At 72.1% G+C, this 114,284-nt stretch carries 99 protein-coding genes and 2 pseudogenes (2 of these 101 cut by a window edge); 54 read left to right on the top strand and 47 right to left on the bottom strand.

Annotation, left to right across the window (positions count from 1 at the left end):
- Both OG985_RS39960 and OG985_RS39955 read right to left on the bottom strand, forming a co-directional pair.
- Positions 1–2,230, bottom strand: the 5' portion of a protein-coding gene (locus OG985_RS39960) for a SpoIIE family protein phosphatase (RefSeq protein ID WP_371673271.1). 281 nt of this gene lie to the left of the window's left edge; only the first 2,230 of its 2,511 coding nucleotides appear in the window; the start codon lies at positions 2,228–2,230; the stop codon falls past the left edge of the window.
- A gap of 303 nt (positions 2,231–2,533) precedes the next feature.
- Complete coding sequence (locus tag OG985_RS39955) at positions 2,534–3,136, bottom strand: TetR/AcrR family transcriptional regulator (protein WP_371673270.1); 603 nt, start codon at positions 3,134–3,136, stop codon at positions 2,534–2,536.
- A 186-nt stretch (positions 3,137–3,322) separates the two neighbouring features.
- Here OG985_RS39955 and OG985_RS39950 point away from each other — a divergent pair, with 186 nt between their 5' ends.
- Both OG985_RS39950 and OG985_RS39945 read left to right on the top strand, forming a co-directional pair.
- Positions 3,323–4,192: an NAD(P)-dependent oxidoreductase gene (locus tag OG985_RS39950; RefSeq protein WP_371674625.1), complete on the top strand. Its 870-nt coding sequence runs from the start codon at positions 3,323–3,325 to the stop codon at positions 4,190–4,192.
- Positions 4,193–4,369: 177 nt separating this feature from the next.
- Positions 4,370–5,761: a Tat pathway signal sequence domain protein gene (locus tag OG985_RS39945; protein WP_371673269.1), complete on the top strand. Its 1,392-nt coding sequence runs from the start codon at positions 4,370–4,372 to the stop codon at positions 5,759–5,761.
- Positions 5,762–5,960: 199 nt separating this feature from the next.
- On the opposite strand, the gene OG985_RS39940 is transcribed toward OG985_RS39945, so the two are convergent.
- Entirely contained in the window at positions 5,961–6,398 is a 438-nt protein-coding gene (locus tag OG985_RS39940; protein WP_371673268.1) for a MarR family winged helix-turn-helix transcriptional regulator, read from the bottom strand.
- Between the two features lie 165 nt (positions 6,399–6,563).
- On the opposite strand from OG985_RS39940, the gene OG985_RS39935 reads away from it, so the two are divergent.
- The 5 genes from OG985_RS39935 to OG985_RS39915 all read left to right on the top strand — a co-directional run bounded on the left by OG985_RS39935 (position 6,564) and on the right by OG985_RS39915 (position 11,015).
- Entirely contained in the window at positions 6,564–7,661 is a 1,098-nt protein-coding gene (locus tag OG985_RS39935; protein ID WP_371673267.1) for a substrate-binding domain-containing protein, read from the top strand.
- 111 nt (positions 7,662–7,772) lie between these two features.
- Positions 7,773–8,054 (top strand): FmdB family zinc ribbon protein, encoded by a 282-nt coding sequence (locus OG985_RS39930; protein ID WP_371673266.1) that lies wholly within the window; start codon positions 7,773–7,775, stop codon positions 8,052–8,054.
- A gap of 80 nt (positions 8,055–8,134) precedes the next feature.
- A complete protein-coding gene (fmdA, locus tag OG985_RS39925; RefSeq protein WP_371673265.1) occupies positions 8,135–9,382 on the top strand; it encodes a formamidase in 1,248 nt (415 codons plus the stop codon).
- A 20-nt stretch (positions 9,383–9,402) separates the two neighbouring features.
- A complete protein-coding gene (locus OG985_RS39920) occupies positions 9,403–10,437 on the top strand; it encodes an alpha/beta fold hydrolase (protein ID WP_371673264.1) in 1,035 nt (344 codons plus the stop codon).
- A gap of 2 nt (positions 10,438–10,439) precedes the next feature.
- Positions 10,440–11,015 (top strand): DUF1097 domain-containing protein, encoded by a 576-nt coding sequence (locus OG985_RS39915; protein WP_371673263.1) that lies wholly within the window; start codon positions 10,440–10,442, stop codon positions 11,013–11,015.
- Between the two features lie 135 nt (positions 11,016–11,150).
- On the opposite strand, the gene OG985_RS39910 is transcribed toward OG985_RS39915, so the two are convergent.
- The 3 genes from OG985_RS39910 to OG985_RS39900 all read right to left on the bottom strand — a co-directional run bounded on the left by OG985_RS39910 (position 11,151) and on the right by OG985_RS39900 (position 16,744).
- A complete protein-coding gene (locus OG985_RS39910) occupies positions 11,151–12,014 on the bottom strand; it encodes a 3-hydroxybutyryl-CoA dehydrogenase (protein ID WP_371673262.1) in 864 nt (287 codons plus the stop codon).
- A gap of 92 nt (positions 12,015–12,106) precedes the next feature.
- On the bottom strand, positions 12,107–15,352 hold the full coding sequence (icmF, locus tag OG985_RS39905; RefSeq protein ID WP_371673261.1) for a fused isobutyryl-CoA mutase/GTPase IcmF: 3,246 nt from the start codon (positions 15,350–15,352) through the stop codon (positions 12,107–12,109).
- A 171-nt stretch (positions 15,353–15,523) separates the two neighbouring features.
- Entirely contained in the window at positions 15,524–16,744 is a 1,221-nt protein-coding gene (locus OG985_RS39900) for an acyl-CoA dehydrogenase family protein (protein ID WP_371673260.1), read from the bottom strand.
- 239 nt (positions 16,745–16,983) lie between these two features.
- Between OG985_RS39900 and OG985_RS39895 the strand changes: the two genes are divergently transcribed.
- The 7 genes from OG985_RS39895 (at position 16,984) to OG985_RS39865 (ending at position 24,760) form a co-directional block, all read left to right on the top strand.
- A complete protein-coding gene (locus OG985_RS39895; RefSeq protein WP_371673259.1) occupies positions 16,984–17,808 on the top strand; it encodes an enoyl-CoA hydratase/isomerase family protein in 825 nt (274 codons plus the stop codon).
- Between the two features lie 149 nt (positions 17,809–17,957).
- A complete protein-coding gene (locus OG985_RS39890) occupies positions 17,958–18,590 on the top strand; it encodes a hypothetical protein (protein ID WP_371673258.1) in 633 nt (210 codons plus the stop codon).
- Positions 18,587–21,256, top strand: coding sequence for a putative PEP-binding protein (locus tag OG985_RS39885; protein ID WP_371673257.1), 2,670 nt, complete (start codon positions 18,587–18,589; stop codon positions 21,254–21,256). The genes OG985_RS39890 and OG985_RS39885 overlap by 4 nt, the downstream gene beginning before the upstream one ends.
- Positions 21,253–22,380 (top strand): acyl-CoA dehydrogenase family protein, encoded by a 1,128-nt coding sequence (locus OG985_RS39880; RefSeq protein WP_371673256.1) that lies wholly within the window; start codon positions 21,253–21,255, stop codon positions 22,378–22,380. The genes OG985_RS39885 and OG985_RS39880 overlap by 4 nt, the downstream gene beginning before the upstream one ends.
- A 31-nt stretch (positions 22,381–22,411) precedes the next feature.
- The gene (locus OG985_RS39875; protein ID WP_371673255.1) at positions 22,412–22,831 is read left to right on the top strand and encodes a Zn-ribbon domain-containing OB-fold protein; all 420 of its coding nucleotides are present in this window, start codon (positions 22,412–22,414) and stop codon (positions 22,829–22,831) included.
- Positions 22,828–23,982 (top strand): thiolase family protein, encoded by a 1,155-nt coding sequence (locus OG985_RS39870; protein ID WP_371673254.1) that lies wholly within the window; start codon positions 22,828–22,830, stop codon positions 23,980–23,982. The genes OG985_RS39875 and OG985_RS39870 overlap by 4 nt, the downstream gene beginning before the upstream one ends.
- Before the next feature lie 67 nt (positions 23,983–24,049).
- A complete protein-coding gene (locus tag OG985_RS39865; protein WP_371673253.1) occupies positions 24,050–24,760 on the top strand; it encodes an SDR family NAD(P)-dependent oxidoreductase in 711 nt (236 codons plus the stop codon).
- A 170-nt stretch (positions 24,761–24,930) separates the two neighbouring features.
- Here OG985_RS39865 and OG985_RS39860 read toward each other — a convergent pair whose 3' ends face one another.
- A complete protein-coding gene (locus OG985_RS39860; RefSeq protein WP_371673252.1) occupies positions 24,931–25,584 on the bottom strand; it encodes a TetR/AcrR family transcriptional regulator in 654 nt (217 codons plus the stop codon).
- 140 nt (positions 25,585–25,724) lie between these two features.
- Here OG985_RS39860 and OG985_RS39855 point away from each other — a divergent pair, with 140 nt between their 5' ends.
- Positions 25,725–26,333, top strand: a complete 609-nt coding sequence (locus OG985_RS39855; RefSeq protein WP_371673251.1) for a TetR/AcrR family transcriptional regulator — start codon at positions 25,725–25,727, stop codon at positions 26,331–26,333.
- A gap of 70 nt (positions 26,334–26,403) precedes the next feature.
- On the opposite strand, the gene OG985_RS39850 is transcribed toward OG985_RS39855, so the two are convergent.
- The 4 genes from OG985_RS39850 to OG985_RS39835 form a co-directional block, all read right to left on the bottom strand.
- A complete protein-coding gene (locus tag OG985_RS39850) occupies positions 26,404–27,882 on the bottom strand; it encodes a dihydrolipoamide acetyltransferase family protein (protein ID WP_371673250.1) in 1,479 nt (492 codons plus the stop codon).
- Between the two features lie 4 nt (positions 27,883–27,886).
- Positions 27,887–28,912 carry an alpha-ketoacid dehydrogenase subunit beta gene (locus OG985_RS39845; RefSeq protein WP_371673249.1) on the bottom strand — a complete coding sequence of 342 codons (1,026 nt, stop codon included), beginning with the start codon at positions 28,910–28,912 and terminating at the stop codon, positions 27,887–27,889.
- Between the two features lie 5 nt (positions 28,913–28,917).
- Positions 28,918–29,928 (bottom strand): thiamine pyrophosphate-dependent dehydrogenase E1 component subunit alpha, encoded by a 1,011-nt coding sequence (locus tag OG985_RS39840; RefSeq protein WP_371673248.1) that lies wholly within the window; start codon positions 29,926–29,928, stop codon positions 28,918–28,920.
- Positions 29,929–30,033: 105 nt separating this feature from the next.
- Positions 30,034–30,537 (bottom strand): VOC family protein, encoded by a 504-nt coding sequence (locus tag OG985_RS39835; protein WP_371673247.1) that lies wholly within the window; start codon positions 30,535–30,537, stop codon positions 30,034–30,036.
- Between the two features lie 248 nt (positions 30,538–30,785).
- On the opposite strand from OG985_RS39835, the gene OG985_RS39830 reads away from it, so the two are divergent.
- From OG985_RS39830 to OG985_RS39815, 4 genes are all read left to right on the top strand, one after another.
- On the top strand, positions 30,786–32,069 hold the full coding sequence (locus OG985_RS39830) for an aromatic ring-hydroxylating dioxygenase subunit alpha (RefSeq protein ID WP_371673246.1): 1,284 nt from the start codon (positions 30,786–30,788) through the stop codon (positions 32,067–32,069).
- A complete protein-coding gene (locus OG985_RS39825) occupies positions 32,066–32,890 on the top strand; it encodes an SDR family NAD(P)-dependent oxidoreductase (protein ID WP_371673245.1) in 825 nt (274 codons plus the stop codon). Before OG985_RS39830 ends, OG985_RS39825 begins: the two co-directional genes overlap by 4 nt.
- 34 nt (positions 32,891–32,924) lie before the next feature.
- Positions 32,925–34,661 (top strand): PEP-utilizing enzyme, encoded by a 1,737-nt coding sequence (locus tag OG985_RS39820; RefSeq protein ID WP_371673244.1) that lies wholly within the window; start codon positions 32,925–32,927, stop codon positions 34,659–34,661.
- A 72-nt stretch (positions 34,662–34,733) separates the two neighbouring features.
- Complete coding sequence (locus OG985_RS39815) at positions 34,734–35,048, top strand: putative quinol monooxygenase (protein WP_371673243.1); 315 nt, start codon at positions 34,734–34,736, stop codon at positions 35,046–35,048.
- A gap of 69 nt (positions 35,049–35,117) precedes the next feature.
- Here the strand turns inward: OG985_RS39815 and OG985_RS39810 are convergent, their stop codons facing one another.
- From OG985_RS39810 to OG985_RS39795, 4 genes are read right to left on the bottom strand one after another with little or no spacing between them, the layout of a single operon-like run.
- Positions 35,118–36,161, bottom strand: a complete 1,044-nt coding sequence (locus OG985_RS39810; protein WP_371673242.1) for an NADP-dependent oxidoreductase — start codon at positions 36,159–36,161, stop codon at positions 35,118–35,120.
- A gap of 4 nt (positions 36,162–36,165) precedes the next feature.
- Positions 36,166–36,384: a transposase gene (locus OG985_RS39805; protein ID WP_371673241.1), complete on the bottom strand. Its 219-nt coding sequence runs from the start codon at positions 36,382–36,384 to the stop codon at positions 36,166–36,168.
- A 3-nt stretch (positions 36,385–36,387) separates the two neighbouring features.
- Positions 36,388–36,708, bottom strand: a complete 321-nt coding sequence (locus OG985_RS39800) for a 2Fe-2S iron-sulfur cluster-binding protein (protein WP_371673240.1) — start codon at positions 36,706–36,708, stop codon at positions 36,388–36,390.
- On the bottom strand, positions 36,705–38,108 hold the full coding sequence (locus OG985_RS39795; protein ID WP_371673239.1) for an SRPBCC family protein: 1,404 nt from the start codon (positions 38,106–38,108) through the stop codon (positions 36,705–36,707). The genes OG985_RS39800 and OG985_RS39795 overlap by 4 nt, the downstream gene beginning before the upstream one ends.
- 448 nt (positions 38,109–38,556) lie before the next feature.
- Between OG985_RS39795 and OG985_RS39790 the strand changes: the two genes are divergently transcribed.
- The 4 genes from OG985_RS39790 (at position 38,557) to OG985_RS39775 (ending at position 43,508) form a co-directional block, all read left to right on the top strand.
- A complete protein-coding gene (locus OG985_RS39790) occupies positions 38,557–39,699 on the top strand; it encodes a substrate-binding domain-containing protein (protein ID WP_371673238.1) in 1,143 nt (380 codons plus the stop codon).
- A 63-nt stretch (positions 39,700–39,762) separates the two neighbouring features.
- A complete protein-coding gene (locus OG985_RS39785; protein ID WP_371673237.1) occupies positions 39,763–41,331 on the top strand; it encodes a sugar ABC transporter ATP-binding protein in 1,569 nt (522 codons plus the stop codon).
- Between the two features lies 1 nt (position 41,332).
- Positions 41,333–42,463, top strand: coding sequence for an ABC transporter permease (locus tag OG985_RS39780; RefSeq protein WP_371673236.1), 1,131 nt, complete (start codon positions 41,333–41,335; stop codon positions 42,461–42,463).
- 1 nt (position 42,464) lies between these two features.
- A complete protein-coding gene (locus tag OG985_RS39775; RefSeq protein ID WP_371673235.1) occupies positions 42,465–43,508 on the top strand; it encodes an NAD(P)-dependent alcohol dehydrogenase in 1,044 nt (347 codons plus the stop codon).
- A gap of 68 nt (positions 43,509–43,576) precedes the next feature.
- Here the strand turns inward: OG985_RS39775 and OG985_RS39770 are convergent, their stop codons facing one another.
- From OG985_RS39770 to OG985_RS39760, 3 genes are all read right to left on the bottom strand, one after another.
- Positions 43,577–44,377, bottom strand: a complete 801-nt coding sequence (locus tag OG985_RS39770) for a ThuA domain-containing protein (protein ID WP_371673234.1) — start codon at positions 44,375–44,377, stop codon at positions 43,577–43,579.
- A 3-nt stretch (positions 44,378–44,380) separates the two neighbouring features.
- Positions 44,381–45,145, bottom strand: a complete 765-nt coding sequence (locus OG985_RS39765; protein WP_371673233.1) for an SDR family NAD(P)-dependent oxidoreductase — start codon at positions 45,143–45,145, stop codon at positions 44,381–44,383.
- Between the two features lie 93 nt (positions 45,146–45,238).
- A complete protein-coding gene (locus OG985_RS39760; RefSeq protein ID WP_371673232.1) occupies positions 45,239–46,483 on the bottom strand; it encodes an acyl-CoA dehydrogenase family protein in 1,245 nt (414 codons plus the stop codon).
- 263 nt (positions 46,484–46,746) lie between these two features.
- Between OG985_RS39760 and OG985_RS39755 the strand changes: the two genes are divergently transcribed.
- From OG985_RS39755 to OG985_RS39740, 4 genes are all read left to right on the top strand, one after another.
- Entirely contained in the window at positions 46,747–48,285 is a 1,539-nt protein-coding gene (locus tag OG985_RS39755) for an AMP-binding protein (RefSeq protein WP_371673231.1), read from the top strand.
- 56 nt (positions 48,286–48,341) lie between these two features.
- Entirely contained in the window at positions 48,342–48,947 is a 606-nt protein-coding gene (locus OG985_RS39750; protein ID WP_371673230.1) for a histidine phosphatase family protein, read from the top strand.
- 67 nt (positions 48,948–49,014) lie between these two features.
- Positions 49,015–50,202 carry an acetyl-CoA C-acyltransferase gene (locus OG985_RS39745; protein ID WP_371673229.1) on the top strand — a complete coding sequence of 396 codons (1,188 nt, stop codon included), beginning with the start codon at positions 49,015–49,017 and terminating at the stop codon, positions 50,200–50,202.
- Positions 50,203–50,313: 111 nt separating this feature from the next.
- Positions 50,314–51,324 carry a 2Fe-2S iron-sulfur cluster-binding protein gene (locus OG985_RS39740; protein ID WP_371673228.1) on the top strand — a complete coding sequence of 337 codons (1,011 nt, stop codon included), beginning with the start codon at positions 50,314–50,316 and terminating at the stop codon, positions 51,322–51,324.
- Positions 51,325–51,411: 87 nt separating this feature from the next.
- Here OG985_RS39740 and OG985_RS39735 read toward each other — a convergent pair whose 3' ends face one another.
- Together OG985_RS39735 and OG985_RS39730 are read right to left on the bottom strand one after the other, a co-directional pair.
- Positions 51,412–51,678: a peptidoglycan-binding protein gene (locus OG985_RS39735; RefSeq protein WP_371673227.1), complete on the bottom strand. Its 267-nt coding sequence runs from the start codon at positions 51,676–51,678 to the stop codon at positions 51,412–51,414.
- Positions 51,679–51,738: 60 nt separating this feature from the next.
- Positions 51,739–53,622 (bottom strand): DNA/RNA non-specific endonuclease, encoded by a 1,884-nt coding sequence (locus OG985_RS39730; RefSeq protein ID WP_371673226.1) that lies wholly within the window; start codon positions 53,620–53,622, stop codon positions 51,739–51,741.
- Positions 53,623–54,143: 521 nt separating this feature from the next.
- Between OG985_RS39730 and OG985_RS39725 the strand changes: the two genes are divergently transcribed.
- Positions 54,144–55,538: an MFS transporter gene (locus tag OG985_RS39725; RefSeq protein WP_371673225.1), complete on the top strand. Its 1,395-nt coding sequence runs from the start codon at positions 54,144–54,146 to the stop codon at positions 55,536–55,538.
- Positions 55,539–55,590: 52 nt separating this feature from the next.
- Here OG985_RS39725 and OG985_RS39720 read toward each other — a convergent pair whose 3' ends face one another.
- The 4 genes from OG985_RS39720 to lnt form a co-directional block, all read right to left on the bottom strand.
- Positions 55,591–57,600, bottom strand: a complete 2,010-nt coding sequence (locus OG985_RS39720; protein WP_371673224.1) for a helix-turn-helix domain-containing protein — start codon at positions 57,598–57,600, stop codon at positions 55,591–55,593.
- Positions 57,601–57,677: 77 nt separating this feature from the next.
- The gene (locus tag OG985_RS39715) at positions 57,678–58,475 is read right to left on the bottom strand and encodes a 3-hydroxybutyrate dehydrogenase (RefSeq protein ID WP_371673223.1); all 798 of its coding nucleotides are present in this window, start codon (positions 58,473–58,475) and stop codon (positions 57,678–57,680) included.
- A gap of 54 nt (positions 58,476–58,529) precedes the next feature.
- Complete coding sequence (locus OG985_RS39710) at positions 58,530–59,009, bottom strand: NUDIX domain-containing protein (RefSeq protein WP_371673222.1); 480 nt, start codon at positions 59,007–59,009, stop codon at positions 58,530–58,532.
- A 67-nt stretch (positions 59,010–59,076) separates the two neighbouring features.
- Entirely contained in the window at positions 59,077–60,687 is a 1,611-nt protein-coding gene (gene lnt / locus OG985_RS39705; protein ID WP_371673221.1) for an apolipoprotein N-acyltransferase, read from the bottom strand.
- Between the two features lie 243 nt (positions 60,688–60,930).
- On the opposite strand from lnt, the gene OG985_RS39700 reads away from it, so the two are divergent.
- Positions 60,931–61,998 (top strand): O-antigen ligase family protein, encoded by a 1,068-nt coding sequence (locus tag OG985_RS39700; protein WP_371673220.1) that lies wholly within the window; start codon positions 60,931–60,933, stop codon positions 61,996–61,998.
- Positions 61,999–62,040: 42 nt separating this feature from the next.
- Here OG985_RS39700 and OG985_RS39695 read toward each other — a convergent pair whose 3' ends face one another.
- Positions 62,041–62,616 (bottom strand): hypothetical protein, encoded by a 576-nt coding sequence (locus OG985_RS39695; protein ID WP_371673219.1) that lies wholly within the window; start codon positions 62,614–62,616, stop codon positions 62,041–62,043.
- Positions 62,617–62,721: 105 nt separating this feature from the next.
- Complete coding sequence (locus tag OG985_RS39690; protein WP_371673218.1) at positions 62,722–63,507, bottom strand: glutamate racemase; 786 nt, start codon at positions 63,505–63,507, stop codon at positions 62,722–62,724.
- Positions 63,508–63,546: 39 nt separating this feature from the next.
- On the opposite strand from OG985_RS39690, the gene OG985_RS39685 reads away from it, so the two are divergent.
- Positions 63,547–64,743 (top strand): glycosyltransferase, encoded by a 1,197-nt coding sequence (locus OG985_RS39685; protein ID WP_371674624.1) that lies wholly within the window; start codon positions 63,547–63,549, stop codon positions 64,741–64,743.
- Positions 64,744–64,747: 4 nt separating this feature from the next.
- On the opposite strand, the gene OG985_RS39680 is transcribed toward OG985_RS39685, so the two are convergent.
- Positions 64,748–66,043: a TerD family protein gene (locus tag OG985_RS39680; protein ID WP_371673217.1), complete on the bottom strand. Its 1,296-nt coding sequence runs from the start codon at positions 66,041–66,043 to the stop codon at positions 64,748–64,750.
- A 312-nt stretch (positions 66,044–66,355) separates the two neighbouring features.
- On the opposite strand from OG985_RS39680, the gene OG985_RS39675 reads away from it, so the two are divergent.
- The 4 genes from OG985_RS39675 to OG985_RS39660 all read left to right on the top strand — a co-directional run bounded on the left by OG985_RS39675 (position 66,356) and on the right by OG985_RS39660 (position 71,018).
- Positions 66,356–66,787 (top strand): DUF6643 family protein, encoded by a 432-nt coding sequence (locus OG985_RS39675; protein ID WP_371673216.1) that lies wholly within the window; start codon positions 66,356–66,358, stop codon positions 66,785–66,787.
- Between the two features lie 42 nt (positions 66,788–66,829).
- Positions 66,830–67,657 carry an MOSC domain-containing protein gene (locus tag OG985_RS39670; RefSeq protein ID WP_371673215.1) on the top strand — a complete coding sequence of 276 codons (828 nt, stop codon included), beginning with the start codon at positions 66,830–66,832 and terminating at the stop codon, positions 67,655–67,657.
- A gap of 209 nt (positions 67,658–67,866) precedes the next feature.
- Entirely contained in the window at positions 67,867–68,472 is a 606-nt protein-coding gene (locus OG985_RS39665) for a hypothetical protein (protein ID WP_371673214.1), read from the top strand.
- Between the two features lie 107 nt (positions 68,473–68,579).
- Positions 68,580–71,018 carry a right-handed parallel beta-helix repeat-containing protein gene (locus tag OG985_RS39660; RefSeq protein ID WP_371673213.1) on the top strand — a complete coding sequence of 813 codons (2,439 nt, stop codon included), beginning with the start codon at positions 68,580–68,582 and terminating at the stop codon, positions 71,016–71,018.
- Here the strand turns inward: OG985_RS39660 and OG985_RS39655 are convergent.
- Positions 70,988–73,372, bottom strand: a complete 2,385-nt coding sequence (locus OG985_RS39655) for a hypothetical protein (RefSeq protein WP_371673212.1) — start codon at positions 73,370–73,372, stop codon at positions 70,988–70,990. The two genes, OG985_RS39660 and OG985_RS39655, sit on opposite strands and share 31 nt — an antisense overlap.
- A gap of 288 nt (positions 73,373–73,660) precedes the next feature.
- On the opposite strand from OG985_RS39655, the gene OG985_RS39650 reads away from it, so the two are divergent.
- The gene (locus OG985_RS39650) at positions 73,661–74,494 is read left to right on the top strand and encodes a DeoR/GlpR family DNA-binding transcription regulator (protein ID WP_371673211.1); all 834 of its coding nucleotides are present in this window, start codon (positions 73,661–73,663) and stop codon (positions 74,492–74,494) included.
- Between the two features lie 113 nt (positions 74,495–74,607).
- Complete coding sequence (locus tag OG985_RS39645) at positions 74,608–75,081, top strand: SRPBCC family protein (protein WP_371673210.1); 474 nt, start codon at positions 74,608–74,610, stop codon at positions 75,079–75,081.
- A gap of 1 nt (position 75,082) precedes the next feature.
- Here the strand turns inward: OG985_RS39645 and OG985_RS39640 are convergent, their stop codons facing one another.
- Complete coding sequence (locus OG985_RS39640; protein ID WP_371673209.1) at positions 75,083–76,207, bottom strand: PLP-dependent cysteine synthase family protein; 1,125 nt, start codon at positions 76,205–76,207, stop codon at positions 75,083–75,085.
- A 362-nt stretch (positions 76,208–76,569) separates the two neighbouring features.
- Between OG985_RS39640 and OG985_RS39635 the strand changes: the two genes are divergently transcribed.
- Together OG985_RS39635 and OG985_RS39630 are read left to right on the top strand one after the other, a co-directional pair.
- Positions 76,570–76,893, top strand: a complete 324-nt coding sequence (locus tag OG985_RS39635; protein ID WP_371673208.1) for a hypothetical protein — start codon at positions 76,570–76,572, stop codon at positions 76,891–76,893.
- Between the two features lie 184 nt (positions 76,894–77,077).
- A complete protein-coding gene (locus OG985_RS39630) occupies positions 77,078–77,629 on the top strand; it encodes an ATP-binding protein (RefSeq protein ID WP_371673207.1) in 552 nt (183 codons plus the stop codon).
- A gap of 71 nt (positions 77,630–77,700) precedes the next feature.
- Here the strand turns inward: OG985_RS39630 and OG985_RS39625 are convergent, their stop codons facing one another.
- Genes OG985_RS39625 through OG985_RS39615 form a run of 3 tightly spaced genes read right to left on the bottom strand, consistent with a single transcriptional unit; the run spans position 77,701 to position 81,313 of the window.
- Entirely contained in the window at positions 77,701–80,262 is a 2,562-nt protein-coding gene (locus tag OG985_RS39625; protein WP_371673206.1) for an ABC transporter permease, read from the bottom strand.
- The gene (locus OG985_RS39620) at positions 80,259–81,023 is read right to left on the bottom strand and encodes an ABC transporter ATP-binding protein (protein WP_371673205.1); all 765 of its coding nucleotides are present in this window, start codon (positions 81,021–81,023) and stop codon (positions 80,259–80,261) included. The genes OG985_RS39625 and OG985_RS39620 overlap by 4 nt, the downstream gene beginning before the upstream one ends.
- A complete protein-coding gene (locus tag OG985_RS39615; protein WP_371673204.1) occupies positions 81,020–81,313 on the bottom strand; it encodes an SHOCT domain-containing protein in 294 nt (97 codons plus the stop codon). The genes OG985_RS39620 and OG985_RS39615 overlap by 4 nt, the downstream gene beginning before the upstream one ends.
- A 161-nt stretch (positions 81,314–81,474) precedes the next feature.
- Here OG985_RS39615 and OG985_RS39610 point away from each other — a divergent pair, with 161 nt between their 5' ends.
- From OG985_RS39610 to OG985_RS39600, 3 genes are read left to right on the top strand one after another with little or no spacing between them, the layout of a single operon-like run.
- On the top strand, positions 81,475–82,062 hold the full coding sequence (locus OG985_RS39610; RefSeq protein WP_371673203.1) for a TetR/AcrR family transcriptional regulator: 588 nt from the start codon (positions 81,475–81,477) through the stop codon (positions 82,060–82,062).
- Positions 82,063–82,072: 10 nt separating this feature from the next.
- Positions 82,073–82,657 (top strand): DUF4865 family protein, encoded by a 585-nt coding sequence (locus OG985_RS39605; protein WP_371673202.1) that lies wholly within the window; start codon positions 82,073–82,075, stop codon positions 82,655–82,657.
- Entirely contained in the window at positions 82,654–83,574 is a 921-nt protein-coding gene (locus tag OG985_RS39600) for a phosphotriesterase (RefSeq protein WP_371673201.1), read from the top strand. The genes OG985_RS39605 and OG985_RS39600 overlap by 4 nt, the downstream gene beginning before the upstream one ends.
- Before the next feature lie 140 nt (positions 83,575–83,714).
- Here the strand turns inward: OG985_RS39600 and OG985_RS39595 are convergent, their stop codons facing one another.
- From OG985_RS39595 to OG985_RS39580, 4 genes are all read right to left on the bottom strand, one after another.
- The gene (locus OG985_RS39595) at positions 83,715–84,170 is read right to left on the bottom strand and encodes an RpiB/LacA/LacB family sugar-phosphate isomerase (RefSeq protein WP_371673200.1); all 456 of its coding nucleotides are present in this window, start codon (positions 84,168–84,170) and stop codon (positions 83,715–83,717) included.
- 123 nt (positions 84,171–84,293) lie between these two features.
- A complete protein-coding gene (locus OG985_RS39590) occupies positions 84,294–84,998 on the bottom strand; it encodes an NUDIX hydrolase (protein ID WP_371674623.1) in 705 nt (234 codons plus the stop codon).
- A 22-nt stretch (positions 84,999–85,020) separates the two neighbouring features.
- Entirely contained in the window at positions 85,021–86,265 is a 1,245-nt protein-coding gene (locus tag OG985_RS39585; RefSeq protein ID WP_371673199.1) for an ROK family protein, read from the bottom strand.
- A 48-nt stretch (positions 86,266–86,313) separates the two neighbouring features.
- On the bottom strand, positions 86,314–86,964 hold the full coding sequence (locus tag OG985_RS39580; protein ID WP_371673198.1) for an alpha-ketoglutarate-dependent dioxygenase AlkB: 651 nt from the start codon (positions 86,962–86,964) through the stop codon (positions 86,314–86,316).
- Positions 86,965–87,044: 80 nt separating this feature from the next.
- Here OG985_RS39580 and OG985_RS39575 point away from each other — a divergent pair, with 80 nt between their 5' ends.
- Positions 87,045–88,178 carry a methyltransferase gene (locus OG985_RS39575; RefSeq protein WP_371674622.1) on the top strand — a complete coding sequence of 378 codons (1,134 nt, stop codon included), beginning with the start codon at positions 87,045–87,047 and terminating at the stop codon, positions 88,176–88,178.
- Here the strand turns inward: OG985_RS39575 and OG985_RS39570 are convergent.
- Positions 88,168–89,052, bottom strand: coding sequence for a ketose-bisphosphate aldolase (locus OG985_RS39570; protein WP_371673197.1), 885 nt, complete (start codon positions 89,050–89,052; stop codon positions 88,168–88,170). The genes OG985_RS39575 and OG985_RS39570 overlap by 11 nt on opposite strands.
- A 258-nt stretch (positions 89,053–89,310) precedes the next feature.
- Entirely contained in the window at positions 89,311–90,192 is an 882-nt protein-coding gene (locus OG985_RS39565) for an SIS domain-containing protein (protein WP_371673196.1), read from the bottom strand.
- Between the two features lie 135 nt (positions 90,193–90,327).
- Between OG985_RS39565 and OG985_RS39560 the strand changes: the two genes are divergently transcribed.
- Both OG985_RS39560 and OG985_RS39555 read left to right on the top strand, forming a co-directional pair.
- A complete protein-coding gene (locus OG985_RS39560; RefSeq protein WP_371673195.1) occupies positions 90,328–91,107 on the top strand; it encodes a DeoR/GlpR family DNA-binding transcription regulator in 780 nt (259 codons plus the stop codon).
- 77 nt (positions 91,108–91,184) lie between these two features.
- A complete protein-coding gene (locus OG985_RS39555; protein WP_371673194.1) occupies positions 91,185–93,020 on the top strand; it encodes a glycoside hydrolase family 15 protein in 1,836 nt (611 codons plus the stop codon).
- 35 nt (positions 93,021–93,055) lie between these two features.
- Here the strand turns inward: OG985_RS39555 and OG985_RS39550 are convergent, their stop codons facing one another.
- The 4 genes from OG985_RS39550 to OG985_RS39535 form a co-directional block, all read right to left on the bottom strand.
- Entirely contained in the window at positions 93,056–93,817 is a 762-nt protein-coding gene (locus OG985_RS39550; protein ID WP_371673193.1) for a cupin, read from the bottom strand.
- The gene (locus OG985_RS39545; RefSeq protein ID WP_371673192.1) at positions 93,811–94,749 is read right to left on the bottom strand and encodes a PmoA family protein; all 939 of its coding nucleotides are present in this window, start codon (positions 94,747–94,749) and stop codon (positions 93,811–93,813) included. Before OG985_RS39545 ends, OG985_RS39550 begins: the two co-directional genes overlap by 7 nt.
- The gene (locus OG985_RS39540) at positions 94,746–95,861 is read right to left on the bottom strand and encodes a Gfo/Idh/MocA family protein (protein ID WP_371673191.1); all 1,116 of its coding nucleotides are present in this window, start codon (positions 95,859–95,861) and stop codon (positions 94,746–94,748) included. The genes OG985_RS39545 and OG985_RS39540 overlap by 4 nt, the downstream gene beginning before the upstream one ends.
- Positions 95,862–96,089: 228 nt before the next feature.
- Positions 96,090–96,872, bottom strand: a complete 783-nt coding sequence (locus OG985_RS39535) for a class I SAM-dependent methyltransferase (protein ID WP_371673190.1) — start codon at positions 96,870–96,872, stop codon at positions 96,090–96,092.
- A gap of 188 nt (positions 96,873–97,060) precedes the next feature.
- Between OG985_RS39535 and OG985_RS39530 the strand changes: the two are divergent.
- A pseudogene (locus OG985_RS39530) lies at positions 97,061–98,155 on the top strand (sensor histidine kinase); the annotation flags it as partial.
- Between the two features lie 566 nt (positions 98,156–98,721).
- A complete protein-coding gene (locus OG985_RS39525) occupies positions 98,722–99,378 on the top strand; it encodes a response regulator (RefSeq protein WP_371673189.1) in 657 nt (218 codons plus the stop codon).
- 124 nt (positions 99,379–99,502) lie between these two features.
- Here OG985_RS39525 and OG985_RS39520 read toward each other — a convergent pair whose 3' ends face one another.
- Positions 99,503–100,270 (bottom strand): FadR/GntR family transcriptional regulator, encoded by a 768-nt coding sequence (locus OG985_RS39520; RefSeq protein ID WP_371673188.1) that lies wholly within the window; start codon positions 100,268–100,270, stop codon positions 99,503–99,505.
- Positions 100,271–100,512: 242 nt separating this feature from the next.
- Between OG985_RS39520 and OG985_RS39515 the strand changes: the two genes are divergently transcribed.
- From OG985_RS39515 to OG985_RS39490, 6 genes and pseudogenes are all read left to right on the top strand, one after another.
- A complete protein-coding gene (locus OG985_RS39515) occupies positions 100,513–101,409 on the top strand; it encodes a proline iminopeptidase-family hydrolase (RefSeq protein ID WP_371673187.1) in 897 nt (298 codons plus the stop codon).
- Between the two features lie 22 nt (positions 101,410–101,431).
- On the top strand, positions 101,432–103,156 hold the full coding sequence (locus OG985_RS39510; protein ID WP_371673186.1) for an ABC transporter substrate-binding protein: 1,725 nt from the start codon (positions 101,432–101,434) through the stop codon (positions 103,154–103,156).
- Positions 103,157–103,164: 8 nt separating this feature from the next.
- The gene (locus tag OG985_RS39505) at positions 103,165–104,193 is read left to right on the top strand and encodes an ABC transporter permease (RefSeq protein ID WP_371673185.1); all 1,029 of its coding nucleotides are present in this window, start codon (positions 103,165–103,167) and stop codon (positions 104,191–104,193) included.
- Between the two features lie 5 nt (positions 104,194–104,198).
- Positions 104,199–105,167, top strand: coding sequence for an ABC transporter permease (locus OG985_RS39500; RefSeq protein WP_371673184.1), 969 nt, complete (start codon positions 104,199–104,201; stop codon positions 105,165–105,167).
- Positions 105,160–106,158: pseudogene (locus OG985_RS39495) on the top strand (ABC transporter ATP-binding protein); the annotation flags it as partial. The gene OG985_RS39500 and the pseudogene OG985_RS39495, both read left to right, overlap by 8 nt.
- Before the next feature lie 194 nt (positions 106,159–106,352).
- On the top strand, positions 106,353–107,402 hold the full coding sequence (locus OG985_RS39490; protein WP_371673183.1) for an ABC transporter ATP-binding protein: 1,050 nt from the start codon (positions 106,353–106,355) through the stop codon (positions 107,400–107,402).
- A 99-nt stretch (positions 107,403–107,501) separates the two neighbouring features.
- On the opposite strand, the gene OG985_RS39485 is transcribed toward OG985_RS39490, so the two are convergent.
- From OG985_RS39485 to OG985_RS39470, 4 genes are all read right to left on the bottom strand, one after another.
- Positions 107,502–108,557: a glycoside hydrolase family 5 protein gene (locus OG985_RS39485; protein WP_371673182.1), complete on the bottom strand. Its 1,056-nt coding sequence runs from the start codon at positions 108,555–108,557 to the stop codon at positions 107,502–107,504.
- Between the two features lie 563 nt (positions 108,558–109,120).
- Positions 109,121–109,900, bottom strand: coding sequence for a carbohydrate ABC transporter permease (locus OG985_RS39480; RefSeq protein WP_371674621.1), 780 nt, complete (start codon positions 109,898–109,900; stop codon positions 109,121–109,123).
- A 50-nt stretch (positions 109,901–109,950) separates the two neighbouring features.
- Positions 109,951–111,006, bottom strand: a complete 1,056-nt coding sequence (locus tag OG985_RS39475) for a carbohydrate ABC transporter permease (protein WP_371673181.1) — start codon at positions 111,004–111,006, stop codon at positions 109,951–109,953.
- Position 111,007: 1 nt separating this feature from the next.
- Entirely contained in the window at positions 111,008–112,285 is a 1,278-nt protein-coding gene (locus OG985_RS39470) for an extracellular solute-binding protein (protein WP_371673180.1), read from the bottom strand.
- Positions 112,286–112,812: 527 nt separating this feature from the next.
- Between OG985_RS39470 and OG985_RS39465 the strand changes: the two genes are divergently transcribed.
- Positions 112,813–113,592, top strand: a complete 780-nt coding sequence (locus tag OG985_RS39465; protein WP_371673179.1) for a DeoR/GlpR family DNA-binding transcription regulator — start codon at positions 112,813–112,815, stop codon at positions 113,590–113,592.
- Between the two features lie 96 nt (positions 113,593–113,688).
- Positions 113,689–114,284 carry the beginning of an MFS transporter gene (locus OG985_RS39460; protein WP_371673178.1) on the top strand. 664 nt of this gene lie beyond the right edge of the window, so 596 of the gene's 1,260 nt are visible here — the first part of the coding sequence; its start codon is at positions 113,689–113,691; the stop codon falls past the right edge of the window.

Genomic DNA, 114,284 nt, shown 5'->3' with positions numbered 1-114,284 from the left:
TGACCAGCAGTTCGGTGGTCATGACGAGGTCGTCGAGGCCCCACACCGCGAGCTGCCGCCGCACGTACTCACGGGCCTGTCCGGCGGCCCGCGGGTCCTCCGGAAGACTGCACGAGGCGATGTCCTGGGGCGGGGTGCAGCGCGTCCGGGCGACGAGCAGTGCCGCGTCGTCGGTGGTCTGTTCGCGATCGGGGATCAGCGTGGAGACGACGACGTCGCACAGTTCGTCGAGCCGTTCCGCGCCGTCGGCCGAGAAGTAGGGAGCCCCGGCCACCGCCGACGCCACGGTCTGCCGGAGCAGGGTCAGCCCCCGGTCGATGTCCCGGGTCGGCGACTCCACCAGGCCGTCCGTGCACAGCACCAGCAGGCACTCCTCGGGGAGCGTCAACTCGAGCACGTCGAAAGGCGGTTCGGCGGCACCCAGCGGCGGGTTGACGGGCAGGTCGGGGGTGTGGACCGTGCCGTCGGGGTGCACGACCAGCGGCGGCGGATGCCCGGCCAGCGCGAACGAACAGCTGCGGGTGACCGGGTCGAACACGGCGTACAGGCAGGTGGCGTAGTAGTCGTGGCCCAGTTCCCCGACGAGTTCGTTGAGGTGGGTGAGCAGTTCGTCCGGGTCCAGTTCGAGGTCGGCGAGGGTGCGGACGGCCGTGCGCAGCCGGCCCATGGTGGCGGCCTCGGTGATGCCGTGCCCCATGACGTCGCCGATCACCAGGGCGACCCGGTCGGCGGAGAGCGGGATCACGTCGTACCAGTCTCCGCCCACCTCGTCGCCCCTGCCCGCGGGCAGGTAGCGGGCGGCGGCCGAGACGCCGGCCAGGGAGGGCAACTCACGCGGCAGCAGGCCGCGTTGAAGACCACGGGCGCGGGCGGACTCCGCGTCGTACAGCCGGGCCCGTTCCAGGGCCTGGGCGACCAGGCCGCTCAGCGCCGTCAGCAGGGTGCGGTCCTCCGCGCTGAAGGACCGCGGCCGGGCGAAGGTCACGACACAGCAGCCCGTGGCCCGCCCGGAGGCGACGAGGGGAAGGAAGGCCCAGGCTCCCTTGGCCGACGTGACGGCCAGACTTCGCTGGTCCGGGTAGAGCCGTACGAACTCACCGGGCGACTCGACGAACTTCGGGGTACGGGTGCCCAGCACGTCGGCGACGGCGGCGTTGGCGTCCAGCGGAATCCCGTCGAGCCGGCGCAGGAACTCCTCGCTGTAGCCGACCGAGTCGACCACGCGCACCCGCCCGCCGTCGAGTGCCTCCACCACGAGTCCGTCGGCGCCGAACGGCGGCAGTACGTGCCGCGCCACGGCCCTGACCACGTCCCGGGAGGTCACGGCTTCGGCGAGTGCGACGGTCAGTTCGCCCATCCGGGCCGTCCGCTCGACCGAACGGCGCTCCTCGGCCGTGTTTCCGGCCGAAGCCAGCCGCCGGTCGGTGACGTCGGCGAAGGAGATGGCCATACCGCTGCCCTTCACGGGCGCGAGCCGGACGCGGTAGAGACGCTGGTCCGTCGGCCATCGCAGGTCGTGGTCGATCGCCGTGCCCTCGGCCACGGCTCGCCGGCAGTGACCTTCCAGACCGCCCGTACGGCTTGCGGGCAGCCCCCACAGAACCCTTCCGGGCAGGTGGTCCACGCCCAGCAGCCGTTCGGCCTCCCGGTTGGCGACAGTGATCCGCCAGTCCTCGTCGACCGCCAGGAAACCGTCACCCATGTCCAGGAGGATCCCGGGAGGAGGTGGTCCCGTGACCGGCTCGGAGAGCGTCGCCAGGCGGTGGGCGGCCCAGGCGGCCACCGAGTGGAGGAAGGCCTGACGTCCGCGGTCCGGCTCGCCGGGCCCCACGGTGAGCACGGACAGCGCGCCGACCGGCCCGTCCGGGCCGGTCAGGGGCACCGACGCCGTACCGGCCGCGCCCGTCCCCGTCCCGCCCTCCGGCTGCCAGACGTAGGCTGCCTCGCGCACCGCACGCGCGGGGCCGGCGTTCTCGTCGCGGACGGTGACCCACGGCTCGGCGGTCTTCGACGTCAGCCCGCAGACCGCCACCAGGCGCAGCAGGCCGGTCCCCGGGTCGCGCCGGTGCGCCACGCCGCCGAGACCGCCGAGGGCGGCCGTCGCCTGCTGCACGGCGAGCGTCAGCGCGTCGATGCCCGTCATGTCCTCGTCGGCGGAGGTCAGCAACGCCAGCCGCACCGCATCGGGCCCGTCGGCGTGGCCCGCGTGTCCAGCGCTCTCTGCCGCCACCCTCGCCTCCAGCCGCGTCCCGTGGTCGGGCCGCGATCTCGCGGCCCATGGGTGCACAGCTGCGGGACCGGTGCACCTGCTGTCACCAACAGTAGCCACTGACGGGCCGGCGGACACCGTCCGGTGTGCGCCGGACGGTGGGAGGGGAGGGCGGTGGGTGGGGCGGCCGGACCGCGTGGACTGGCCCTCGGCGTGGAGCCCTACCGGGCCGCGCCCCGGGCGGGGTTGCCCGCCGGGGGCCATGCAGGTCGTCGCCAGGCAGAGGATCGATCGCTCCCGGTCGCGCTCGGCCGAACGAGGTGGTCAGCCGGCGGGCGTCCTGTCCACCGCGGCGTCGAGAAGGGGGGCGAGTTCGCGGGACACGGCTGTGAGGGCGCGGATGTCCCGCTCGGCGCGGGCCATGAGGATCGCCCCCTCCAGGGAGCTGACCATGAGGGTGGCGAGCGGGTCGGCCCGCTCTCGCGGTACCCGCATGTCCACCAGGGCGCGGGACACCGCGGACGTCCAGGCGGTGAAGGCACCGGACGCGGCCTCCCGGGTGGACGCGGTGGACTCCGCGCAGTCCACCGTCGCGGCCGCCACCGGGCACCCGCCCGCGAAGCCGCCGGAGCGGTACTCGTCGGTCCACTGGCGCACCATCTCGGCGAACAACCCGCCGGGGGTCGGCTCGGGCAGCGCGGCGACGAAGCGGGCGACACGGTTGCCCGCGTACCGGCCCGCCCAGCCGACGGCCTCGTTGACCAGCTGCTCCTTGCCGCCGGGGAAGTAGTGCTGGAGCGAGCCGCGCGGCGCCCCGGCATGGGCCGCGACCTCGCGCATCCCCGTGGCGGCGACCCCGTCGCGCCGGATGAGCTGGGCCGCGCTGAAGACCATGCGCTCGCGTGGCCCCCGTTCGGGCACCGCCATCCTCGACCTCCACCACCGCTCGTGAGCCACCCGGGAGCCAAGCCTATGACCGCCGTCATAGAGGCGGCTACTATGACCGCTGTCATAGTCGGTCGGCGAGGACAACCCGGCCTCGCCCCGCGCGCGGGCGCCGGGCGGAAACGGCGGTGCAGTGTGGCGTACGTGGGTTTCGTCGGACTCGGGGTCATGGGGCAGCCCATGGCCCTCAACCTGGCCCGCGCGGGAACACCTCTGGTGGTCTGGAACCGCACGCCGGCCAGGTGCGGACCGCTGCGCGCCGCCGGGGCCGAGGTCGCGGGGAGCCCGGCCGAGGTCTTCGAGCGGGCCGGCACCGTGATCCTGATGCTGGCCGACGCGACCGCCGTCGACGCGGTGCTGGGGCGGGGGACGCGGGAGTTCGCCGCGCGGGTCGCCGGTCACACGGTCGTCCACATGGGGACGACCTCGCCCGAGTACTCCGGCAGCCTTCAGGACGACGTCCGGGCCGCGGGCGGGGCGTATGTCGAGGCGCCGGTCTCCGGCTCCCGAGTCCCGGCGGAACAGGGGCAGTTGGTGGCGATGCTGGCGGGTGACGACGACGCCGTGGCGGCCGTACGTCCCCTGCTCGCCCCGATGTGCCGGCAGACGTTCGGCTGCGGTCCGGTCCCGGACGCCCTGGTGACGAAGCTCTCGGTGAACCTGTTCCTGATCACGCTGGTCACCGGTCTGGCAGAGGCGTTCCACTTCGCCGACCGGCACGGGCTCGACCGACGCCGGTTCCTCGACGTCCTGGACGCCGGCCCGATGGCCAGCGCCGTCTCCCGCATGAAGGCGCCCAAGCTGCTGTCCCGCGACTTCGCCGTCCAGGCGGCCGCCGGCGACGTCCTGCAGAACAACCGGCTGATCGCGGCGGCCGCCCGCAAGGCCGGCCTCGCCTCTCCCCTTCTCGACGCCTGCCACGCCCTGTTCGACGAGACGGTGGCGCGAGGGCACGGGCGTGAGGACATGGTGGCCGTCCTGCGCGCGCTCGAGGCCCGGACCGACGGAACCCGTCTGCCCTGCCCGCCGGACCGGTGACAGGACGCCCGCCGCACGGTCGGCCGACGGGTCGCTTCGCGGCCAATTGCCTCCCGTGCCACAGGCGTTGACCTGAGCGCGCCCTCGACAGCAGAATGGGCGCGCCCGCGTGAGAGCGCTCTCAGCCAGGCTTGTCCGCTCGTCCCGCCCCCTGCTCCTCACCTTCCAAGGAGACCCATGACCGGCAGCCAAGGCCCGGTACTCAGCCGCCGTGCGCTCATCGGGACCGGACTCGGCGTCGGCGCGGCAGCCCTCACCGCGGCCGGCTCCGGCGCGGCACAGGCGCTGGAACGACCGTCCACCGGCGAAGGCTCCGCCCGGCGCCGCGCCCATGCCTTCCTCGCCGCCGCCATGGACGCCTACCCGGACCACGGCACCGTCCGGCTGGCGCAGAGCTACACCGACCAGTCCGGCCTGTTCAGCACGGCGTTCACCTACGACAACGCCCTCGCGATCCTGGCCGCCCTCACCTCTCGCTCCCAGGACGGCCGGTCCCGCGCGGTGGCACTGGGCGACGCGCTCCTCTACGCCCAGGCCCACGACCCCGCGTACGACGACGGCAGACTGCGCCAGGCCTACAACGTCGGGCCGTACACCTTCTACGACGGTTCGCCGCAGCCGGACGGCTTCGTTCGCGCGGACGGCAAGGCCAACGTCGGTACCCAGTTCGGCTTCACCGGCACCGCCGTGGGCGACATGGCCTGGGCCGGCATCGCCCTGAGCACGCTGGCCCGACGGACCGGGAAGCGTCGCTTCCTCGACGGCGCCGTGCGGATCGGCGAGTGGATCGAGCGCGTCGGCCGTACCGAAGAGCCCCTGGGCGGCTACAAGTTCGGAGTCGACGGCGCCGACGTGAGACTGCCCTTCACCTCGACGGAGCACAACACCGACCTGATCGGCCTCTTCGGACAGCTCGCCCTGCTCACCCGGGACCGGGTGTGGCTGGAGCGGCGCGCGCGTGCCGAAGCATTCGTCAGGAACATGTGGGAACCGTCCGGGGGCTTCTTCTACACCGGCACCAACGACGGTGTGACGATCAACAGATCACCCGTCCCCGAGGACACCCAGACCTGGACCCGGCTCGCCCTCGCCTCCCGCGCCCACTCCCGGTCAGTGGACTGGGCCGCGACCGAACTGGCCGTCCTGGACACCGCCGGCCGGCGCAACAGCACGGTGCCCGCGGGCCAGTCCTACGAGGGCGTCGGCTTCAGTTCCGCCAGCCTCGTGGCGAACGAGGACACCCCGATCGCCACCGGCCAGCCCAAGCCCGACCGCAACGGTGTGTGGTTCGAAGGAACGGCCCATCTGGCACTGGCCCTTCGCGACCGGCACGCACCCGGAGACGAGGCTCGCGCACGGCGGCTGATCGCCTCCATCGAGCGGGCCCAGGACCTGCTCGGCCGCGACCAGACGCTCGGGGGCGGGCCGGTCGCCGCCCGCTCCGGAGTCGTCTCGGCGAGCAGCCCGCTCGACACCGGTTTCGGGTTCGGCTACTACCCGTACCGGCACGTGGGGGCCACCGCCTGGTACCTGCTGGCAGCGGCACGGACCAACCCCCTGCGGGCCTGACGGCCGAGCCGGCGCCGCGCGGCCGGGCCGCCGGACGGGTCCCGGCGCCGCGCGGCCGGGCCGCCGGACAGGTCCCGGCCCCGCGCGGCCGAGCCGCCGGACAGGTCCTGGAACCCCGATCCGTCTGACCGCCGGACGGGCCCCGAACCTCGGGCCCGTCGGGCTCCCGTCGTCGACCCCGTCGAAGGGCTCCCGCCCGTCAGCCCAGGCGCCTCGACGCCCGGTGGAGCAGTGTGCGCAGGAGGGCCGTCTCCTCGGCGCCGAGGGCGGTGACGATGTGGTCCTGTTCGCTCTCGACCGCTGCCGTCCAGCGGGTCAGCGCCTCGCGCCCGCGCTCGGACGCGAACACCAGGACGCGCCGCCGGTCCGCGTCGTCCACCCGGCGCAGGACGAGGTTGAGGGAGACCATGCGGTCGACGACCTTGGTCAGGGTCGGGGCCGTCAGCAGGGCGACTTCCGCGACCTCGGTCATCGGATGGCCCGCGCCGTCACCGAGGAACGACAGCACGCGCCACTCCTCGAGCGTCGCGCCCTCCGCCTTCAGCGCCTCACCGAGCCGTTGGACGACGCTCCGCTCCACGAGCGTGAGGGCTCGCGCCAGGTCGTGTTCGGATACGGCCGCCTGGGTCGTGGTCATCGTCCTGCCAAGTGTCGTCGTGGTCGTGGGGGGAGTGCACCGCAGCGATAGCGGTCGTGCGGGCTCACGCGGCGGACAAGGGACGCGTGAAGTGCTTCCACGATACAGTCATTTCCTTATCGCCGCGAAATATTCTCGTAGCAACCAATCGCTAGTGTGAGTCCTATGATCGAGAAGGCGTCTGTCCGGATCGGGTCCCCGGCAGGCCGGGCCGGGGACACGCTGGACGTCGCCCTGGTGATCCCGCTCCAGGGTCCCGCCGGGATCTTCGGTCCGTCCTGCGAGTGCTGCGCCCGGCTCGCGGCCGAGGAGGTCAACGCCGAGTCGGGCGTGCTGGGCCGGGAGGTGCGGCTGGTGCTCGTCGACGGCGGGGCGCCACCCGAGCAGGTGGCCACCGAGATCGACGCGCTGGTCTCGGGCGGCGTCGTCGACGCCGTGGCCGGCTGGCACATCTCCGCCGTCCGCGAGGTCGTCGCCCCGCGCGTCGGCGGGCGCGTGCCGTACGTCTACACCGCGCTCTACGAAGGCGGCGAGCGGTCCCCGGGCGTGTTCCTCACCGGCGAGACCCCGGCCCGTCAACTGCGCCCCGCCCTCCAGTGGTTCGCCGGTGAGCTCGGCATCCGGCGCTGGACGATCGTGGGCGACGACTACGTCTGGCCCCGCTCCTCCGCCCGCGCGGCCCACCGCTACCTGCGGGAACTGGGCGGCGAGGTCTGTGACGAGATGTACGTCCCGCTCGGCACCAAGGACTTCGGCCCGGCTCTGGCCCGCGTTGCGGCCAGTGACTGCGAGGCGGTCCTGATGCTGCTGATCGGCGACGACGCCGTGTATTTCAACCGCGCGTTCACCGCCGCCGGACTCGACCGGGACCACATCCGGTTCAGCTCGCTGATCGAGGAGAACGTCCTGCTGGCGACCGGCCCGGAGAACACCCGGGGCCTGATGACCTCGGCGGGCTACTTCGAGGACCTGCCGACCGCTTCCGGACTCGACTTCGCCGCCGCCTACGGACGGCGGTTCGGACCCGGCGCGCCGGTGCTCAACAGCCTCGGCGAGTCCTGCTACGAAGGCGTCCGCATGCTCACCGAGCTGCTGCACCGGGCCGGCGGGGTCGACATGACCCGGATTCAGGCGACCGCCGAGGGCCTCGAGTACGAGACCCCGCGCGGCACCGTCCAGATCCGCGACCGCCACCTGCATCAGCGGGTGTTCCTGGCCGCGGCCGACGGGCTGCAGTGGGACGTGCTCCAGCAGCTGCCGTAGCCGACACCGCGGCGCGGCCATCCTTTTACACGCACGTAACACGGCGAACCCTTGCCCAATTGCTTCGGTCGGAAATACTTTTTTCTCGAAGCTTTTGGAAGTGGGTTGTCCATGACCACATACCAGTACCGCTGCCCGGGCTGCGGTCCCTTCGACGTGATCCGTCCGATGGGCCGCGCTCTGACCGAAGAACCGTGCGCAATGTGCGGTGAGCGGTCCCGCCGGCTCTTCACCGCCCCGATGCTCCCCCGCACCTCCGCCCCCCTGGCCCGCGCCCTGCGGGCCCAGGAAGCCAGCGCACACGAACCGCGCGTCGTCACGGACCTGCCCCCGGCCCGCCGTCGGCCCGCCCCGGCCGGCGACCCCCGCCAGGCCCGACTGCCCAGACCCTGAGGCCGGTTCCTCCGGTTCCCAGCCCTGCCCGCCCGGTTCCCAGCCCTGTTCCCCCAGCCCCGACACGAAAGGCAGCCCCCATGCCCGAAGTCGTCTTCAGCGTCGACCAGGCCATGTCCATGCGCGACCAGAAGGTCCCCGGACACAACCGCTGGCACCCCGACATCCCGCCCGCCGTCACCGTGAAGCCCGGGTCGGACTTCCGCATCGAATGCCGGGACTGGACCGACAACCAGATCGGCAACAACGACTCGGCCAACGACGTCCGCGACGTCGATCTCACCCACGCCCACATGCTCAGCGGTCCCATCGCGGTGGAGGGCGCCGAACCCGGCGACCTGCTCGTCGTCGACATCCTCGACCTGGGGCCCGTACCGCAGTCCGAGGGCGAGGGCTCCGGACAGGGCTGGGGCTACACCGGCGTCTTCGCCAAGGACAACGGCGGCGGCTTCCTCACCGACCGCTTCCCCGACTCGTACAAGGCCGTCTGGGACTTCCACGGCCAGCAGGCCACCTCCCGCCACATCCCCGGCGTCCGCTACACCGGCATCACCCACCCCGGCCTCTTCGGCACCGCGCCGTCCGCCGACCTGCTGGCCCGCTGGAACGCCCGCGAACAGGCCCTCATCGACACCGACCCGCACCGGGTTCCGGCCCTCGCCCTGCCCCCGCTCGCCGACAACGCGCTGGCCGGTACGGCGACCGGCGAGACCGCCTCCCTCATCGCCGCCGAAGGCGCCCGCACGGTCCCGGCCCGCGAGAACGGCGGCAACCACGACATCAAGAACTTCACCCGCGGCTCCCGGGTGTTCTACCCCGTCCTCGTCCCCGGCGCCCTGCTCTCCGGCGGCGACCTGCACTTCAGCCAGGGCGACGGCGAGATCACCTTCTGCGGCGCCATCGAGATGGGCGGCTTCATCGACCTGCACGTCGACCTGATCAAGGGGGGCATGGAGAAGTACGGCGTCACCACCAACCCGATCTTCATGCCGGGCAACGTGGCGCCGCAGTACACCGAGTTCATCTCGTTCGTCGGCATCTCCGTCGACCACGAGACCGACACCAACCACTACCTCGACGCGACGATGGCGTACCGCAACGCCTGCCTCAACGCCGTCGACTACCTGACGACCTTCGGCTACAGCGGCGAGCAGGCCTACCTCCTGCTCGGCTCGGCCCCGATCGAGGGCCGGCTCAGCGGAGTCGTGGACATCCCGAACGCGTGCAGCACCCTCTACCTGCCCACGGCGATCTTCGACTTCGACATCCGGCCGAACGCCGAGGGCCCGAGAAAAGCCGACCGCGGCCAGTGCGCCGTCACCTCCTGAACGTCCCGAAAGGCAGCCCCATGAGTGACCATCTCACCTTCCAGCTGGGCGACTTCACCACCCAGAGCGGCGCCACCCTGCGCGGCGCGCACCTCGCCTACACCACGTACGGCGAGCTCGACGCGGACAAGTCCAACGTCATCGTCTACCCCACCTGGTACTCCGGCCGGCACTGGGACAACGAGTGGCTGATCGGCCCCGGCATGGCCCTCGACCCTGCCGAGTACTTCATCATCGTCCCGAACATGCTCGGCAACGGTCTGTCCACCTCGCCGAGCAACACCCCGCCGCCGTACGACCGCGCCCGCTTCCCCGACATCACGGTGTACGACCAGATCGCGGCCCAGCACAAGCTGGTGACCGAGGAGTTCGGCATCGAGAAGATCCAGCTCGTGACCGGCTGGTCGATGGGCGCCGGCCAGACCTTCCAGTGGGCCGTCAGCCACCCGGAGATGGTCGAGCGGATCGCCCCCTTCTGCGGCTCCCCACGCACCAGCGCCCACAACAAGGTCTTCCTGGAGGGCGTCAAGGCCGCGCTGACCGCCGACGCGGTCTTCGCCGGCGGCTGGTACGACGCGGACAAGTGGCCAACCACCGGACTGCGCGCACTGGCCCGGGTGTACGCGGGATGGGGCTTCTCGCAGGCGTTCTACTGGGAGAAGGAGTACGAGAAGCTCGGCTACACCTCCCTGGAGGACTTCCTCGTCGGCTTCTGGGAGGGCTTCTTCCTCGACGGCCGGGACCCCAACAACCTGCTCACCATGCTCTGGACGTGGCAGAACGGTGACGTCGGGCGCACCCCCGGCTTCGACGGGAACACCGAGGCGGCGCTGGGCTCCATCAAGGCGACCACGCTCGACATGCCCGCCGAGAAGGACCTCTACTTCCCGCCGGAGGACGAGGCCTGGGCCGTCAGCCACATCCCGGGCGCCGAACTCCGGGTGATCCCCGGCATCTGGGGTCACTTCGCCGGCGGCGGCAGCAGCCCCGCGGACACCGCGTTCATCGACACCGGTATCAAGGAACTGCTGGCCAAGCCGGGCGGGTTGGCGTAGCCATGAAGAGCAGACTGCCGCACGAGGTCAGCGCCTCGATCATCGCCTTCGCCACCGTCTTCCTGCTGCTCAGCCCGCTCCACATGCCGACCTGGGCGATCTTCATCACCTGGGCCGGAACGTTCATGCAGGGCGGTCCGAGCATCCCCAACGCCATCTCCATGATCACCGCCACCACGACGGGGGCGGGGTTCGGTGTGGTGGCCGTACTCCTCAACCGGGAGACGGGCACGATGTTCGGCACCGGGGAGTTCGCCCAGACCCTGGCGCTGGGCGTGGTGATCTTCTTCGTCAACGGCACCCTGCTGGCCACCGGCCGGCTGAGGCCGTTCGCTCTCATCCCGGGCATGTTCTTCGGTTTCGCGTCCGTCTTCGCCACGTACTTCGGCGGCTTCGGCTACGACGCCGGCCACCTGGACGCCGCCTTCGTCAGCGCCGCCGCCATGTGCGCGCTCGGCCCGCTCTGCGCCGTCCTCGGACTGCGCCTGATGTTCGCTCCCCCGGCCACCACCCCCGAGCCCGCGGAGCAGCACCGGGCCGAGGAGGTGACAGCCGGAGCCGGCGAGGCGACCGCCTGACAAGGTGGGTCGCACGAGCCGATGAGGCGCAGGGGCGGGCCGGCCACCGGACCGCCCCTCGCCGTCCTCGCGTCCCCGCTCTCGGGCGGAAGGTCGTGGAACCCACGGTCGGACGAAGGGGTCGTGGAACCGCCGTCACACGGCGTGGTCGTAGAACCCCTGGCCGCTCTTGCGGCCCAGCCGGCCGGCGGCGACCATGCGGCGCAGCAACGCGGGAGGCGCGTACAGCGGCTCCTTGAACTCCTCGTACATCGACTCCGCGACCGCCTGTGCGGTGTCCAGACCGATGAGGTCGAGCAGGCGCAGTGGACCCATGGGGTGGGCGCAGCCCAGTTCCATACCGCGGTCGATGTCCTGCGCGGTCGCGGCTCCGGCCTCCACCATCCGCACCGCGGCGAGCAGATAGGGCACGAGGAGAGCGTTGACGACGAACCCGGAGCGGTCGCTCGCCTCGACGACCTCCTTGCCCAGGGCCTCGGAGACGAAGGCCCTGGCCCGTACGACCGTGTCGGGGCTCGTGGTCAGGGCCGGAATGATCTCCACCAGCGCCTGTACCGGTACGGGGTTGAAGAAGTGCAGGCCCAGGACATGGGTGGGCCGCCGGGTCGCCACCGCCAGGTCCACGATGGGAATCGACGAGGTGTTGGTGGCGAGAACGGCCTCGGGATCGGTCACGACCTGGTCGAGGGTGCGCAGGACACCCGCCTTCAGGTCGCGGTTCTCGGCGACGGCCTCGATCACGAACTGGCGGTCGGCCATGTCCTTGAGGTCGGCGGTGTAGCTCAGCCGGGAGCGCGCACCGTCGCGCGCCTCTTCGGTGATCTTGCCGCGGCGCAGACCACGGTCGAGGGAGGCCTCGACGCGCCGGCGGCCGGCCGTGGCCGCGTCGGAGGACGACTCGGCGACGAGGACGTCGACACCGCCCAGGGCGGCGACTTCGGCGATGCCGGAGCCCATGAGGCCGCAGCCGACGACACCGAGACGCGAGACAGTTTCCATGCGGGTGGCCCTTTGCGTAGGACGAGGGGACGGGGAGACGAAACGGAACAGGCTTGAGGTCAGGTCCTGTTGAGCGCCTGTTCGGAGCGGGATCAGACGTTGCGGCGGTATTCCCCGCCGACTTCGAAGAACGCCTCGGTGATCTGCTGGAGCGAGCAGACCCGGGCCGCGTCCATCAGGACGGCGAAGACGTTCTCTCCGCTGGTGGCGGCGCGCCTGAGTTCGGTGAGGGCGGCCTCGGTCTCGACGCGGTGACGGCCGCGGAAATCCTCGACCCGGGCGAGCTGGGACTGCTTCTCCCCCTCGGTGGCGCGGGCCAGCTCCACCACCTGGTGGTCGCTGTCACCGCCCGGCCTGCGGAAGGTGTTGACCCCGATGACGGGGAGTGTGCCGTCGTGCTTGCGCTGCTCGTAGAGCATCGACTCGTCCTGGATACGGCCGCGCTGGTAGCCCGTCTCCATGGCGCCGAGAACTCCCCCGCGCTCGCTGATCCGCTCGAACTCGGTCAGTACGGCCTCTTCGACGAGGTCGGTGAGTTCGTCGATGACGTACGAGCCCTGGAGCGGGTTCTCGTTCATCGCCAGACCCCACTCGCGGTCGATGACGAGCTGGATGGCGAGTGCCCGGCGGACCGAGTCCTCGGTCGGGGTGGTGACCGCCTCGTCGTAGGCGTTGGTGTGCAGGCTGTTGCAGTTGTCGTAGACGGCGATGAGTGCCTGCAGGGTGGTGCGGATGTCGTTGAAGTCCATCTCCTGCGCGTGCAGGGACCGGCCCGAGGTCTGCACGTGGTACTTGAGTTTCTGGCTGCGCTCCCCCGCCCCGTACCTCTCTCGCATGGCCACCGCCCAGATGCGGCGGGCCACCCGGCCGAGCACCGAGTACTCGGGGTCCATGCCGTTGGAGAAGAAGAACGACAGGTTGGGCGCGAAGTCGTCGATGTCCATGCCGCGTGCCAAATACGACTCGACGTAGGTGAAGCCGTTGGAGAGCGTGAAGGCGAGCTGGCTGATGGGGTTCGCGCCGGCCTCGGCGATGTGGTAGCCGGAGATGGACACCGAGTAGAAGTTGCGTACGCCCTGCTCGATGAACCACTCCTGGATGTCGGCCATCATCCGCAGGCTGAACTCGGTGGAGAACAGGCAGGTGTTCTGGCCCTGGTCCTCCTTGAGGATGTCGGCCTGGACCGTGCCCCGCACGTTCTGCAGGACGTACGCCCGGATCTCGCCGGACTCCTCGGCGGTCGGTTCGCGGCCGTGCTCGGCGGTGAAGGCGTCGAGCCGCTGGTCGACGGCGGTGTTGAGGAAGAAGGCGAGGACCGTGGGCGCCGGGCCGTTGATGGTCATGGACACCGAGGTGGTGGGCGCGGTGAGGTCGAAGCCCGCGTAGAGCGCCTTCATGTCGTCGAGGGTGGCCACAGAGACGCCCGACGTCCCGATCTTGCCGTAGACGTCGGGGCGGACGGCGGGGTCGTGGCCGTAGAGGGTGACCGAGTCGAAGGCGGTGGACAGCCGGGTGGCCTCACTGTGCCGGGAGAGGTAATGGAAGCGGCGGTTGGTGCGCTGCGGGTCGCCCTCGCCGGCGAACATCCGAGCCGGGTCCTCGCCTTCGCGCTTGAACGGGAACACACCGGCCGTGAACGGGAACCTGCCCGGCAGGTTCTCCGCACGCAGGAAGCGCAGGAGTTCACCGTGGTCCTCGTAGCGGGGCAGGGAGACGCGCGGCACGAGGCTGCCGGAGAGCGACTCGCGGACGAGGGCGGTGCGCAGTTCGCGGCCTCGGACCACGGTCACCAGTTCCTCGCCCGAGTACGCCTGTACGGTCTCCGGCCAGTCCGCGAGCAGGCGTCGCGTGGACGGGTCGATGCCGCCCTCGGCGTCGGCGAGCAGCTTTTCGACGTCGGCGGTGGGTGCCCCGGCAGCGGTCAGCTCGTCCCGTACGGCGGTCAGCCGCTGGACGCGCCGGGCGGCCCGGGCCTGGGCCGCGGTGCCGGCGTGGTAGCCGCGTACGGTCTCGGCGATCTCGGCGAGGTAGCGCACCCGGGCGGTGGGCACGATCTGCGCCGCTCCGCTGGAGTGCCGCACGGTGGTCACCGGGAGGGTGCCGGGGGCGGCCGGGAGCCCGTGCTCGGTGAGCAGGCCGAGCAGGTGCTGGTAGAGGGCGGTGACGCCGTCGTCGTTGAAGGTGGCGGCGCTGGTGCCGAAGACCGGCATGTCCTCCGGCCGCGAGGTGAACGCCTCGCGGTTGCGCACCAGTTGGCGCCCGACGTCACGCATGGCGTCCGCCGCGCCGCGCCGCTCGAACTTGTTGATGGCGACCACGTCGGCGAAGTCCAGCATGTCGATCTTCTCGAGCTGGGAGGCGGCACCGAACTCGGGCGTCATGACGTACAGCGAGACGTCGGAGTACGGGGCGATGGCGGCGTCACCCTGACCGATGCCGGGGGTCTCGACGATGACCAGGTCGTATCCGGCGGCCTTGCAGGCGGCGATGGAGTCGGCGAGGCCTTCGGGGAGTTCGTGGTGGCCGCGGGTGGCCAGGGACCGGAAGAAGACCCGGTCGCCGTCGAGGGAGTTCATCCGGATCCGGTCGCCGAGCAGCGCCCCGCCGCCGCGCCGCCGGGTCGGGTCGACGGCGAGCACGGCCACCCGCAGCTTGTCCTGCTGGTCGACGCGCAGTCGCCGTACCAGCTCGTCGGTCAGGGAGGACTTGCCCGCGCCGCCCGTGCCGGTGATGCCGAGGACGGGTACGGAGCGCGCGGCCGCGGCGGCGCGCAGCGCCCGCAGGTCCTCGTCCGGCACCGTGGCGCACTGCAGGGCGCTGAGCATCCGGGCGAGCGCGGGGCGTTCGCCGGCCAGCACGGAGGGGAGCCGCGCGGGGGTGTCCCGCCAGGGAGCGGAGTCGCAGTCCCTGACGATGGTGTTGATCATTCCGGCGAGGCCCAGGCGCTGGCCGTCCTCGGGGGAGAAGATCCGCACCCCCGCCGCGGCGAGGCGCTGTATCTCCTCGGGGACGATCACCCCGCCGCCCCCGCCGAACACCTTCACATGGCCGGCGCCGCGTTCGCGGAGCAGTTCGGCGAGGTATTCGAAGTACTCGACGTGGCCGCCCTGGTAGGAGCTGACGGCGACACCCTGGACGTCCTCCTCCACGGCGGCGTCCACGATCTCGCCCACCGAGCGGTTGTGCCCGAGGTGGACGACCTCGGCACCCTGCGCCTGGAGGATGCGCCGCATGATGTTGATCGAGGCGTCGTGGCCGTCGAAGAGGCTGGACGCGGTGACCAGGCGCACGGGGTGCTGCGCCTGGTGAAGTTGCGGTGCGGGCAAGCCAGCGGTCACGATGCACTCCGGCATTTACTAGGACGTCCTAGTATTCTAGGGTGGGAAAACCGCACGACCCCGGGGAGCCGGAAGCACTCCCCGCGTCATACGGCTCCAGCAGCTTCCCCCATGAACTGGCTGTAGTCAATGACAAGTAAGTAGGACTCCGGGCCGGCGACCGACACCTCGTCAGGAGCCGTCGCCCACGGCCGGCCGGGGTTGCCGGTACGGCTTCACCGCACGGCGCGCGATGGCGAACCGATGGGTCTCGGACGGGCCGTCGTAGATCCGGAACGGCCGCACCTCTCTGACCAGACGCGCCAGCGGGGCGTCCTCGGCCGAGATCCCCAGCGCGCCACAGATCTGCACCGCCCGGTCGACGATCCGGCCCACGGCCTCCGCCACGAAGACCTTGGACACCGAGGAGAACTGCGCGGCAGCGGCGGAGCCGTTGTCCAACTCCCAGGCCGTACGCCAGATCAGCGCGCGGCTCGCCTCTATGTCGATCTCGGAGTCGGCCAGCATCTGCTGCACCATGCCGAGATCCCCGAGCAGCGAGCCGAACGCCTCGCGGGTCCCGGCCCGCTCCAGGGCGACGTCCCGGGCGCGGGTCGCGGCGCCCAGCCAGCGCATGCAGTGCGTCAACCGGGCCGGACCCAGGCGGACCTGGGCGTTCTCGAAGCCCCGGTGCACCTGGCCGAGCACCTGCCCCTCGCCCACCACGCACTCCTCGAACGCGACCTCGCTGTGTCCGGCGAAGAGGCTCTCGTCGAGCGTGTCGATGTTCCTGACGATGCGCATGCCCGGGTTGCCGGCGTCGACGAGGAACATGGTGGCACCGCCCGAGCCCCCGGGGCTGCCCTCGGTGCGGGCCATCACGATGGTGAAGTCGGCGCCGTCGGCCCCCGTGATGAACCACTTGCGCCCGTCGATGCGCCAGCCACCCGGAACCCGCACCGCCGTGGTCCGCAGCGCGCGCGGGTCCGCGCCGGCGCCCGGCGCCGGTTCGGTCATCGCGAAGCACGAGCGGTACTCGCCGGCGGCCAGCGGGCGCAGGTAGCGCGCCTTCTGCTCCTCGGTGGCCACCTTGTCGAGCAGGTGCATGTTGCCCTCGTCCGGAGCAGCGCAGTTCAGCGCCAGCGGGCCGAGCACGGAGTACCCGGCGGCTTCGAACACCACCGCCTGACCACGCAGGTCGAGCCCGTGCCCGCCCCACCGCCCGGGAACGTGCGGCGCGAACACGCCCGCCTCACGAGCCCCCTTCTGCAGGGCCTCCCGCAGCGCCTGCGGGGCGTCGTGGACGGACCCGCCGCACTCGCGCTCGGCCGGGATCACCACCTCGCGGACGAATTCCGCGGTGGCCTCGGCAAGCCGGGCGACTGACGGATCGACATCGAACTGGATCGGCACGGTTCCTCCCGCCGACAGGCGTGCGGGCGCCGGTGCCCGCCGCATCGCCGAAACTGTACAACGAATTAAGTATCTTTCCCCCGGTCGACAGCGAACATCCCGCTGTCCAGCGAAGGCCTACAGAGAAAACGAACGACCATTGCCGAAACTGTATGACGGGTCCAGTATGTGAGCACCGTTTCGACGAGCCGTTCCCGACGACGAGAGACGGCCGTCTCCACGATGGGAGAAGACCTCCGATGAGCACCCAACCGGTCCGGGTCGTCCGCCACCCCGACGGAGTCGTCGAGCTGCTGCTGGACGACCCCGGACGGGGAAATGCCCTGGATCTCCCCACCGCCGAGGCCCTGCGCGACACGGTCGCCGGGGTCACCGCGGATCCCGGCCGCGCGGTCCTGCTACGGGCGGCGGGGGGCACCTTCTGCGTGGGCGGTGACCTGCGCGCCTTCACCGGCCGGGGCGCCGACACCGCCTCCTATGTGCACGCGGTCGCCTCCGCCGCGCACGAGGCCGTGCGGGCCCTGCACGAGCTGCCGGTGCCCGTGGTGAGCGCCGTGCGCGGCGCGGCGGCGGGCGGCGGGATCGGGCTGGCCCTGGCGGCCGACGTCGTGGTGGCGGCCCGGTCCGCGCGCTTCCGGCTGGCGTACACGGCGATCGGGCTCACCCCCGACTGCGGCGCGTCCTGGGTACTGCAACGGCTGCTGGGCCCTCGGCGGGCGGCGGACCTGATCCTCACCAACCGGGTGCTGACCGGCGAGGACGCCGAACGGTGGGGACTGGTGTCCCGGCTCGTGGACGAGGACGAGCTGGACGACAGCGCGTACCGGACCGCCGCCGACCTCGCGGCCGGGTCCGGTACGGCACTGCGGGCCGCGAAGGAGCTGCTGCGGGCGGGCGCCGAGGCGCCGCTGGAGAGGCAGCTCGCCGAGGAGGCGCGCTCGATCGCCGCCCTGGCCGGCGGGGCGGAGGCCCAGGCCGCGATGGAGTCGTTCCTCGCCGCCAGGTCCCGCGTCAGGGCGCCCTCGACGCCGCCGGCACCGGAGTCGCGGCAAAGTGTTTCTTGAGTACCTCTTCACTAACAGGGTGGCCTGAGCGTAACCTCCGGGCAACACCGATCGCAGTCAGCTGCGACGCACCACCCACCGCGGTCCCAGCGACCCGGTCACCGTCGCCGCGCGGCCTGAGCCCGCGCCCCACAGGAGAAGGTGTGGACATGCATCCTGCTGCCGCGGAGCGGACAGACACGTTCGACAAGTCCCTCACCGAAGCCGTCGTCGACCTCGTACTGCGCGGCATGTGGCGCGGGGTGCCGGAGGCCCGCTACCGCCCCCTGGTCGACGCCGGGCTCGCCATGGTGAAGGGCCCCATGGTGCTGCCCACCGAGTACGCCAAGAACGCCGTGGCGAGGACGCTGCGGATTCCGGCGGACTCGGAGCACCGGGAGCGGATCAACGCGGTCTACGAGGCGTTCCTGCCGGTCAACCGCACGGTGCGCGAGGTCTGCACGGCCTGGCAGTGCCGGCCCGACGGCAGTGTCAACGACCACACCGACAGCGTCTACGACGCCGGGGTGCGCGAGATGCTGGAGGACGTGCACGAGGCCATCCAGCCGGTGCTGCGCAGGCTGGAGCGGCTGGTCGCGGGCAGCGGCCGGTATCTCACCGGCCTGGAGGAGGCGCTCGACCAGTTCGACGACGGGGGCGCCCAGTGGCTGGCCTCCCCGCTGTGCGACTCGTACCACACCGTGTGGATGCGGCTGCACCAGGAACTGCTGCTGGTCCTCGGGATCAGCCGGGCCGAAGACGAGGTCCTGGAGGAGAAGCTCGTCCGAAGGAGCCGGGGGTGAGCGTCACCGACCGGCCGGCCGGCGCCGTCGCCCCGCCGGAGGCCGCCGGCCTCGCCCTGGTGCCGTACGGCCAGGGACTGATCCGGGGACTGGACGCCGACGGCCTGGGCGCGCACGGCGTCGCGATGGACCGGCTGGTGGCCCTCGGGCTGCCGGTGGTACCGGGCCTGACCGTGCCCGCGGGCTCCGCGCGGGCGCTGGCCGAGCCCGGCACCGCACGGGCGGCCGTCGCACTCGTCGAGCAGTTGTCGGGACGCAGGGTCGGCGACCCGGCCCGGCCGCTGCTGCTACGGCTGTCGGCGAGCGCGCCGGGCGAGGTCGCCGGACTGCCGCCCGACCTCGCCTGTCTCGGCGTCACACCGAGCGACGCCGACAACCTGTGCGCGGTCATCGGCGGCGCGGAAGCGCTCCACGAGGTGTGGGCGGCCACCGTCCGGATGATCGCGGAGTACGCCCTCGGCATACCGGCCGCGGTGCTGGACGACGCTCTCCTGGACGCCCCGGAGCCCCGCGCCCGGGTCGAGGCACTGCTCTCCCTGGTCGCACGGCACGCCGAGCGGCCCTACCCCGACGACCCGGCCGAGCAGCTCGCCCTGGCCGCCCGGGCGGTCCTCGCCCGCTGGGACTCACCGCGCGCACGCAGATCACGCCGGGCCCAGAAGCTTCCCGCCGACCTCGGCATCGCCCTGCACGTACAGGCGCTGCGCATCGGCCCCGCGGAACGCTCCGGCTACGGCACGGCGGTCAGCCGCCACGCCGCGACCGGCCGCTTCGGCGCCCAGGGCGCCTTCTTCCGGGGGGTGCGCCGCAGCGCGCCGCCCCCGCACACCGGTGAGCCGCTGGAGAAGCTGTCGACGGGCACGACCCTCCTCGACCACGCGCTGCTCACACTCGAACGCCATCTGCACGCGCCGGTGTCCGTCGACTTCGAGGTGCGCGACGGCGAGATCTCCCTGCTCGCCGCCTCGGCACAGAGCCGTCCGCCCCTGCGCGCCTCGGTGTGCCTGGCGGCGGACCTGGCCCGGGACGGCGCGCTGGAGAAGGCACAGGCGGTACGCCGGATATCTCCCGCGCAGGTGCAGGAGCTGCTGCACCCGCAACTGAGACTGACCGGCGACGAGGACCTGCTCGTGCGCGGGCTGGCCGCCTCCCCCGGGGCCGCGGCCGGTGTCATCGCGCTGTCCGGCGAACGCGCCCTGGAGCTGGCCGCCGAGGACACCCCCGCCGTGCTGGTGATGCACGAGACCACCCCAGCCGACGTCCCCGGCATGCTGGCCGCCGCCGCGGTACTCACCTCCAGCGGAGGCATCGCCTCGCACGCGGCCGTGGTGGCACGCGGCGCCGGCAAGCCCGCGGTGTGCGGCGCGGAGGGACTGCGGGTGGACCGGGCCGCGGGCACGGTCCACATCGGCGACCGGCTGCTGCGCGAGGGCGACGCGGTGTCGCTCGACGGCCGCACCGGAGCCGTCTACGCCGGAACGCTGCCGGTCACCGTCGCCGGCCCGCCGCCGGAGCTGTCCACCCTGCTGGGGTGGGCGGACGGGGCGCGGCGGCTCGGGGTGCGCGCCAACGCCGACACCGCGGCGGAGGTGGACACCGCCGTCGCCCTCGGCGCGGAGGGTGTGGGCCTGTGCCGTACGGAGCACCAGTTCCTCGGCGAGCGGCTGCCGCTGATCCGCGGGGTGATCCTGGCCGCCGACCCGGCGGCCCGCGACGAGGCGCTGCTCGCCCTGGAGCACGCACAGCACGAGGACTTCAAGGCGCTGCTGGCCGCGGTCGGCGACCGCCCGGTCACCGTGCGCCTGCTGGACGCGCCGCTGCACGAGTTCCTGCCCGCTCCCGGCGAGGCCCGGGACGCGGCCGAGGAGCAGCGAGCGGCGTCGCTGCGGGAGGCCAACCCCATGCTCGGGCTGCGCGGCGTGCGTCTGGCGCTGCTGCACGAGCGGCTGTACCCGGCGCAGGCCGAGGCGCTGTTCTCGGCGTGGGCCGAGGTGGCGGCGACCGGCGTCCGGCCCGAACTGGAGGTGATGATCCCGCTGGTCAGTCTGCCGAAGGAACTCCGGGCCGCCGCTTCCTTCGTGCGCGAAGCCGCCGCTACGGTGTCCGCTCGCACCGGTGTCGACGTGCCGTACCGGCTGGGCACCATGATCGAGACTCCGCGGGCGGCCCTGCTGGCCGCCGAACTCGCCGAGCACGCCGAGTTCTTCTCCTTCGGCACGAACGACCTCACCCAGCTCACCTACGGCTTCTCCAGGGACGACGTGGAACGCCAGGTGCTCGCCTCGTACCAGGAGCGCGGGTTCCTCACCGCCAGCCCGTTCGCACGGCTCGACCCGCACGGGGTCGGCGCGCTGATCGCCCTGGCCGTGGAGCGGGCGAGGAGCGTACGGCCGGACATCAAGCTCGGCGTGTGCGGTGAGCACGGCGGGGACCCCGAGTCGATCGCGTTCTGCGACGACCTGGGACTGGACTACGTCTCCTGCTCGGCGCACCGCGTGCCGGTCGCCCGGATGGCGGCGGCGCACAGCGCGCTGCGGCGCGAGGGCAGCCGGAGCGACGGCGACGGAAGTGGCAGTGGCAGTGGCAGTGGCAGTGGCAGTGGCAACGGCAACGGCAACGGCAACGGCAACGGCAACGGCAACGGCCAGAACAGGACGGCGACATGACCACCGTGACCGGCCCGGCGGGCGGCGTGAGCGAGGCGTCCGAGGCCGACCTCGATGATCTGCGCGAGACCGTGCGGTCGGTGTGCGCGGACGCGGGCGGCATCGCCGCGGCGCGCGAGCTCGACGAGGGCTCCCCCGGTATCCACGCCGCCCTGTGGGACACCCTCGGCCGTCAGGTGGGGCTCGCGGCGCTCGGCCTGCCGGCGGACGTGGGCGGGATCGGCGGCCTCGCGGAGATCGCCGTGGTCTGCGAGGAACTCGGCAGGACGCTGGCGCCGGTGCCGCTGCTGTCGTCCACCGTGCTGGCCGGGCAGGTACTGGCCGGCTGCGGTACCGCTGCGAAGGCTCTGACGGAGGTGGCCGAAGGCCGGGTGCACGCGCTCGCGGTGGCCGCGCCCGACGGTGTGTGGCGGCCGGACGCCGTGCCGGTGGGGGTGACGTGGCGCGGTGGCGTCGCGGTCCTCGACGGCACCGCGCCGTTCGTCCTGGACGGGGCCGACGCCGAGGTCCTGGTGGTCGCGGCCACCGGTCCCGACGGCGTGGACCTGTTCCTCGCCGACCCGCACGAACCGGGCGTGACCGTCCGCCGGGTGCCCACACTGGACCTGAGCCGCGGCCAGGCGGTGGTCACCTTCACCGGTGCCCGGGCCCGTGCGCTGACCGCCGGGGGCGAGGGTACGGAGGTCGTCACGCGCTCCCTGGACACGGCCCTGGTGGCACTGGCCGCCGAACAACTGGGCGGCGCGCAGGCGGCGTTGGACATGACCGTCGCGCATGTGCGGGACCGTACGCAGTTCGGCAGGTCGATCGGCAGCTTCCAGGCGGTCAAGCACACCTGCACCGACATGCTGCTCCAGGTGGAGTCCGCGCGGTCCGCGGTGGTCCGGGCGGTCCGCGCGGCCGGGACACCGGAAGCGCTCGCGGAGGCCGCGGCGGTGGCACAGGCCTGGTGCGGCGAGGCGTTCACCTTCGTCGCGGCGGAGTGCGTCCAGCTGCACGGCGGCATGGGCTTCACCTGGGAGCACGACGCGCATCTGTACTTCCGGCGCGCACAGTCCGACGCCGTGCTTCTGGGCGGTGCCGCGCACCACCGGGAACGGCTCGCCGGGCTGCTGGGCTGGTAGCCCGCAGCCGGTAGGAGAACAGGACGACAGCATGACCAGCAGACTCATCGACGACGGCCTGTTCGACGGCGCGGATCCCCCACGCCTCGTGGGGGCGCGCTGCACGGGGTGCGGCACCGTCGTCTTCCCCCGGCAGGACTCCTGCCCCAGGTGTTCGGACGGGACCATGTCGGCACACCCGCTGCCCCTGCGGGGGCGGGTGTGGTCGTGGACGCTCCAGGCGTTCCCGCCCAAGCCGCCGTACCGGCCGCCGGCCGACGGTCACCGGCCCTATCACGTGGGCTATGTGGACCTCGGCGAGGTGCTGGTCGAGGCACGCCTCGAGGTCTCCCGCCAGGAGGTGGAGATCGGACTTCCGGTCCGACTCACCACCACCCCCGCGTACCAGGACGAGGACGGGACCGACGTGCTGACGTTCGCGTTCCGTCCGGACCGAGGAGGCCGGCGATGAGCCGGGCGGACGAGATCTACGTGGTCGGATGCGGGATGCACCCCTTCGGCCGCGACGAGACGGTCACCGGGATGGACATGGCCGTCCGCGCGGCGCGGGAGGCGCTGGCCGACGCCGGTGTCACCTGGGAGGACATCGGCTACGCGGCGGGCGGCTCCGACGTGTCCGGAAAACCCGACACGCTCGTGGGCCGGCTGGGGCTGACCGGTGTGCCGTTCGTCAACGTGCAGAACGGCTGTGCGACCGGAGCCTCGACGGTGCTCGCGGTGGCCAACGCGCTGCGGGCGGGCGAGGCGTCGCTGGGCCTGGCCGTGGGCTTCGACAAGCACGAACGGGGCGCGTTCCACGTCTCCGCGGCCCGGTACGGCCTCCCCGACTGGTACGCGGAGACCGGGATGATGCTGACGACCCAGTTCTTCGCCCTCAAGACGCAGCGCTACCTGCACGAGCACGGCATACCGGAGCGGGCGCTGGCGACGGTGGCCGCGCGCGCCTTCCGCAACGGCTCCCGGCACCCTCTGGCCTGGCGGCGCAAGGAGCTGACGGAGGAGGAGATCCTGCACTCCGCCGAGGTGAGCCCGCCGCTCACCCAGTACATGTTCTGCTCTCCCGGCCAGGGCGCGGCCGCCCTGGTACTGGCCCGCGGCGACCGCGCGTTCGACCTGTGCGAACAGCCGGTGAAACTGGCGTCCCTGGCCTTCCGGACCAGACGGTTCGGCTCGTTCGAGGTCTTCTCGCCCTGGCTGCCGCCCGGACCGCATCGCTCCCCGAGCGTCGACGCGGCGGAGGCGGCCTTCCGGGGGGCCGGTCTGCGGCCCGCCGATGTGCGGGTCGCGCAGTTGCAGGACACCGACAGCGGCTCGGAGTTGATCCACCTGGCGGAGACCGGGCTGTGCGGCCACGGCGAGCAGGAGGAACTGCTCGCCGCGGGAGACACCGAACCCACGGGCCGGATCCCCGTGAACACCGACGGCGGGTGCCTGGCGGGCGGCGAACCGGTCGGGGCCTCCGGGCTGCGCCAGTTCCACGAGGTCGTACGGCAGTTGCAGGGCCGCGCGCCGGGAACGCAGGTGCCGGGCCGGCCCCGGGTGGGCTTCACCCACGTGTACGGGGCGCCGGGAATCAGCGCGTGCGCGGTGCTGACGGTCTGACCGGACCGCCCCGCCCCCGCCCCGCACACCGACAGCGGCGACCGCCGCGGAACCGAGGAGCCGTGCCATGAGTGAGAGCAGAACCGCCCTGGTCACCGGTGGCGCGCGCGGGATCGGCGTGGAGATCTGCCGGCAGCTCGCGGACCGGGGGCTGCGGGTTCTGGTCGGGGCGCGCAGGCGGGAGGCGGCCGCGGAGGTGTGTCACGCCATCGGCCCGGCGGCATTGCCGCTCGCCCTGGACGTGGGGTCCGCGAGCAGCGTCGCCGAAGCGGTGCGGGAGGCCGGGGAACTGGTCGGTGGCGGGGGCGGAATCGACGTCCTGGTGAACAACGCCGGGGTGTCCCTGGACGGCGACCTGCGGCCGCCGTACCTCGACGAGGACGTCCTGCGCAGCACCCTGGACATCAATCTCGTGGGTGCCTGGCGCATGGCCGAGGCCGTCGTCCCGGGCATGGTGCGGGCGGGGTACGGGCGGGTGGTCAACCTCACCAGCTCGTACGGCTCGCTGGCGCTGATGGACTCCGGCCGGCATCCCGCCTACCGCGTCTCCAAGACCGCGCTCAACGCCCTGACCCGGATGCTCGCGGGCGAGTTGACCGGCACGGGCGTTCTGGTCAACGCGGCCGACCCCGGCTGGACCCGCAGCGCGATGGGCGGCGCCTCCGCCCCTCGCGGGCCGGAGGTGGGCGCGGACACCCCGGTCTGGCTGGCGACCCTTCCGGAGGGCGACGGGACGACGGGCGGACTGTTCGCCGAACGCAGACCGCTGCCCTGGTGAGCCGTGTCCCCGCGCCGGCGAGCCGCCCCCACCGGTGTGGCGAACCGTGCCCTCCCGCTGGTGCCGGTGCCGTCACCACGAGCCGTGTCCCCGCGTCGGCGAGCCCGGTCCCCACTCGCGTGGTGGTCCGGGAGACGCCCCCCGGCGTGAGGCGCCGGCACCCGCTCGTCTCAGGCCGACGCGGCCGTGGCGCTCTGGTCGGCGGCGACGATCCGCAACGCCAGCGCCCTGACCGCCTCCTGCACGCTCCGGGAGGGCAGCCGGGACAGCGGCCCTCCCTCCGCCCGCAGCGCGGTCACCAGGATGGTCGTACTGATCAGGGTGCGCACCGCGAGCGCCTGCGAGGCGTGCCGCGCCTTGGCGGCCCGGGGGCTGCGGGTGCTGCTCTCGGGCAGGTAGTCGTACGCCCGCTGGATGTGCCGCTGCTCGAACTCGTCGCGCAACAGCTTGATGTTGCCGTTCGCCGAGGCGATCTGGACCTGGTAGAGCCGGGCCTCGTCGGGGTTCTTCTCCACCCAGTCCCACACGGCGTCGATGACGCGCGTCAGGCCCTCGGCGTCACCCGGCTCGGTGTCCGGCCGGGCCGTCTCCACGACGGTGTTCAGCTGGTCGAAGACCCGCCGCATGGCCAGTTCGAGCAGCTCCTCCTTGCCGGCGAAGTGGTAGTAGACGGCCGTGGGCACCACCTCGGCCTCGTCCGCGATGTCCTGCACACTGGTCTCCGCGAAGCCGTTGCGGCCGAACACCCGGACAGCGGCGCTGATGATGTGCTGGCGTCGCGAAGGACGGTGGGCGGGCTGCTTGCCGTTCGTGGTGGCCATCATGCTCCCTCGCGGTTGCCGCGACCGGGGCACCTGCGCCTCGGCGTACTGACCATGTTATCCAGTTACTCCCCCAGGTCGGACCCGTAAATCCTGGCACCCAGGTGGATCTGGAGCACGGAGATCACTGCATACTTGACAGCATGACTACATCCGGAACCCGCGCAGCTCACCGCCCTTCGCGCCGGCAGTGGGTCATCGAAGCAGCCACGGAGCTCTTCGCCACCCAGCCTCCGGACGAGGTGACGGTGGCCGACATCGCGGCGCGGGCGGAGATGACGTCGGCCGCGGTGTACTACCACTTCTCCTCCAAGGACCAGGTCCTGGTCGAGGGTATGCGGGTGTTCGCCGCGGCGCTGCGTGAACAGGTGGAGTCTCTCACCGAGGCGCACCGGCCGGGCTCGGACATCGGACCGGTCGTCACGGGGCTGGTGGTCTGGCTCAGCGAACACCGCTCCGCCGCCACCGTGTTCTTCGTGTCCTCGGCCGGCATGAGCCAGGAGGCGGAGGCGCTGCGCCACGAGATCCGCACCCAGCTGCTGGACGAACTGGTGCGGCTGGTCGGCAAGGGCCGTGAGCCGGTCTCGGAGGCGGAGGCGGCCGTCATCGGCCTGGGGGTGCTGGCGCTGCTGGAGACCGCGGCGGTCTCGCAGGTCCGGGGCGACGACGTCTACCGCTCCCTCGGGCACCGCTCGTTCCTCCACGAGGTCGGCCGGCTGGCCGAGCGGATCGCCGATCCGGCGGCGGAGTAGCGGGCCCGAGCGGTGGACCGCGCCCGCCGGCGGGGGGAGTGAACGGCCGACGGGCGCGGGGCGAAGGGAGTCAGAGCAGCAGTCGCAGCGGTCTGCGCAGCAGCTCGCCGACCGTGCGCAGGTACTCGGCCGCCGGTGCCCCGTCCACGGCACGGTGGTCGAAGGTGAGGCTCAACGTGAGCACCCGCGTCCGCCGAGGCTGTTCGTCCACCCACTCGACGCCGTCCCTGAGCCTGCCGACGCCGAGGATGGCGACATTGCCGGGGTTGATCACCGGGGTGAAGAAGTCGACGCCGTACCCGCCCAGCGAGGTGACGGTGAAGGTGGCTCCGTCCAGCAGCGCCGGGGAGATCCGGCCGGACCTGGCGCTCTCGGCCAGCTCCCGGGACCGGCGGGCCATGTCGGGCAGCGACAGGGTCGCCGCGTTCTCGATCACGGGGACGAGCAGGCCGTTCGCCACCGCGACGGCGAAGCCGATGTGGATGCCCTCGTACAGGTGAACGCCGTCCTCGAGCACCGCCGCGTTCAGCAGCGGGTGTTCACGCAGCGCCAGCGCGGCGGCCTTCAGCACGAAGTCGTTGAGGCTGGGCACCGCCAGGTCGCTGTCGGCCCACTCCTGTTTCAGCTGGGTCCGCAGGGCCACTACGGCGTCCAGCCGTACCTCGTAACCGTGCGTCAGCTGGGCCATCTCCTGGAGGCTGGCGTGCATCCGGCGGGCGATGGCGCCGCGCATACCGGTGAGCGGGACGGTGTCCCCGGGCTGCGGTGACGCGGTGGACCTACGGGTCGACGCGGTCGACGCAGGCGCGGACGACACAGTTGCGGTCGGCGTCGCCGTGGTCGGCGCCGGTCCCGCCGTCGGCGTCGGCGTCGGGTTGTCGAGATCACCCCGCCGGATCCGCCCGCCCGCACCCGTGCCGAGCACGTCCGCGAGGTCGATTCCTCTCTCCTTCGCCAGTCGGCGGACGAGGGGGGAGGCCGGAGTGACCGCGTCTCCCGGCAGGGAGGCGGGCAGCCGTGGCTCCGGGGTGAGCAGGTACTCCTCCACGTCCTCGGAGACGATCCGGCCGCCGGGCCCGGTGCCGCGTACGACGGTGAGGTCGACGCCTGCCTCGGCCGCCACCCGCCGGGCGTTCGGCGAGGCGAGGAGTCGACCGCCCGAGCCGTCGAGCCCGACGGTGCCGGTGACCCCGACGGTGCCATCGGGCGACGGCGCCGCGGTGCGAACGCCCCCGAAGGCCGGTAGCGCGTCCGTGCCGGCCGACCCGGGCCCGGCGGGCATCGGCGTACCCCCCGGACCCGGCGGCTGCTCGCCTTCGGCCAGCAGCCAGCCGATGAGCGCCCCGGCCGGGAGGGTGGCCCCGGCCGGGACGACGGGGTGGAACAGTCCCCCGGCCTCCGCCTCGACATCCACGTCGACCTTGTCGGTGGCCAGCCGCAGCAGGGCGTCGCCTTCCGCCACGGCGGCGCCGGTCGGCACGAGCCACTCGTCGATCGTGCCTTCCTGCATGGTCAGACCGATCTTCGGCAGCAGAACCTCGACCGCCACTGCGTCACGCCCTTTCGAGGAGACGGCGGCAGCCCCGCACGATGCGGGCCTGGTCGGGCACATAGGCCTTCTCCAGCACCGGGGAGAACGGCACCGGGGAGAAGGGGGCGCCGATGCGCAGCACCGGCGCGTCCAGGTGGTCGAAGGCCGCGTCCTGGATCTGGGCGGCGATCTCGGCGCCGAGCCCGCCGAAGGTGACGGCCTCGTGCACGACGAGGACCCGGTTGGTGCGACGCGCGGAGGCGATCATGGTCTCGGTGTCCAGGGGCTGCACGGTGCGGGGGTCGATCACCTCCACCTCGACGCCCTCGGCGGCCAGTTCCTCCGCCGCGGCGAGAGCCTCGCCCACCATGCGGCCCAGGGCGATGACCGTGACGTCCGAGCCCTGCCGCGCGATGTGGGCCTGGCCGAGCGGGATGCCGTAGATCTGCTCGGGCACCTCGCTCTTGCTGCCCAGCAGGACCTTGTTGAGCATCACGACGACCGGGTTGTTGTCCCGGATCGCGGAGACGGTCAGCCCCTTGGCGGTGTACGCGTCGCACGGCATCACAACCTTGAGGCCGGGCACGTGCGCGAGCCAGGCCTCCAGGCTCTGGCTGTGCTGGGCGGCGGCGCCGAGGCCCGCGCCGGAAGCCGTGGTGATGGTGAGCGGCACGGACACGGAGCCGCCGAACATGTACTTCATCTTGGCGGCCTGGTTGACGATCTGGTCCAGGCAGACGCCGATGAAGTCCATGAACATCAGGTCGACGACCGGGCGCAGCCCCCGGGCGGCGGCGCCGACGCCCAGGCCGACGAGCGCGGCCTCGGAGATCGGTGTGTCGATCATGCGGCGGGGGCCGAACTCGTCGAGCAGGTTGTCGAACATGCGGAAGACGCCGCCGTAGCCGGCCACGTCCTCACCGGCGACGAAGACGTTCTCGTCCTCGCGCATGGCCTGCGCCAGGCCCTCGTTGAAGGCTTTGACGTAGGTGAGCTTGCGGGCCGTGCCGTCCGGGGCGAGGGCCGGTGCTTCGGTGATCGTGGTCATGGCTTTCACCCCGAGTAGACGTTGAGCAGCAGGTCTGCGGTGTCGGGCAGCGGGCTGGCCTCGGCGTAGGCGATGGCCTCGGCGATCTCGTCGCGGGTGCGCTGCCAGGTGTCGTCCAGTTCCGCGCGGGTGGCGGTGCCGTCGGCGAGGGCGCGGGCCTCCAGCAGGTCGATCGCGTCGCGGGCCTTCCACTCCTCGACCTCGGCGTCCGAGCGGTAGGGGTGGCGCAGTCCCTTGACGCCCTGGTGGTCGTAGTAGCGGTAGGTCTTGGCCTCGATGAACATCGGGCCCTCGCCCGCTCTGGCACGTGCGACGGCCTCGGCCGCTGCGCTGTGGACGGCGGCCGCGTCCATGCCGTCGACGATCACACTGGGCATGCCGTAGGCGGCCGCCCGGTCGGCGACGTCGGTGATCAGCATGTGCTTCGACTGCGGGGTGAACTCGGCGTAGCCGTTGTTCTCGCAGACGAACACCACCGGCAGGCGCAGGATGGCGGCCATGTTGGCGGCCTCGTGGAAGGCGCCGATGTTGGTGGCGCCGTCGCCGAAGAAGGTCACGGCGACGCTGTCCTCGTCCTTGTACCGGGCGGCGAAGGCGGCTCCGACGGCGATGGGGATGCCGGCGCCGACGATGCCGTTGGCGCCGAGCATGCCGAGGGTGACGTCGTTGATGTGCATGCTTCCGCCGCGGCCGAGGCAGGCGCCGGTGACCCGGCCGTACAGCTCGGCGTACATGTGGCGGAAGCTGACGCCCTTGGCCACCGCGTGTCCGTGTCCCCGGTGGGTGGAGGTGATCTGGTCGTCGTCGCGCAGCGCCGCCATCACCCCCGCGGCCACGGCTTCCTGGCCGACGTAGAGGTGCAGGAAGCCGGGCAGTTTGCCGGCCTCCATGAGTTTTCCCGCCTCGGTCTCGAACAGCCGGATGCGCACCATGCGCTCGTGCAGGTCCCTGACGAGCTGTGCTGATGTCTGGTTCGCGACCGGATCGGCCGACTTCTTCGATGCCCTCTGAGCCATCGTCCGCCCCTTCGCCCCGAGCGAGGTGATCCAACCGATCGGACTTTGTTGTGCCGGTCTACAGTAACCAGCTTCGGGCACCTTACTGAAGAGGTTCTCTAATTACTACGCCTCCGGCAGACAGGGCTCCGGAACGCCTCCGCGCTCGTCGACCAGCTCCAGCACATTGCCCTCCGGATCCGCCCAGAAGCTGATCCGACGACCGCGCGCCCGCACGACGACCGGGTCGGACAGCGGCCGGGCACCCCCGGCGACCAGAGCGGTCACGAGCGGGTCCAGGTCGTCCAGGCGGAAGGTGAGATACGACAGCCCCCGACGCCCGGTCGGCGACACCGCCGACGGTGCGGGGACCGGCGGGGACCGAGGCCGGATCAGCTTGACGCGGCCCCCGGAGGGCACCTGGAGCCAGACGACGAACAGCTCACCACCCAGCCCGGCCGGGACGCCGACGGAGGCCGGGACGCGGGAGCGGTGCACGGCGGCGCAGCCGAGCACCTCGTGATAGAAGCGCTCCATCACGCCGAGGTCGCGCACGACGAGTCCCACCTCGAACGGCTCGGTCATGCGCGCCCGCGCCCCGGACACCGGGTCGGTCCTGTCGTCCGCCATCGCGCCGCCTCCGCGTCGGGTGTGGGCCCATCACACTCCGGCAACTGGAGCCGGTCAACAGAAAGAATCCTCCGACCCGTGGGGTTCTTTTTCCAGGCTGGGACGATATGACCTGCGAGGTCCCGCGTGGCGACTTCGGCACTTTCTATTGACAGACAACACTAACCACTGTTGTCGTGTCGCTCACAGCCCAGCCGCCGTACCGGAAGCCGTACACAAGCTCGCGGCTCGGAGGATGTGAGGACATCGTGGTCCAGACCAGTTCACCGGAGGTTCGGGAGACCGACGCCGGGCGTCAGCCTCCGTCGGCACCGGAGTACTCCTCGTGGATCAGCCAGGACCGGTCCACCGACCCCGCGTCCGTGGCGATGCGCCGGGAAGCCGCCGAGCTCGTCGAGCGGGTGGCGGAGCACTACCGCGCCAACACCACGCACGAGGCGGACGGCCAGTGGACGGAACCCGTCGCCAACTATCTCGACGCCGACCGCTGGCAGCGGGAGACGGACGCCGTGCACCGCACCGTTCCCCTTCCGCTCGCCATGTCCGCCGAGCTGCCCGGGCCGAACACCTACAAGGCACTCGACGTGCTCGGTGTCCCGGTGCTGATCACCCGGGACCGGCAGGGCGCCGTACACGCGATGATCAACGCCTGCCGGCACCGCGGGGCGAAGATCGTCGAAGCCGGCTGCGGTGTGTCCAAGCGGCTCACCTGCCCGTACCACTCCTGGTCGTACGACCTGGCCGGGGAGCTGCGGGGGGTGTACGCCGAGAAGACCTTCGGCGACGTGTCCCGCGCGGGGCGCAGCCTGCTGCGGCTCCCGGTGGGGGAACGCGCCGGCATCGTCTTCGTCTCGCTGGACCCCGCCGCCGAACCCGACCTCGACGAGTGGCTCGGTGAGCTGCAGCCGCTCCTCGAGGGGCTCCGCCTCGCGGACTGCCACCACTACTCGACCAAGGAGCTGACCAGCCCCAACTGGAAGGTCACCCTCGACGGGTATCTGGAGACGTACCACTTCGCCTCGCTGCACCCGAAGACGGTGTTCGAGACGAACCTCTCCAACATGATGGCGCACGACACCTGGGGCGCTCACCAGCGCATCTCCCCGGCTCTGCGCCCCATCGCGCAGGCGGTCGAGCTGCCCCCGGACCAGCGCGATCCCGGCGACTGCGTCGGAGCCATCTACTGGCTCTTCCCCGGCCTGGCGATCGCCGGCGGCTGGCGCCACAAGATCGCCGTCTCTCTCGTACTCCCCCGCACGGCCACCGAGTCGGTCACCCAGCAGATCATCCTGCTGCGCGAACCGGCGGTCACCGACGAGGAACGCGACGCCGCCGACCGGTTCGGCGAGTGGTTCCACGAGGTGGTCCGCGACGAGGACTACGCGACCACCTACGGAGTCCAGCAGGGGCTCCAGGCCCTCAACGGGACCGATCTCGTCTTCGGACGCAACGAGCCCGGACTCCAGCACTTCCACCGCACGGTGCACGAACACCTGGCCGGCGCCGACGGCGCCGCGAGAGCCGCCAGGTGACCAACCAACACGACACGCAGGAGAACAACATGGTGGCTACGGGCAGCCTCGACGGACGTGTCGCGGTGATCACGGGCAGCACACGCAGCATCGGGCGCGCCATCGCCGAGGCGTTCCTGGCCCAGGGCGCCACGGTCGTCCTCAGCGGCCGCTCCGAGCTCAAGGGCAAGCAGGCCCTCGAGGAGATCGGCGCCGGCGACCGGGCGGTCTTCCACCCCTGCGACGCCAACAGCCAGGCGGACATCGAGGGCCTCGCGGACTTCGCCGCCGAGCGCTTCGGGCGGCTCGACATCTGGGTCAACAACGTCGGGGGCACCTCGGGCTTCGCACCCGTCCACCAGCTCAGCGACGAGGCCTGGCACGACGCCCTCAACCTGAACCTCAACGCCTACTTCTACGGCACCCGCCGCGCGCTGCCGAAGATGCTGGAGGGCGGCTGGGGCCGCATCATCAACATCTCCTCCGTCGAGGGCAAGCAGGCCAACAAGCCGGCGATCAGCCACTACATCACCAACAAGCACGCCATCCACGGCCTGACCAAGGCGACCGCGTTCGAGTACGGCACCCAGAACATCACCTGCAACGCGATCTGCCCCGGCGCCGTCGACACCGACCTGATGCGGGCCGCGGGTCCCGCCGCGGCCGAGGCCGAGGGCATCTCGTACGAGGTGTGGCTGGGCCGCTTCGCCGAGCACGCCGCCACCAAGCAGATCACCACCGTGGAGCAGGTCGCCGCGGTCGCCACGCTGCTGGCGAGCGACCACGGAGCGGGCATCACCGGCACGCTGATCAGCGTCGACGGCGGAACGGCGCAGTGGTAGAGACCGGCGCGGACACAAGCGGGAGACCCTCGGCATGAAGAGCTGGATCACGGACTGGCAGCGCAGCGAGCGTCTGCCCCACTACACCCGCGCCAACGCGGGCGAGACCCTGCCGGAGCCGGCCAGCCCGCTGGGCTGGACCCTGGTGTGGGGGCGCGGCCTGCACGGGTGGCGCAACGGATTCGTCGGCTTCGGCATCTACCACGAGGAAGAGGTGGCCGGTCCCCGGCCGCCGTTCGTCGGGATGTTCGGCGGCTACTTCTACCTCAACCTGTCGCACATGCGGCTGTTCGGCATCCGCATGGGGCAGACCGCCGACCAGATCGACACGGCCTTCGTCGGCCAGCGCTCCGACACCCCGGTGTATGTGGCGCACCCGGAGGACGAGGACGCCGAGCTGACGGCCAAGGCGGGGGCGACGGTCGCGCGGATGCTGGGCCTGAGCGGCTTCGCGGAGGCCGACGCCGACCAGGAGCGGCTGCGCCGCGTCCGGCGGGAGCGGCCCGACCTCGCGCGGCTGTCCGTGGCGGAGCTGGTGGCGCACGCCCGCTCGCTGCTCGACGAGGTGGAGATCACCTTCCAGCGGCATGTCGAGTCGTCGCTGCCCGCCTCCGTCGGACCGGCGATCCTCGGGCCGCTCTGTGCGGGCCTGGACCGACCCGGCGCCATGCTGGACCTCATAGGCGGGCTCGGCGACGTCGACTCCGCCTCCCCCTCCACCGGGCTGTGGACGCTGTCCCGCCAGGTGGCGGCCTCCGCCGAGCTGACCGCCCTGTTCGACCAGGGGCCGGCCGCGGTGGAGCGCGCGCTCGACGGGGCGAGCGGGGACGTGAAGGCGTTCCGTGACTCCTTCGAGGAGTTCCTGGCCGCCTCCGGCGACCGCGGCCCCAACGAGTGGGACATCCACGCACTGTCCTGGGAGGCGGCGCCGGTCCAGGCACTGGCGCTGGTCGACCGCATCCGGCACAGCCCCGACGACGACTCCCCGGCCGGGCGCCACCGCCGGCTGACGGAGCGCCGTACGGAGATCGCGGCGGAGATCCGGGCGGCCCTCCCGGAGGACGCGCGGCCGATGTTCGACGCCGGCATGCACGCCTCCCAGGTGTGGATCCCGGCCCGCGAGCGGACCAAGGCGAACTGCGTGTCGGTCATCAACGAGATCCGCATGGCGGTACGGGAACTCGGCCGCCGCGGAGTCGAGGCGGGCCACTTCGCGCGGCCCGAGGACGTGATGATGCTGCTGGAGACCGAGCTCGACGACTATGTCGCCGACCCGGGCGGCTTCGCTCCCGTCATCGCCCGGCGGCTCGCCGAGTACGCGGAACTGCGCGAGTTGGAACCGCCGTTCTTCGTCGCCGAGGACGCGCGGACCGAGATCGACGGCTGGCCGCGGCGAAGCGCGGAGGGGATCGCCGCGGCCGCCGAGAGCGAGGTGCTGACCGGCGTCGGCGGCAGCCAGGGCACGTACACGGGCAGGGTCCGGGTGGTCACCGATCCGGCCTCGTGCGAGGCGCTGGAGCCGGGCGAGGTGCTGGTGGCGCCGATCACGGACGCCGCCTGGACCCCGCTGTTCCTGGTCGCCGGCGCGGCCGTGGTGGATGTGGGCGCGCTCAACAGCCACGCCGTCGTGGTCTGCCGGGAGCTGGGCATCCCGGCCGTCATCTCCGTCGAGGGCGGCACGCAACGGCTGCGGGACGGCATGGTGATCACTGTCGACGGCACGCGGGGCACCGTCACCGTGGACAGTGTCCCGGCGGTACTCGCCATCTGAACGGCCGCGGGCCCGTCGCTCTTCCTGACCGAGGGCGACGGGCCCGCGGGCATGACCGTGGAAAGGACCACCGTGGCAGAGCAGATCATCGTCGCCGGCTGGATGGACTACGAGCCCGCGGACCGCGACACGATGCTGGGGCACCTCGTCGAGGTCGGCCGGCGCACCCGCGAGGAGGAGCCGGGCTGCCTGGACTACGCCATGACAGCGGATCCCTCCGACGAACGCCGGATCCGGGTGTACGAACGGTGGGTGTCCCAGCAGGCCCTGGACGCACACCTCACCACCGCGCACATCAAGGACTTCAGAGCGGCGGTGGCCGGGCTGACCCGGCTGGGGGTGTCGCTGGAGACGTTCGGCGTCACCGCGGCGCGTGCCATGCGATAGACGTACGCACCCGCCCGACCGGGCATGCCGGGGCGCCGGCCGCGACATCCGCGGCCGGCGCCCCTTGGCCTACACCCGGCTGTACGGGTCCTCGGCCAGCCGCACCAGCATCTTGCCGACGTTGCCGCCGGCCAGCAGGGCGAGCAGGGCCTTTGCCGCGCTGTCGAGGCCGTCCGTGACCGTCTCGCGGGCGGTGACACGGCCGGAGCGCAGCCAGTCGGCCACGCGGCTCTCGAACTCCGGCCGCAGGTCCTCGTGGTCGCGGACGATGAAGCCGCGGAGGGTCAGCCGCTTGAGGACCGCCTGGATCAGCTGGTTGATGTCGGCGGACCGCCGCTCGCCGCCGAACTGCGACATCATGCCGCACAGGGCGACACGGCCGCCCGTCCGCAGCGCGTGCAGGGCCGCGGCGAGTTGTTCACCGCCGACGTTGTCGAAGTAGACGTCGATGCCGTCGGGTGCCAGCCGGGTCAGGGCTTCGCGCACCGGTTCGGCGCGGTAGTCGGCGGCCGCGTGGTAGCCGAACTCCTCGACCAGCAGGGCGCACTTGTCCGGCCCTCCGGCTGTCCCGATGACGCGTTCCGCGCCGAGCAGCCGGGCGAACTGGCCGGCGGCGCTGCCCACGGCGCCGGCCGCCGCCGACACGAGCACGGTGTCGCCGGGGCGCACCCCGGCGATCCGCGCGAGTCCCACGTAGGCGGTGAACCCGGTCTGGCCGAGCAGCCCCAACCACGTGGGGAGTGGCGCGAGTTCGGGGTCGATGCGGCCCGCGGCGTCGGTGTCGTCGGGGTGCAGCACGGCCCACTCCCGCCAGCCGAGCTGGTGGCGTACGAACGTGCCCGGCGGCACGGCGGGGCAGCGGCTCTCCTCCACGACGCCCAGGGCCCGGCCGTCGAGCGGCGACCCGGGCGTGAAGTTGTGCGTATAGTGCTTCTCGGTGCGCTCCAGCCGGCCGCGCATCGACGGATCGACGCTCATGTAGAGGTTACGGACGAGCAGTTGACCCTCGCCGAGCCGCGGAAGCGGGTCCTCCCGGACGGCGAAGTCGCCGGGGGCCGGCTCCCCCTCGGGGCGGCGCACCAGACAGACCACGCGGGTGGTACGGGGTGGCACCGGCTCACTCCTCCGGCTGACGGACGCCGCGCCGCTGGGCGAGGCGGCCCACCCAGCCGGCCATCTGGAGGTCGGCGTGGCGCAGTTCGCCCGACTGCCAGCGGGCCTGGAAGTCGAAGACGCCCTGTACGCCGGTGCTCGGATCGGTCACTTCCACCAGCCCGTCCTCCGTGAGCCGGTACACGTGCCCGGTCAGTGGATGGGTCACTTGTTTGGGGCTCACGGCTCACTCCTGCGGTCTGCGGCGTACGCCGCGTTTGGTCACGGTCACCGGGCCCTCGACCCGCAGCCGGCAGGCGAGCCGGGTCAGACCGTCCACCGGCCTGCGCAGTGCCTCGATGCCCTCGCGTTCCAGCGGGCCCACGGGCGAGCAGTTCTCGGCGCCCTCCTCGACCTCCACGAAGCAGGTACGGCAGGTCGCCCGGCCCCCGCAGACGGTGGGCCAGCGATAGCCGAGCCGCTGGGCGGCACTGAACAGGTCCTCGCCGTCCCGCACCTCCAGCTCGACGCCGGAGGGTCTGACCTCGACCCGGTGGGTCAAGGTCATCTGTTCATCCACCGGTCGAGCGTCTGGTTGAAGTGCCGGATGCGGCTCTCCTGGTAGTTGGCCAGGGTGATGCCGGGCTTGCGCATGGTCTTCAGCCCCTGCTGGACGTACGGCAGGTTCTCGCAGTCCTGGTCGAAGACGGGTCCCAGCACGCCGAGTTCGGGGATGTCGGCGAAGAGCATGTCCTCCGCTACCCAGCGGATCCCGGCCGGAGGAGGCATCTCGCCGGCCTCCTTGGGGGCCGACATGAAGATGATCTCGGCGATGCAGGAGTCGGGGTCGAGGCCGTTGGGCCGGAACCGGTAGATGATGTTGGACTTGGCGCCGCCCCACGGGTTGAAGTTGGGGAACAGCAGGTAGTTGATGGCGTCCAGCAGCTCGGTGTCGGCCGTGTCCGAGTAGTCCTGGGCCGAGGTGGCCGCCAGCTGCTCGCGCATCCGCTCGGCGAGGACCTGGCGGGCGGTCCCGCCGGCCGGGACCTCGGGCAGCTCCCCCTCGGGCATCACCAGGTCCCGGCCCTGGGCCGAGGCGTAGAACGCGCGGGAGTCGTAGAAGGTCTCCAGCACGTCCTGCTCCGTGACCGAGTCGGCCACGTGGGGGCTGGGGGCGCCCTGGATGTTGATCATGCGGTTCCAGTGGGGCTGGTCCGCCATGACGTCGTACTGGGAGTTGGCGTCCGCGAGCCAGGGCAGCATCTGCGGGTGCGTGGCGATCACGTGGAAGGACTCGATGAACGCGTCCTGGGTGATCTTCCAGTTGCAGGGCAGCACCTTGGCGATGTGCAGCGACTTGTAGCGGTCCTGCAGCGGCCAGATGTAGTAGTCGTCGAAGGTGCCGCGGTAGCTCTCGAAGGACTCCGCGTAGGGGTCCATGTTGATGAAGACGAAGCCGCGCCAGGTGGCCACCCTGGCCTCGGGGAGTGCGTACTTCTCCGGAGTGACATGGGGGAAGTCCCAGGCGCACGGCGGGGTCTGCATGGTTCCGTCGAGGTTCCAGGCGAAGCCGTGGAAGGGGCAGCGGAACTCGCCGACGTTGCCGCCGCCGGTGCGCAGTTTGCGCCCGCGGTGCAGGCACGCGTTGACGTACGCCCGGATCTCGTCCGGCGCCGTGCGCACGATGATCAGTGAGTCGTCGCCGATCTCGTAGATCTCGTGGTCACCGACCCCGGGGATCTCGCTCTCCAGGCAGGCGAACTGCCAGACGCGACGCCACACCTGCCGCATCTCGCGCTCGGCCCACTCGCGGGAGGTGAAGCGGGTGGTGTCGATGTCCTCGCTGCCGAGGTAGTCGTTGTTGTCGTGCCTCAGTGCGGCGGGAACCGGTCGGCTGTCCCGGTCGAGGTAGTCCTGGACGGTGGGCCCGGGGCACCGGGCCGTGCCCAACTCCGACGTTTCGTCCATCTTCTCTCCTCAGCCAGAAACTTTAGAGTGAGTGTAGTTAGCAGCTGCGGCTCGGAGCAATACTCGCGACCCCGACCGAGTGCCGTAGAGCCCGCCGCCGCGCAGAACATCACGGCCCACCTTGAATTCGTTGCGCACAACCCCTCCCCAAGCCCGACACCGCGTGCCACACTCCGTCGCACCCGAGGCTGTATAGCCTCACAAGTTTCTATGCCTTCGGGGCAGCGGCCGGCCATCCCGGCCCGCCTGGCCCGGACGCAGCGCCGCCCGACGCCCCCGGCGGCCCGCGTCGTACCCCACGACGGCGATCCCCCAGCCCGTCCCATCACCTGAGCGTGCCGTCCCGGCCCGGGCGGCACAGGACCCGCCTGCCCGAAGCCGGCCACCGCGGACGCGGAAGCGTCGCGGGCCGCACCGGCGCAGGCACACACCACGGGAGCACTCAACGATGAGTTCCAGACCCGGACGCGCGGTCCGTCGCGCGCTGACCGCGATCGTCCCCCTCACCGCCCTGCTCGCCCTCGCGGCGTGCGGCACCGATTCCACCCCGGGCGCCGACACCGCCAAGGCGGCGGCCTCGGACTCCCCCGGCCTCACCGCGGCCAGGGAGGCCCTGGCGAAGTACTCGAAGCGCCCGGCCAAGATCCCCGTCACCCAACCGGTGGGCAAGAAGATCCCCTCCGACAAGAAGATCGACTTCATTCTGTGCGGCGTGCAGTCCTGCAAGGACCTGGCCGACTTCTTCACGGCGGGCGCCAACCAACTCGGCTGGCAGGTCCAGCAGATCCCGACCCAGGGCACGCCGGAGTCGGTCCAGGCCGCCTACGAACAGGCGGTGCGCGACAAGCCGGACGCGGTCGTCGCCTCCGGATTCCCGCGCGCGGTGTACGCCAAGCAGCTGGCGCAGCTGAAGCAGGCCGGCATTCCGGTCATCCAGTCGAACGCCGACGACGTCGTGGGCGACGGGATCTCGCTGCTGAAGAACGGGCCCGAGGACGTCGGCGTCCAGGGCGAGATGCTCGCCTCGTGGGTGGTGTCCGACAGCGGCGCCAAGGCCGACACGGTCTACTTCGACCTGCCCGCGTACACCATCCTCAAGCCGGTCAAGGACACCTTCGCCGCCCAGTACAAGAAGTGGTGCGTGGGCTGCGCGCTGGACACCGTCGACGTACCGATCACCTCGGTCGGCAAGGACATGCCGGACCGCGTCGTGTCGTACGTCCGCTCGCACCCGAAGGTGACCCACATCGTCTTCTCGCTGGGCCTGCTCAACGTGGGCGTCCCGGCCGCGCTGAAGACCGCAGGCGTCACCGGCAAGCACATCGCCGTGAACGTCGGTGACGCGCAGAACTACCAGTACATCCAGAGCGGTCTGAGCGACGGCGCGATGGCGCTGAACTCGCACGAGGCCGCCTGGCTCCAGGTCGACGCGCTGGCCCGCCACTTCACCGGCCAGTCCATGGACGTGGACCAGAAGGCGGTGCTGCCCAACATGCTGATCACCAAGGACAACGTCCCCGACTCGCTCGGTGACTTCCCGCTGGTGGAGGACTACCAGGCGCAGTTCGAGGCGCTGTGGGGCTCGAACTGACCGACGCGGCCCCCGCCGCCGGCAGCGTGCCGGCGGCGGCGCCCATCGACGGAGGGAGCAGCGGTGCACGCTGACACGTCACCGGAGACAACGCGCGGGGCGGCAGAACAGCGCGGCGGAACCGACCGGCCCGTGCTGCGGGTGTCCGGGCTGTCGAAACGGTTCGGCGGGACCCAGGCGCTCGACGACGTCGACCTCGAGATCGCCCAGGGCGAGATCCACGCGCTGATCGGGCCCAACGGCTCCGGCAAGTCGACCCTCATCAAGATCCTGGCCGGCTACCACCACGCGGACTCCCGAGCGGTCGCCGAACTCGACGGCGAGCCGTTCGACCTGGGACAGGTGACCGGTTCGCGGCACGACCGGCTCCGTTTCGTCCACCAGGAACTGGGGCTGGTCGACGAGCTGAGCGCCACGGACAACCTCGCGCTCAGCCGCGGCTTCGCCCGCACGGCCCTCGGCAACATCCGCTGGCCGGAGATGGAGCGCCGGACGGCGGCCCTGGTCGAGCGGTTCGGCCTCGGCATCGACGTACGCCGTCCCCTGTCGGCCGCCACCCCGGTGCAGCGCGCGGTGGTGGCCATCGCCGCCGCCCTGCAGGGCTGGGAGGGCCGGCGCGGCGTCCTGGTGCTCGACGAGCCAACCGCCGTACTGCCACCCGGTGAAGTGGCCCGGCTCTTCGACATCGTGCGCGAGGTCCGCGCCGCCGGGGCCAGTGTCCTGTACGTCTCGCACCGCATGGACGAGATCTTCGCGCTGGCGGACCGCGTCACCGTGATCCGCGGCGGACGCCGGATCGCCACCCGCCGGGTCGCCGAGCTCACCCCCCGGTCGCTGGCGGAACTGATGGCGGGCGAGGAGATGGAGACCGAGTACCGGCCGCGGGTCTCCCCGGGCCCCGCCGAGACGGTCCTGGAGGTGCGTGACCTGTGGGCCGGCCCGTTGCGCGGCGTCGGCTTCGACCTGGCGCGGGGCGAACGGCTGGGCATCACCGGCCTGGTCGGCTCCGGCCACGAAGCCGTGCCGTACGCCGTGTGCGGGGCGCACCCGGGGCCGGTGCGCGGGAGCGTACGGATCCCGCAGCGTTCCCGGCACTGGACCGAGGCCAGGGCCGCCGACGGGCTGGGCATCCCGCTCGTCCCCGCGGACCGGGCCGGCGAGGGTGTCATCGGCGACTTCTCCGTCGGGGAGAACCTCACCCTGCCGCTGCTGGACCGGCTCCGCGCCCGCAGCGGACGACTGCGCCGGCGCCGGGAAGCCTCGCTCGCCGAGGAGTGGATCCGGCGGGTGGGGGTGCGCACGGCAGGACGCGGCGCCCGGATCACCACCCTGAGCGGCGGCAACCAGCAGAAGGTCGTCATGGCCCGCTGCCTGGCCCAGCGGCCGCCGGTACTGGTGCTGTGCGAGCCCACGGCGGGCGTCGACATCGCCACCCGCCTCCAGTTGTACGACCTGATCGAACGGCAGGCCGACGACGGCATGGGGGTGATCGTGTCCTCGACCGACACCGAGGACCTGCTCGCCCTGTGCACCCGCGTCCTGGTGGTACGGGACGGTCGGATCGTCCGGGAGATCAGCGGCCGGGACATCACCGAACGCGCGCTGCTCCACGCCATGGAAGGAACCGAGTGACATGACATCATCCCCGACCCGGGCCGCGGGGCTCCGGCCGAGCGGACCGGACCTGCCCGCGGTGTCCCCAGCCGGGCCACTGGGCGCCCTGGGCCGGCGGGCGGTGGCCGCCCTGTCCTTCCGCAACATCGGCGTCGTGTACGTGTGGCTGCTGATCGTCGTGCTCTTCTCGGTGTGGGCGCCGGACACGTTCCCGACCTCCGCCACCGTCAAGCAGGTCCTCAACGGCAACGCCGTGGCCGGGCTCGTCGCGCTGAGCGTCGTACTGCCCCTGGCCGCACGGGTCTTCGACCTGTCGGTCGCCTACACGATGTCGCTCACCAGCGTGCTGACCGCCCATCTCCTGGTCTCCGGCGGCTTCGGCCCCGGCGCCGCGATCACCCTGTCGATGACCGCCGCACTGCTCGTCGGAGTGGTCAACGGCATCGTGGTCGTGGTGCTGCGGGTGGACTCGTTCATCGCCACCCTGGCGACCGGCGCGCTGACCCAGTCCCTGATCACGATGGTCACCAACGACAGCTCCATCACCGGGCTCCAGCTGCTGGCCAAACCGTTCTCGAGCATCGCCCAACTGGACGTGGGCGGCATCACGCTGCCCGTGCTGTATCTGCTCGTCGCCGCGACGGCCATCTGGTTCCTGCTGGAACACACCGCCACCGGACGCCGGTTGTACGCGACCGGCTTCAACACCGACGCGGCGCGGTTGCAGGGCGTCCGCACCGACCGGCTGCGCTTCCTGACCCTGGTGGCGTCCGCGCTGCTCGCCGGAGTCGCCGGAGTCGTCTTCGCTTCCTCGGTGGGATCCGGATCGCCGACCGCCGGCACCCCGTATCTGCTGTCGGCCTACGCGGCGGCCTTCGTCGGGGCGACCCAGCTGCGCGCGGGCCGCTTCAACGCCTGGGGCACGGTGATCGCGGTCCTGCTGCTCGGCACCGGCATCACCGGTCTCGGGCTCGCCACCAGTGCGCAGTGGGCCGCGAGCCTGTTCACCGGCTCGGTCCTGATCGTCGCGCTCGTCCTCACGGGTGGGCGGATCGCCCTGCCGGCCGTGCTGCGGCGCCGGAAACCTCCCCAGCACGGCGCGGGCTCCACGCCGGAGGGCCCGTCCCCCGTCCCGACCGAGGAGATCTGACATGAAGGCCGTCCAGTACCGCACGGTGGGCGCCGCACCCGAGGTCGTCGAGGTCCCGGTGCCCGAACCAGGCCCGGGCCAGGTGCTGTTGAAGGTGACGGCCGCGGGGCTGTGCCACTCGGATCTGGCGGTCATGAGCTGGCCCGGGGAGCAGTTCCCCTATCCGCTGCCGATGACGCTCGGACACGAGGGGGTCGGTACCGTCGCGGCCCTGGGCACCGGGGCCACCGGGGTGGCCGAGGGCGACGACGTGGCGGTGTACGGGCCCTGGGGCTGCGGGCGCTGCCGCAAGTGCGCGCAGGGCAAGGAGAACTGCTGTCCGCACGCCGCCGGGCTCGGCATCATGCCGCCCGGCCTCGGCTCCCCGGGCGCTCTCGCGGAGTACATGGTGGTGGACTCACCGCGCCATCTGGTGCCGCTGAACGGCCTGGACCCGGTGCAGGCCGCACCGCTCACCGACGCCGGTCTGACGCCGTACCACGCGATCCGCGCCTCGCTGCGCAAGCTCGTGCCGGGCAGTACCGCGGTGGTGATCGGCGTCGGCGGCCTGGGTCATCTCGCCGTACAGCTGCTGCGTGCTCTGACGCCGGCCCGGGTGGTCGCCCTCGACGTGAGCAAGGAGAAGCTGGAGCTGGCGCGCGCCGTCGGCGCCCACGAGACGCTACTCTCCGACGACGGGGCGGCTGTCCGGGTGCGGGAACTGACCAGCGGCATCGGGGCCGAGGTGGTGCTGGACTTCGTGGGGGTGGAGGCGACCCTCGCGGTGGCCGCCGCTTCGGTGGCGGTGGCGGGCGATGTGACCGTCGTCGGTATCGGCGGCGGCACCTTCGCGGTCGGCTTCGGCGGCGGCCTGCCCTTCGAGGTGTCCGCCTCCGCCCCCTACTGGGGCAGCCGCGGGGAACTCGTCGAGGTGCTCGAACTCGCCCGGCAGGGTGTGGTCTCCTCGCACATCGAGACCTTCACGATCGAGGACGCCCCGCTGGCGTACGAGCGCCTGCACGCCGGGAAGATCAGTGGCCGCGTGGTGGTACTGCCGCACGGCTGAGCCGGACACGGCCCGGTCCCGGCCCCCGTACGCGAGGGGGCCGGGACCGGGCCGTGTCCTGGTCGCGCTCAGTGGGCGGGGGCCGGCCCGGTGACCGGTCGCGGCGCACCCACCGCCCGCTCCACGCAGCGTCCGAGCACGGTCAGGAACTCCGGCGTCCGCCAGGGCCCCCGGTCCACGCGCCCGGTGTCGTCCACGCCGAGGTCCTGCACGTCGTAGCGGCCTCGGCAGTGGCCGAGGGTGAAGTAGCAGACCTCGCCGAGGCCGTGCCGCTTGAGGTACAGCACCGGTCGGGGCGTGTCGTCGAGCGCCGCGGTGTCACCCTCCGCGAACCCGCGGCACGGCCCCGTGTACTCGGCGTGCAGCAGCACCTCCAACTCCCCGTGCAGCTCGCACACGTACAACTCGTCGGTCACCGTGAACGGTTCGACGCCCTCGACCAGCGGGTGGTCCGGCCGGGTCACCCGTATCTCGTACGGCTCGATCGGCGGGTGGGCCAGGAACTGGCTGCCGAGCACCCCGGCCAGCTCGCCGAACACCCGCGGGGTGGTGAAGACCCGGGGCCCGCCCCTGGCGGGCGCCTCGATCACCGAGTTGGTGCCGTGCAGGGCGAGCCAGCGGCCGCCCCGCCGGACGAAGCGGGCCAGGGCGGCCCGCTGGGAGGGGCGGGGCCGCACGTCGCAGGTGTACGTCACCAGCAGGTCGGCCGCCTCCAGTGCGCGTTCGCAGTCGTAGTCCTGGTGGACGGTGGTGCGCACCCGGGGGTGTTCGTCCAGCATCTCCAGCAGCCGCAGCCGCGCGTAGTCGAAGTCGTGCCACCTCCCGCCGCAGACCAGTACGGCGTCCAGGCGGCCGGCCGGGCCCGCCACGGCTCAGTACTGGACGCGGGTGAGCAGCCCGCCGTCCACCACGAGGTTGACTCCCACGCAGAAGGAGCCGGTCCGGCCGAGCAGGAACGCCACCGCGGCGGCGACGTCCTCCGCGGTGCCGTAACGGCCGATCGGCAACTTGGCGAGGACCTCCTCGTACACCTCCGGGCGGCTGCTGCGGATGGTCTCCCAGGCACCGCCGGGGAAGTCGATGGGGCCGGGCGAGACGGTGTTGACCCGGATGCCCTGGGGAGCGAGCGCGTGGGCCAGGGCGGAGGCGTGCTGCACCACGGCGGCCTTCAGGGCGGAGTACGAGTTGGCTCCGGCCGGGCGGGCGGTGTCGGAGGCGTTGGTCGTGCCGATGGCCACGACGGCCGCCCGGTCGGAGGCCTCCAGGTACGGCAGGGCCGCCTCGACGAGTCCCGCGAACGGGACGAGGTCGCCGCGCAGGCTGGCCTCCCACGACTCGGGGCCCTTGACGTTGCCCGCCGAGACGTTGGACACCAGCAGGTCCAGGCCGCCGAGTTCACCGGCCGCCCGCTCCACGAAGCCCGCGAGCGCGGCCGGGTCGGTGACGTCGACCGACTCGGCGAACACCGTCGCCCCCTCGCCGCGCAGTTCGGCGGCGGCCTTCGCGAGGGCCTCCTCGCCGCGGGCGCACAGCGCCAGGGCGCAGCCCTCGGCGGCCAGCGTGCCCGCGATCGCCCGGCCGATGCCCCGGCTCGCGCCGGTCACCAGCGCCCTCGCTCCTGTCAGTCCCAGATCCATCGCTGTCACTCCTCAGTGCCTGTGGTGTTGCGTCAGTGCGTGTGGTGTTGCGTCAGTGCCTGTGATGTCGCGTCAATGCCCGCGGTGTCGGGTTCAGTTGCCGGACAGTTCGGAGAACGGCACCCGGTCGACCCTCGGCTCGCCGGGCAGTTTCAGGACCCGCTCGCCGATCAGGTTGCGCTGGATCTGGTCGGTGCCGCCGGCCAGCCGGTAGCCGGGGGCGCCGAGGAGGTGTTGCGTCCAGGCGAAGGTGCCCGCCTCGCCGGTGTCGGCGGTGATGCGGGCGCCCATGAGTTCGGCGGCGGCCTGTCCGGTGCGGGTGAGCAGGTCGGATGCCATGAGCTTGGTCAGCGAGGCCTCGGGTCCCGGCCGTCCGCCGGCCGCGCTCGCCCGCGCGACGCGTTCCACCGTGGCGGCCCGCAGCGCGGTGCGCACATACAGGTCGGCGAGGCGCTGGCGTACCAGCGGGTCCCCGGTGCGGTGCAGCGTGCGCGCGAGGGCGAGTACGTCGTCGAAGGTGCCGCCCTTGCGCCGGTTCCCGGAGCCGGAGGCGGTGCGTTCGAAGGCGAGGGTGGCGTTGGCGACCTCCCAGCCCTGGCCGGGGCGTCCGACGCGCACCGCGTCGGGTACGCGTACGCCACTGAGGAAGACCTCGTTGAACGAGGCGCCGCCGCTCATCTGGCGGATGGGACGGATCTCCACTCCCGGGCTGTCCATGGGGACGAGGAAGGCGGTGATGCCGGCCTGTTTGACGACGTCGGGGTCGGTACGGGCGAGCAGCAGGCCGTGGTCGGCGAACTGGGCGCCCGAGGTCCACACCTTCTGGCCGTCGATCACCCAGTCTCCCCCGCTCTCGCGCCGGGCGCGGGTGCGCAGTGCGGCCAGGTCGGAACCGGCCCCGGGTTCGCTGAAGAGCTGACAGGCCAGCAGGTCCGTACGGAGAAAGGCACGTGCGTAGGTCTCGCGCTGCTCGGGTGTCCCGAAGAGGGAGACCGACATGGCGACCAGCCGCACGGTGACGCTGATCAGCTCGGTGGAGGGCGGTACGTCGAACGCCGACTCCTCCTCGGCGAAGACGGCCGCGTGGGCGGCGGTCAGGCCCGGGCCGCCGTTCTCCCGGGGCAGGGTGAGGGCCTGGTAGCCGGCGTCGTGCCGGGCTCGCTGATAGGCGCGGCAGCGGTCGAGCAGCCGCCGCTCCTCGCCGTCCGGGAGATTGTGGAAGACGGCGAGATCGGCCGCGGCGTGACCGGTCGTCCCGGCCGCCTGCCGGGGTTCGAGCATCGTGGTCAGCCACTGCCGGACCTCACCCCGCCACTCGTCCAGGGTCGGTTGGGGCATGGTGACCTCCTCGGCACACGGGTCCGGACGGCACTCGCCCGGACGGCACTTACCAGACGGCTGCTTCAGTAACGGCGGCTCGGAGCGGAGCACGAGATGGGCTCAACAGGGGATGTGCCTCCGACCCGGGTCAGAGTGTTCCGTACTTTCTTGATAAACGCTACAGTCTTGGCGTCGACTCTCCCCTCTGCCCGGCCGCTGGGCAGACCCGGGTGCAACCGGTGGAGCGCGGGAGAGAACGAACCAGGAGCGCCGGAGGCTTCATGTCCCTACAGCCACTCGACCTGCGCGCCCGCGAACTGCCGAACGCGATCGCCCTGGGCGACGACGCCGAGAGCCTGTCCTGGTCCCGGCTGGCCGACCAGGTGGCACGCCTGACCGGACGGCTGCTGGAGGTCGCGCCGGGACCGCAGGACCGGGTCGCCGTCCTCGGCGACAACGCCGTGGCCACGCTGGTGGCCCACCTCGCCGGACTGCGGGCCGGCGTCGGCACGGTGGCCGCCTCCCGGCAGCTGACCGCCCGGGAGCTCATCGACCTGCTCACCGACGCGGGCGCGAAAGCCGTGATCAGCGGCCCGGCGGGCGAGTCGGCCGCCCGGCAGGCAGGCGCGGAGCTCAGCCTCCCGGTCGTCGTGCACGGGACGCCGGCAAAGGACGGCACCCTCGACTGGAGCCAGTGGCTCGCCGGAGCGGAACCCGTGCCGATACCCGCGGCCCGCCCGGCCCGCCCCCCGCTCGTCTACACCTCGGGCACCACGGGGCGGGCCCGCGGCACCGAGGTGCGCTGGGTCCGGGGTCCGGCGACGGACAGCATCACCTACCTGGAGGCGGTGTCGGCCCGCCCCGGCTTCCCACCCGGCCCCCATCTCGTGTGCGGGCCCCTCCAGCACAACGGCCCGCTCACCGCGCTGCGCCACCTCGCGGCCGGCCGGCCGGTGATGATCCTCGGCAGATTCGACGCCGAGTCGTTCCTGCACCGCGTGGAGCGCTGGCGGGTCACCTCGACGGTGATGGTGCCGACCCACTTCACCCGGCTCCTCGCCCTGCCCGAGGAGATCCGCTCCCGTTACGACGTCTCCAGCCTGATCCAGGTCTCGCACACCGGCTCCGCCTGCCCCCCGGAGGTCAAACGGGCCATGATCGACTGGTTCGGCCCGGTGCTCACCGAGTCCTACGGCGCCAGCGAGGCGGGCACGGTCGCGCGCATCGACAGCACCGAGTGGCTGGAGCACCCCGGCTCGGTGGGGCGCGTCCAGCCGCCCTTCGACGTCCTGGTGACCGGGGACGACGGCAGCCCCCTGCCGGCCGGGGAACTCGGACTGCTGGCGTTCCGGGCGCCGGAGGGCCGCGGCGTGAGCTACCACGCGGACCCCGAGAAGACCAGGGCCGCGTACGTGGCACCCGGCGTCTTCACCCTCGGCGACATCGGCTACGTCGACCGGGACGGCTACATCTTCATCACCGACCGGGCCGCGGACGTCGTGGTCTCCGGCGGGGTGAACCTGTATCCGGCGGAGAGCGAGGCGGTCCTGCGCGAACATCCGTCGGTCGCCGAGGTCGCGGTCATCGGCGTGCCCGACCCCGACTTCGGCGAGTCGCTGCGTGCCCTGGTCGTGCCGACCGGCGACAGCGGGCCCGCGGACGGGGAACTGGACGCGTTCTGCCGCGAGCGGCTGGCCGCGTACAAGTGCCCGAAGTCGTACGAGCTCGTCCCGGAACTCGTCCGCAACGCCATGGGCAAGCTCGACAAGCGGGCGATGCGCCGCCCCTACTGGGACTCCGACCGCACGATCGCCGGGTGAGCCCACCCGCCGCCGCCCCTCTGCCCGCACCCGCCACCTCGCCACAAGGACCCTTGATGACGGAACTCCTGCTCGTCCGGCACGGCCTTCCCCTCGGCGGCGTCTTCGACCCCGGTCTGTCGCCGGAGGGCGTCGTCCAGGCCGAACTCCTCGCCCCGTGGCTGGCGCACGAAGGCATCGACGCCCTCTACAGCAGCCCGTTGCGGCGGGCCCGGGAGACGGTGGCGCCGCTCGAACGGCTGACGGGCATGACCGCCACCGTGCTGGAGGACCTGCGCGAGTGGGACACCGACGTCTCGCAGCCGTACACCCCGCCCGAACAGATCCGTGCCGACGACCCCAGGTCGGTGGCGATGGCCGAGGGTCGCTACGAGGACTTCGTACCGGACCTGGACTGGGACGCCTTCCGGGCCAGGGCGGTAGGGGCCATGAACACCATGCTCGACGCCCACCCCGGCCGCCGCATCGCCGCCGTGTGCCACGGCGGCATCACCAACACCTATCTGGCGACCGTGCTCGGGATACCCCGGATGTTCTGGTTCCACCCCGGATACACCTCCATCAGCAGGGTGCGGCGCATGCCCGGTGGACGGCTCGTGCTGCACTCCGTGAACGAGACGGCCCACCTGGTCAGGGACCGCGTCGTCGACTCCGTCGGCTGACCTTTGTCACCCTCCCCGACCTTCGACACCCCCGACACCCCCGACACCCACGCAGGAGGCACCGGACATGCCCGGATCCGTCATCGTCGCCGGAGCGAGAACGCCCGTCGGCAAGCTCATGGGCGGGCTGAGCGGCCTGTCCGCCGCCGAACTCGGCGCCCACGCCATCGGCGCCGCACTGTCCGCCGCGCTGCTGGACCCGGCCGCCGTGGAGGCCGTCGTGATGGGCCATGTCGTCCAGGCCGGGGCCGGCCCCAACACGGCCCGACAGGCCGCGGTGACCGCCGGCATCCCCTTCACCGTACCGGCGAGCACCGTCAACAAGCTGTGCCTGTCCGGGCTGCACGCCATCGCCCTGGCCGACCTCATGGTCGCCTCGGGACGCCACGAGGTGGTCGTGGCGGGTGGCATGGAGTCCATGTCCGGCGCCCCCCATCTGCTGCGCGGGTCGCGCACAGGCTGGAAGTACGGGGCGGCGACGGTCGAGGACGCCCTCGACCGCGACGCGCTGATCTGCGCCTTCGACGGGGTGTCCATGGGCGCGGCGACCGAGCGCTACCAGCAGCCCTTCGCGTTCACGCGCGCGGAACAGGACGAGTACAGCGCGCTGTCCCACCAACGGGCCCACCGCGCCCGGGAGTCCGGTACCTTCGCCGCCGAGATCGCGCCGATCACGGTGGCCGGACGCCGGGGCGAGACGGTGGTGGACGCCGACGAGGGCATCCGGCCGCAGAGCACCGCGGAGAGCCTGGGGCGCCTGGCACCCGCCTTCTCCTCCGACGGCACGATCACCGCGGGCAACGCCTCGCAGTTGTCCGACGGGGCCGCGGCCGTCGTCGTGATGAGCGCGGACCGCGCCCGCCGGGAGGGCTTGACACCGCTGGCCGAGATCGGCGCCTACGGCACCGTGGCCGGCCCCGATCCTTCGCTGCTCGTCCAGCCGGCCGGGGCGGTCCGCGACGCGCTGGGACGCGACGGCGGGCTGAAGGCCACCGACCTCGACCTGCTGGAGATCAACGAGGCGTTCGCCGGGGTCGCCCTGGCCTCCGTCCGGGAACTCGGCGTCCCCCTGGAGAAGGTGAACGTCAACGGCGGCGCGATCGCCCTCGGGCATCCGGTCGGCATGACCGGCGCCCGGCTCGTCCTGACCCTCGCCCGGGAACTGCTACGACGTGGCGGCGGTACCGGCGCCGCCGCCCTGTGCGGGGGCGGCGGCCAGGGCGACGCGCTGCTGCTCCACGTACCTCGCGGCTGAGCGGCCCCGGCCCGGCCGACTCCGGCGCGCGGAGCGCCTCTTCGGTCACGGCCACCACCCTTTCCCCATCCTCGTCCCTCCACGTGACCTACGAGACTCAGGTTGACGCACATGACCACCCAGCCGCTCCAGGCCGACCCGGCCCTCGAAGCTCCCCGGACCTCCCCGACGGACCGCGACGAGTCGACCCTCCTCGTGGACGCCCGCGTGGACGCCGCCGACGGCGTCGTCTCCCTGCTGCTGCGCCGCCCGGACGGCGGACCGCTCCCGGGCTGGGCGCCGGGGGCCCACGTCGAACTGCTCCTGGACAACGGCCTCGTCCGTCAGTACTCCCTGTGCGGGGACCCGGCCGACCGCGCGTCCTGGCAGATCGCCGTCCTGTGCCAACCGGAGGGGCGCGGCGGTTCCTCGTACGTCCACGACCGTCTGCGGGAAGGCTCGGCCGTGCGGGTGCGCGGGCCGCGGAACAACTTCCCGTTGCGCCCGGCCGAGCACCATCTCTTCGTCGCGGGCGGGGTCGGCATCACCCCGATCCTGGCGATGGTGGAGGCCGCCGAAGCCGCGGGAGCCGACTGGCGGCTGTTGTACGGCGGCCGTACCCGCGCCTCCATGGCGTTCCTGGACCGCCTCGCCCCCTACGGGGACCGGGTGAGCATCCGGCCGCAGGACGAGTGCGGCCTGCTGGACCTCGCCGCCTTCATCGGCCCGCCGCTCGAGGGCACGCTGGTGCACGCCTGCGGTCCGGAGCCGCTGCTTCGTGCCGCACAGGAGAGTTGCGCGGGCTGGCCCGCCGGAACGCTGGGCGTCGAACGATTCGCACCGGTCCGGCCGGCCGCTGCCGAGGCGGCCGAGGCCGAACCCTTCGAGGTGGTGCTCAGCCGGTCCGGGCGAACGCTGACCGTGCCGCCGGACCGCTCAGTGCTCGAAGTGGTGGAGGAGGCGGGTGTACCGGTGCTGTTCTCCTGCCGGGAAGGCACCTGCGGCACCTGTGAGACGGACGTGCTGGACGGCACCCCCGACCACCGGGACTCCCTGCTGGACGAGGACGAGCGGGCCGCGGGCGACACCATGCTGATCTGCGTCTCGCGTGCCTGCGGCCCCCGGCTGGTGCTCGACCTGTGACCCATCAGTTCGTCTGGCCCGCAGTGCCACTGCCAACCCTGCACCAGTTCGTCAGCGTCTCCGTCTCCCGGCCGTGTGAACGCGACGTCAGCAGGCGAAATCGGGACTGTTGGCCCAGAACATCAGGTGTGACCAGGTCTGGGCCCCGACAAGGCCGTCGACCGTGATGTCCGCGCATCCCTGGAATCTCCGCACTGCCGCGTCCGTGACCGGCCCGAAAACTCCGTCGACGGTGAGGCCCTTGCCCGACAGCGAGCTGTTCAGGTAGCACTGCGCTTGTTTCACGGCCGCTCCCGACGAGCCTCGCTTGATCGTCGGGCGGGCCTTGGTGTGGCTGCATACGTCGTTGGCCATGACGCGCTCCTCTCGTGAGCTCTAGTGCCGCGGCAGGGGCGAACGTTGCCTGTTGGGGCACTAGCTCCAGTCGATGTCGGACTGACGCTCCAGTGGAGTCCTTTCCTCCACGGACTCCGGCACCACCAGCGTGTCCGCCTTGGCCATGGCGGCGGGGAAGCGCAGGTGGATCCGCTTCTGGATCTCGGACAGCTTGACCTGGAACACCCGGAATTCGTCCAGCTCAAGCGCTTCGGTCACCTCCAGGTTCTGCGTCAGCAGGAAGGCCTTGCACTTGAGCGTGGCGTCCTCGGTGTAAACGATCACCTTCCAGAACTCGCGCGGGAGCATGACCCCTCTGAAGACGCGGTCGTCCTCGTGGAAGACCGGGCCGCCGAACACGCTCACCTTCAACGCGTCGACTCGGACGTCCTCGAAGACCGCGTCCTCCAGGTGCCCCCAGACGCCGTTGCGCGCGCTCTGGTTGAAGTCGTCCATCTGCGGTGTGATGTTGGTGTAGAAGAACGAGTCCTTGTTGGCCTTCGCGGCCTCGGCGAGGGTGCCCCAGACCACATCGGCCCGGCGCGCGATGTGGCCCCGGTCGAGCCGGTTGGTGGGGCCCTTGTACAGCTCGTTGCTGACCTGTGCCGCGACCGGCAGGCGCGGATCCTTGACGAACTCGATGCCCTTTCGGTCAAGCTTCTTGAGCAGGCCGCCGTCTACGTTCCAGGCCACCCAGATGGCGAACCGCCGTGACACGCTGAGGGCCAGCGAGAAGTGTGTGTAGGGGACGACCTCGGAGCCGTCGAGTTGGACGGCGTCCTCCTTGATCGACGGGTTGAGCCGTGGTGTGCCGATCGGTACCGCGAGGAAGCCCGGGTCGTATCCGGTCACGGCCGCCAGCGATTCGGGGTCCGGCCGCTCGAGGGTGACCTTCAGTTCGTCGAAGACCGCCCGCGGGAAGCAGGCCAGTGCACGGTCCTCGGGATCCCCGTCGGACTCGCCGCCGAAATGCAGGCCGGCCAGAACGTCCGTGGGTTTGCCGGAGCGCGTCGTGAACATCCAGACCGAGCCGGAGTCACCGGGCAGGCTGATCTCGTCGCCGTCAGCCGGGTGCTTCGGATCGGGTCCTATCTCGAAGCATTCGATCTCGCGCACTCCGACCGGCGCCCCGTAATTGATGCTGACCTTGACGAAGGGCCGGCTCACGACGCCGTGGGTGACCCCGGTGGTACGGCCGCTTTTGACGACCTTGTCGTCGATCTGCGGTTCACCCGTCTTCGCCGGCGTGACGTCGAGGCCGAGAATGTCCGTGGCGAAATCGCGGTCCGTGATGGTGGACACGGCGCAGTCGCCGATTCTGCCGAGGTGGGCGCGCTTGAGCGCACCGAGACGGTTCAGCGCGAGGTGGCTGTCGTCCGCCTTTCCGGGCTGCACGACCGCGTCGCCGAGCTTGCCGTTGCGGCCGTTCAGCACGTGCCAATTGCTCAACACGGAAGGGGAACCGTCGTTTCTGTCGAAGACGACGCAGCCGAGAGTACCGGCGGACACCTTGACGTTTCCCACGCTGACACCGGGGCGGACCGGGGTGAGGCGCTTCTGCCGCTCCGGTGTCTCGCCCTCGGCCATCACGAGAACGTGCGGCTGGTAGGCGCGCTGGACGACATCGGTCGGCACCTCGACACCGCCGCCTATGTCGATGACCGGAGGGATCTCGACGGTCGCGAGGCTCTCCATTTCCTCCGGCCCGACCTTTCGGTCGACCGTGAACTGAAGTGACAGTTCCCTGCTTCGTCGCCCGTTCTTCTCCTTGTATCCGATACCGATCGAGGAGACGTTCGGGTCGCTGAGGAATCTCGATCCCCGGGCGCGGATGAATTGCTTGAGATCGGTGAGCAACTCTTCCTGCCCGCCCGCCGCGGACGAGGGCCCCTGCTTGGCGGACGCACGCTTCTTGGCAGCCATTGAGGGCTCCTTCACGCATGGAGTTCAGGAGTGGGATGCCTACCGAAAGGAAGTGAACCAGCGGTTGGTTGAACCGGAAGCAAGCGGCATGGTCTTCCCGCTCTCTCGTTCACTTCCAGCCTACGGCGTTACCACTGTCCGGGCGCGCCGAGCCGACCGGGCACGGCGGACATCAAGAGGCGAATTTGTGAGTCTACTTGATTGAATGCTCGACAAAGGTGGGCGAGTAACGTGATTCGCGAGACGAGGCACGAAGTACTGGCGATTCCAGATCGAGTTGTGGTTCATCGGCGGGTTGACGGACAGCCAGAAAGGCGTGTCCTTTGACGACTTCATCACCAGGTTCACCTTCGTGAAGTCCGCCCGGGACCCCGACCATGACAACGGGGAACGCCTCATGGGGGCCGCACGCACCCTCTGCCCTCCAAGTATGTTGCCCCACCACATGTGCGCCTGACGTGCGCGTTTCTACGGTGTCCGGACACGTACCCGTCCCCACCGCACACGAGGAAGTGGCGCACATGGCCTCCGCAGCAACCGCTCCACCGACGCCCCCGTCTCCCGCCAGCCTCAAGCGCATCGTCGCCGCCAGTCTCATCGGCACCACCATCGAGTGGTACGACTTCTTCCTCTACGGTTCCGCCGCCGCCCTCGTCTTCAACAAGCTGTTCTTTCCCGGCTCCGATCCACTGGTCGGCACGCTCCTGTCGTTCCTGACGTACGCGGTCGGGTTCGCCGCCCGGCCGCTGGGCGCCCTCGTCTTCGGGCACTACGGCGACCGGCTCGGGCGCAAGAAACTGCTGGTCCTGAGCTTGCTGCTGATGGGCGGGGCGACGTTCGCGATCGGACTGCTGCCGACTCACGCCACCGTCGGAAGCGCCGCGCCCGTCCTGCTGACCACCCTGCGCCTGGTCCAGGGCTTCGCGCTCGGCGGCGAGTGGGGCGGCGCCGTACTCCTGGTGTCCGAACACGGCGACGCCCGGCGCCGGGGGTTCTGGGCCTCGTGGCCGCAGACCGGGGCGCCCGCCGGACAGCTCCTCGCGACCGGGGTGCTGTCGTTCCTGACCGCCGTCCTGTCCGACGCCGCCTTCGTCTCCTGGGGCTGGCGGATACCGTTCCTGCTCTCCGGCGTGCTGGTGATCGTCGGTTTGTGGATTCGTCTGTCTGTCGATGAATCGCCGGTCTTCAAGGAGGCGCTGGCGCAGGCGGAGGCCCGCAAGGCGGCCCGGCCGACGGAGACGGAGAAGCTGCCGCTCGTCTCCGTCCTGCGGCACCACTGGCGCGACGTCCTGGTCGCGATGGGCGCGCGCATGGCGGAGAACATCAGCTACTACGTCATCACCGCCTTCATCCTCGTCTACGCCACCACGTCGGCCGGAGTCTCCAAGCAGACCGCGCTCAACGCCGTGCTGATCGCCTCGGCCGTGCACTTCGCGGTCATCCCGGCCTGGGGCGCGCTGTCGGACCGGGTCGGCCGGCGGCCGGTCTACCTGCTGGGCGCGGTGGGCATCGGGCTGTGGATGTTCCCGTTCTTCTCCCTCATCGACACCGGCGGCTTCGGCAACCTGATCCTGGCCGTGACCGTCGGCCTGGTGCTGCACGGGGCGATGTACGCGCCCCAGGCGGCCTTCTTCTCCGAGATGTTCGCGACCCGGATGCGCTACTCCGGCGCCTCCATCGGCGCCCAGTTCGCCTCGGTCGCGGCGGGTGCGCCCGCGCCCCTGATCGCCACCGCGCTGCTGGCCGACTACGACAGCTCCACACCCATCGCCCTGTACGTCATCGCCGCGGCCGTCGTGACGGTCGTCGCCGTCGGAGTGGCCAAGGAGACCCGCCACCGGGACCTGGCCGACGTCGAGCCCGCGGCCGACACGGAGCCGGCGCCGGCCCGGACCGCGGACGCGCGCACCGTCTGATCCGTCCGGTCCCGGCGCGGCCGGTCCCCCGTACGCCCCGCGCGTACGGGGGTCAGCGCTGTGCCCGACCCGACAACAGGTGCAGCCGCAGGGCGAGTTGGATCTCCAGGGCGCGGGCCGGGCTCTGCCAGTCGTCACCGAGGAGGCGGCCGACCCGCTCCAGGCGCTGCGCGACCGTGTTGACGTGGACGTGCAGTTCGTCCTTGGTGCGGGCGGGGCTCATCCCGCAGGCGAAGTACGCGTCGAGGGTGCGCAGCAGGTCGGTGCCGCGCCGTTCGTCGTAGGCGACGACCTGGCCGATCGTGCGGCCGACGAAGCCGGAGATGTCCCGGTCCCCGGCGAGCAGGAGGCCCAGGAAACCGAAGTCCTCGGCGGCGGCCCCGTCGCCGGAGCGGCCGAGCAGCCGCAGGGCGTCCAGGCAGCGCCGGCCCTCCTCGTAGGCGGCGGCCACGGCGTCGGGGCGGTCGGCGAGTTCGGCGACGGGGGCGGAGGCGCCGACCGTGACGGGTTCGTGCACCGCGGTGCCGAGCCGCCGGGCGGTGCCGCGGGCCAGCTCCGTCGCGGTGTCGCCCGTGGTCAGGGGCAGCAGCAGGACGGTGCCGCCGTCCCGCGCGGCGGCCAGGCCGTGCCGGGTCGCGGCGAGGTGCGAGGCGGCCGACCACAGGCGCCTGCGGGCCGCCGCCTCCTGGTCGGCGTCGGCGGCCGCCCCGTCGAGCCGGGCGGCGAGCACCACATGGGTGGCGTCGAGGTCGGCGCGCAGCCGGGACGCCCGTTCGCGCAGCAGGCGCGGGTCCCGGTCGCGGGCGTCCAACAGGTCGTCCAGCAGTTCGCCGCGCACGCGTTGTTCGGCGTCGGCGGCGGAGCGTCGGGCGAGCAGCAGGAGCGAGGTGACCATCGCGGCCCGCTCCAGCGTGCGCTGGTCGACGGGGTCAAGCCCCGGGTGACCGCGCAGCACCAGCGCGCCGAGCAGTTCCCCGCCGGCCGCCACGGCGGCGATCCAGTCGTCTCCGTGCCGCACCGCGTGGCCTTCGGCGCGGGACGCCTCCAGGGCTCGCGCGGGTGCGGTCACCGCCTCGGTGAACTCGACCGTGCTGTCCAGGACCGCGGAGACCGCGGCGGCCACGTCGTGCACTCCGCCGCCGCGCAGGACCAGTTCGGCGAGCCGGTCGTGGACGTCGGAGGCACGCTCGATGACGCCGCTGCGGTCCCGGATGATCTCGTTGGCCCGCTCCAGTCCGGCCAGGGCGGAGCGGGTCTCGGTGAGTAGGTTCGCGGTGTCGATGGCGGCCGCGGCCAGCGCGGCGAAGGAGCCGAGCAGGGCGATCTGCTCACGTTCGAAGACCCGTGCGCGCCGGTCCGCCGCGAACAGGACCCCGATGACGTGGTGCCCCAGCGTCAGCGGCACACCGAGGATGGCGACCAGTCCCTCGTCCCGTACACCCGCGTCGATGGGGAGGGTGTGCCGGAAGCGGTCGTCCTTGAAGTAGTCGTCGGTGACGTACGGGCGGGCCGTCTGGGCGACGAGACCGCCGAGCCCCTCGCCCATGCCGAGCCGCAGCTGCTGGAAACGGGCCGCGACCGAGCCCTCGGTCACCCGCATGTAGGTGTCGCCGAGCGCCGGATCGTTGAGGCTGAGATACGCGACGTCCGTGCCGAGCAGTGAGCGGGCTCGCTGCACGATCGCCTGCAGCACCGCGTCCAGGTCACGCAGACCGGCCAGGTCGTGGGCGGTCTCGAAGAGCGCGGACAGCTCGGCCTCCCGCCGGCGCCGCCCCTCCAGCTCGGCCCGGACGCGGAGCGCGAGGAGCTTGGCCTGTTCGAGGGCGGCGATCCGTTCGGCGGGCCGGCCCTCGGCGCGGGCGAGCAGCACCGGCTGCTCGTAGGCCTCGGCGGAGGCGCCCCGGGCCAGCAGTTCGAGGAACGGCGTCTCGGCGCCGCCGGACGCCGGCTCGGCGCCGGGCAGCGCCCGGACCGGGGCCCCCGCACCCGCGGCGGGTGCCGGGACGGGGGCCGGGGCACGGGCGGCGAAGCGCTCGGCGGACTGCACGTGATCGCTGGACATGCTCACAGGATTCCTCATCCCACGCTCGCCCCGTCAGCCCTGTGGACAACTTCGGCGGGCCACGGCCGGCGGGTTGCTCAGTGCGCGGTCCAGCCGCCGTCGAGGACGAGCGAGGTGCCGGTCAGGAACGAGGCGTGCGGGCCGCACAGATACGCCACGGCCTCGGCGACCTCCTCCGGTTCGATGAGCCGCTTGACCGCGGTGTCCTGCAGCAGCACCTCGGACAGGACCCGCTCCTCGGGGATGCCGTGCGTCCGGGCCTGGTCGGCGAGCTGCTTCTCGACCAGTGGGGTGCGCACATAGGCGGGATTCACACAGTTCGACGTCACGCCGTGGGGAGCGCCTTCGAGGGCGGCCGTCTTGGACAGTCCCTCCAGGCCGTGTTTGGCGGCCACATAGGCAGCCTTGTACGCCGAGGCGCGCAGACCGTGTACGGAGGACACGTTCACGATGCGGCCCCAGCCCTGGCCGTACATGTGCGGCAGGGCGCCGCGGATGAGCCTGAACGGTGCCTCCAGCATCACGGTGAGCACCGTGTGGAAGACGTCGGGCGGGAACTCCTCGATGGGGCGCACCAGCTGCAGCCCGGCGTTGTTGACGAGGACGTCGGTGCCCGCGGCGGCGAGTTCGGCGGCGTCGAGGTCGGTGAGGTCGAGCACGTGCGCTTCGACGACGCCCGCGAGGCCCCGGGAGTGCTCGGCGAGCTCCGCCAGGCCCGCCGCGTCCCGGTCGACCGCTCTCACCTTGGCGCCGGCGGCCGCGAGCCGCAGTGCGCAGGCCCGGCCTATGCCGCCGGCGGCACCGGTGACCAGGGCGGTACGGCCGCCGAGGTCGAGCGAGGAGGTGTGGGGGGCCGGGTGGCTGCTCGGGGTCATGTCCCGACCCTAGGCAGCGGCCCGGCCACGCCACATGTGCTCACGGCCCATACTTCAGCTGAAACTCGTAGGGTCGAACCATGTGGGTGCGTCAGACAGTGCCTGCTTGATGCGCAGCTGCGCGAACTCGCCCAGGTCCGGCAGCGCGTCCACCTCGAACCAGCCCACCTCCAACGACTCGTCGTCGTTGACCCGGGCCTCCCCGCCCACGGCCCGGCAGCGGAACGAGATGTCCATGTACTGGCACATGTCGCCGTTGTCGTACGTCACGGGCTTGAGCGCCTGGACGACGAGCACCCGCTCGACGACGGCCCGCACCCCCGTCTCCTCGTGGATCTCCCGCACGGCGCAGGCGGCCGGCTGCTCTCCCGGCTCCGGGATTCCGCCGATCAGCGCCCACTTGCCGGTGTCGGATCGACGGTTCAGCAGCACGCGGCCCTCGTCGTCGAAGACGACGACACTGACGCCGGGGAGCCAGAGCAACTGATGCCCGGCGAAGGCCCGGAGCGTCCGGATGAAGTCGGGGGTAGCCATGGACCGACCCTAACGGGCCGGTCGCACCACTCCGTCGTACTCCCGGGGGCGTTCTACCGGCGTACGGCTACGCCTCGCGGGCGCGCCGCCCGCGCACACCGGAGCCGATCGCCCAGCCGAGCCCACCGGCGGCGACCAGGACCAGGGCGATCTCCGGCAGGATCCCGAGCTGTGTGGCCGGCGTCCGGGACGACCGCAGCGGCACCTTCTGCACCAGCGAGTCCGCCACGAACATGCCGGTTCGCTGCGTGATCCTGCCGTCCGGCATGATGACCGCGCTGACGCCACTGGTCACCGGCACGGTCACGGTCCGGCTGTGCTCGACGGCACGCACCCGGGACATGGCCAGCTGCTGGTAGGTCATTTCGCTGCGGTCGAAGGTCGCGTTGTTGCTGGGTACGGAGATCAGCTGCGCGCCGTCGGTGACCTCGGAGCGCACCGCCCAGTCGAAGGCGGCTTCGTAGCAGGTGACGAGGCCGACCTTGGCCCCGTCCATGTCGAAGACACCCGGCTCGCTGCCCCGGCTGAAGTCCTGGCGGACCATCGAGGTCCAGTTCTTGTTGATCGCGCCGAGCAGGGAGCGCAGCGGGAGGTACTCGCCGAAGGGCTGGATCTGCCGCTTGTCGTAGGTGTCCACGGGCCCCTTCTCCGGGTCCCAGAGGATCTGCTCGTTGAGCAGCTTGCCGTCCTTCTCGACGACTCCGCCGACCGAGATGGGCGCGCCGATCGCCTTGGCGGCCCGGTCGATGACCGCGCGCGCGTCGGCGTTGGCGAACGGGTCGACGTCGGAGGAGTTCTCGGGCCACAGCACGATGTCGGGCCGGGCGACCTTGCCCGCCTTGACCTCGGCGGCCAGCCGCAGCGTCTCCCGCGCGTGGTAGTCGAGCACCGCCCGCCGCTGGGCGTTGAACTCCAGGCCGGAGCGAGGCACGTTGCCCTGGATGACCGCGACGGTCACCGTGCCGGCCTCGGCCTTGTCGCTGACCAGGGTGCGGGCGGCCACGGCCCCCACCACGGGCACGGCCACACTCAGCAGCGCGACCGCGGCGGCCGACCGGCGGACGACCCGGGTGCGGCGCGCGTGCACGGCCAGTCGGACGAGTTCGTACAGGCCGAAGCCGCACAGGGCGACCGCGAAGCCGAGTACCGGGGTGCCGCCCACCGCGGCGAGCGGCAGGAAGACACCGTCGGCCTGACCGAACGCGATCTTGCCCCAGGGGAAGCCGTGGAACGGTACCCGCGCGCGTGCCGCCTCGCCGGCGATCCACACCGCGGCCGCCCACACCGGCCATCCGGGCAGCTTGGAGACGACGGTGATGCCCGCGCCGACCAGCGCGACGAAGACCGCCTCCACCGCGACGAGGGCCAGCCAGGGGCCGGAGCCGACCTCCACGCCGGTCCACACCAGAAGCGGCAGCAGGAAGCCGAGGCCGAAGAGGTAGCCGAGACCGAGACCGGCCTTCCAGCCGCGGCCGCGCAGTACCCAGCCGAAGACGGCGAAGGCCGGCAGCGCCAGCCACCAGAGGGTGCGGGGCGGGAAACTGACGTAGAGCAGCACTCCGGAGAGCGCCGCGACGGCGGCCGGGACGAGGCGCGCGAGCCGTGACCCGCGTGTCGCGGGCCCGCTCAGCGGTTCCAGCTGGTCCGATTCGTCCACGGAAGTTGCGGTGACGGTCACTCGGGGAGTGTACGGCCGGTGACCTTGGTGCCGACAGCGCCGTCCACGGGGCAGGCCGTCGTCACCGTCTCCAGCCTGCCGCATCGTTCCTGCGCAACTCGGTCCACGTCATCCACAAACCGCCCATCAGCCGTTACGGTGTTGCGCCGGAGCCTCAGTCGCACGGCCGGTGCCGGTCCGCGCGCCCGGGGCCCGTCACAGGTCGGGGGACCGGGGTCGGGGGGCAGGGTGGGTTCCACGGGGATGACGTCCGTGGCTGGTCCGGACGAGGACGGCGACAGACGCAACGTTTCCGACGCGGCGGGCGTGGTGGCGCTCGGGGCCTGCGTCACCTGGTCACTGATCACCGGGACCGTGCACGACGGCCGCCCCGAGGGCGTGCTGCTCGCGGTGCTGGCGGTGGCCGCCGGCCATGCCGCCGGGCGGATCTGCGGAGCGCTCCTGCCCGTGGCCGCACCCGTCGCCGGAGCACTGGCCGGGCTCGGTCTGGCGGTCGTCCTCCCGCACCTCTCCCGGGAGCCGCAGGTTTTCGCGCCACTGGGGCACGCGGGTGCCACGGCCGCCCTGCTGACCCTGTCCGCCGGGGCCGCGTGCTGTGCCTCGTGGACAGCCACGAGCCGGACCCTGCGACTGGCCCTGCGCGCGCTGGCCGCGGGGGCGGCGGTGACCGCGGCCGTCCTCGGGTCGGTCACCGGATTCGTCGCCTGCCTGGCGGTGCTGCTGTGCTCGCTCGCCTCGGGCCGGGTGCGCCACCGCGGCGCGGGCATCGTCTCGCTCGGTCTGGCCGCGGCCCTGACGACCGGCCTGACCTGGGCGATTGCCGCGAGGGCGGTGCCCGACGGGCTGCTCGTGTCCCTGGAGGGCCGGCTGACGCCACACCGGATCGAGCTGTGGCGGGACGCACTGCGCATGGCGCGCCGGGACCCCGGCCTGGGCGTCGGGCCGGGACGTTTCGCGGAGCTGAGCACGACGGCGACCGGGACGGCGCCCTCGGACGGCAAACCGCACTCGGCGGTGCTCCAGCAGGCGGCCGAGCAGGGCGTCGTCGGTGTCGCGCTGCTGGCCGTGGCGTTCTGCTGGGTGCTGTACACACTGTGGCGGTCGCCGCGTCCCACGCCCGTGGCGCTCACCGCGGGCGCCGCCCTGACGGCACTGGCGGCGATCGCCACGGTCGGCAACGCGCTGAGCTTCACCACGGTGTCGGCGGGCGCGGGGCTGCTGTTGGGCCTGGCCACCGCACACCCTCTCGCCGACGAGCCGTCGCAGCCGGCTTCGGACCTGCGGCCGTACGGTGACCGCCTGACCCCCTGAGCCGCGAGCCATGAGCCGCGGAGCGGATGTGACCGCGGGACCTCAGTGCGTCGCGCCGGGGGTGCTCGCTCGCAGGCGGTCCCTGATGACGCGCACGGCGGCCTCCGCGTTGTCCACGGTGATCGTGAACGTGTGCCCGTCCCACAGGCTCAGCACCAGGCCCTCGCCACGCCGTACGACGACCGCGGTGCCCTTCTCGGGCAGCCAGCGATAGCCCCAGCCTCCCCAGTGGCGCGGGGTGACGTGCGCGACGAACTCGGCGCCGGAGACGTGGGCCAGCGGGATGCGGCGGCGCGGGACACCGATGTGACCGCAGCGCACCTCCAGGCAGTCCTTGTCAACCTTCAGGGCGACGTGCACGAACGCGAGGGTGCCGAACAGCACCAGCACTCCGGCCGCGATGCAACCGACGACGGACATGACCAGCGGGGCGATGCCGGACGTCCACGTGGAGTCGACGGCGAGCTCGATGCCGAGCGCCATGCAGGCGGCGCCGACGAGCGCCAGCAGCCACTGGACCCGGTTCGTGGCGCGTCCGGTCCAGACATCGGGGTGGGGGGCGTGCTCACCGTGGGGGCGCTTGCCGTGGAGGTGCTCGCCGTGGGGGTGGTCCCTCATGCCTAAGACAGTACTCAGGATTCGCTGCGCGGGCAGCACCTCGCGGAGAGTAACCGCGTCCCGTGCGCCCCGGCGGACCCAGCGCTTCCGGTAGGTGCCCCCCAGTCACCGGGCCGGGCTGACCGCCTGGAGAAGCCGACCCTCTTCGTAGGCCAGAGCGGGGGCGGGCAGCACACCCTCGCGTCCGCTCAGCAGCACCGTCAGACCGCCGTCGGCCGCGGCTCGGGGCGCGGCCGACTGGCCGAGCCGACGCAGCGCCTGGGCGGCCACCGCGCCCGCGGAGCCGTGCAGGACGAGCGGCGGGAAGCTGGGGCGCTGCACGGCGGCGCGGATGCGTTCGGCGACCAGTTCGTAGTGGGTACAGCCCAGGACGACGGTCGTCACGTCCCCGGGGGTCAGCGCGGCGGCCGCGGCGACGGCGGCGGTGATCGCCGCCTCGTCCGCGTGCTCCACGGCCTCGGCGAGCCCGTGGCAGGGCACTTCGGTGACCGGCACGCCGTCGGCGAACTCGTCGATGAGGTTGCGCTGGTACGGGCTGCCCGTGGTGGCGGGCGTCGCCCAGATCGCGAAGGGGCCGCCCCCGGCCGCGGCCGGCTTGATCGCCGGAACGGTGCCGATGACGGGCAGACCGGGTTCGAGGCGCTCGCGCAGGGCGGTCAGGGCGTGCACGGTGGCGGTGTTGCAGCCGATGATCAGGGCGTCGGGCCCGTGCGCGGCGGCCGCCTCCGCGACGGCGAGGGCGCGCCGCGTCAGGTCCTGTGGAGTGCGCGGTCCCCAGGGCATCCCGTCGGGGTCCAGGGAGAGCACCAGATCGGCGTCGGGTCGCAGGCGCCGTACGGCGGCGGTGGCCGCCAGCAGACCGATTCCGGAGTCCATGAGCGCGATCTTCACCCGGCCACCATAGACGATGAGCCCTTGCGGGCCGGGCCCGTGGGGCAGACTGCGCGCGTGAGCGCCATCGTGTGGATCGCCGCCGGATCACTCGCCGCCTGGTTGTGGCTGCTGCTCTGCCAGGGCTTCTTCTGGCGGACGGACGTCAGGCTGCCGCCGCGGCGGGCTCCCGAGCGTTGGCCGTCGGTCTGTGTGGTCGTCCCGGCGCGCGACGAGGCGGCGGTGCTGCCCGCCAGTCTGCCCTCGCTCCTGGCCCAGGACTATCCGGGGCGGGCGGAGGTCTTCCTCGTGGACGACGGCAGCGGCGACGGCACCGGGGAGCTGGCACGGGAGCTGGCGCGGCGCACCGGCGGGCTGCCCCTGACCGTGGCCACGCCCGGCGAACCGCCCGCGGGCTGGACAGGCAAGCTCTGGGCGGTACGGCACGGCATGGGTCTCGCCCGCGCGCGTGACCCCGAGTACCTGCTCCTGACGGACGCCGACATCGCGCACGCGCCGGACAGTCTGCGGGAGCTGGTGGCGGCGGCCCGCACCGGAGGCTTCGACGTCGTCTCGCAGATGGCCCGGTTGCGGGTGGAGAGCGGGTGGGAGCGGCTGGTCGTGCCGGCGTTCGTCTACTTCTTCGCCCAGCTGTATCCCTTCCGCCGGATCGGCGGGCAGGGGACCCGGACGGCGGCCGCGGCGGGCGGCTGTGTACTGCTGAGCGCGGAGGCGGCCGAGCGCGCGCGGATCCCGGACGCCATCCGGCACGCCGTGATCGACGACGTGGCGCTCGCGCGGGCCGTGAAGGCCAGCGGCGGCCGCGTCTGGCTGGGGCTGGCCGAGCGGGTGGACAGCGTGCGTCCCTATCCGCGGCTGCACGACCTGTGGCGGATGGTGTCGCGCAGCGCGTACGCGCAGCTGCGGCACAACCCCTTGCTGTTGGCCGGAACGGTCGCCGGGCTGACGCTGGTGTACCTGGTGCCGCCGCTGGCGGTGGTGGGCGGTGCGTCGGCGGGGGATGCGAGGGCGGCCGTCGTCGGGGCTCTGGCGTGGCTGGTGATGACGGCGACCTATGTCCCGATGCTCCGTTACTACCGTCAGCCGCTGTGGCTCGCGCCCCTGCTGCCGTTCACCGCGTTCCTCTACCTCCTCATGACGGTCGACAGCGCGGTGCAGCACTACAGGGGACGCGGGGCGGCCTGGAAGGGCCGCACCTACGCGCGCCCGGACGCCGTCGTCGGCGACGAGACCTGAGCGCTCACTTCCGGCCGGGAGTCCAGTTCATGCCCCAGCCGTAGATGTGGTCGACGGTCCGCTGCGGGCTCACCCCGCGCTCGGGCACCAGGTAGCGGGCCTCGCGCTGCACGACCAGGTCGCTGCCGGTGTTGGTGATCAGGGCGAGCGCGCAGACGGTCGAGGGGACCGTGCACTCGTCGAGGGAGAAGTCGACCTGGGCTCCGTACTCCGGCTGGAGGGTGACCGTGGCGTGCAGGTCGGCGAAGGAGCGGGCGCCCTCGTAGATGGTCACGAAGACCAGGATGCGCCGGAAGTCCCGGGCGTGGTCGAGGTTGACGGTGAGGTTCTCGCCGCTCGCCACCGCCCCGGTGCGGTCGTCGCCGTCGAGATGGATGTACGGGGGCTGCCGCAGGGACCCGAAGGCGTTGCCGAGTGACTGCACGACTCCCTTGCGGCCGTCGGCGAGTTCGTACAGGGCGCACAGGTCGAGGTCGAGGTCCGCGTGCATGGCGACCGCCCGGCCCCGTTTGCTGCCCCACCCCGAGAACTGCTTGCGCACCTCCCAGTTGAGGTTCACGCGCATGGCGCCCGACGTGCCGCCCTGCTTGGTCAGCGAGACGGAGGGTGCGGCCTTGGTGAGCGTCACCTTGGTCAGCCGTACCGGCGCCGTGGGGGGCGCCGGCGGCGGGGGCGGAGGTGCCACGGGCGGGGAGACGGTCACCGGGGGTGCCACCGGCGGCGGCACGGTTCCCGGGGGTGCCGCCGGCGCCTGCGCCGAAGCCGCGGCGGCGGTGTGCTGCGGTTCGTCCACGGTGATCCCGAAGTCCCTGGCCAGCCCCTCCAGGCCGCTGTCGTAGCCCTGGCCCACGGCACGGAACTTCCAGGCGCCCTGACGGCGGTAGAACTCGCCGAGCACGAAGGCCGTCTCGACCGTGGCGCCCGTGCTGTCGAAGCGGGCGGCCACCGTTCCCCGCGCGGCGTCCCGGACCTCGACGTACAGCTCCGGGATCTGCGCGAACGTACCGCCGTCCGCGGAGGCGGCGAGGACCACCGTCTCGATCGCGGGCTCCACGTGCGCGAGGTCGACGAGCAGGGTGTCGGTGACGTGGCCGCCCTCGACCCGCTTGCCCTCGTGCCGGACCGCGCCGGAGGAGTGCACCGGCTGGTTGTAGAAGACGAAGTCGCCGTCGGAGCGGACCTTGCCCCCGACCAGGACCAGCGCCGAAGCGTCCGCGTCGGGCACGCCCGGTGCGGAGCGCCAGCCCATTTCCACTCTCAGTGCCGTCGTCGGCACCGGAGCGTTGGATCCTTTCGGCATTGACATGTCCGCCCCCATCACAGGTCACCAGGGCCGGGCCCGGTCCCGGCTGTCCTTCGGTTTAGTCTCCACCGCCAAACCTATTCCCAGGGGCGGCGAACTCCCATGAGGGGCACAAAGACATCGGGGAGAGAGCGGTGGTCAACCGCCGGTAACCGGTCGGGAACCAGGCATTTACATGATCCGAACGCAGATCAGCGCCCCTTTTTGCCAAGTTCGCTCGCATTGCGGATCCCACGTCACGGCCCACACGGAAAACAACCCTCTTATCGGTCTCCCCAACCAGCACATCGTGGGCTTAACTTATGTGCCATGACCTCCCCCCGCTCCACTTATGGCGGCGGCTACTACTCCGCCTCCTTCCCGGACACCCCGATCTACGACTCGCTCGTGGCCGAGCGGGGCACCCCGCAGATCGCTCCGATCCGGGTCCCCGCCGCGTACGACACGGGTGGTTACCTGCCCGCGCTGCCGTCGGCGCTGCCCGCCCTCCCGGCGGCTCCTTCCCAGCCCTCCTACGGCTACCAGCAGATGCAGCAGGTCGCCCCGCTGCAGCAGGCTCCCGCCGCGTACATCCCGCAGCAGGCCGCCGCACCGCGCGGATACCCCGGCCCGCAGCAGCAACAGCCGCGCCAGGCGGGTCCCGGCACCGGGTACGAGGCGATGCGCCCCGCGGCCCCCCGGCCCGCTCCGGCTCCCTACCAGGATCCGTACGGCAACCAGCAGCAGTACCGCGGCTACTGATTCCCCCTCCGGACCGTCGGTGCCGCCTGGCACGATGGAGCCATGGGGAACGAGCAGCTGCAGTCGATTCATCTGCATCCGGTCAAGGCGTTCCGGAGCCTGGCGCTCCGGGAGGCCGTCGTGGAGCCCTGGGGGCTGGCCGGAGACCGACGCTGGGCACTGATCGACGACGGGGGAAAGGTCGTCACACAACGCCAGCGGGCGCACCTGGCACTGGCCGCCGCCGAGCTTCTGCCCGACGGCGGCCTTCGGCTGTCCGCGCCCGGCATGGAGCCGCTCGCCGTGCCCGTTCCGGGAGCGGTCACCACCGTGCCGGTGGACATCTTCGGCGAGAAGGTCGAGGGGGTGCCCGCGGAGTCCCCCGCCGTGCACGCCTGGTGCAGCGAGTACGTCGGCGCCGAGGTACGCCTCGTGCACATGGACGACCCCGGCACGCGCCGGCCCGTCGACCCCGAGCACGCGCTGCCGGGGGAAACCGTCTCCTTCGCCGACGGCTACCCCCTGCTGCTCACCACGGCCTCCTCCCTCGACGCGCTCAACTCGCTGATCGCGCGGGGTGATCACGCCGACGAGGGCCCGTTGCCCATGAACCGGTTCCGGCCGAACGTGGTCGTGTCGGGCACCGCGGCCTGGGCCGAGGACGACTGGTCGCGCGTCGCGGTCGGCGAGGTCACCTTCCGTGTCGCCAAGATGTGCGGCCGGTGCGTCGTCACGACGACCGACCAGACGACCGCCCAGCGCGGCAGGGAGCCCCTGCGCACCCTGGGGCGGCACCGCAGGTTCGGTCAGATGCTGGTCTTCGGACAGAACCTGATCCCCGAGTCCCCCGGCACCATCCGGGTCGGCGATCCGGTCACCGTCCTCGGCTGAGGCGGATCCCGCGGAGGACCCCGGGCTCGGCCGGGGAAGATCCTCGATGGTCCGGGTTCCGGGAACCCCTTTCGGGGGCCTGCTCGTTGAGCCTCCGTGCGGGGTTCACCAGGGTCCCGGTCAGGTGATTTCGCTCTCTCTTCGACCGGGCTCGCGCGTGAACGGCTCCGCGAGGGGTTATCACGGAGCGGGAAGGGGGGTGCGGTCCGGTGCGGGCAATCAGTGGACTCTGGCGCTGGCGGCACAATCCGCTGCGCCGTGGCACCGATCTGGCCGAGGCCTGGGTCGCTCTGCTGGCCCTGCTGCTGATCCTGGTCGTCGCACCCGTGCTGGGCTCCCTCGTCGGCACCGTGGCCCAGGACGTCCTGCAGCGGTCCGTGCGGGAGCAGGCCCACTCCCGCCACCTGGTCACGGCCACCGTGGTCCGCAAGCTCGACCGCTCCCCGCTGGAGGCGGACCCGGAGACCTCCTCGGGGCGGGATGTGCGCAGCCGCGTCTTCGCCGACTGGACCGCACCGGACGGCACCAGGCGGCACGGAGCGGCCATGGCCGAGCTCAAGTCCCCGCACCGCGGCGACCACTTCACGATATGGACCGACCCGCACGGCCGGATGGTGGCCCGCCCGCTGGACTCGGCGACGGCGACGACCCACGCCGTCCTCGCCGGACTCGGCACGGCCCTGCTGGTCGTGGGCCTGGTCGAGGGCTGCAGACGGCTGATCGTCTGGCGTATGGTCCGCCGCCGGTACGCCCGTTGGGACCAGGCCTGGGACCGGGCGGGCCCGGACTGGGGCAGGACCGGCACCGGCTGCTGACGGCCTTCCCGCTCTGGTCAACCCACCGCCCGCGCGCACGCTACGGTGGACCGGCCGAACTCTTCGGCATCAACCCGCGTACCACGAGGTGGGGGCACGGCAACGCCATGGCACAGGGCACGGTCCAGGTGACGCACACCGGCACATCGCGGTGGCGCCGCCGCACAGGCGAGTACGCATCGCTCGCCGCCGCCCTGGAGGCCGCGGCCGACGGCGACGTCCTCACCGTCGCGCCCGGCACCTACCGGGAGAACCTCGTCGTCGAGCGTGCGGTGACGCTGCGCGGCCCCGAGGGCTCCCCCGGTTCCGTGCGCATCGCTCCGGTGGACGGGGTGCCGCTGACCGTGTGTGCCTCCGCGGTGGTGCAGGACTTGTATGTGGAGGGCCAGGACTCGGCCGCTCCCGCGCTCCTCGTGGAGGAGGGCACGCCGGAGTTGCTGGACCTGCGGATCGTCACGCGGTCGGCGGCCGGCATCGAGGTGCGGGCGGGCGCCCGGCCGACCGTGCGGCGGTGCACGGTCGACAACCCGGCCGGCATCGGCATCGCCGTACTCGACGGCGGCGGCGGGGTGTTCGAGGAGTGCGAGGTGGTCTCGGCCGGCCAGTCGGGCGTCGCGGTCCGCGGCGGCGCGCATCCCCGCCTGGAACGCTGCCGGATCCACCACACCTCGGGCGCGGGTCTGACGGCGACCGGCGAGAACTCGGCGCTGGAAGCGGTGGGTTGCGAGATCTACGAGGTCAGGGGCAGCGGCGTCCAGATCACCGGACGGGCCACCGCCCACCTCACCGACTGCGACGTGCACCGCACCACGGCCGACGGCGTCACGCTCGACACCGACGCGGCGCTCACGCTGGCCGACTGCCGCATCCACGACATCCCGGAGAACGCGGTCGACCTGCGCTCCCGGTCGGTGCTCACCCTGACCAGGACGACGGTGCGTCAGTTCGGGCGCAACGGGCTGTCGGTCTGGGATCCCGGCACGCGCGTGGACGCCAACCAGTGCGAGATCTTCGACAGCACCGGTGACTATCCCGCGGTCTGGGTCAGCGACGGCGCCACCGCGGTCCTCGAGTCCTGCCGGGTGCACGACGTGCCGGACGCCCTGTTCGTCCTGGACCGCGGCTCCCGCGTCGACGTCGTCGACAGTGACCTGTCCCAGGTGCGCAACACGGCGGTGTCGGTGAGCGACGGCGCCACGGTCCAGCTCGACGACTGCCGCATCCGGGACGCCGCCACGGGCGCCTGGTTCCGCGACCACGGCAGCGGCGGCACGCTCAGCAACTGCACCGTCGACGGCACCCAGACCGGCGTGATCGTCACCAAGGGCGCCGACCCGACGATCGAGCGGTGCACCGTCGACGCCCCCGCCGAAGCGGGCTTCTACGTCTCGGCCGGCGGCCGCGGCAGTTTCCTGAACTGCCGGGTGACCGGTAGCGGCGGATACGGCTTCCATGTGCTCGACGGCTGCCGTACGACGCTGAGGAAGTGCCGTACCGAGCGCTGCGCGCGCGGCGGGTACGAGTTCGCGGACGCCGGCCCGGGCGGGTCGTCCGGCGTGGGTCCCGTCGTCGAGGACTGCACGAGCGACGAGAGCGGCGCGGCGCGGCCCCCGGCGGCGCCGCAGACCGCCGTACAGACGACTGCCCCGACGCCCGGTCTGCTGGGCGCGATCCCCGGTCAGCGCACCACCGAGCAGGAGCCACTCACGGAAGCCGCGGATCCGGAGCGGGCGGCGCGGACCTCGAAGGACGTCCTCGGTGAACTGGACGCGCTGGTGGGGCTGGACAGCGTCAAGCGCGAGGTGCGGGCGCTGACGGACATGATCGAGGTGGGCCGGCGTCGGCAGCAGGCCGGGCTCAAGGCGGCCTCGGTCAAGCGCCACCTGGTCTTCACCGGCTCCCCCGGCACCGGGAAGACGACCGTGGCCCGTCTCTACGGCGAGATCCTCGCCTCGCTCGGCGTCCTGGAGAAGGGGCACCTGGTCGAGGTGTCCCGCGTCGACCTGGTCGGCGAGCACATCGGCTCCACGGCGATCCGCACGCAGGAGGCCTTCGACCGGGCGCGCGGCGGGGTGCTGTTCATCGACGAGGCGTACGCGCTGTCACCGGAGGACTCCGGCCGTGACTTCGGCAAGGAGGCCATCGACACGCTCGTGAAGCTGATGGAGGACCACCGGGACGCGGTCGTGGTGATCGTCGCGGGCTACACGGCCGAGATGGAACGCTTCCTTTCGATCAACCCCGGCGTGGCCTCCCGCTTCTCACGGACGATCACCTTCCGTGACTACGGCCCCGAGGAGCTGCTGCGGATCGTGGAGCAGCAGGCCGAGGAGCACGAGTACCGGTTGGCGCCCGGCGCCACCGAGGGGCTCCTGAAGTACTTCACGACGCTCCCCAAGGGCCCCGCCTTCGGCAACGGCCGCACCGCCCGCCAGACCTTCGAGGCGATGGTCGAGCGGCACGCGAGCCGGGTCGCGCAGTTCGAGGACCCGAGCACGGACGACCTGACGCTCCTCTACGCCGAGGACCTGCCCGACGCCCCCTGAGCCCCGTCGCCCGGATCACCACCGGGAAGCACCTGGTGGCGGGGCCCCGGCAGACCCGGGCCGAGCCGGGCGAGAAGGCGCTCCCGCTCCTCGGCGAACGCCGGGTCGGCCTGGTAGTCGGAGTGGCCGAGGACCGGTGCGGGCAGCGGATGCAGCGCGGTACGGCCGTAGGCGAGGGGGTCCTGGAGGGCCTCGCGGTCCACCTCGGGTCCGCAGTCGCCGGACAGGCGGACGGGGCCGCCGATCGGGTCGGTGCGACGGTACAGGTTGCGCCAGCAGTCGACCTCGTGGTGCAGGGAGCTGAGGGCGGCCGGGCCGAAGTGGGCCGGGAACCAGCGGCCGTAGAGGCGTTCGAGCGGGGAGCCGTAGGTCAGCAGCGCGACCCGTCTGCGGACCGACGGCTTCAGTTGCCAGGCCGCGGCGGCGGCGAGGACGCTTCCCTGCGAGTGGCCGGAGATGACGAGCCGCCCGCCGGTGGTGCGCGTCCAGGTGTCCATCCGCCAGGTCAGGTCCGGCACGGCGCGCTCGGCGTAGCAGGGCGGTGCGAAGGGGTGGGCGGCGCGCGGCCAGAACGTGCCGACGTCCCAGAGGATGCCGATGGTGCGCCGCGCGGCGGCGTCCTTGTAGGCGCGGCGGCCCCAGGTGACGAACAGGACGAAGCCGACTCCGATCAGCCAGGAGCCCAGTGCCTGCGCGGTCTCGGCGGCGCCGTGGACGAAGGGGTGGGCGGGCCGGGCGGCCTGCGCGGGCGCCCTGCCGGTCGACAGCGCGCCCACCAGCGCTCCGGCGCCCAGAAGCAGCGTGGCGGTGGAGGTGACGGCGACGATGAGCGGCCCCCGGTCGGTGAGGGTGGCCATCGCGCGGGTCCTGGCGATGCGGCGGGTGCGCTGCGGGTCCTTGAGCTCGCCGGGGTAGTCGCGTTCCACCGCCGGTAGTTCCGCGCGGCGCAGCAGCCAGGTCCGCCGGGCCAGCCAGCCGCAGAGCACCAGCAGGACGACGAGCAGGGGCGGGATCACCGACGCCTGCCAGGTCAGCAGGACCGGGGGGCCGTCGATGGAGGTCCCGGTGCCGTCCAGCCAGTCGGACACGCGCTGCGACACGCCGCCGGACATCACACCGCCCAGGGCGCAGGCCAGCATGGCGACGGCGGGGCCGCCCAGGCCGCGCATCGCCGCGCGGGAGTCGGGACGTGTGCGGTGGAGCAGGCGGGCCACCACGGCGAGGGTGATGACGAGCAGGCCCTGCACCAGGGCGAGGCCTCCGAAGGTGGCGTCTCCCGGCAGCCGGCCCGTCGATTCCCAGCCCGGGCGCTCCCAGCCGGCGTACACCAGGGCGCAGGCGAGCAGGGCGACCGCGGCGAGCGGGAGCCGTCGTACGAGGTGCTGGTCGAGTTCCTGGTCGAGGCGGTTCTCGCTGCGGCCGCGGCGGCAGACCACCCAGACCACGGCGACCGCGCCGGCCACGAGCGCCGCCTCCAGCAGCCGGCCCAGCGTGTCGAGCGGCTCGGGGCCGCCGGGCCGCCGGTCGAAGCGGGCCGCCGCGGAGCCGACGGCGGCGGCGATCGTGAGCAGGCCGGCGGCGGTGTGGGCGGCACGCAGCCGGGCCACCAGACGGCGTCCGTACCAGAAGCCGGGCCGGCCCAGGGCGGTGCGGCCGGGCCCCTCGTCGGGTTCGGGCCGGCGTGACAGCGGCCGCTGGGACTCGTACGCGCTCCAGGTGCGGTGGGAGAGGTACCACAGCAGACCGGTGAGCGCGGCGGGCACCAGGGCGGCGAGGGCGAGGCGGCGGCCGGGGCGGCTCCACCAGCCGCCGTCCGAGAAGCTCGGTGACAGGAAGCCCAGCCAGGAGTGCCGCCCGGCGCACGCGCGGGTGCCCGCGCACTGCCAGGCGGTCAGGTCGAGGGCGACCTCGCAGACCGCGGCGACGAGCAGCACGGTCAGGGTCAGCCCGGCGAGTCGCACGAGCAGGCCGTACAGGCGGACCGTCCGCGTGCGACCGTGCGCGGTGGGGCGCATCCAGTGGGCGAGGTTGACCACCATGAACGGCAGCAGCAGCAGCCACAGGGCGCGGGTGCCGTTGCCGGAGGTGAGGTTGCACCAGACGTACGCCTCGGGCACCGGGCCCCGGTGCCGGTCGTCCGGGTCGGACTCGGCGTCGGTGTCACCGGCGCGCCGGAAGACGGCCGCCGTGTCGTCGCCGGTGATCCGCACGGTGCGCGGATCACCGAGCATCTTCTCCGGCGTGGTGCCGCCCACGCCGTGGACCAGCAGCTCCAGGGCGGTCGCGGATTCCTGGGGTCGCGGACCGCGGTCGTCCGGTCCGCCGGTCGGCACCTGTTCCCGTGCACGTTCCACTGTTCGCACTTCCCCCGTGACGCTCCGTCGCATCTGTCCGTGCGGGCACAAGGATCTCCACTCGGGCGACGGCGCACACCTCCCGTCACGGAATCTCCCCGATCCGTGCGACTCGCGCGCCGGGGATGACGCGTGGGTGACGTGCGCGCGTCCCGCAGTCGGTGGGGTCACCGGTACCCTCCCGTGCAAGGATGGGACGCCCACGCACCGGGAGCGGGGAGAATGTCCTTGTCGGAGGGGGTGCGCAGAGCGTGTCGGACGGCTTGAGGCGAAAGGACCGGAGCGTACGTGAGTGAGAATCAGAACCTCCTCGCGGAGCAGCGGCGCGCCCTGATTCTGGACGAGGTCCGGCGCCGTGGCGGCGTCCGGGTCAACGAGCTGACCCGCAAGCTCGGCGTGTCGGACATGACGGTGCGGCGTGATCTGGACGCGCTCGCCCGTCAGGGCGTCCTGGAGAAGGTGCACGGCGGCGCCGTCCCGGTGGTCGAGGCGAGCACGCACGAGCCGGGCTTCGAGGCGAAGTCGGGGCTGGAGCTGACCGCCAAGGAGGACATCGCCCAGGCGGCGTCCGAACTGGTCGCGCCGGGAAGCGCGATCGCACTGTCGGGCGGTACGACGACCTTCGCGCTGGCCCACCACCTGCTCGACGTGCCGGACCTCACCGTCGTCACGAATTCGGTGCGGGTGGCCGACGTCTTCCACGCGGCGCAGCGCACCACCGGCCCCCGGCAGGGCGCGGCCACGGTGGTGCTGACCGGCGGGGTGCGTACGCCGTCGGACTCGCTGGTGGGCCCGGTGGCCGACCAGGCGATCGCGGCGCTCCACTTCGACGTGCTGTTCCTCGGTGTGCACGGGATATCGGTCGAGGCCGGCCTGTCGACGCCGAACCTCGCGGAGGCGGAGACCAACCGGCGTCTGGTGCAGTCGGCGCGGCGGGTCGTGGTGATCGCGGACCACACCAAGTGGGGGACGGTGGGCCTGAGTTCGTTCGCGGCCCTGGAGCAGGTCGACACTCTGGTGACGGACGCCGGGCTGCCGGCCGGGGCGCGCGCGGAGGTCTCCGAGCATCTGCGGCGGCTGGTGGTGGCGGGCGAGACCGACGAGGAGCAGACAGCTGACTGACCGTCAGCTAGGGTGACGGGCGTCGGCGGGGTGCCGCCCGCGTCCGCCCCGCCCGGCCGGCGCCGGTCAACGGCTCGTCTCCGGCCGGGCCGCATCCCAGGGGGGTTTCGTCCATGGCTCGTCGGCTGCGACCAGTGGGAATCGAGTTCCTCGAGCACGCTCCCGTACGCCTCGTCTTCGCCCGGGAGGTCTCCGCCTCCCCCGAGGCGGTCTTCCACGCGCTCGCCGAGGACGTGCCCGGCTGGGCCGAGTGGTTCTCGGCGGTGACCCTCGCCCGGCCGATCGACGGCGGCGGTCGGAGGGAGATCCGGCTCAGGGGCGGTACCCGCTTCGAGGAGACGGTCCTTTCGGCGAGGAAGGCGGAGGTGTACGCCTACCGCGTGGACGCCACCAACGCGCCCGGCGTACGCGCCCTGGTCGAGGAGTGGCGGCTGACCCCGGCGGGCAGCGGGACGCTGGTGCGGTGGACCTTCGCCGCCGACGGGCCGGCGCCGTTGCGGCTGATCCTGCGGCTCGCACGCGGGGGCCTCGGGCGGACGTTCCGGGGCGCGGTGACCGCGCTGGACCGGCGGCTGGCGGGCCGGTAGGTCAGGCGGGCCAGACTCCCGTCCTCAGCAGCGACTCGATCGCGGCGGTGTACGGCTCGATGTCGAGGCCCTGTTCGGCCAGCCACGCGTCGGAGTAGTACTTGTCGAGGTACCGGTCCCCCGGGTCGCACAGCAGGGTCACCACGCTCCCGGTGCGCCCCTGGGCCACCATCTCGGCGACGATCTTCAGCGCGCTCCACAGTCCGGTGCCCGTGGAGCCGCCCGCCCTGCGGCCGATGGCCTGCTCCAGGGCCCGTACGGCGGCGACGCTGGCCGCGTCCGGGACCTTCATCATGCGGTCGACGGCACCGGGTACGAAGCTGGGCTCCATCCGGGGCCGGCCGATGCCCTCGATGCGTGAGCCGCAGTCGCACGTGACGTCCGGATCGCCGGTGGTCCATCCCTCGAAGAAGCACGAGTTCTCCGGATCGGCGACACAGATGCGGGTGTCGTGCTGCATGTAGTGCACGTAACGGGCGATGGTCGCCGAGGTGCCGCCGGTGCCGGCCGTGGCGACGATCCACGCGGGTTCCGGGAATCGCTCCAACTCCATCTGCCTGAAGACGGATTCGGCGATGTTGTTGTTGCCGCGCCAGTCCGTGGCACGTTCGGCGTAGGTGAACTGGTCCATGTAGTGGCCGCCGGTGTCGGCCGCGAGTGCGGCGGAGGCCTCGTACATCGTGCGGGGGTCGTCCACGAAGTGGCACCGCCCGCCGTGGAACTCGATGAGGCGACACTTCTCGGCGCTCGTCGTGCGCGGCATGACGGCGATGAAGGGCACCCCGATCAGCTTCGCGAAGTACGCCTCGGAGACGGCGGTGGAGCCGCTGGACGCCTCGATCACCGGGCGGCCCGGCCGGATCCAGCCATTGCACAGGCCGTAGAGGAAGAGGGAACGGGCGAGCCGGTGTTTGAGACTGCCGGTCGGGTGGGTCGACTCGTCCTTCAGGTACAGGTCGATGCCCCACTCGTCCGGCAGGGGGAATCGGAGCAGATGGGTGTCGGCCGAGCGGTTGGCGTCCGCCTGGACCCTGCGGACGGCCTCTTTCAGCCAGCCCCGGTAGGCACTGTCACTGCGGTCGACATCGAGGGTGGCGCCGGTCCGGGTCTGCTGGGTGGTGCTCACGGCGGGGCTCCTTAGGCTTCGCGCCGACGGCGCGTCGCGCGGCCGACACACCGATCATAGGCACCTCCCGCACGCTTCTCACCTGCATAAACACTCCTTTGGGCAGCCCAAAGACCAGCCTGGGGCCACGACCCGCGCCCATGGGGGCGCATTCGCGCGAGTGCTCCGGGCGCCCGCCCTCGAAGGGCCGTGCGCACTGGTGCTCCACCTCCTCGGCGGGCAGACTGCGCGGCGGGACGAAGGGTCCCGTACGGGGGCGCACACTGGAGCAGGAAGCCGGATCACGCGACCGGACGCTCGGCGAGCCGTGTCCCGGCACGTGGGAGCCGGTCGGAGCGACGCGCACAAGGGGGCGGAACGGCATGGCGGAGCCGGAGTTCACGGCCACGGGCGTGCGGATCGGGAAGCGGCTGCGGTCGCTCACCCGGGCCGGACAGGTCCGGATCAGCGACGGCAGGCTGGAGTTGCTCACCAGTTACGGCAGTGAGATCGACAGTGCGCCGGTGCAGGCGGTGCGCGCCTCCAGGCCGTGGTTCGCCACCGAGGACCGGGCGCAGGCCGACCTCAACGGGAACCGGTACCTGCTGACCCTCGGCGACCACGACCCGGCCCCGGGCGAGCCGGGCCCGCCCGCGGCACGCCGGTTCATCGAGGCCGTGCGCAGGGCGGCCGGGCGGGGCGGTTGATCCTCCGCGAGTTGCGGGGCATCGCCCCCTGAGTCACGCTGTTCTCACGTCACTCTGGGTTTACCGGCGATAACGCTGCGAACCAGCCCGCCGGCCACGACAGCAGGCGGCCGTGTCACGAAAGCGTCCTGCTGGATCCGAACTCCGTGTTCTTCCGGGCCTCTTCAGTCGGGGAGTCGCAGCCGTGATCAGTCATCCGAGCAGGCACTGCGCGGTGGAGCTCCAAGCCCTGCCGTCGCGGATCGGCCAGGTCCGCAGAATCGTATCGGCGCAGTTGCGCTACTGGCATCTGGATCCGTTGATAGACCGAGCCGCGCTCGGTGTGACCGAGTTGTTGACCAACGTCCACCGCCATGCCCAGCCCGACAAGACGTGCACCGTGGAGATCGAGGTGCAGCTCGACCGGCTGATGGTGTCCGTGCACGATCACGACCCGCGTCTGCCGGTCGTGGAGGAGGTGGGAGACGCGGCGGACACCGACGCGCTCGCCACCTGCGGACGCGGGCTGGCGATGGTCGCTGCGGTCAGCGAGAGCTGGGGTGTGCGGCCGGACGGCGAGTCCGGGAAGGTCGTCTGGTTCACGCTGCCGACGCCCTCGGCCGTACGGCCCACGGCGGCGCGCCCGCCGCGACGCGTCACCCCGGACAAGCCGGTGCGCGTCTTCGCGGAGGTCGAGCACGACCTCGACCTGCGCAGGCCCGAACACGCTCCCGCCCGGTCGGCCGTCGTCGGCTGACCGGGCGGTGACCGGCGTTCGCGGCGCCCGCTCTCCTCGCGGACGCCGCACGCTCGCCGAGGGCCCGTACGTCACTCGGTGGCGATGGCCCGCAGCACGTCCAGACGGGCCGCGCGCCGGGCCGGGCGCAGACCCGCGAGAGCCCCAGCCGTGATCCCCACCAACGCCACGACCGCCAGCCGCAGCGGCGGCACCGCGAAGGCGAAAGCGGTGTCGCCGGCCCCTTCGGAGGCCTTGACCAGCACCCAGCCGAGGAAGGCACCGAGGGTGAGCCCGCCGACCGTGCCGAAGGCCGCGACCAGGACCGACTCCCAGCGGACCATGGCCCGCAGCTGCGACCGGGTCTGGCCGACGGCCCGGAGCAGGCCGAGTTCCCGGGTGCGTTCGTGGATCGCCAGTGTCAGCGTGTTGGCGATACCGAGCAGGGCGATCAGCACCGCGAGGGCCAGCAGCGCGTAGACGAGGGTCAGCATCATGTCGATCCCGCCCGCCGACGACCGGGCGTACTCCTCGCGGGTCTGTACCTCCGGATCGCCGTAGCGCTCCGCGACGCCGCGGACCACGGCCGTGCCCCGGTCGGTGCCCACACCGTCCTTGAAGGACACCGCGAGGAGGGTGTCGGAGTCCTGGGTGCGGTGCGGCGCCCAGGCGGCGCGGGTGATGACGTAGTCGCCGGCGAGTTCGGACCGGCCGTAGACCGCGCGAACGGTGAAGGTCACCTTGCTGCCGTCGGTGAAGGTCAGCCGGGTCCTGTCTCCCGTGGTCAGCCCCTGGTCCTCGGCCTCCTTCCGGGTGATGGCGAGACCGTCGGAGCCGAGGGTGCGCAGGGAGCCCTCGACCGTGCCCAGGTCGAAGGTGCGCTCCAGCGCGACCGGGTCGGTCACCGTCAACGCCCTTCCCCTGCCGTCGACTTCGGCGACACCACGGCCGAGGCCGACGGCCGTGTCCACTTCCGGCAGATCCTGGACGGCTCGGGCGAGGCGGGGGCTCAGTCCGCTGCCGCCCGCCCCGAAGGACGGCGTGCTCACCACGACGTCGCCCGCGAAGGACCGCGACACGGTCTGGTCCATGGTCGCCTTGAGCGAGGCACCGAACACCGTGAACAGCGAGACCACGGCCACGCCGATCATCAGGGCGCCGGCCGTCGCGGCCGTCCGCTTCGGGCTGCGCAGGGCGTTGCGCCGCGCCAGCCCGCCACTGACGCCGCGCAGCCTGTCCAGAGGGCCGCCGAGAACCCGTACGGCCGTCGAGGAGGCGACCGGGCCGAGGACCACGAACGAGGCCAGGGCCAGCACCGCGCCGGATCCCGCCAGCCACAGGGACGGTGACACCAGGACGCCGGTCAGTGTCACGGCGACCGCGAGAGCGGCCAGACCGGTGCCGGTGACCGCGCGCAGGCGTGAGGCGCCCGACTGGTCGACGGCCGTCTCCCGCAGCGCGGCCAGCGGCGCGGTACGGCCTGCGCGTACGGCGGGCAGCAGCGCGGAGCCGAGACAGACCACGACACCGACCGCGAGCGGCAGCAGCAGGGACAGTGAGCCGATCACCAGGTCGCCCTCGGGAAAGGGGAATCCGATGGCCGGGAACAGCGCCTGGAGGCCCGCGGCGACGCCGATGCCGCCCGCCAGCCCCGCGGCCGACGCGGTGACCGCCACGATGCCCGCTTCGACGAGGGAGGACGCGGCGACCTGCGCGCGGGACGCGCCGAGGGCGCGCAACAGCGCGTTCTCGCGCGTGCGTTGGGCCATGACGATCGCGAAGGTGTTGTGGATGGAGAAGGTGGCGACCAGCAGGGCGATACCGGAGAACACCAGGAGGAAGGTGGTGAAGAGGGTGAGGAACTGGCTGGAGATCATGTCGGTGTTCTCGGCGGCCGACTCCTGTCCGGTGATGGCCTCGATCCCCTTGGGCAGCACGGGGGTCAGCCGGTCGACGAGTTCGCGCTGGCTCACGCCGGGCCCGGCCCGCACCCGGATGCTCGCCGCCTGCCCCGGCCTGGCCGTCAGGTACTGCTCGGCGTCGGCCCGGGTCATCCCGGTGAAGGTCACCTGCGCCATGCCGTCCTCGCCGCCGAAGGTCGCGAGGCCGACGATCGTCACCCGGACCGGGTCGGGCGTGCGCAGAGTCGTCGTGTCGCCGATGCTCAGGCCGCCCTTCTTCGCCGCACCGCGGTTGACGACGACCTCGCCGGACCCGCGCGGGGCGCGGCCCTCGGCGAGCCGGTAGGCGTTGAGCCGGGGGTCGGTGATCCAGTTGCCGGCGAGGGTGGGCGGCCCCTGGCCGCCGACGGGCTCGCCGTTCGCGCCGACGAGCTGGCCCGCGCCCTCGATGTCGGGAGCGGCCGCCGCCACTCCCGGAACCTTCTCGACGGCGCCGACCAGGTCCGTGCCGACCGGCTGCCGTACGCCCTGGCTCTCGCCGGGCGTGGTGATGGCGTCGGCGCTGCGGACCACGGCGTCCGTGCCCTTCGCCGCGTCGCCGAACATCGCGTCGAAGCCGGCGCGCAGGGTGTCGCCCATCACGAGGGTCCCGGCCAGGAAGGCGACACCGAGGAACACGGCGAGGAACGTGCCGGCGAAGCGCCGCTTGTGGGAGCGCAGGGAGGTCACGCTCAGCCGTACGGAGGTGTTCATGACGGCACCTCGAAGGCTTTCATGCGGTCCAGGACCTTGTCGGCGGTCGGGTCGGCCATCCGGTCGACGAGCCGTCCGTCGGCGAGGAAGACGACCTCGTCGGCATGGGCGGCGGCGACCGGGTCGTGGGTCACCATGACGACCGTGCGGGCCGTCCGGCGGACGGTCCGGCCGAGGAGCCCGAGGACCTCTCCGCCGGACCGGGAGTCGAGGTTGCCGGTCGGCTCGTCGGCGAACACGACGTCCGGCCGGCCGGCGAACGCCCGGGCCACCGCGACGCGTTGCTGCTGACCGCCGGAGAGCTCGGCGGGCCGGTGGTGGAGCCGGTCGCGCAGGCCGACGACGTCGACGAGCGCGTCGATCCACTCGCGGTCACCCGTGCGGCCCGCGAGGTCCAGCGGAAGGGTGATGTTCTCCGCGACGGTCAGCGTCGGCACCAGGTTGTACGCCTGGAACACGAAGCCGACGCGCTCGCGGCGCAGCAGGGTCAGACGCCGGTCGTCCAGTGTGCCGAGGTCGGTGTCGCCGATGCGGGCGACTCCCGAGGTGAGGGTGTCCAGGCCGGCCGCGCAGTGCATCAGGGTGGACTTGCCGGAGCCCGAGGGCCCCATGATCGCGGTGAAGCGGCCGGCCGGAAAGTCGACGCTCACCCCGTCCAGGGCCCTCACGGCGGTGTCACCGGTGCCGTACACCTTCACGCCGTCGACGACCAGGGCGGCCGTCGGTGCGGCGGCCGGCGCGGCGGTCGCGGTGGCGGTCACACCGCACCTCCCTTGCCGGACGTACGACCGAACTGCTCGTCCAGGACGGACAACCGGCGCCAATACTCGTCCTCGTCGATCTCGCCGGAGGCGAAGCGGCGGCCGAGCACGGCCACGGGTGAGTCGCCGGAGGGGCGGCGGTCGTCCACGGCACGCCACGGTCCGCGCCGGCCGCGCGAGCCGGTGCGGCGCAGGACGGTCACGACGCCGATCACGACGGCCGCCCAGATCAGCGGGAAGAAGAGGATCCACGGGCCGGGGCCGCCGTCCCAGTTCGCAAGTGTCTGCATCTCGAGTCATCTCCCAGGTGGGTCTTCCGGTGTTGTCTCGAGACTCGCGCCGATCGGGGGTCCGGGTCGTCGTGCGGCCGGCGGCACTGCGCGTACCTCCCGGGGAGTACGGCGACGGCGTACGGCTGCTCCTCACACCCTCGACGTCTGTACCTACTGGTATGTACAGTGGGCGGATGAGCACCCCGGAGCGACTGATCGAGTCCACCCGTGAGCTGCTGTGGGAGCGCGGTTACGTGGGCACCAGCCCCAAGGCCATCCTGGAGCGCGCCGAGGCCGGACAGGGCAGCATGTACCACCACTTCAAGGGCAAGCCGGACCTCGCCCTCGCCGCCATCCGGCGGACCGCCGAGGAACAGCGGGCCACCGCCGAGTCAGTACTCGGCGGGCCGGGCACACCGTACGAGCGCATCGAGGCCTATCTGCGCCGCGAGCGCGACGCCCTGCGCGGCTGCCCGATCGGCCGGCTGACGATGGACCCCGACGTCGTCGCCAGCGCCGAACTGCGCGCGCCGGTCGACGAGACGCTGGACTGGATCCGCGAACGGATCGCCGGAATCGTCGAGGAGGGGCAGGAGCAGGGCCAGTTCGCGCCCTCGCTGGACGGCGAGGAGATCGCGGCGACCGTCGTCGCAGCCGTCCAGGGCGGTTACGTCCTCGCCCGCGCGTCCGGTTCGCCCGCCGCCTTCGACACGGGGGTGCGGGGGCTGCTCTCGCTGCTCGCCCCACGCGTCGACGCATCCGCCTGAGGAGGCGCCCGTGCACGCCATGCAGTACGAACTCACCCTGCCCGCCGACTACGACACCGGCGTCGTCCGCGCCCGTGTGTCCCGCGTCGGGCGGCTGCTCGACGACTGGAAGGGTCTCGGTCTCAAGGCGTATCTGCTGCGCGAGCGCGGGGTGCACGGCTCGCCGGTCAACCAGTACGCGCCGTTCTATCTGTGGGACACCACCGAGGGCATGAACTCCTTTCTCTGGGGCGGCGGCTTCCAGGGGCTGAGCGACGACTTCGGGAGGCCGCCGGTCCGGCAGTGGACGGGGCTGGCGTACGAGGAGGGCGGCGCCGCCGGCTCCCCCGCGCGGGTCGCCGTGCGGCGGCGCCAACAGGTGCCCGAGGGCGTCGAGTTGGCCAGGGCGATGGCTGACGGGGTGGGCGAGACGGGGCGGTTGGCGGTGGCGGACGGCGCGGTACTCGCCGCGGCCGCCGTCGACACCGCTTCATGGGAGTTGGTCCACTTCTCGCTCTGGGCGCACGACACCCCCGAGGCCGAAGGCGACGTGTTCCAGGTGCTGCACCTGTCTTCGCCCGGTCGGGACCGACTGCCGCGGGGACGCCAGTGGTGAGCCGAGTCCGTACGGTGCTCGGAGATGTGCCTCCGGAGCAACTGGGCGTGTGCGACGCGCACGACCACCTGTTCTTCGGCTCTCCCCGGCTGCCCGGTCAGGAGCTGCGCTCCGTGTCCGCGGCACGGGCCGAGCTCGCCGCGTTCCACGCGCTGGGCGGCGGCGCCGTGGTGCAGTGGACGCCGTACGGACTGGGGCGGCGCGCCGCCGACCTGCCCCCACTGGCGCGGGAGACCGGCGTGCACCTGGTGACGGCGACGGGCCTTCACCAGGCGGTCCACTACGACGAGGGGACGCTGCGCGGGCTGCGCGGCAGGCTCGCCGAGGTGTTCGTCCGTGAACTGACCGAGGGCATCGGCGCCTCGGGAGTGCGGGCCGGACTCGTCAAGGTGGCGGGCGGCTTCCACACCCTCGACCCGCACGCCCGGTGGACCACGACCGCGGCGGCCGAGGCCCACCACGCGACGGGAGCGCCCGTCGCCGTCCACCTCGAACTGGGGACCGCCGCCCTGGACGTACTGGACCTGCTGTGCGGCGAGTTGGGTGTGCCACGGCACCGGGTGATCCTCGGGCACCTCAACCGCTCCCCCGACTTCGCGGTGCACCGCCAGGCCGCCGAGACGGGCTGCTACCTGGCTTTCGACGGCCCCTCCCGCGCCCATCACGCCACCGACTGGCGGATGCCGGACGCCGTACGGGCCCTGGCCGACGCGGGCCACGGCGACCGCCTCCTGCTCGGCGGCGACACCACGACCGCGGCGGCCCGCTCGGTCGCCGAGGGGCCCGGGATGCCGTACCTGCTGCGGCGGGTGCGGCCGCGGCTCGCCCTCGCCGTGGGCGAGGACCTCGTACGACGCGTCCTCACGGACAACCCGGGCCGCGCCTTCGCCGTGGACTGGCCCGAACCCGCGCGCTGACCCGGCCCGGATGCGATCCGGAACGCGACCCGACAGGAGAACCGCCGGCACGTCACCCGGTCACGGACCGGCCCCGTGCGCGACCGCCTCCCGCGACGGGCCGCGGGCCCCGGTGCGGGCAGGCAGCCCGTTCCGGTGAGTCACCGAATGGTCCTGGCGGAGTCCTGCCGTCCCACGTGCGCCACGTTCTCCCGGTCCCCGGTGTCCTCGCTCGCCTCGGCGGCGAACCAGGCGTCGAGGATCTCCTTGAGCAGGGGCTCGGACGTCAGGCGCAGGCTGAGGGCCAGGACGTTGGCGTCGTTCCAGCGGCGGGCGCCGTCCGCCGTGTACGCGTCCGTGCACAGGGCCGCGCGTACGCCGGGCACCTTGTTGGCGGCGATCGAGGCGCCCGTGCCGGTCCAGCAGCACACGACCGCCTGGTCCGCCGTCCCGGCGGCGACCTCACCGGCCGCGGCCTGGGAGCACGCGGCCCACCGGGGGTCGTCGCCGGGGTTCAGCGCCCCGTGCGTCGCCACCTCGTGGCCGCGGCCGCGCAGCTCCGCGACGAGGGAACGGGCCACTGGTTCGTCCATGTCCGAGGAAACGGAGATCCGCATGCCCCGAGCCTACTCGGCGCGGCTCAGGCAGACTCCGGCCCGCACCGCCGGGAGCCGCGCGACGGGGCGTCCGGTTCACCCCGGACGCGGATTCCGGCGACCACCGAGAGGGTGTGGGTCCGGTCAGGTGTGGCGGCTGACGACGGCTTCGAGGTAGGCCACGTGGGGGCCCGGGAGGCGAGGCAGCTCGGCCGGGGAGCCGATCAGGGCGAACTCGTCGAACTCCGGGTCACGCCCCCTCGCCGTCTCCGCGGCCACGAGGGCCGCGAACCGCTCGCGCAGCAGTGACTCCGGCCTGCCCGGCGCGAGGTAGTGGACCCCGACCTGCCCGCTCGCGGAGTGGGTGACCAGGCAACGGGTGAGCTCCTCGGGCGGTCCGTCGACGCCCGTCTCCTCGGCCAGCTCCAGGGCGGCGTGCCGGCGCAGCGCGGCCTCGTCGAGGGGGGCGCGACCGCGGGGCGGTTCGACCGAACCGCCGGGGAACTGCCAGCGGCCGGGAGCGGAGGTGGACGGGGACATCCGCCCCACCAGGACGCGTCCGTCGTCCGTGGGCTGTACGACGCTCACGAAGAGGGACCGCAGCGAGGTGGCGCCCGGTACCCGGCGCAGGGCGAAGTACCGGTAGGTGGTGCGGGACCAGGAGACGACCAGACCGCGTGGCCCGTCCCGGTCCAGGCCCGCGCAGACCGCCACCGGTCCGTCGAAGAGGCTCGGGTTGGCGCCGACCGCGTCGTCCCACGCGCGGTTCATGGCCGCCCGCTCCGCCGCCTCCAGCGACGGTGCCGCCACCTCGACCAGACGCAGCCGGTCGGGCTCCAGCAGGTCCATGCCGTCGGGCCCCGGCGGTCGTTCACCCACCGCTCAGCGCCCCCAGCGGATCGTCCAGCACCGGCTGCCACGCCAGTTCGGCCGCCCCCACCAGGCTGTTGTGGTCCAGCGTGCACGCGAGGATGGGTACGCCGCCGCTCTGCCCCCACAGACTGCGGTCGGCGACGACCGCGCGCAGGCGGTCCGGGTCGGCGTCGAGGAGCGTGCGGTGCAGCCCGCCGAGGATGATGCGGTCAGGGTTGAGGATGTTGACCAGACCGGCGAGTCCGAGGCCGAGCCGGTCGATCAGGGCCTCGACGGCGGTGCGGACGGCCGGGTCGTCGAAGTGGCCCCGGATCAGCTCGTCGGCCTGCCGGAGCAGGGACATCTCGGGGCCGGGATCGCGTCCGGCGGCCGTGAGCAGGGCCAGTGGGTCGGCCTCGACGTCGAGGCAGCCGCGGCTGCCGCAGTGGCAGGGGCGGCCCTCGGGGCTGACGGTGAGGTGGCCGACCTCCAGCGCCAGGCCCGAACTGCCCGTGTGCAGGCGCCCGTCCAGCACCAGCGCGCCGCCCACCCCGCGGTGCCCGGTGGCCACGCACAGCAGGTCCCGGGCGCCACGGCCCGCGCCGTGCCGGTGCTCGGCGAGCGCGGCGAGGTTGACGTCGTTGCCCGCGAAGGCCGGACCGGTGATCCCGGCCGCGCGCACGCACTCGGCGAAGATCCGGCGCACCGGGGCTCCCACGGGCCAGGCCAGGTGCAGCGGGTTGAGGGCGAGTCCGTCCGGTTCGGCGACCGCCGACGGCACGGCGAGTCCGGCGCCGACGCAGCGCCGCCCGGTCGTGTGCAGCAGTTCGGCGCCGGCCTCCACGACGGACCCGAGGACCTTCGCCGGGTCGGCGTCGACGGTCTCGCAGCCGGGTGCGGTGGCGACGATCCGGCCGCCCAGGCCGACCAGCGCGGCCCGGAACCCGTCGGCGTGCACCTGCGCGGCGAGGACGACCGGGCCGTCCTCGGCGACCGCGAGCCGGTGCGAGGGGCGCCCCTGCGAACCGGCGGCCGCGCCGGGCCGGGCGTCGACCCGGATCAGGCCCAGCGCCTCCAGTTCGGCGGCGACCGCGCCGGCCGTCGCCCGGGTCACGCCGAGCTCGGCGGTGAGCACGGCGCGGGTCGGCGCGCGACCGGTGTGCACGAGCTCCAGCGCGGGACCGAGCGCTCCGCGCCCACGGTCCAACCGCGCCCTCGAGGTGGTCCCTTCCCCCGTCGTCCGGGGGTCCGCCTTGCCGCTCATGAGGCCGAGTCTCCCATGATCCGCAGTGTGCGTGGCCGCCGCCGCGACCTACAGTCCGCTCACTCGGAGAGTGATGTTCAACCGTCCGGTGAGCCCCAACTCGGGCGGCGCGGTGCCCCCGTGCACTCGCGGCACACCGTGGTGGGCGAGCCGGGACGGGCCCCCGAACACGAACAGGTCCCCGCTGCGCAGTTCGACGTCCGTGTACGGCCGGCCGCGCGTCTCGGGGTTGCCGAAGCGGAAGACGCAGGTGTCCCCGAGACTCAGGGAGACCACCGGTGCGGCGGACTTCTCGTCGCTGTCCCGGTGCATGCCCATGCGGGCGTCACCGTCGTAGAAGTTGATCAGTGCGATGTCGTACGGCGCTGCCGACACCGCCTCCGCCCCGAGCGCGTCGGTCACCGCGCGGCGGCCGAGTGCGCCCAGCCATGCCGGGAAGGGCTTGACCGGGCTGCCGTCGCCGTCGACGACGGTGGCGGCGTAGCCGTACGGGTACCAGTGCCGGCCCAGACAGACCTGGCGGGCGGTCATCGTGCCACCGCCGGGCGTGCGGACCGTGCGCAGTCCGGCCGGGGGGCGGGCCCACTGCCGGCAGGACTCCAGCAGCTCCCGCTGCGACCCGGCGTCCAGCCAGTCCGGCAGGTGCACCGCGCCGGGGGCGATCGGCGCGCGGGCCCGGGGGAACAGCTCGGCGTCCATGTCTCCCATCCTGCCCGACCTGTGCGGGCGACGGCCCGTGAGCCGGCCTCGGCTAGCCTTGACGCACGATGAACGACCGTATGACGACGCCCTGGGGCGAGCTCGAGCCGATCCGCTTCCCCGAGGACCCGCGCGAGAGGCTGCGCGCCTGGGACGCCTCCGACGAGTACCTGCTTCGGCATCTCGCGGACGAGGGAGTCCCGCTGTCCGGCACGGTCGTCGTGCTCGGGGACCGCTGGGGAGCGCTGGTCACGGCGCTCGCGGCGCACCGGCCGGTGCAGATCACCGACTCCCACCTCACCCAGGAGGCCACCCGGGCCAATCTCGCGCGGGCCGGAGTGGACCCGGCCACGGTGGAGCTGCTCACCACGCAGGACGCGCCGCCCGGCCGGATCGACGTACTCCTGGTCCGGGTGCCGAAGAGCCTGGCGCTCCTGGAGGACCAGCTGCTGCGGCTGGCGCCCGCCGTGCACGCGGGCACGGTCGTCGTGGGCACCGGGATGGTCAAGGAGATCCACACCTCGACGCTGAAGCTGTTCGAGCGGATCCTCGGCCCGACCCGCACCTCGCTCGCCGAGAAGAAGGCCCGGCTGATCTTCTGCTCCCCCGAGCCCGAACGGCCGCGGGAGGCCAACCCGTGGCCGTACAGCTACCGGCTTCCCCAGGACATCGGTCCCGTCTCGGGGCGCACCGTCGTCAACCACGCGGGCGTCTTCTGTGCCGACCGGCTCGACATCGGCACCCGGTTCTTCCTGCGGCACCTGCCGGACGACCGGGGCGCCCGGCGGGTCGTGGACCTGGGGTGCGGCAACGGCGTCGTCGGTACGGCCCTGGCGCTGGCCGATCCCGGGGCCGAGGTGCTGTTCGTGGACGAGTCGTTCCAGGCGGTGGCCTCGGCGGAGGCGACGTACAGGGCGAGCGGCGCGCCCGCGCAGGCCGGGTTCCGGGTCGGGGACGGACTGGAGGGGGTGCCGGACGGCAGCGTCGATCTCGTGCTCACCAACCCGCCGTTCCACTCGCACCAGGCGACCACCGACGCGACGGCGTGGCGGATGTTCACCGGGGCCCGGCGCGCGCTCGGTCCCGGCGGCGAGCTGTGGGTGATCGGCAACCGCCACCTCGGGTACCACGTCACGTTGCGGCGCCTGTTCGGCAACTGTCAACTGGTCGCCGGTGACCCGAAGTTCGTGGTGCTGAGGGCGGTCAGGGAATAGCCGGGCCGCCGCGTCCGACATCCGCCCGGTCGAGCACCCGGATGATTCCCGCGACCGTCCGCACCATCGCCTCCCGGCCCGCGCCCAGATAGGTGCGCGAGTCGACCGCCGCGGGGTGGGCGGCGAGGAACTCCCTGACGGCGCCGGTCATGGCGATGTTCAGGGCGGTGCCGACGTTCACCTTCGTGATGCCGTTCGCGACGGCCGCGGCCAGTTCGTCGTCCGGTACGCCGGAGGAGCCGTGCAGCACGAGCGGTACGTTCAGGGCTCCCGTCAGGCGCTTCAGGAGAGCGTGGTCGAGGGCGGCGGTGCGGGTGGTCATGGCGTGGCTGCTGCCGATGGCGACGGCGAGGGCGTCCACACCGGAGTCGGCGACGAAGGCGCGGGCCTCGGCGGGGTCGGTGCGGGCTCCGGCCGCGTGGGCGTCGAGCGGCGGCTCACCGTGTTTGCCGCCCACCTGCCCCAACTCGGCCTCGATCCACAGTCCGTGGGCGTGGGCCCAGTCGGCGGCGGCCCGGGTCGCCGCGAGGTTGTCCGCGTACGGCAGGCGGGCCGCGTCGTACATCACCGAGCCGAACCCGGCGTCCGCCGCCTGACGCAGCAGGGCGTCGCTCTGTACGTGGTCGAGGTGCAACGCCACGGGTACGGCCGCGCGTTCGGCGGCGGCGACCGCGGCGCGGGCGAGCGGGAGCAGCCGTCCGTGACGGAACGCGACCGCGTTCTCGCTGACCTGGAGGACGACGGGCGCGCCGACGGTCTCGGCGCCGGCGATGACGGCCTCGACGTGCTCCAGGGTGATGATGTTGAAGGCGGCGACGGCGGAGCGGGCCGCGGCGGCACGGGTGACGAGCTCGCCGGTGGTCGCGAGGGGCACGGCTGTCCTTTCCGAGAGTCCGGAGGGATTTCGGGCGGGGGTCGGCAGCGGTCCGGCCGGCTTGGACGCCCGGGGGTGGTCCAGGTGGTGCGGCGGCCGGGGCCGACTCCGGTGGAGCCGCCCCCGGGGCGCACCTGCCGGCGGACACGGACCCCGCGGACGCGGCCCCGGCGGACGCGGCCCCAGCGGGCCGGGCCCCGGCGGGCACGGCCCGCGAGGGTCGCCCCCGGCCGGGTGCCGGCGTTCCCGATCCCCGCGTCAGGGGGCGAGGATCACCGAGCGGGTGAGGTGGCGTGGTCGGTCCGGGTCGAGGCCGCGGGCGTCGGCCAGGGCGATCGCGAGCCGTTGGACGCGGACCAGTTCGGCGAGCGGGTCGAGGCCGCCGGCCACCCACAGGGCGCCGGTGTCCCGTACCTGTTGGGCCAGCCCGTCCGGTGCCGGGCCGAACATCCAGGTGGCGGTGCCGTGGGTGGTGACGCTGATGGGGCCGTGCCGGTACTCCATCGCCGGGTAGGCCTCGGTCCACGCGAGTGAGGCCTCGCGCATCTTCAGCCCCGCCTCGCTGGCCAGGCCGACGGTCCAGCCGCGGCCGAGGAAGGTGAACTGCGTGCAGGCGAGGAGCCCTTCGGGCAGGTCGGCCGCGAGCGCGGTGCGGGCGTCGGCGACGACGTCGTCGGTGTGCAGCCCCAGATGGGCGCGGAGCAGGGTCAGGGCGGTGGTCGCGAACCGGGTCTGGACGACGGACCGTTCGTCGGCGTAGTCGAGTACGACGAGGTCGTCGGCGGCCGCCATGACGGGTGTGCCGGGGTCGGCGGTGACGGCGGTCGTCCGGGTGTGGCCCCGCAACCGGCCGAGCAGTTCGAGCACTTCGGTGGTGGTGCCGGAGCGGGTGAGGGCCACGACCCGGTCGTACGGCCGGCCGTGGGGGAACTCCGAGGCGGCGAAGGCGTCCGTCTCGCCCTGTCCTGAGCCCTCGCGCAGCGCCGCCGCCGACTGGGCCATGAAGTACGAGGTGCCGCAGCCGACGATCGCGACCCGCTCCCCCGGCGCCGGCAGCGCGGCGCTGTGCCGGGCCGCCTCCGACGCGGCCCGTATCCAGCATTCGGGCTGGCCGGCCAGCTCGTCCTCGACATGGGTCATGCCGGAACCCCTCCCTGTGGGTGATTCATGATGCGCGTTCTTGCAAGATATAGCTATCTTTCGAGCAGAATCAAGCATCCGGGCGATACGAGGGTGCGCTAGGGTCGCCGGGAGATCGAGGAACGGAGGGCGGGGATGTCGCGCGACGCCCGCTGGAAGCAACTGCTGGACCTGCTCGTAGAGCGCGGCCGGCTCGACGTGGAGGAGGCGGCCGTCGAGCTGGAGGTCTCCGCCGCGACGATCCGGCGTGACCTCGACCAGCTCGCCGAGCAGCAGATGCTGGTGCGCACCCGGGGCGGCGCGGTCGTGCACGGGGTGTCGTACGAGCTGCCGCTGCGCTACAAGACGGCCCGGCACGCCACCGAGAAGCAGCGCATCGCCAAGGCGGTCGCCGCCCTGATCGCGCCCGGCGAGGCGGTCGGGCTGACCGGCGGCACGACCACCACCGAGGTCGCGCGGGCCCTGGCCGTGCGCGGCGACCTGGGCTCCGGCACGCCCGCGCTGACCATCGTCACCAATGCGCTCAACATCGCCAACGAGCTCGCCGTACGGCCCCAGTTCAAGATCGTGCTGACCGGCGGGGTGGCCCGCCCGCAGTCCTACGAGCTCGTCGGCCCCCTCGCGGACGGCGTGCTCGGCCAGGTCACGATGGACGTGGCGGTACTCGGCGTCGTCGCCTTCGACCTCGCCCACGGAGCCGCCGCGCACGACGAGGCGGAGGCCGCTACCAACCGGTTGCTGTGCCAGCGGGCCGAGCGGGTGATCGTCGCCGCCGACTCCAGCAAGCTGGGCCGGCGGGCGTTCGCGCGCATCTGTGCGGCCGAGACGGTGGACACGCTGGTCACGGACAGCTCCGCGGGACCCGACACGGTCCGGCGCTTCGAGGAGGCCGGAATCCGGGTCGTCGCGGTCTGATCGTGTTTCCGGCGCCCGCGGGTTCGTTCCGGCCTAGGCTGGGAGCGAGATGGGCGCCGGGGGCCAGGGAGGCTGCGATGAGCGGAACACCGATCGACCAGGACGACCCGAGTACCTCGCGTTACCTGCCGATCGCCGAGCACGGCCTGATCGGCGACCTCCGCAGCGTGGCCCTGGTCGGCACCGACGGCACGATCGACTGGTACTGCTGCCCCTCCTTCGACGCCCCGAGCGTGTTCGCGTCGATCCTGGACGCGGAGCGGGGTGGCCGCTTCGAGCTGGCGGCGACCGTGCCGGCGAAGACCAAGCAGTTCTACTTCCCCGACACCAACGTCCTGATCACCCGCTTCTTCACCGAGGACGGCGTGGGCGAGGTGCAGGACTTCATGCCCGTCGACGGCGAGTCGGGCGATTCCGAACGCCACCGGCTGATCCGGCGGGTGTTGTGCGTGCGCGGATCCATTCCGTTCCGCACGCGCGTGGCACCGCGGTTCGACTACGGGACCCGTCCGCACACCGTCCGGATGGCCGGCGACGTCGCGGTCTTCGAGTCCGCCGAGCTGTCGCTCGCGCTGACCGCCACCGTGCCGCTGGAGGTCGACGGCCTGGACGCGCGGGCCGACTTCAAGCTCTCCGAGGGCGAGTCGACGGTGTTCGCGCTGGACCAGGTCGGCGGTGAGGTGACCCCGCGCCGGTGCGCCAGGACCGAGGCGGAGGAGCAGTTCGCCACCACGGTGGCGTACTGGCGGCACTGGCTGTCCGCGTCGAAGTACCGGGGCCGATGGCGGGAGATGGTCCACCGCTCGGCCCTCACGCTGAAACTGCTCACCTACGCGCCCACCGGCGCGATCGTGGCGGCACCGACCACGAGCCTGCCCGAGCAGCTCGGCGGTGAACGCAACTGGGACTACCGCTACGTATGGGTGCGGGACGCCGCCTTCTGCGTGTACGCGCTGCTGAGGCTGGGCTTCACCGGCGAGGCCGAGGCGTTCATGAACTTCGTGACCCGGCACGTCAGTCCGGGCGACGGCAAGCCCTCCGGCCCCCTGCAGATCATGTACGGCATCGACGGCCGCACCGACCTCACCGAGCGGGAACTCCCCCATCTGGAGGGCCACCAGGGCTCCGCACCGGTACGCGTCGGCAACGCCGCCGCCGACCAGCTCCAACTCGACATCTACGGCGCGCTCATCGACTCCATCTACCTCTACGACAAGTGGGCCAAGCCCATCTCCAGCGACCAGTGGGACGACGTCTGCGCACTGGTTGACTGGGTGTGCGAGAACTGGGACCAGCCCGACGAGGGCATCTGGGAGACCCGGGGCGGCCGTAAGAACTTCCTGTACTCGCGGCTGATGTGCTGGGTGGCGATCGAACGCGCCATCCGGATCGCCAACCGGCGTGGCCTGCCCGCCGACCTGCCCCGCTGGCAGGCGGCCCGCGACAGGATCTACCGGCGGATCATGAGCAAGGGCTGGTCGGAGAGCCGCCAGGCCTTCGTCCAGCACGAGGACGGCGACGTACTGGACGCGGCCGTCCTCATGATGCCGCTGACCAAGTTCATCGCGCCCACCGACCCCAAATGGCTGTCCACGCTCGACGCGCTCACCCAGGAGCTGGTGTCGGACTCACTGGTCTACCGCTACGACCCACTGGCGAGCCCCGACGGGCTGCGCGGCGACGAGGGCACCTTCTCCATCTGCTCGTTCTGGTACGTCGAGGCCATGGTGCACGCCGGACGGGTCGACGAGGCCCGCCTGGCCTTCGAGAAGATGCTCACCTACGCCAACCACCTCGGCCTGTACGCCGAGGAGATCAGCCACACCGGCGAGCAACAGGGCAACTTCCCCCAGGCGTTCACCCACCTCGCCCTCATCAGCGCGGCCTTCAACCTGGACCGCGCACTCGGCTGACCCGGCAGGCGTCCGGCGGGGGGGCGGGAGCGCGGCTACTCGCCCCCGTAGGGCAGCGTCGTCCCGGGCAGCGCGTACTCGTCGCGGCGCCCGCACATCCCGAAGCCACACAGCCGGGTGGGCGCGGCCTCACGCGCGGTCGCCTCGTCCAGGTAGGCGGGCTCGCCGGCCTCCAGGGCGTCGAGCTGGGCGCCGGTGCGTTCGGCGGTGGCCAGCGCGCCGGCCCGCCACAGTCCGCGCCAGCCGGGCACCTTGTCGCGCACCAGCCGGGCGGCGGCGCGCTGGAACGCCAGGTACGGGCCGTTGTCGCCGGCGACGAGGGCCTCGCGCAGGGGGAGGTAGCCCTCGACGGCCAGGTCGCGCCGGCGCCGGGCGGCGGCCGCCGTCTCCGCTCCCGTGCCGGGCGGGAGCGCCGCGGCGGCGGCATAGGCGCCGGGGTCGGCGAGCACCTCGGGCGGGAACGTGAAGACGGCGTCCCCGGCCTCGGGCAGACCGCTGTTCTGCATCAGCACGGTGATGCGCAGGTCGCCGCCCTGCACCATGCGGTGCACGGTGCCCGGCGTGAACCAGGCGACGGCGCCGGGCTCCAGGGCAATGGCCCGGTGGCCGTCGGGGCTCAGTGTCTGCACCGACCCGCGGCCACCGGTGACGACGTACGCCTCCGTGCACACCAGGTGCAGGTGCGGGCTGCCACCGCACAGGCCGTCGGCGGCCTCCCAGTCGTAGGCACTGAGGTGGGACAGTCCGACGGCGCCGGGAAGCGGATGGGGCAGCGTGGGTTCGGGTCCGCTCACCACGGCAGCCGCGCCAGGTGGGCGGCGACACGGTCACGGTCCCACGCTCCGTCGGCGAAGACGACCCGGTAGCGGTAGCCGAAGGTCTCACCGGGCGGCAGCGTGAACTCCTCGTGGAACGCCCAGGAGAACGCCACCGAAGGGATCGGCTCGGAGCGCACGAACCAGTGGGACTCGTGGATCGCGGTCCTCTCGTCGAGGTTCTCGGGCGCGTGGGCGAAGACGAGCGTGGAGTGCCCGTCGACCTCGTCGTGCTCGGTGGTGAAGGCCAGCCACGCACCCTGGGTGCCCATCAGCTTGCCCGCGTCCGCTCCGGCGCCCCCGTCGATGTCGGGGCCGAAGACGGTGCCGCCGGTGAAGTCGCGCGGCCCGCGCCACTGGAGCCCGGTGTAGCCGGCCAGCTCACGCCCGGCGGTGGTCGGGGAGCCGAAGACGAGCGGCTCGGTACGGATGTTGGTGAGGCGGATCGACCAGTCCAGGGCCCAGGCCCCGGCCTCCTCGTCGACCGAGTGGACGGTCAGCCCGCGCGCCTCGCGTGCCCATTCCGCGCCTCCGTTCTCCACCCAGGTGAGCTCCTCGGTGAAGGCGAGCCGGTCGTCCTCGACGGTGAACGCGGGGAAGCCGTCGTGCCGCATGGAGCCGATGCGCTCGGGCAGCGGCAGGTAACCCCGGCCGTGTACATAGGAGTTGCCGCCCCAGAAGTTCTGGCCGGACAGATGACTCGCCGTCAGCTGAAGGCCCTTGTGCCAGCGGTGGTCGTTGGGACGGTAGCCGGTGACCGTCCGCCCGGCGAGGGTGCGCACGGGGTGGGCGTAGGGCTTGCGGGACTCGAACGCCTCGGGGTCGGGCCGGTAGACGTAGCGGAGGATCTCGGTGCCGTCCGCCGCCGCCACCGCGATGTGCTCGCCGTGCGTGTGGCTGACTCGGATGCTCATGCGCGCTCCTTGGGGGCCCAGTCGGGGTGGCCGCCGTGCATGGCCGGGTAGAAGGGGTCACCGGGGCCGATCCCACCCGCGTGCACGGGCTGTCCCGTGAAGGCCGACTTGTAGAGGGCGGCCGCGAACTCGAGGGTGGCTCGGGCGTCGGGTCCGCTGCCCGGGGGCCGCGCGCCGCTGTCGTACGCGTCGAGGAGGGCGCCGAGCTGCGCCGTGTGCGAGCTCGGCACGTCCGCCGCGGGGACGCGCCAGGCGGCGGCGCGCTCGGCGGGGACGTGGGGCGCGGCGGTGTAGACCCAGTCCTCGTTGCGATGGCCGTACAGGTGGGTGAGCTCGACCGTCGCGTCGGCGCAGTCGATCCGGATCCGGCTCACCTCGTCCGGGGACAGCACACTGTTGACGACGGTGGCGAGGGCGCCGTTCTCGAACCGGACGAGGGCTGTCGAGACGTCCTCGCTCTCGGTGTCGTGCACCAGGCGCGCGGCCATCGCGCGCACCTCCGTCCACCGGCCGAGCAGGTGCAGCAGCAGGTCGTACTGGTGGATGCCGTGGCCCATGGTCGGGCCGCCGCCCTCGCTGGCCCACCGCCCGCGCCACGGCACCGCGTAGTAGTCGGTGTCGCGGTGCCAGGTGGTCTGGCAGTGCGCGACGCGCGGGGCGCCCAGCTCGCCGCCCGCGATCAGGTCGCGGGCGTGCACGGCGCCGGAGCCGTAGCGGTGCTGGAAGACGACGGCCGCGTACGCCCCCGACGCCTCCTCGGCGGCCGCGATCTCGTCGTACTCGGCGAGCGACAGGCACAGCGGCTTCTCGCACAGCACCCAGGCACCAGCCTTGAGCGCGGCCACCGTCTGCTCCCGGTGCAGTGACGGCGGCGTGCCGATGAGGACCAGATCGGGACGTACGGCGTCCAGCATCGAGCCGATCGACGTGTACCCGGCGACCTGCTCGCCCGCCAGCTCCCGGAAGGCGCCGAGCCGGTCCTGGTCCACGTCGACGGCGGCGACCAGCTCGACCCGGTCGGCGTGGGCCCTCAGCGCGGGGAGGTGGCTGCCGCCGACGATGGCGCCGGTTCCGACCACGGCGACGCGACGGCGGACGGGGTGTGGGGGCATGCGGTCCTCCTGGGACAGCCGCGGACAGGGCAGGGGGAAAGCGCTTGCTCTCGTAGGTGACCCTAGGTGAGCCCCGAATGTCAGGACAACCCCTGCACTGCGACCGAAGGCGAAGACGCGCCGAAAAGACGGACGGAGATCACGCGCCGAAGGACAGTGCCGGCAGCCTCGGAGCTACCGGCTGCCTCGGTTTTACCGGCAGCCTCGGTCCTACCGGCAGCCCCGGCCCTACCGGGCTTCCGCATGGGTGAGGCGGATCTTGGACTGTCCGTGCGGGAGCTCCTCCCAGTCGTCCATGAAGCGGGCGCGCAGTCCGTGCTTCTCGGCCAGCGCCACGAGCGTCTCGGTGCGGTAGTAGAAGTCCTCCCGCAGGACGTGGTGCTCCTCGCCCTCGGTGCGGTCGAAGGTGAAGTCGAACCAGCCTCCCGGCGCCAGCACCCGGCCGACGTTGGCCAGGCACTCCTCGATGACCGGGAGCGGCGAGTGCGAGAAGACGCTGTGCGCGTGCACCACGTCGAAGTGGGCGTCGGGCAGGAACCGCAGGGTCAGGTCGTGGACCGGCGTCAGCACCGGGAGCCGCTTCTGCAGTCCCATGTCCACCACGGTGTGCTGCGCGGAGACGAGGATGTGTGGCGAGATGTCGATGCCGTAGTAGTGGCCGGGCTCCAGGTGCCGGATGAACCGCCAGCCTCCGCGCAGGTTGCCGCAGCCGATCTCCAGCATGCGGTGCTCGGGCCGCAGACCGTGGCCGACCAGGTAGTCGAACTGCATCGCCCCCAGCGCCAGCCACCGCTCCCGGCTGCGGCTGCCGACGGCCGCGTCCGGGTCGGCCCGGGTGTCGGAGCGCATCACCGCGCGGTAGTAGGAAACGTGGTCCGGGTGGCGGCGACGCAGCCACATGTCCCGCGCGGTGCGGGCCAGATGCCGGGGCACCCGCCCGGGGTGGCGCAGGGCGTAGCCGACGCGGTGGCCGAGAGTGGCGCGGTTGACCGTGACGTTCTTGGCGGGCACGAGGTCCCTGCCTTTCCGAGTGGCGTCTCCCGAACGGTGCGGGACCGTGCGGGACCTGATGACAGCCTCGGTGCGGAGGCGACGGGTCCGGCTCGGGCAACCGGCTGCGGTCCGCGGGAGGTTCGGGCGACGCGCGTGTCAGCCGATCGGTTGATGCGGTCCGCCGCGCCTCGCGATAGACACGGAGGATGGACCACACCGATCCGGACGAGCGCTGGCTGCTCGCGGTCGTGCACGCCGCGTTCTTCGTGCTGCTCGGCTCCTCCTTCGCCCGCTTCCTGAGCCGCGACCAGGGCGGGGCGCGGACCGGGTGGGTGGTGGCGTTGTTCGCGCTCTTCTGTCTGCTCTACGTCCTCGGGCGCTTCCTGGCCCCGGCGCCCCGCCCCGGCTCCGCGCCCACCGCCCGCCATCTGGCCTGGCTGGGCTCGACGACCGCCGTGTGGGTCGTCCTCCTCGTCCTCGCGCCGAGCGCCACCTGGTGCGCCATGCCCCTGCTGTTCGCCGGTCTGCACGCGCTGCCCGCGCGGTGGGCGGTGCCGTTGGCGGGCGTACTGACAGCGCTGGTCGTCGTCTCCGAGGTGCGCGTGGCCGAGGGCACGCTCAACCCCAACATGGTTCTCGCCCCGCCGGCCGTCGCCGCGGTCGCCACCGCCGTGCTGGTCCATCTGCAGCGCCAGGGCGCCCGGCAGCGTCTGCTGATCGGGGATCTGGTCCGCACCCGTCGCGATCTCGCGGCGACCGAACGGCGGGCGGGGATCCTCGCGGAGCGCCAGCGGCTGTCCACCGAGATCCACGACACCCTCGCGCAGGGTCTGTCCAGCCAGCAGATGCTGCTGCAGGCCGCCGAGCGCGTCTGGACGACCGAGCCCGACACGGCCCGTGGACATGTGCGCGAAGCGGCCGAGATCACCTCCCGCGGTCTCGCGGAGGCCCGTCGGTTCGTGCACGACCTGGCGCCGGCCGACCTCGCCGAACAGTCGCTGCCCGAGGCGCTCGCCGCACTCGCCGAGCGGGAGGGCGGCCCGGGCCTGACCGTCGAGTTCCGGCTCGACGGCATCCCCGCCGGACTGCCGGAACGGGCCGAGGCGGCGCTTCTGCGCATCGCCCAGGGGGCGTTGGCCAATGTGCGTGAGCACGCGGCGGCGACCCGCGCCGTGCTGACCCTGACCTGCATGGACGACCAGATCTCACTGGACATCGCCGACAACGGCCGCGGCTTCGAGGTGAACGGCTCGCGTGACGTACCGGAGCACGCCGGGCACGGCGGGCACGGCGGGCACGGCGGGCACGGCGGGCACGGCGGGCACGGCGGGCACGGCGGGCACGGCGGGCACGGCGGGCACGGCGGGCACGGCGGGCACGGCGGGCACGAGCCACGCGACGTACCCGGACACGCCGCGAACCGACCGCGTGACGTGCCGGATCACGGCGTGCAGCCCGCACGCGACGTACCCGGACACGGCGCGAACCGACCGCCAGACACGCCGGATCACGGCGCGCGACTCGCACACCAGGTACCCGGACACGGCGTCAACAGCCAACGCGATGTGCCGGGTCACCGTGTGAACGGACCACGTGCCGTGGCCGCAGCCCCCGATCCGGGCGGCCCCTCGGAGGCCGGTGTCTCCGCTTCGAAGCCCGGTGCCTCGATCCCGGCCCGGCCCCCGGAGCCGGACCGGGTGCGGGGGCACGGGCTGCCGGCCATGCGTATCCGGGCCCGGCAGGCGGGCGGCACGCTCACCGTGGAGTCCACGCCGGGCGAGGGCACCGTCGTATCGGCGGCAGTCCCCCTGGCACCCTGGGCAGCCGCCGGTCCCTCCATCCCCGACCCCCGCAAGGAGCCCGCGCTGTGAGTACGCCGGAGCCCTCACCCTCCGTCTCCTCCGTTCGGCTGCTGTTGTGCGACGACCATGCCGTGGTGCGTGCCGGGCTGCGTGCCCTGCTGGCCAGTGCCGACGGCATCGAGGTGGTCGGTGAGGCGGGCAGCGGCGAGGAGGCGCTCGCCATGGCCGCCCGCCTGCGCCCCGACGTGGTCCTCATGGACCTCCAGCTCGACGGCGGCATGGACGGCGTGACGGCCACCCGGCACCTGACCTCCGGCACGGGGGCGGGCCCCCGTGTGCTGGTGCTCACCATGTTCGACACCGACGCCGACGTCACCCGTGCCGTCGAGGCGGGTGCGACGGGCTATCTGCTCAAGGCGGAACAGCCCGAGGAACTGTTCACGGCGATCCGCAACGCGGCGTCCGGCCGCACCGCGCTGTCGGCCCCCGTGGCCGACCGGCTGCTGACCCGTCTGCGCAGCCCGCGCCCCACGCTGTCCACCCGCGAGCACGAGATCCTCGGGCAACTCGCCCGCGGCCTGGGCAACCGGGAGATCGCCCGGGCCCTGTTCATCAGCGAGGCGACGGTCAAGACCCACCTGGGTCGCATCTACGGCAAGCTGGGCGTCGAGACACGGTCCGGCGCGGTGGCGGCGGCGAAGGAGCGCCGACTGCTCCCGTGACCGGGCGCGGTCTGCGAGCGGGTGATCGGCCAACCCGGCTGCCGCGCAGCGCCTTTCGGGAGCACGGAGGCGCACACGGCGGCCGCGCTCAGGAACGGGCGGTACGACGCTTCGCGCGCTGCCGTCAGAAATCCCCCGCCGCCCGGACGCGGGCCAGTACCCCGCGGATCATCTCGGCGCTGATCATCGAGTGGTCGCGGGCGATCTCCTCCGCCCGCTCGGGATCGCCCGCCGCGATGGCCTCGTAGAGGGCGGTATGGCCCTCGCCCGCCCGGTGGAAGTGGGTCCGTTCGCCCTTGCCCCACGGCTCGATCGGGAAGCCGAGGCTGATCCGGGTCAGCAGGTCCCGGCTGAGCAGGGCGATCTGCGGATTGCGGGTGGCGGCGCAGATGCTCCGGTGGAACGCACTGTCGGCGGCCTGCTCCTCCCGCGGGGTACGGGCGGAGAGATGGGCGGCGAGAGCCTCGCGCATCGGCTCGAGATCCTCGGGCCGCCGACGGCGGGCAGCCGTCGCGGCCACCATGCCCTCCACCAGCCCGCGCAGGTCGAAGAGCTGCTCGAACTGTTCCCAGCGCGGCAGCAGCGTACGCCGGACGGCGGCCGCGGAGGACTCGGTCCAGCTGTCCCGCACGAAGGCTCCCCCGTTGCGGCCACGGCGGATCTCGATGACTCCCAGGGTCTGGAGGCGTCCGACGGCCTCGCGCACGGTGGGGCGGCTCACCCCCAGCAGCCCGGTCAGCTCGCGTTCGACCGGCAGCCGTTCGCCGGGCAGGAAGTCTCCGACGGCGATCGCGGTGAGCAGCCGGTCGGAGACCTCGTCGACCGCCGAGGCCACCCGCACCGGGCGCAGTTCCGGCGAGGGGGCACCGCCGAGCAGGGCGCGGTCGAGCATCCGGGAGAACTCGTCCGCCGGAGCGGTCGCCGGATGTGTGGGGTCGGATGGGTGTGTCAGCGGTCCTCCTCGGGACGGTCGCGGGAGCCGGGTACGTAAACATGCCGTTACTTCTGTTCCAGGCACCGCTAAAAGGTCTTGTGGACTGAGCATTTACCCATTCAGTATGGCAGCCATCCCGTCACACCCACCTCATTCAAGACACGGACTGGCTGATCGCAGCCGGTCTGGGAGGCTCTCCCGTGGCGATCCCCGAACCCGACCGCACCGGAACCGTCGACTTCAACGGCTGGTCCACCTGGTACCGGATCACGGGCGAACCGGGCAGGACACCGCTGGTCGTCCTGCACGGCGGACCCGGCGCCGGTCACGACTACACACTGAGCATCGCGGGCATCGCGCGGCAGGGCCGCCCGGTGGTGCACTACGACCAACTCGGCACCGGACTGTCCACCCATCTGCCGGGCAAGGGCGCCGACTTCTGGACCGTCCAGCTCTTCCTCGACGAACTCGACTCCCTGCTGAAGGCGCTCGGCATCGCCGACGCCTACCACGTCCTCGGCCAGTCCTGGGGCGGCATGCTCGCCGCCGAGCACGCCGTGCGCCGCCCACCCGGGCTGCGCGGTCTGGTCATCGCCGACTCCCCCGCCTCCATGGAGCTGTGGCTGTCCGCGGCGGCGGAACTGCGGGCAGGACTCCCGCCCGAGGTCCAGCGCACCCTGCTCGCCCATGAGGCGGCCGGCACCACCGACCACCCCGACTACCGCGCGGCCGAGCAGGTGTTCAACGACCGCCATGTGTGCCGCGTGATCCCCAACCCGCCCGAGGTACAGGCCACTTGGGACAACATCCAGGCCGATCCGACCGTGTACCACACGATGAACGGGCCGAACGAGTTCCATGTCGTCGGCACCCTCAAGGACTGGTCCGTCATCGACCGGCTGCACCTGGTCGAGGTGCCGACCCTGCTGGTCTCCGGACGGTACGACGAGGCGACTCCCGAGACCGTCAAGCCCTTCGCCGACCACATCCCCGACGTGCGCTGGCACTTCTTCGAGCACTCCAGCCACATGCCGCACGTCGAGGAGGAGGAGCTCTACCTCCGGGTCGTGGGCGCGTTCCTCGACTCCACCGACTGATCCCCCGACGGGAGTTCCCAGGATGTCCCGCAGCACGAGACGGGGCGCGCTCGCCGCCGCCACCGTCGCCCTCACCCTGACCGCAGCCGCCTGTTCGTCCTCCGAAGGCGACTCCTCCTCCGGCCCCACCGCGTCCTCCTCCGGAACCGGCTCCTCCGCCTTTCAGGCCGAGCACCGCGGCGGCACCCTGAAACTGGTCGCCCACGCCGCCGCGGGCAGCTTCGACCCGCAGGTCAACTACACGCTCCAGTACTGGCAGTTGTACCAGTCGATGTACGACGGGCTGCTCGCGTTCAAGAAGGTCGGCGGGCAGCAGTCGTTCACCGTCGTCCCGGACCTGGCGGCGGCGATGCCGAAGGTGACCGACGGCGGCAAGACGTACACGTTCACGCTGCGCAAGGGCATCTCCTTCTCCACCGGCAAGGCGCTGACCACCGACGACGTGGTGGCGTCCTTCCAGCGCATCTTCAAGGTCTCCAGCCCCACCGCCGGCACCTTCTACAACGGCATCGTCGGCGCCGACGCCTGCCTCAAGAAGCCGGCCTCCTGCACCCTCGCGGGAGGCGTCACCGGCGACGCGGCGGCCGGCACGGTCACCGTCAACCTCACCGCCCCGGATCCGGAGTTCCCGTACAAGCTGGCCGTCCCGCACGCCGTCGTCGTACCGAAGGACTCGCCGGTGAAGGACGCCGGCACCAAGCCACTGCCGACGACCGGCCCCTACATGGCCGCCTCCTACGACCCGAACCGGGCGCTGAAGCTGGTCCGCAACCCCCACTTCAAGGAGTGGTCACGGGAAGCGGAGCCCCAGGGCTACCCCGACGCGATCGACTACACCTTCGGGCAGACCGTCGAGTCCGAGGTCACCGCCGTCGAGAACGGCCAGGCGGACTGGATGTACGACCCGCCACCGGCCGACCGGCTCAACGAGATCGGCACCAAGTACGCCCCCCAGGCACACGTGAACCCCCTGACCGCGTTCTGGTACGCGACGCTGAACGTGAACTCGGCCCCCTTCGACAACAAGCTGGCCCGGCAGGCGATCAACTGGGCCGTCGACCGGTCCGCCGTGGTGCGGCTCTACGGCGGCACGAACCTCGCCTCTCCCGCGTGCACGATCCTGCCGGCGGGCTTCCCGGGACACGTCGACTCCTGCGCCTACAGCAAGGGCGACGGCACGACGTGGTCGGCGGCCGATCTGGCCAAGGCCAAGGAACTGGTGAAGAAGTCCGGCACGGCGGGGCAGGAGGTCGGCATCGTCGTCCAGGACGACGACGTCAACAAGTCGATCGGACAGTACCTGCAGAGCCTGCTCACCCAGCTCGGCTACAAGGCGAAGCTCAAGCCGCTGTCGGGGAACATCCAGTTCACCTACATCCAGAACACCAGGAACAAGGTGCAGCTCGCCCTGACGTCCTGGTACCAGGACTATCCGGCGGCCTCCGACTTCCTCAACGTGCTGCTGTCCTGCGCCTCGTTCCACCCCGGCAGCGACTCCAGCATCAACATCTCCGGCTTCTGCGACAAGGGCGTCGACGCGAGGATGCGGACCGCCCTGAAGACCGCGGAAACGGACCAGAAGGGCGCCGACCGCCAGTGGGGTGCCATCGACCAGGAGATCATGGCGCAGTCCCCGGTCGTCCCGCTGATCAACCCGAAGCTGATCGACTTCACGTCGACCCGCCTCGGCAACTACCAGTTCAGCAAGCAGTTCTACATGCTCGTCGGGCAGTTGTGGGTCAAGTGAGCCGCACCGTGCCCCTCTCGCCACCGGCGAGCTCGCCGGCTCAGGCCCGGCGCTCGCCGGGCCCCTGGCGGACGGCCGCCGCCGACCTGGTGCGCAACAGGTCGGCGGTGGCCGCGGCCGCCGTCCTGCTCCTCGTCGTGATGGCGGTCCTGTGCGCGCCGCTCTACGCGTCCCACATCGCGCACACCGACCCGTTCCAGTCCCATGTCTCCGGCACCACGACCGTCGACGGCAGGACGGTGCCGGTGCTCACCCCCAGCAGCACCGGCCTCGGCCTGGGCGTCACACCGATCGGCCCCACCTGGGACCCCGCCCACTACTTCCTCGGCGCCGACAACCAGGGCCGCGACGTCATGGCCCGACTGCTGTACGGCGGCCGTACCAGCCTGTTCATCGGGGTCGCCGCGGCCCTGTTCACCTGCGTCGTCGGTACGGCCGTCGGCGTCGTCGCCGGCTACGCGGGCGGCGTCGTGGACGCCGTCGTCTCCCGTGTCCTGGACGTCATCTGGGCCTTCCCGGTGTACCTGCTGGCCATCTGCCTGTCGGTCGTGCTGCTGACCGACGGGCTGCGCCTGGGACCGCTCACCGTGGAGGCGGGAAGCCTGTGGCTCCCGGTGGCGATCATCGCGGCGATCTACGTGCCGTACATCGCGCGGCCGTTGCGCGGCCAGGTACTGGTGCTGCGCAACAAGGAGTTCATCCGGGCGGCCGTCGGTTCCGGCGCGCCCACACCGCGCATCCTGCGCCGGGAGGTGCTCCCGAACGTGCTGCCCACGGCGATCGTCTTCGTCCCGCTGATGACCGCGCTCGCCATGCTCACCGAGTCGGCGCTGTCCTTCCTGTCGGTCGGCGTGCAGCCGCCCGACGCCAGCTGGGGCACGATCATCGAGGACGGGCTGGGACTGCTCTACACCCGCCCCGCCGTGACCATCGCGCCGGGACTGCTGATCGCCCTGACCACGGCGGCCCTCAACATCCTCGGTGACGGAGTGCGCGACGCGCTCGACCCGAGCGCCCGGCTGCGCGGAGGGGTGTGAGGGCCATGCTCTACTTCACCGTCCGGCGCTTCGCCTCCGCGCTCCTGGTGATGTTCGCCATCAGTGTGCTGGTGTTCCTGATCTTCTTCGCCACACCGGGAGTCGATCCCGCGGCCCGCATCGCGGGACGCAACGCCGACCCGGCCACTCTCGCCCAGGTCCGCCACTCCTTCGGCCTCGACCGCCCGATGCCCGTCCGCTATGTGCTGATGATGCGTCACCTGCTGGTCGACCGCGACCTGGAGTCGTTCGTCAACCGCGGCACCCGCGTCATCCCGCAGATCGTGCAGGCCACCCCGGTGACACTGTCGCTGGTCGTCGGCGCGGCGGTGATCTGGTTGGTGGCCGGCATCCTCATGGGAACGGCCGCCGCGACCCTGCGCGGCAGGGCGGCCGACCCCCTGATCATGCTGGTCGGCGTGGTCGGCGTGTCACTGCCGGCCTACTGGCTCGGCGAGGTCGTCAACCTCGTCACGCAGAAGCAGTTGCACGCCTCGCTGTTCTCCTGGGTGCCCCCGCCGGGATACGTCGGCCTGAGCCGGGATCCGGGCCAGTGGGCGCTGCACATGCTCTTCCCGTGGCTGACCCTGGCACTGCTGTACGCCGGGATCTACGCCCGCCTGCTGCGCGGCGAGGTCGTCTCCGCGCTGAGCGAGGACTACGTGCGCACCGCGCGGGCCAAGGGCCTGTCCGAGCGGCGGATCCTGCTCCGCCACGCCCTGCGCTGCTCGCTGATCCCGATCGTCTCGCTGTTCGGCCTGGACTTCGGCGCGCTGGTGGGCGGCGCGGCGCTGCTCACCGAGGTGGTCTTCGGCCTGCCCGGCATCGGCAAGCTGACCTTCGACGCCCTGCAGAACCTGGATCTGCCCGTGATCATGGGGACCGTCCTGTACGCGGCGTTCTTCGTGGTCCTGGCCAACGCACTGGTGGACCTCCTGTACGCCCGACTCGACCCGAGGGCCCGCCATGCCTGACCAACCGCTGCTGGACGTACGTGACTTGAGGGTGTCGTTCCGTACCCGTCGAGGGCCCGTCACCGCCGTCGACGGCCTCTCCTTCTCGGTGGCGCCCGGCGAGGTCCTGGGTGTCGTGGGCGAGTCGGGCTCGGGCAAGAGCGTGTCGATGCTGGCCGTGCTGCGGCTGCTGACCAGTGCGAACGTGACCGTCTCGGGGGAGGTCCACTTCCGCGGCCGCGACCTGCTCACCCTTCCCGACCGACAACTGCGCGCGATCCGGGGCCAGGAGATCGCCATGGTCTTCCAGGACCCGATGACCGCGCTCACCCCCGTCTACACGGTGGGCTGGCAGATCGCCGAACAGATCCGGGCCCACGAACAGGTCTCCCGCAAGGCGGCCCGCGCCCGTGCGGTGGAGCTCCTCTCCGACGTCGGCATCCCCGACGCGGCCTCCAGGGTGAACGCCTACCCGCACGAGTTCTCCGGCGGGATGCGCCAGCGTGCGGTCATCGCGATGGCTCTCTCCTGCGGACCCGCGCTGCTCATCGCCGACGAGCCGACCACGGCGCTCGACGTGACCGTGCAGGCGCAGATCCTCGACCTGATGCGCGAACTCAACGCGCGGGGTTCGGCCGTGGTGCTCATCACCCACGACATGGGGGTGATCTCCCAAGTCGCCGACCGGGTCCTGGTCATGTACGGCGGCCGGGTCGCCGAGGAGGGCCCGCGCCGAGCGGTGTTCCACGACCCGCGCCACCCCTACACGTGGGGCCTGCTCGACTCGGTGCCCCGCGTCGGCGGCCCCCGGCTGCGGCGCCTGCCCACCATCGCGGGCGTGCCCGTCTCACCCGAGAACCTTCCGGAGGGCTGCGCCTTCGCACCGCGCTGCCGGCTGCGTCACGACCGGTGCGACGAGCGCCCCGCACTGACCGCGAGCCCCGTCGACGCCGTGCACCGCGACGCCTGCGTGCTGCCCCCGGACGACCGCGCCTCGCTGCGCCGCACGGCACGCGCGGCGGCGACCGAGGGACCGGCCGCGGAGCGTACGGCGGCCGGCGCGGCACGGAACCCGTCCCCAGCCGCGGACGTGGGCACGGAGGTGCACGCGCGGAGGGACCCCGACCGGGACGGTGGCCCCGCCATGGGCCTGGTCAGGAACCCGGACGTGAACAGGAAACCGGACGTGGACTCGGAGGCGGCACCGTGACGGCACAGCACATCGCGGCAGTGGACGACGACGCCCGCCCGGGCCGGGACGTGCTGCTCCGTGCCACGGACATCACCAAGCACTACCCCCTGCGCGCGGACGCCCTGACGCGGCGCCGCAAGGTTCTGCGCGCCGTGGACGGGGTGTCACTGGAGGTCCGCACCGGGGAGACGCTCGGCGTCGTCGGCGAGTCGGGCTGCGGCAAGTCCACCCTGGGCCGCTGCCTGGTCCGGCTCACCGAACTCACCAGCGGTCGCGTCGAGTTCGACGGACAGGACATCACCACCCTGTCCGCGCGGCGGCTGCGGCCCGTACGTCCGGGCATGCAACTGGTCTTCCAGGACCCGCAGGCCTCACTGAACCCCCGCCGGCGCGCCGGGGACATCGTGGCCGAACCGCTGCTCGTCCACCGCTACGGGAACGCCGCCGCGGTCCGGCGCCGGGTCGCCGGGCTCTTCGACGTCGTAGGGCTGACGGCGGCGCATCTGGACCGGTATCCGCACGAGTTCTCCGGCGGCCAGCGCCAGCGCATCGGCATCGCCCGGGCACTGGCCACCGCGCCGAAGCTGATCGTCGCCGACGAGCCGGTCTCCGCCCTCGACGTGTCGATCCAGGCCCAGGTGCTGAACCTCTTCGCCGACCTCCAGGAGGAGTTCGCGCTCACCTACGTCTTCATCGCCCACGACCTCGGCGTGGTCCGTCATGTGTCGGACCGGATCGCCGTGATGTACCTCGGCGAGATCGTCGAGCTCGGCGAGACGGAAGCCCTGTACGGGGCTCCAGCCCACCCCTACACGCAGGCCCTGCTGTCCGCGGTCCCCGACATCGACGACGGCACCCCGGCGACGGACGGCGGGACGGGCACACCGACCCGGGAACGCATCGTCCTCACCGGCGAGGTGCCCAGCCCGGTCGACAAGCCGTCCGGCTGCACCTTCCGCACCCGCTGCCCGTACGCCCGCGAGCGCTGCGCCCTGGAACGCCCGCGGCTCACCCGGACGTCATCGGGCCGCCACACCGCCTGCCACTACCCGCTGACCGACTGACCACCGTCGGTCCGCTCGATCGGCGGGTCGGCCGCGGTGCGTGAACACCGTGGCCGACCGCGCCTCATGTCGCCTGTCCGAGTGCCGGCCCGCGGTTGCTCAGGGCCGGACGGGCTTGCCGCGTCCCCAGGCCCAGGCGAGCCGGTCGGCGCCGGACTGGTTGGTGGTGGCCAGCCAGGGCCGGGAGGAGGGCCCGGTCAGGGTCTGTATCGAGTAGGTGTCGTCGGTGCGCAGGCCGGGCCAGTAGACGGACCCCATCTTGAGCTCGCGGAAGGTGTCGGTGACGGCCTGGACGTAGTTGACGAAGTTGTCGGAGGGAGCCGGCTTGTCGTAGTCGAGGCCGGTGGTCATCGGGGCACCGAACTCGTCGGCGACGGTCCGGTCGGCGCAGTCACCTATGCGCTCCTTCAGGTCGGACACCCACTGGTCGTAGGTGGCGTACTCCTTCCAGAACCCGTAGTGGTGCAGCGACAGATAGGTGCCCTTGAGCCGCGGGTCGGCGCAGACGGAGGTGACGTGGTCGTTGTAGCCGGCGCCGCTGACGAACACCCGGTCGCGCGGAACCGACGGGTAGGTCTGGAGCCACTTCGCCGCGATGTCGGCCCACTCGGTCTCGGTGTAGCCGTGGGGCTCGTTCATCGGCTCGAAGTAGACGTGGCTGTCGTTCTTGTAGGCCTTGACGACGGTGTTCCACATGGGCCAGTAGGTGGCCTGGTCGTCGATGAAGCCGTCCTTCTGGGCGCCCGTGCCCTCCCAGTAGGAGACGATGACCTTGAAGCCCTGGTCCGAGGCCGCGTCGATGACCCCACGGTACGACTTCCAGTAGGAACCGTTGACCGTGTACGGGTTGATGGGCAGCCGCACGGTGTTGGCGCCGAGGTTGGCCCGGAACGCCGAGATGATCCGGCTCGCCTTGGCGTAGGTCCGGGCGTAGTTGTCGGAGAGGGAGAGGCCGGACAGCACGACCGGGTCGTCGGCGAAGTTGTCGCGGGGGTCGGCCCAGTTCACGCCCTTGAACTGGGTGGTGTCGTGGCGCGGCGCGGCGGAGGCGGGGCTGCCGGCGACGGTGGTGCCGCTGATCGCGGCGATCGCGACCGCCACGAGGGCGGCACGCAGCCGGGGTGTCATCCGGCTTCCGGTGGGGGTCTTGCGCATCAGCGTGCCCTTTCAGGAGGTGGCGGCTCGGCGCAGGGGGGACGCGCGGGTGAGAGCCGCCGGGGGAAGGCGGGCCGGGCCGGACGGGCGGACTCTGCTCGCCGGTGCATCTCCGCCCGCGGTGCTGGAACCATCCGTTCGCTCCTCCCTGCCCTGTGGATCACCCGGAGATGTTTGCGTAAACATGGCGCACGGGGGCGGGCGCCGGGCTTTCGCGCCGGACGGCCGGGCGAGATGATGTTTACGTAAACACCGGGGCGTCGGAATCGTGGCACCCGCCCCAGCGACCGTCAAGGTTTCCCACGCGTAACATCCGTTGCGTCGCGGGGTCGAGGGGCGAGGGGGCCTTCCCCATCGCGGGGCGAGGAGCGGGGGGCTTCCGCGTCGCGGGGTCGAGAAGCGGAGGCCTTCCGCATCGCGGGGGCGAGGGGCCTTCCGCATCGCGGGGTCGAGGAGCGGGGCCTTCCAGGCCGGCCGAGGCGACCGCGGCCGTGCGGCCGGAGGGAGTTCGCCCGTCAGGGAGTTGGCCCGCGAGGGCGTTCGCCCGCCTCGCCCCTCCGACGTCAGCGCAGAGCGCCCTTCGTCGCGTCGGCGATGAAACCGCGCGCGAAGAAGGTGAACACCATCACCAGCGGGATGACCGACAGCAGCACCCCGGACATCACCATGCTGTAGTCGGTGGAGTGGCCGGCGTACAGCTGGGCCAGCGCCACCTGGAGGGTGAGACGGTCCGGGTTGACCAGCATCACCAGCGGCAGGATGTAGTCGTTCCAGGCGGCGATGAAGGTGTAGATGCCGAGGAACGCCAGGGCCGGGCGCACACACGGCAACACGACGTGCCAGTACAGGCGGATGAAGCCGGCGCCCTCGATGCGGGCGGCGTCCAGCAGTTCGTCGGGGACACTGCTGCTGGTGTACTGACGCATCCAGAAGATGCCGAAGGCGTTGGCGGCGGCAGGCACGACCAGCGCCTTGAGGGTTCCCAGCCAGCCCAGCTGCACCATGATCTCGTACTGCGGGATGATCGCCAGCTGGGTCGGCAGTATGTACATCGCCAGCAGGAGGCCGAACAGGTACTTCTTGCCGGGGAAGTCGTACTTGGCGAAGGCGAAGGCGGCCAGGGAGTCGAAGAACAGCACCAGCAGCGTCGTACAGACCGCCACGGTCACCGTGTTGAGCAACGACCCGAAGAAGTCCATCCTGGCGAACAGATGCCGCACGTTGGTCGCCAGGTGCGAACCGAACCACAGCTTCGGCGGGTAGGCGTAGATGTCCTGCGAGGTGTTCGTCGCCATGACGACGATCCAGTAGAACGGGAACACCGAGATGACGACACCGGTCATCAGGATGACGTGGACGCTCAGCCCCCTGAAGCGGTTGCGGTTCTGGCTGTTCACGGCCGTCGCTCCTTACGCTGCACCAGGCGCCAGTTGAGGGTGACGATGAGCAGGATCAGCAGGAAGAAGGCCCAGACGATCGCGGCCCCGTAGCCGAAGTCGTTGTTGTCGAAGGCCTGGTGGTAGAAGTACAGCAGCGTGGTCAGACCCGCCTGGCCCGGCCCGCCGGAGTTGGGGTTGGTGGCCGCCTCGCTGCCGAACAGCACCTGTGGTTCGGTGAAGCTCTGCAGGCCGGTGACGGTGGAGATCACCACGGTGAACAGGATGATGGGCCGCAGCAGCGGGATCGTGATGGCGAAGAAGATCCGCGCCGGCCCGGCACCGTCCATCCTGGCGGCCTCGTAGAGCTCCGAGGGGATCGCCTGGAGCCCGGCCAGGTAGATGATCGCGTTGTAGCCGGTCCACTGCCAGGTCATCAGCGAGGCGATCACCAGCTTGATCGTCCACTCGTTGCTCATCCATGGCACGGCCGACAGGTGCATCGACCGGAGGATCGCGTTGATCAGGCCGAAGTTGTTGCTGAAGATCGCGCCGAAGAAGATCGCGATGGCCACCAGCGAGGTGATGCTGGGGATGAACAACGCGATCCGGTAGAAGGCCGTGAAACGCCGGGTGGAGTTCACCAGGACCGCGAGCACCAGCGCCAGGAAGAGCATCGGCACGGTGGACAGCACCCAGATGACGAGGGTGTTGCGGACGGACAGCCAGAACACCGGGTCGTCCCACAGGAAGCGGAACTGCTGGAACCCGACGAAGTGCATGTCCCCGATGCCGTCCCACTTCTGGAACGCCAGATAGACGGTGTAGAGCACCGGGAACAGCATGAAGACCGTGAAGAGCAGGTAGTACGGCGAGATGGCCAGGTACTGCGGCCAGTGTCCGGCGACCCGCCGCCGCGGCCCGCGCCGGGCCCCGGCCGACACCGGCCGGACACGCCGGCCGGGCCGGCCAGGGCCGTTCGGGCGGCCGGGGGCCGGCCGGCCGACGGGCCCGGTGCCGGGTCCGGAGGACGGTCCGGTCGCGGCCGGGCCGGCTACCGGGCTTGACGACATGTCACTTCACTCCCTGACGCTGGGCGATCTGCTTGGCCTGGGAGACCGCGTCCTTCCAGGCGCTGTCGGGGTCCTTGCCCTTGGCCTCGATGCTGGTCAGCTCGCTGAAGTAGGGCGCCGAGACCGCCGCGTCGGCCGGAGCCTCGTAGGTGGCGGAGATCTTCTCGGCCGCCGGGCCGAAGATGTCGATGGTCTTCTGGCCGCCGAAGAAGGCGTCCCCGCCGGTCAGCGCCGGCAGCTTGTACGCGGCCGGGGCGGTCGGGAACAGGGCCGCGTCGGTGAAGCCGCGGGCCTGGTTGTCCGGACTGAGGATCCAGCTGATGATCTTGAAGGCCTCTTCGGGGTTGCCGCAGGTCGAGGGCAGCGCCAGGAAGGACCCGCCGAGGTTGGAGGGCCCGCCCGGCAGGCTCGCCACCCGCCACTTGCCCTTGGTGCCCGGGGCGGCACTCGTGATGTCCAGCGCGTGCCAGGCGGCGCCCAGTTCGGTGCCGAGGGTGCCGCCGCTGATCGCGGCGTTCCAGGTGTTGTCGTTGATCTTGGCGTCGACGCCGAGGACGTAGGGCTTCACCGCGGTGGTCCAGGCGGCCCGGATGTGGTCCTGGTCGCCGATGAACGTGTTGTCCTCGTCGATGAAGCGCTGGGTGCCCTGACCGATGATCATCGAGAACACGGAGCCGATGTTGTTGATCAGCACGGTCTTCGGCACGGCCTTGTGCAGTTCGACGCCGGCTTTGAAGTAGTCGTCCCAGGTGGACAGTTGGGCGGAGACCTCGGCGGGGTCGGTGGGCAGTCCGGCCTTCGCGAAGAGGTCCTCGCGGTAGTACATGGCGCAGGGGCCGATGTCGATCGGGAAGCCGATGAGCTTGCCGTCCTGGGTGGTGGCCTGCTTCAGCTTCCACGACAGGTACTGCGGGACCAGCTTGTCCGCGCCGACGGTCTTCAGGTCGATGAAGCGGTTGGCGTTGGGCAGGAACGAGGCGATGTCCTCGCCCTTGATACCGGTGATGTCCGGGGCGGACTGCGCGGCCCGCAGGCCGGTGAGCAGCTTGGTCTTGAAGTCGCCGCCGACCACGGAGGTCTTGAGGCTGATGTCGGTGAAGTGCTTCTTGGCGTCCGCGACGACCTTGTCGCTCAGGCCGCCGGACCAGTACCAGAGGGTCAGGTTCTTGTCGTCCTTGCCGCCGCTCGAACCGGCACCGCGGCCGCACGCCGCGGTGGCACCTGCCGTGGCGGCCGTCAGTGCGGCCGCCTGAAGGAATCGTCTGCGGGAAAGGTCCACGGTTCTTCTCCTGTTGTTCGGCTTGTCCGGCAAGGACCCGCGAGTCGTGTCGGCAACGAGCGGTGGTCGCGTCCGGCAAGGACGTGTGAGTCGCGTCCGCGAGGACGCGGGAACCGCATCCGCGAGGACGCGGGAACCGCATCCGGCAGAGGCGGGTGAGTCGCGTTCGGCAAAGACGTGAGGGTCGCGTTCGGCCGTGTCCAGTGAGGACATCCCGGCCGTGGGCGAAGGCTGGGGAGGGGAGGGGAGGCGGTGGAGGGGTCCGGATGGCTGTAGGGCGACGGTGGACGAGGAACGCCTCGCCGCCCGGAACGAATGACTAGGTCTTCTCAGACGGTGCCGACGCGTCGACAGCGGCGAAATGCGCCGCTGATCCGCTTCGGCCGACCGGAGTGGGGCCCGAGCCCGGCTCGAATTACGCAAGAGAGTGCACCCGGTGCACGGTTTTGACAAGGGTCAAGCGTGAATCGAGACATCCATGCGCAACTTTGCTTGAGTTTGGCGAGTTCGCGAGTATGGTCGGCGGCATGCTCGCTGACCGAAGACATGAGTTGATCCTGCGCGCACTCCGCGCGGACGGGCCCACCAGCGTGCTCTCCCTTGCCGAGAGGATCGGGGCGAGTCAGGCCACCATCCGGCGGGATCTCGCCCAGCTGGAGGACGAGGGCCTGCTCAAACGGGTCTACGGTGGCGCCGCTCCCGTCGTCGGCGAGGACGACCCGTTCGCGGACGTGGCGGCCGTCCGGGTGGAGGCGAAGGACACCCTGGCGGCCTGGTGCGCAAACCTCGTCAAGGACGGTGAGACGCTTCTGCTCGACATTGGCACCACCGCGCACCGGGTGGCCCGCCACCTGCACGGCCGGTCCCTCACCGTGATCACCAGCAACCTGGCCGTCTACGAGGAGCTCCAGGACGACAAGGCCGTCCAGTTGATCCTGCTGGGTGGCGTGGTCCGGCGCGACTACCGCTCGCTGGTCGGATTCCTCACCGAGGACAACCTGCGGCAGGTCCACGCCGACCGACTGTTCCTCGGCACCAGCGGCGTCCGCCCCGACGGCCAGGTGCTGGACACCACCGCCGTCGAGGTGCCCGTCAAGCGGGCGATGATCGCCGCCAGCGCCCAGGTGGTCCTGCTGGCCGACGCGGGCAAGTTCCCCGGCACCGGGATGGCCCGGGTGTGCGGCCCGGACGACCTCGACGTCGTGGTCACCAACACCGGGGCGGACGAGAAGACCTGCAGCCGGCTGCGCGAGGGGGGTGTCGAGGTGATCGAGGTGGGACCGGCACCCCCGTCGATCGGGGTATGACAGGCACCCGCGTCATCGTCGTCTCCTCGCACCGGTCCTGGCCCACGACCGGCCGGCTTCCTTGTCCCCGTCCCGGTCACCGCTTAGCCTGATTTTGTGCCGCTCATAAACAAACCCGAGACACGCACGCCCGCCCCGCACAGCGCGGTCACCCGACTCCGCGTGGTGCTCACCGTCTTCTTCGCCCTGGACGGCTTCCTCTTCGCCGGATGGGTCGTGCGCATCCCCGCCGTCAAGCACCAGACGAACGCCTCCGCCAGCACCCTGGGCCTCGCGCTGCTGGGGGTCTCCGCCGGCGCGGTCCTCACGATGATGTTCACCGGACGACTCTGCCGCCGCTACGGCAACCACCCCGTCACCGTGTTCTGCGCCGTCCTTCTCTCGCTCAGCGTCGTGCTGCCGGCGCTGGCCCACACCGCCCCCGCCCTGGGCGCCGCGCTCTTCGTGCTCGGCATGGGCTACGGCGGGATCAACGTCGCCTTCAACAGCGCGGCCGTCGAGCTGGTGGCCGCCCTCGGCCGGCCGATCATGCCCAGTTTCCACGCCGCGTTCAGCCTGGGCGGGATGGCCGGCGCGGGCCTCGGCGGACTGGTCGCCGGTCATCTGTCACCCGCCCGGCACCTGCTCGGCCTCACCCTCATCGGCCTGCTGGTGAGCGCCGTGGCCGGCCGGGCCCTGCTGCACAGCGCACC

Origin of the sequence: Streptomyces sp. NBC_00289 (genome assembly GCF_041435115.1) — a bacterium.
Taxonomy (GTDB): Bacteria; Actinomycetota; Actinomycetes; order Streptomycetales; family Streptomycetaceae; genus Streptomyces.
Note: the sequence above shows the minus strand (reverse complement) of the source record. Positions and strands in the feature narration are given on the sequence as shown.

What these genes read in the sequence shown, in the direction of transcription:
- OG985_RS39955 (WP_371673270.1), bottom strand. Translation starts at nt 3,136, where the DNA reads ATGGCGGTGCCCGAACGGGGGCCACGCGAGCGCATGGTCTTCAGCGCG.
- OG985_RS39510 (WP_371673186.1), top strand. Translation starts at nt 101,432, where the DNA reads ATGTCCCGCAGCACGAGACGGGGCGCGCTCGCCGCCGCCACCGTCGCC.
- OG985_RS39950 (WP_371674625.1), top strand. Translation starts at nt 3,323, where the DNA reads ATGGGGCAGCCCATGGCCCTCAACCTGGCCCGCGCGGGAACACCTCTG.
- OG985_RS39880 (WP_371673256.1), top strand. Translation starts at nt 21,253, where the DNA reads ATGACCACCGTGACCGGCCCGGCGGGCGGCGTGAGCGAGGCGTCCGAG.
- fmdA (WP_371673265.1), top strand. Translation starts at nt 8,135, where the DNA reads ATGCCCGAAGTCGTCTTCAGCGTCGACCAGGCCATGTCCATGCGCGAC.
- OG985_RS39875 (WP_371673255.1), top strand. Translation starts at nt 22,412, where the DNA reads ATGACCAGCAGACTCATCGACGACGGCCTGTTCGACGGCGCGGATCCC.
- OG985_RS39915 (WP_371673263.1), top strand. Translation starts at nt 10,440, where the DNA reads ATGAAGAGCAGACTGCCGCACGAGGTCAGCGCCTCGATCATCGCCTTC.
- OG985_RS39725 (WP_371673225.1), top strand. Translation starts at nt 54,144, where the DNA reads ATGGCCTCCGCAGCAACCGCTCCACCGACGCCCCCGTCTCCCGCCAGC.
- OG985_RS39670 (WP_371673215.1), top strand. Translation starts at nt 66,830, where the DNA reads ATGGGGAACGAGCAGCTGCAGTCGATTCATCTGCATCCGGTCAAGGCG.
- OG985_RS39800 (WP_371673240.1), bottom strand. Translation starts at nt 36,708, where the DNA reads ATGACCTTGACCCACCGGGTCGAGGTCAGACCCTCCGGCGTCGAGCTG.
- OG985_RS39740 (WP_371673228.1), top strand. Translation starts at nt 50,314, where the DNA reads ATGACCACCCAGCCGCTCCAGGCCGACCCGGCCCTCGAAGCTCCCCGG.
- OG985_RS39840 (WP_371673248.1), bottom strand. Translation starts at nt 29,928, where the DNA reads ATGGCTCAGAGGGCATCGAAGAAGTCGGCCGATCCGGTCGCGAACCAG.
- OG985_RS39760 (WP_371673232.1), bottom strand. Translation starts at nt 46,483, where the DNA reads ATGCCCCAACCGACCCTGGACGAGTGGCGGGGTGAGGTCCGGCAGTGG.
- OG985_RS39520 (WP_371673188.1), bottom strand. Translation starts at nt 100,270, where the DNA reads ATGCTCGACCGCGCCCTGCTCGGCGGTGCCCCCTCGCCGGAACTGCGC.
- OG985_RS39695 (WP_371673219.1), bottom strand. Translation starts at nt 62,616, where the DNA reads ATGAGGGACCACCCCCACGGCGAGCACCTCCACGGCAAGCGCCCCCAC.
- OG985_RS39675 (WP_371673216.1), top strand. Translation starts at nt 66,356, where the DNA reads ATGACCTCCCCCCGCTCCACTTATGGCGGCGGCTACTACTCCGCCTCC.
- OG985_RS39710 (WP_371673222.1), bottom strand. Translation starts at nt 59,009, where the DNA reads ATGGCTACCCCCGACTTCATCCGGACGCTCCGGGCCTTCGCCGGGCAT.
- OG985_RS39540 (WP_371673191.1), bottom strand. Translation starts at nt 95,861, where the DNA reads ATGCCCCCACACCCCGTCCGCCGTCGCGTCGCCGTGGTCGGAACCGGC.
- OG985_RS39545 (WP_371673192.1), bottom strand. Translation starts at nt 94,749, where the DNA reads ATGAGCATCCGAGTCAGCCACACGCACGGCGAGCACATCGCGGTGGCG.
- OG985_RS39465 (WP_371673179.1), top strand. Translation starts at nt 112,813, where the DNA reads ATGCTCGCTGACCGAAGACATGAGTTGATCCTGCGCGCACTCCGCGCG.
- OG985_RS39475 (WP_371673181.1), bottom strand. Translation starts at nt 111,006, where the DNA reads ATGTCGTCAAGCCCGGTAGCCGGCCCGGCCGCGACCGGACCGTCCTCC.
- OG985_RS39560 (WP_371673195.1), top strand. Translation starts at nt 90,328, where the DNA reads ATGTCGCGCGACGCCCGCTGGAAGCAACTGCTGGACCTGCTCGTAGAG.
- OG985_RS39750 (WP_371673230.1), top strand. Translation starts at nt 48,342, where the DNA reads ATGACGGAACTCCTGCTCGTCCGGCACGGCCTTCCCCTCGGCGGCGTC.
- OG985_RS39680 (WP_371673217.1), bottom strand. Translation starts at nt 66,043, where the DNA reads ATGCCGAAAGGATCCAACGCTCCGGTGCCGACGACGGCACTGAGAGTG.
- OG985_RS39935 (WP_371673267.1), top strand. Translation starts at nt 6,564, where the DNA reads ATGATCGAGAAGGCGTCTGTCCGGATCGGGTCCCCGGCAGGCCGGGCC.
- OG985_RS39745 (WP_371673229.1), top strand. Translation starts at nt 49,015, where the DNA reads ATGCCCGGATCCGTCATCGTCGCCGGAGCGAGAACGCCCGTCGGCAAG.
- OG985_RS39845 (WP_371673249.1), bottom strand. Translation starts at nt 28,912, where the DNA reads ATGACCACGATCACCGAAGCACCGGCCCTCGCCCCGGACGGCACGGCC.
- OG985_RS39715 (WP_371673223.1), bottom strand. Translation starts at nt 58,475, where the DNA reads ATGACCCCGAGCAGCCACCCGGCCCCCCACACCTCCTCGCTCGACCTC.
- OG985_RS39575 (WP_371674622.1), top strand. Translation starts at nt 87,045, where the DNA reads ATGACGACGCCCTGGGGCGAGCTCGAGCCGATCCGCTTCCCCGAGGAC.
- OG985_RS39870 (WP_371673254.1), top strand. Translation starts at nt 22,828, where the DNA reads ATGAGCCGGGCGGACGAGATCTACGTGGTCGGATGCGGGATGCACCCC.
- OG985_RS39820 (WP_371673244.1), top strand. Translation starts at nt 32,925, where the DNA reads ATGAAGAGCTGGATCACGGACTGGCAGCGCAGCGAGCGTCTGCCCCAC.
- OG985_RS39860 (WP_371673252.1), bottom strand. Translation starts at nt 25,584, where the DNA reads ATGATGGCCACCACGAACGGCAAGCAGCCCGCCCACCGTCCTTCGCGA.
- OG985_RS39590 (WP_371674623.1), bottom strand. Translation starts at nt 84,998, where the DNA reads ATGGACCTGCTGGAGCCCGACCGGCTGCGTCTGGTCGAGGTGGCGGCA.
- OG985_RS39920 (WP_371673264.1), top strand. Translation starts at nt 9,403, where the DNA reads ATGAGTGACCATCTCACCTTCCAGCTGGGCGACTTCACCACCCAGAGC.
- OG985_RS39775 (WP_371673235.1), top strand. Translation starts at nt 42,465, where the DNA reads ATGAAGGCCGTCCAGTACCGCACGGTGGGCGCCGCACCCGAGGTCGTC.
- OG985_RS39485 (WP_371673182.1), bottom strand. Translation starts at nt 108,557, where the DNA reads ATGCGCAAGACCCCCACCGGAAGCCGGATGACACCCCGGCTGCGTGCC.
- OG985_RS39890 (WP_371673258.1), top strand. Translation starts at nt 17,958, where the DNA reads ATGCATCCTGCTGCCGCGGAGCGGACAGACACGTTCGACAAGTCCCTC.
- OG985_RS39700 (WP_371673220.1), top strand. Translation starts at nt 60,931, where the DNA reads ATGACGTCCGTGGCTGGTCCGGACGAGGACGGCGACAGACGCAACGTT.
- OG985_RS39765 (WP_371673233.1), bottom strand. Translation starts at nt 45,145, where the DNA reads ATGGATCTGGGACTGACAGGAGCGAGGGCGCTGGTGACCGGCGCGAGC.
- OG985_RS39580 (WP_371673198.1), bottom strand. Translation starts at nt 86,964, where the DNA reads ATGGACGCCGAGCTGTTCCCCCGGGCCCGCGCGCCGATCGCCCCCGGC.
- OG985_RS39755 (WP_371673231.1), top strand. Translation starts at nt 46,747, where the DNA reads ATGTCCCTACAGCCACTCGACCTGCGCGCCCGCGAACTGCCGAACGCG.
- OG985_RS39645 (WP_371673210.1), top strand. Translation starts at nt 74,608, where the DNA reads ATGGCTCGTCGGCTGCGACCAGTGGGAATCGAGTTCCTCGAGCACGCT.
- OG985_RS39835 (WP_371673247.1), bottom strand. Translation starts at nt 30,537, where the DNA reads ATGGCGGACGACAGGACCGACCCGGTGTCCGGGGCGCGGGCGCGCATG.
- OG985_RS39635 (WP_371673208.1), top strand. Translation starts at nt 76,570, where the DNA reads ATGGCGGAGCCGGAGTTCACGGCCACGGGCGTGCGGATCGGGAAGCGG.
- OG985_RS39625 (WP_371673206.1), bottom strand. Translation starts at nt 80,262, where the DNA reads ATGAACACCTCCGTACGGCTGAGCGTGACCTCCCTGCGCTCCCACAAG.
- OG985_RS39780 (WP_371673236.1), top strand. Translation starts at nt 41,333, where the DNA reads ATGACATCATCCCCGACCCGGGCCGCGGGGCTCCGGCCGAGCGGACCG.
- OG985_RS39940 (WP_371673268.1), bottom strand. Translation starts at nt 6,398, where the DNA reads ATGACCACGACCCAGGCGGCCGTATCCGAACACGACCTGGCGCGAGCC.
- OG985_RS39795 (WP_371673239.1), bottom strand. Translation starts at nt 38,108, where the DNA reads ATGGACGAAACGTCGGAGTTGGGCACGGCCCGGTGCCCCGGGCCCACC.
- OG985_RS39790 (WP_371673238.1), top strand. Translation starts at nt 38,557, where the DNA reads ATGAGTTCCAGACCCGGACGCGCGGTCCGTCGCGCGCTGACCGCGATC.
- OG985_RS39855 (WP_371673251.1), top strand. Translation starts at nt 25,725, where the DNA reads ATGACTACATCCGGAACCCGCGCAGCTCACCGCCCTTCGCGCCGGCAG.
- OG985_RS39615 (WP_371673204.1), bottom strand. Translation starts at nt 81,313, where the DNA reads ATGCAGACACTTGCGAACTGGGACGGCGGCCCCGGCCCGTGGATCCTC.
- OG985_RS39500 (WP_371673184.1), top strand. Translation starts at nt 104,199, where the DNA reads ATGCTCTACTTCACCGTCCGGCGCTTCGCCTCCGCGCTCCTGGTGATG.
- OG985_RS39910 (WP_371673262.1), bottom strand. Translation starts at nt 12,014, where the DNA reads ATGGAAACTGTCTCGCGTCTCGGTGTCGTCGGCTGCGGCCTCATGGGC.
- OG985_RS39930 (WP_371673266.1), top strand. Translation starts at nt 7,773, where the DNA reads ATGACCACATACCAGTACCGCTGCCCGGGCTGCGGTCCCTTCGACGTG.
- OG985_RS39895 (WP_371673259.1), top strand. Translation starts at nt 16,984, where the DNA reads ATGAGCACCCAACCGGTCCGGGTCGTCCGCCACCCCGACGGAGTCGTC.
- OG985_RS39595 (WP_371673200.1), bottom strand. Translation starts at nt 84,170, where the DNA reads ATGCGGATCTCCGTTTCCTCGGACATGGACGAACCAGTGGCCCGTTCC.
- OG985_RS39585 (WP_371673199.1), bottom strand. Translation starts at nt 86,265, where the DNA reads ATGAGCGGCAAGGCGGACCCCCGGACGACGGGGGAAGGGACCACCTCG.
- OG985_RS39720 (WP_371673224.1), bottom strand. Translation starts at nt 57,600, where the DNA reads ATGTCCAGCGATCACGTGCAGTCCGCCGAGCGCTTCGCCGCCCGTGCC.
- OG985_RS39865 (WP_371673253.1), top strand. Translation starts at nt 24,050, where the DNA reads ATGAGTGAGAGCAGAACCGCCCTGGTCACCGGTGGCGCGCGCGGGATC.
- OG985_RS39480 (WP_371674621.1), bottom strand. Translation starts at nt 109,900, where the DNA reads ATGACCGGTGTCGTCATCTCGGTGTTCCCGTTCTACTGGATCGTCGTC.
- OG985_RS39610 (WP_371673203.1), top strand. Translation starts at nt 81,475, where the DNA reads ATGTACAGTGGGCGGATGAGCACCCCGGAGCGACTGATCGAGTCCACC.
- OG985_RS39555 (WP_371673194.1), top strand. Translation starts at nt 91,185, where the DNA reads ATGAGCGGAACACCGATCGACCAGGACGACCCGAGTACCTCGCGTTAC.
- OG985_RS39945 (WP_371673269.1), top strand. Translation starts at nt 4,370, where the DNA reads ATGACCGGCAGCCAAGGCCCGGTACTCAGCCGCCGTGCGCTCATCGGG.
- OG985_RS39565 (WP_371673196.1), bottom strand. Translation starts at nt 90,192, where the DNA reads ATGACCCATGTCGAGGACGAGCTGGCCGGCCAGCCCGAATGCTGGATA.
- OG985_RS39735 (WP_371673227.1), bottom strand. Translation starts at nt 51,678, where the DNA reads ATGGCCAACGACGTATGCAGCCACACCAAGGCCCGCCCGACGATCAAG.
- OG985_RS39730 (WP_371673226.1), bottom strand. Translation starts at nt 53,622, where the DNA reads ATGGCTGCCAAGAAGCGTGCGTCCGCCAAGCAGGGGCCCTCGTCCGCG.
- OG985_RS39660 (WP_371673213.1), top strand. Translation starts at nt 68,580, where the DNA reads ATGGCACAGGGCACGGTCCAGGTGACGCACACCGGCACATCGCGGTGG.